The 115,343-nt window shown below is 55.2% G+C and carries 106 protein-coding genes, 2 tRNA genes and 4 pseudogenes (2 of these 112 cut by a window edge); 71 read left to right on the top strand and 41 right to left on the bottom strand.

What is annotated here, in order from left to right; translation table 11 throughout:
• Positions 1-1,437, top strand: partial view of a sulfite reductase flavoprotein subunit alpha gene (locus OZ428_RS05380; RefSeq protein WP_269132845.1) — the 3' portion only. It extends 1,089 nt beyond the left edge of the window; only the last 1,437 of its 2,526 coding nucleotides appear in the window; its start codon lies off the left edge, out of view; it ends in the stop codon at positions 1,435-1,437.
• Between the two features lie 222 nt (positions 1,438-1,659).
• Here OZ428_RS05380 and OZ428_RS05375 read toward each other — a convergent pair whose 3' ends face one another.
• From OZ428_RS05375 to ptsP, 4 genes are read right to left on the bottom strand one after another with little or no spacing between them, the layout of a single operon-like run.
• A complete protein-coding gene (locus tag OZ428_RS05375) occupies positions 1,660-3,201 on the bottom strand; it encodes an alkaline phosphatase D family protein (protein ID WP_269132844.1) in 1,542 nt (513 codons plus the stop codon).
• Between the two features lie 44 nt (positions 3,202-3,245).
• Complete coding sequence (locus OZ428_RS05370; protein WP_269132843.1) at positions 3,246-4,955, bottom strand: PTS fructose-like transporter subunit IIB; 1,710 nt, start codon at positions 4,953-4,955, stop codon at positions 3,246-3,248.
• 11 nt (positions 4,956-4,966) lie between these two features.
• On the bottom strand, positions 4,967-5,887 hold the full coding sequence (gene pfkB, locus OZ428_RS05365; RefSeq protein ID WP_133074683.1) for a 1-phosphofructokinase: 921 nt from the start codon (positions 5,885-5,887) through the stop codon (positions 4,967-4,969).
• On the bottom strand, positions 5,888-8,746 hold the full coding sequence (ptsP, locus tag OZ428_RS05360) for a phosphoenolpyruvate--protein phosphotransferase (RefSeq protein WP_269132842.1): 2,859 nt from the start codon (positions 8,744-8,746) through the stop codon (positions 5,888-5,890).
• A gap of 293 nt (positions 8,747-9,039) precedes the next feature.
• Here ptsP and cra point away from each other — a divergent pair, with 293 nt between their 5' ends.
• Together cra and OZ428_RS05350 are read left to right on the top strand one after the other, a co-directional pair.
• Positions 9,040-10,035, top strand: coding sequence for a catabolite repressor/activator (gene cra / locus OZ428_RS05355; protein ID WP_133074685.1), 996 nt, complete (start codon positions 9,040-9,042; stop codon positions 10,033-10,035).
• A gap of 2 nt (positions 10,036-10,037) precedes the next feature.
• Positions 10,038-10,814, top strand: a complete 777-nt coding sequence (locus OZ428_RS05350) for a TatD family hydrolase (protein ID WP_133074686.1) — start codon at positions 10,038-10,040, stop codon at positions 10,812-10,814.
• Here OZ428_RS05350 and OZ428_RS05345 read toward each other — a convergent pair.
• The 5 genes from OZ428_RS05345 to OZ428_RS05325 all read right to left on the bottom strand — a co-directional run bounded on the left by OZ428_RS05345 (position 10,764) and on the right by OZ428_RS05325 (position 17,044).
• Entirely contained in the window at positions 10,764-11,192 is a 429-nt protein-coding gene (locus OZ428_RS05345; protein ID WP_133074687.1) for a hypothetical protein, read from the bottom strand. The two genes, OZ428_RS05350 and OZ428_RS05345, sit on opposite strands and share 51 nt — an antisense overlap.
• Before the next feature lie 126 nt (positions 11,193-11,318).
• A complete protein-coding gene (locus tag OZ428_RS34590; RefSeq protein WP_439898734.1) occupies positions 11,319-12,023 on the bottom strand; it encodes a methyl-accepting chemotaxis protein in 705 nt (234 codons plus the stop codon).
• A gap of 1,439 nt (positions 12,024-13,462) precedes the next feature.
• Positions 13,463-14,299 carry a regulatory signaling modulator protein AmpE gene (gene ampE / locus OZ428_RS05335; RefSeq protein WP_133074689.1) on the bottom strand — a complete coding sequence of 279 codons (837 nt, stop codon included), beginning with the start codon at positions 14,297-14,299 and terminating at the stop codon, positions 13,463-13,465.
• Complete coding sequence (ampD, locus tag OZ428_RS05330; protein WP_269132841.1) at positions 14,296-14,859, bottom strand: 1,6-anhydro-N-acetylmuramyl-L-alanine amidase AmpD; 564 nt, start codon at positions 14,857-14,859, stop codon at positions 14,296-14,298. Before ampD ends, ampE begins: the two co-directional genes overlap by 4 nt.
• Before the next feature lie 61 nt (positions 14,860-14,920).
• Positions 14,921-17,044, bottom strand: a complete 2,124-nt coding sequence (locus OZ428_RS05325; RefSeq protein ID WP_269132840.1) for a DUF1631 domain-containing protein — start codon at positions 17,042-17,044, stop codon at positions 14,921-14,923.
• A gap of 191 nt (positions 17,045-17,235) precedes the next feature.
• Here OZ428_RS05325 and nadC point away from each other — a divergent pair, with 191 nt between their 5' ends.
• On the top strand, positions 17,236-18,084 hold the full coding sequence (gene nadC / locus OZ428_RS05320; protein ID WP_133074692.1) for a carboxylating nicotinate-nucleotide diphosphorylase: 849 nt from the start codon (positions 17,236-17,238) through the stop codon (positions 18,082-18,084).
• Between the two features lie 56 nt (positions 18,085-18,140).
• Here nadC and OZ428_RS05315 read toward each other — a convergent pair whose 3' ends face one another.
• The 4 genes from OZ428_RS05315 to OZ428_RS05300 form a co-directional block, all read right to left on the bottom strand.
• Positions 18,141-18,446: a DUF6388 family protein gene (locus OZ428_RS05315; RefSeq protein ID WP_133074693.1), complete on the bottom strand. Its 306-nt coding sequence runs from the start codon at positions 18,444-18,446 to the stop codon at positions 18,141-18,143.
• A 145-nt stretch (positions 18,447-18,591) separates the two neighbouring features.
• Positions 18,592-18,664: transfer RNA gene (locus OZ428_RS05310), tRNA-Thr, on the bottom strand.
• Positions 18,665-18,712: 48 nt separating this feature from the next.
• The gene (locus OZ428_RS05305) at positions 18,713-20,113 is read right to left on the bottom strand and encodes an O-antigen ligase family protein (protein WP_269132839.1); all 1,401 of its coding nucleotides are present in this window, start codon (positions 20,111-20,113) and stop codon (positions 18,713-18,715) included.
• Between the two features lie 35 nt (positions 20,114-20,148).
• The gene (locus OZ428_RS05300; RefSeq protein WP_330912446.1) at positions 20,149-20,571 is read right to left on the bottom strand and encodes a pilin; all 423 of its coding nucleotides are present in this window, start codon (positions 20,569-20,571) and stop codon (positions 20,149-20,151) included.
• Between the two features lie 194 nt (positions 20,572-20,765).
• Between OZ428_RS05300 and OZ428_RS05295 the strand changes: the two genes are divergently transcribed.
• From OZ428_RS05295 to yacG, 4 genes are read left to right on the top strand one after another with little or no spacing between them, the layout of a single operon-like run.
• A complete protein-coding gene (locus OZ428_RS05295; RefSeq protein ID WP_269132837.1) occupies positions 20,766-21,974 on the top strand; it encodes a type II secretion system F family protein in 1,209 nt (402 codons plus the stop codon).
• Complete coding sequence (locus OZ428_RS05290; RefSeq protein ID WP_269132836.1) at positions 21,971-22,837, top strand: prepilin peptidase; 867 nt, start codon at positions 21,971-21,973, stop codon at positions 22,835-22,837. The genes OZ428_RS05295 and OZ428_RS05290 overlap by 4 nt, the downstream gene beginning before the upstream one ends.
• Positions 22,834-23,457 (top strand): dephospho-CoA kinase, encoded by a 624-nt coding sequence (gene coaE / locus OZ428_RS05285; RefSeq protein ID WP_269132835.1) that lies wholly within the window; start codon positions 22,834-22,836, stop codon positions 23,455-23,457. The genes OZ428_RS05290 and coaE overlap by 4 nt, the downstream gene beginning before the upstream one ends.
• The gene (gene yacG, locus OZ428_RS05280; RefSeq protein ID WP_003188437.1) at positions 23,454-23,654 is read left to right on the top strand and encodes a DNA gyrase inhibitor YacG; all 201 of its coding nucleotides are present in this window, start codon (positions 23,454-23,456) and stop codon (positions 23,652-23,654) included. Before coaE ends, yacG begins: the two co-directional genes overlap by 4 nt.
• Here the strand turns inward: yacG and OZ428_RS05275 are convergent.
• Positions 23,651-23,866, bottom strand: a complete 216-nt coding sequence (locus OZ428_RS05275; RefSeq protein ID WP_003171680.1) for a hypothetical protein — start codon at positions 23,864-23,866, stop codon at positions 23,651-23,653. The genes yacG and OZ428_RS05275 overlap by 4 nt on opposite strands.
• Before the next feature lie 66 nt (positions 23,867-23,932).
• A complete protein-coding gene (locus OZ428_RS05270) occupies positions 23,933-24,622 on the bottom strand; it encodes an energy-coupling factor ABC transporter permease (RefSeq protein WP_133074698.1) in 690 nt (229 codons plus the stop codon).
• Between the two features lie 103 nt (positions 24,623-24,725).
• On the opposite strand from OZ428_RS05270, the gene OZ428_RS05265 reads away from it, so the two are divergent.
• From OZ428_RS05265 to OZ428_RS05255, 3 genes are read left to right on the top strand one after another with little or no spacing between them, the layout of a single operon-like run.
• Positions 24,726-25,355, top strand: coding sequence for a DUF1780 domain-containing protein (locus OZ428_RS05265; RefSeq protein ID WP_033903339.1), 630 nt, complete (start codon positions 24,726-24,728; stop codon positions 25,353-25,355).
• Positions 25,356-25,409: 54 nt separating this feature from the next.
• A complete protein-coding gene (locus tag OZ428_RS05260) occupies positions 25,410-25,583 on the top strand; it encodes a DUF3094 family protein (protein ID WP_016976295.1) in 174 nt (57 codons plus the stop codon).
• Positions 25,584-25,643: 60 nt separating this feature from the next.
• Entirely contained in the window at positions 25,644-26,942 is a 1,299-nt protein-coding gene (locus OZ428_RS05255; RefSeq protein ID WP_269132834.1) for an NAD(P)/FAD-dependent oxidoreductase, read from the top strand.
• Between the two features lie 49 nt (positions 26,943-26,991).
• Here the strand turns inward: OZ428_RS05255 and OZ428_RS05250 are convergent, their stop codons facing one another.
• From OZ428_RS05250 to OZ428_RS05240, 3 genes are all read right to left on the bottom strand, one after another.
• Positions 26,992-27,879, bottom strand: a complete 888-nt coding sequence (locus tag OZ428_RS05250; RefSeq protein ID WP_269132833.1) for a LysR family transcriptional regulator — start codon at positions 27,877-27,879, stop codon at positions 26,992-26,994.
• 32 nt (positions 27,880-27,911) lie between these two features.
• Positions 27,912-28,655 (bottom strand): isochorismatase family protein, encoded by a 744-nt coding sequence (locus OZ428_RS05245; RefSeq protein WP_133074700.1) that lies wholly within the window; start codon positions 28,653-28,655, stop codon positions 27,912-27,914.
• A 166-nt stretch (positions 28,656-28,821) separates the two neighbouring features.
• Positions 28,822-28,898, bottom strand: a tRNA-Pro gene (locus tag OZ428_RS05240).
• A 241-nt stretch (positions 28,899-29,139) separates the two neighbouring features.
• Here OZ428_RS05240 and OZ428_RS05235 point away from each other — a divergent pair.
• The 30 genes from OZ428_RS05235 (at position 29,140) to pilV (ending at position 59,405) form a co-directional block, all read left to right on the top strand.
• Positions 29,140-30,000, top strand: a complete 861-nt coding sequence (locus OZ428_RS05235) for a ParA family protein (RefSeq protein ID WP_133074701.1) — start codon at positions 29,140-29,142, stop codon at positions 29,998-30,000.
• Position 30,001: 1 nt separating this feature from the next.
• Positions 30,002-30,760, top strand: coding sequence for a hypothetical protein (locus OZ428_RS05230; protein WP_133074702.1), 759 nt, complete (start codon positions 30,002-30,004; stop codon positions 30,758-30,760).
• Complete coding sequence (locus tag OZ428_RS05225; RefSeq protein WP_133074703.1) at positions 30,757-31,458, top strand: DUF2786 domain-containing protein; 702 nt, start codon at positions 30,757-30,759, stop codon at positions 31,456-31,458. Before OZ428_RS05230 ends, OZ428_RS05225 begins: the two co-directional genes overlap by 4 nt.
• Complete coding sequence (locus OZ428_RS05220; protein ID WP_057726158.1) at positions 31,455-32,174, top strand: HNH endonuclease signature motif containing protein; 720 nt, start codon at positions 31,455-31,457, stop codon at positions 32,172-32,174. The genes OZ428_RS05225 and OZ428_RS05220 overlap by 4 nt, the downstream gene beginning before the upstream one ends.
• Entirely contained in the window at positions 32,158-32,376 is a 219-nt protein-coding gene (locus OZ428_RS05215; protein WP_032877851.1) for a hypothetical protein, read from the top strand. Before OZ428_RS05220 ends, OZ428_RS05215 begins: the two co-directional genes overlap by 17 nt.
• Positions 32,373-33,722, top strand: coding sequence for a replicative DNA helicase (gene dnaB, locus OZ428_RS05210; protein WP_133074704.1), 1,350 nt, complete (start codon positions 32,373-32,375; stop codon positions 33,720-33,722). The genes OZ428_RS05215 and dnaB overlap by 4 nt, the downstream gene beginning before the upstream one ends.
• Before the next feature lie 180 nt (positions 33,723-33,902).
• On the top strand, positions 33,903-34,424 hold the full coding sequence (locus OZ428_RS05205; protein WP_008437321.1) for a hypothetical protein: 522 nt from the start codon (positions 33,903-33,905) through the stop codon (positions 34,422-34,424).
• Positions 34,421-34,660, top strand: a complete 240-nt coding sequence (locus tag OZ428_RS05200) for a type II toxin-antitoxin system HicA family toxin (RefSeq protein ID WP_133074705.1) — start codon at positions 34,421-34,423, stop codon at positions 34,658-34,660. Before OZ428_RS05205 ends, OZ428_RS05200 begins: the two co-directional genes overlap by 4 nt.
• Positions 34,660-35,661, top strand: coding sequence for a nucleoid-associated protein YejK (yejK, locus tag OZ428_RS05195; RefSeq protein ID WP_133074706.1), 1,002 nt, complete (start codon positions 34,660-34,662; stop codon positions 35,659-35,661). Before OZ428_RS05200 ends, yejK begins: the two co-directional genes overlap by 1 nt.
• A gap of 33 nt (positions 35,662-35,694) precedes the next feature.
• On the top strand, positions 35,695-35,931 hold the full coding sequence (locus OZ428_RS05190; RefSeq protein ID WP_133074707.1) for an Arc family DNA-binding protein: 237 nt from the start codon (positions 35,695-35,697) through the stop codon (positions 35,929-35,931).
• Positions 35,928-37,694, top strand: coding sequence for a ParB family protein (locus OZ428_RS05185; protein WP_133074708.1), 1,767 nt, complete (start codon positions 35,928-35,930; stop codon positions 37,692-37,694). Before OZ428_RS05190 ends, OZ428_RS05185 begins: the two co-directional genes overlap by 4 nt.
• A gap of 28 nt (positions 37,695-37,722) precedes the next feature.
• On the top strand, positions 37,723-38,418 hold the full coding sequence (locus OZ428_RS05180) for a DUF2857 domain-containing protein (protein ID WP_133074709.1): 696 nt from the start codon (positions 37,723-37,725) through the stop codon (positions 38,416-38,418).
• A complete protein-coding gene (locus OZ428_RS05175; protein ID WP_133074710.1) occupies positions 38,415-39,716 on the top strand; it encodes an STY4528 family pathogenicity island replication protein in 1,302 nt (433 codons plus the stop codon). The genes OZ428_RS05180 and OZ428_RS05175 overlap by 4 nt, the downstream gene beginning before the upstream one ends.
• Before the next feature lie 965 nt (positions 39,717-40,681).
• Entirely contained in the window at positions 40,682-41,407 is a 726-nt protein-coding gene (locus OZ428_RS05170) for a PFL_4669 family integrating conjugative element protein (RefSeq protein WP_133074711.1), read from the top strand.
• A gap of 5 nt (positions 41,408-41,412) precedes the next feature.
• The gene (locus OZ428_RS05165) at positions 41,413-41,952 is read left to right on the top strand and encodes a DUF3158 family protein (RefSeq protein ID WP_133074712.1); all 540 of its coding nucleotides are present in this window, start codon (positions 41,413-41,415) and stop codon (positions 41,950-41,952) included.
• A 15-nt stretch (positions 41,953-41,967) separates the two neighbouring features.
• Complete coding sequence (locus OZ428_RS05160) at positions 41,968-42,423, top strand: single-stranded DNA-binding protein (RefSeq protein ID WP_133074713.1); 456 nt, start codon at positions 41,968-41,970, stop codon at positions 42,421-42,423.
• Positions 42,424-42,525: 102 nt separating this feature from the next.
• Entirely contained in the window at positions 42,526-42,969 is a 444-nt protein-coding gene (locus OZ428_RS05155) for a hypothetical protein (protein WP_133074714.1), read from the top strand.
• A gap of 60 nt (positions 42,970-43,029) precedes the next feature.
• Positions 43,030-43,227 carry a CrpP family ICE-associated protein gene (locus OZ428_RS05150; protein WP_133074715.1) on the top strand — a complete coding sequence of 66 codons (198 nt, stop codon included), beginning with the start codon at positions 43,030-43,032 and terminating at the stop codon, positions 43,225-43,227.
• A gap of 97 nt (positions 43,228-43,324) precedes the next feature.
• On the top strand, positions 43,325-45,229 hold the full coding sequence (topA, locus tag OZ428_RS05145) for a type I DNA topoisomerase (protein ID WP_133074716.1): 1,905 nt from the start codon (positions 43,325-43,327) through the stop codon (positions 45,227-45,229).
• 110 nt (positions 45,230-45,339) lie between these two features.
• On the top strand, positions 45,340-47,220 hold the full coding sequence (locus OZ428_RS05140; RefSeq protein ID WP_269132832.1) for a hypothetical protein: 1,881 nt from the start codon (positions 45,340-45,342) through the stop codon (positions 47,218-47,220).
• On the top strand, positions 47,217-49,172 hold the full coding sequence (locus tag OZ428_RS05135; protein WP_269132831.1) for a DEAD/DEAH box helicase: 1,956 nt from the start codon (positions 47,217-47,219) through the stop codon (positions 49,170-49,172). Before OZ428_RS05140 ends, OZ428_RS05135 begins: the two co-directional genes overlap by 4 nt.
• Positions 49,173-49,312: 140 nt before the next feature.
• Positions 49,313-50,455 (top strand): PFGI-1 class ICE element type IV pilus protein PilL2, encoded by a 1,143-nt coding sequence (gene pilL2 / locus OZ428_RS05130; protein WP_133074718.1) that lies wholly within the window; start codon positions 49,313-49,315, stop codon positions 50,453-50,455.
• Positions 50,452-52,167 carry a PilN family type IVB pilus formation outer membrane protein gene (gene pilN / locus OZ428_RS05125; protein WP_133074719.1) on the top strand — a complete coding sequence of 572 codons (1,716 nt, stop codon included), beginning with the start codon at positions 50,452-50,454 and terminating at the stop codon, positions 52,165-52,167. The genes pilL2 and pilN overlap by 4 nt, the downstream gene beginning before the upstream one ends.
• Positions 52,167-53,504, top strand: a complete 1,338-nt coding sequence (gene pilO2, locus OZ428_RS05120; RefSeq protein WP_269134159.1) for a type 4b pilus protein PilO2 — start codon at positions 52,167-52,169, stop codon at positions 53,502-53,504. The genes pilN and pilO2 overlap by 1 nt, the downstream gene beginning before the upstream one ends.
• A complete protein-coding gene (gene pilP / locus OZ428_RS05115) occupies positions 53,494-54,012 on the top strand; it encodes a type IV pilus biogenesis protein PilP (RefSeq protein WP_133074720.1) in 519 nt (172 codons plus the stop codon). The genes pilO2 and pilP overlap by 11 nt, the downstream gene beginning before the upstream one ends.
• A gap of 12 nt (positions 54,013-54,024) precedes the next feature.
• A complete protein-coding gene (locus tag OZ428_RS05110) occupies positions 54,025-55,563 on the top strand; it encodes a GspE/PulE family protein (RefSeq protein ID WP_133074721.1) in 1,539 nt (512 codons plus the stop codon).
• Positions 55,556-56,722: a type II secretion system F family protein gene (locus tag OZ428_RS05105; RefSeq protein WP_133074722.1), complete on the top strand. Its 1,167-nt coding sequence runs from the start codon at positions 55,556-55,558 to the stop codon at positions 56,720-56,722. Before OZ428_RS05110 ends, OZ428_RS05105 begins: the two co-directional genes overlap by 8 nt.
• A 22-nt stretch (positions 56,723-56,744) precedes the next feature.
• A complete protein-coding gene (locus tag OZ428_RS05100) occupies positions 56,745-57,260 on the top strand; it encodes a type 4 pilus major pilin (protein ID WP_133074723.1) in 516 nt (171 codons plus the stop codon).
• 11 nt (positions 57,261-57,271) lie between these two features.
• On the top strand, positions 57,272-58,216 hold the full coding sequence (locus tag OZ428_RS05095; protein WP_133074724.1) for an ATPase, T2SS/T4P/T4SS family: 945 nt from the start codon (positions 57,272-57,274) through the stop codon (positions 58,214-58,216).
• Positions 58,206-59,405, top strand: coding sequence for a shufflon system plasmid conjugative transfer pilus tip adhesin PilV (gene pilV, locus OZ428_RS05090; RefSeq protein ID WP_269132830.1), 1,200 nt, complete (start codon positions 58,206-58,208; stop codon positions 59,403-59,405). The genes OZ428_RS05095 and pilV overlap by 11 nt, the downstream gene beginning before the upstream one ends.
• A 644-nt stretch (positions 59,406-60,049) precedes the next feature.
• On the opposite strand, the gene OZ428_RS05085 is transcribed toward pilV, so the two are convergent.
• Together OZ428_RS05085 and OZ428_RS05080 are read right to left on the bottom strand one after the other, a co-directional pair.
• Positions 60,050-61,210, bottom strand: coding sequence for a tyrosine-type recombinase/integrase (locus OZ428_RS05085; RefSeq protein ID WP_133074727.1), 1,161 nt, complete (start codon positions 61,208-61,210; stop codon positions 60,050-60,052).
• Complete coding sequence (locus OZ428_RS05080; protein WP_240164036.1) at positions 61,185-61,463, bottom strand: helix-turn-helix domain-containing protein; 279 nt, start codon at positions 61,461-61,463, stop codon at positions 61,185-61,187. Before OZ428_RS05080 ends, OZ428_RS05085 begins: the two co-directional genes overlap by 26 nt.
• Before the next feature lie 104 nt (positions 61,464-61,567).
• On the opposite strand from OZ428_RS05080, the gene pilM reads away from it, so the two are divergent.
• The 13 genes and pseudogenes from pilM (at position 61,568) to OZ428_RS05015 (ending at position 73,578) form a co-directional block, all read left to right on the top strand.
• Complete coding sequence (gene pilM / locus OZ428_RS05075) at positions 61,568-62,008, top strand: type IV pilus biogenesis protein PilM (protein ID WP_133074728.1); 441 nt, start codon at positions 61,568-61,570, stop codon at positions 62,006-62,008.
• 930 nt (positions 62,009-62,938) lie between these two features.
• Complete coding sequence (locus OZ428_RS05070) at positions 62,939-63,367, top strand: hypothetical protein (protein WP_133074729.1); 429 nt, start codon at positions 62,939-62,941, stop codon at positions 63,365-63,367.
• Between the two features lie 314 nt (positions 63,368-63,681).
• The gene (locus OZ428_RS05065) at positions 63,682-63,933 is read left to right on the top strand and encodes a hypothetical protein (RefSeq protein ID WP_133074730.1); all 252 of its coding nucleotides are present in this window, start codon (positions 63,682-63,684) and stop codon (positions 63,931-63,933) included.
• 96 nt (positions 63,934-64,029) lie between these two features.
• Positions 64,030-64,566 (top strand): STY4534 family ICE replication protein, encoded by a 537-nt coding sequence (locus OZ428_RS05060; protein ID WP_133074731.1) that lies wholly within the window; start codon positions 64,030-64,032, stop codon positions 64,564-64,566.
• A 97-nt stretch (positions 64,567-64,663) separates the two neighbouring features.
• Entirely contained in the window at positions 64,664-65,113 is a 450-nt protein-coding gene (locus OZ428_RS05055) for a hypothetical protein (protein ID WP_133074732.1), read from the top strand.
• 100 nt (positions 65,114-65,213) lie between these two features.
• Positions 65,214-65,549, top strand: coding sequence for a hypothetical protein (locus OZ428_RS05050; protein WP_033902860.1), 336 nt, complete (start codon positions 65,214-65,216; stop codon positions 65,547-65,549).
• Between the two features lie 77 nt (positions 65,550-65,626).
• The gene (locus OZ428_RS05045) at positions 65,627-66,244 is read left to right on the top strand and encodes a DUF3275 family protein (protein ID WP_133074733.1); all 618 of its coding nucleotides are present in this window, start codon (positions 65,627-65,629) and stop codon (positions 66,242-66,244) included.
• Positions 66,245-66,309: 65 nt separating this feature from the next.
• On the top strand, positions 66,310-66,591 hold the full coding sequence (locus OZ428_RS05040) for a hypothetical protein (RefSeq protein WP_133074734.1): 282 nt from the start codon (positions 66,310-66,312) through the stop codon (positions 66,589-66,591).
• Between the two features lie 72 nt (positions 66,592-66,663).
• Positions 66,664-67,263, top strand: coding sequence for a hypothetical protein (locus tag OZ428_RS05035; protein WP_133074735.1), 600 nt, complete (start codon positions 66,664-66,666; stop codon positions 67,261-67,263).
• 22 nt (positions 67,264-67,285) lie between these two features.
• A complete protein-coding gene (locus tag OZ428_RS05030; RefSeq protein WP_133074736.1) occupies positions 67,286-68,743 on the top strand; it encodes a DUF6094 domain-containing protein in 1,458 nt (485 codons plus the stop codon).
• A 104-nt stretch (positions 68,744-68,847) separates the two neighbouring features.
• Complete coding sequence (locus tag OZ428_RS05025; RefSeq protein ID WP_133074737.1) at positions 68,848-71,088, top strand: DEAD/DEAH box helicase family protein; 2,241 nt, start codon at positions 68,848-68,850, stop codon at positions 71,086-71,088.
• Between the two features lie 461 nt (positions 71,089-71,549).
• A pseudogene (gene ltrA, locus OZ428_RS05020) lies at positions 71,550-72,970 on the top strand (group II intron reverse transcriptase/maturase).
• A gap of 174 nt (positions 72,971-73,144) precedes the next feature.
• A pseudogene (locus tag OZ428_RS05015) lies at positions 73,145-73,578 on the top strand (LexA family protein).
• A 377-nt stretch (positions 73,579-73,955) separates the two neighbouring features.
• Here the strand turns inward: OZ428_RS05015 and OZ428_RS05010 are convergent.
• The 5 genes from OZ428_RS05010 to OZ428_RS04990 form a co-directional block, all read right to left on the bottom strand.
• Complete coding sequence (locus OZ428_RS05010) at positions 73,956-76,214, bottom strand: AAA family ATPase (protein WP_269132829.1); 2,259 nt, start codon at positions 76,212-76,214, stop codon at positions 73,956-73,958.
• Between the two features lie 313 nt (positions 76,215-76,527).
• On the bottom strand, positions 76,528-76,935 hold the full coding sequence (locus OZ428_RS05005; protein WP_054889573.1) for a TetR family transcriptional regulator: 408 nt from the start codon (positions 76,933-76,935) through the stop codon (positions 76,528-76,530).
• Positions 76,932-78,821, bottom strand: coding sequence for a hypothetical protein (locus tag OZ428_RS05000; RefSeq protein WP_054889574.1), 1,890 nt, complete (start codon positions 78,819-78,821; stop codon positions 76,932-76,934). Before OZ428_RS05000 ends, OZ428_RS05005 begins: the two co-directional genes overlap by 4 nt.
• A complete protein-coding gene (locus OZ428_RS04995; protein WP_054889575.1) occupies positions 78,818-80,494 on the bottom strand; it encodes a hypothetical protein in 1,677 nt (558 codons plus the stop codon). The genes OZ428_RS05000 and OZ428_RS04995 overlap by 4 nt, the downstream gene beginning before the upstream one ends.
• Positions 80,494-81,345 (bottom strand): tyrosine-type recombinase/integrase, encoded by an 852-nt coding sequence (locus OZ428_RS04990; RefSeq protein ID WP_228759047.1) that lies wholly within the window; start codon positions 81,343-81,345, stop codon positions 80,494-80,496. The genes OZ428_RS04995 and OZ428_RS04990 overlap by 1 nt, the downstream gene beginning before the upstream one ends.
• A 333-nt stretch (positions 81,346-81,678) precedes the next feature.
• Here OZ428_RS04990 and OZ428_RS04985 point away from each other — a divergent pair.
• Both OZ428_RS04985 and OZ428_RS04980 read left to right on the top strand, forming a co-directional pair.
• Positions 81,679-81,810: pseudogene (locus OZ428_RS04985) on the top strand (Y-family DNA polymerase); the annotation flags it as partial.
• 718 nt (positions 81,811-82,528) lie between these two features.
• Complete coding sequence (locus OZ428_RS04980) at positions 82,529-82,777, top strand: hypothetical protein (RefSeq protein WP_269132828.1); 249 nt, start codon at positions 82,529-82,531, stop codon at positions 82,775-82,777.
• Positions 82,778-83,006: 229 nt separating this feature from the next.
• Here OZ428_RS04980 and OZ428_RS04975 read toward each other — a convergent pair whose 3' ends face one another.
• Together OZ428_RS04975 and OZ428_RS04970 are read right to left on the bottom strand one after the other, a co-directional pair.
• A complete protein-coding gene (locus OZ428_RS04975; protein WP_017736199.1) occupies positions 83,007-83,681 on the bottom strand; it encodes a heavy metal response regulator transcription factor in 675 nt (224 codons plus the stop codon).
• Between the two features lie 497 nt (positions 83,682-84,178).
• A complete protein-coding gene (locus OZ428_RS04970; RefSeq protein ID WP_133074738.1) occupies positions 84,179-85,525 on the bottom strand; it encodes an OprD family porin in 1,347 nt (448 codons plus the stop codon).
• Between the two features lie 401 nt (positions 85,526-85,926).
• On the opposite strand from OZ428_RS04970, the gene OZ428_RS04965 reads away from it, so the two are divergent.
• From OZ428_RS04965 to OZ428_RS04935, 7 genes and pseudogenes are all read left to right on the top strand, one after another.
• Complete coding sequence (locus OZ428_RS04965) at positions 85,927-87,204, top strand: TolC family protein (RefSeq protein WP_133074739.1); 1,278 nt, start codon at positions 85,927-85,929, stop codon at positions 87,202-87,204.
• A gap of 67 nt (positions 87,205-87,271) precedes the next feature.
• Positions 87,272-88,528, top strand: a complete 1,257-nt coding sequence (locus OZ428_RS04960) for an efflux RND transporter periplasmic adaptor subunit (RefSeq protein WP_133074740.1) — start codon at positions 87,272-87,274, stop codon at positions 88,526-88,528.
• Between the two features lie 24 nt (positions 88,529-88,552).
• Complete coding sequence (locus tag OZ428_RS04955; RefSeq protein ID WP_017736203.1) at positions 88,553-91,708, top strand: CusA/CzcA family heavy metal efflux RND transporter; 3,156 nt, start codon at positions 88,553-88,555, stop codon at positions 91,706-91,708.
• Between the two features lie 156 nt (positions 91,709-91,864).
• On the top strand, positions 91,865-92,191 hold the full coding sequence (locus OZ428_RS04950; protein WP_133074741.1) for a DUF2790 domain-containing protein: 327 nt from the start codon (positions 91,865-91,867) through the stop codon (positions 92,189-92,191).
• 632 nt (positions 92,192-92,823) lie between these two features.
• A complete protein-coding gene (locus OZ428_RS04945) occupies positions 92,824-93,243 on the top strand; it encodes a GtrA family protein (protein WP_090409089.1) in 420 nt (139 codons plus the stop codon).
• Positions 93,209-94,192, top strand: a complete 984-nt coding sequence (locus OZ428_RS04940; protein ID WP_133074742.1) for a glycosyltransferase family 2 protein — start codon at positions 93,209-93,211, stop codon at positions 94,190-94,192. The genes OZ428_RS04945 and OZ428_RS04940 overlap by 35 nt, the downstream gene beginning before the upstream one ends.
• Positions 94,186-95,632, top strand: a pseudogene (locus OZ428_RS04935) (ArnT family glycosyltransferase). Before OZ428_RS04940 ends, OZ428_RS04935 begins: the two are co-directional and overlap by 7 nt.
• A gap of 195 nt (positions 95,633-95,827) precedes the next feature.
• Here OZ428_RS04935 and OZ428_RS04930 read toward each other — a convergent pair.
• From OZ428_RS04930 to OZ428_RS04915, 4 genes are all read right to left on the bottom strand, one after another.
• Positions 95,828-96,049, bottom strand: coding sequence for a hypothetical protein (locus OZ428_RS04930; RefSeq protein ID WP_026136731.1), 222 nt, complete (start codon positions 96,047-96,049; stop codon positions 95,828-95,830).
• Between the two features lie 735 nt (positions 96,050-96,784).
• Positions 96,785-98,203: a heavy metal sensor histidine kinase gene (locus tag OZ428_RS04925; protein WP_133074744.1), complete on the bottom strand. Its 1,419-nt coding sequence runs from the start codon at positions 98,201-98,203 to the stop codon at positions 96,785-96,787.
• Complete coding sequence (locus OZ428_RS04920) at positions 98,200-98,874, bottom strand: heavy metal response regulator transcription factor (protein ID WP_017736210.1); 675 nt, start codon at positions 98,872-98,874, stop codon at positions 98,200-98,202. Before OZ428_RS04920 ends, OZ428_RS04925 begins: the two co-directional genes overlap by 4 nt.
• A gap of 567 nt (positions 98,875-99,441) precedes the next feature.
• Entirely contained in the window at positions 99,442-100,347 is a 906-nt protein-coding gene (locus tag OZ428_RS04915; protein ID WP_133074745.1) for a cation diffusion facilitator family transporter, read from the bottom strand.
• Positions 100,348-100,971: 624 nt separating this feature from the next.
• On the opposite strand from OZ428_RS04915, the gene OZ428_RS04910 reads away from it, so the two are divergent.
• On the top strand, positions 100,972-101,127 hold the full coding sequence (locus OZ428_RS04910) for a DUF1289 domain-containing protein (RefSeq protein WP_133074879.1): 156 nt from the start codon (positions 100,972-100,974) through the stop codon (positions 101,125-101,127).
• A gap of 318 nt (positions 101,128-101,445) precedes the next feature.
• Here the strand turns inward: OZ428_RS04910 and OZ428_RS04905 are convergent, their stop codons facing one another.
• The 5 genes from OZ428_RS04905 to OZ428_RS04885 form a co-directional block, all read right to left on the bottom strand.
• The gene (locus OZ428_RS04905) at positions 101,446-101,913 is read right to left on the bottom strand and encodes a DUF411 domain-containing protein (protein ID WP_133074746.1); all 468 of its coding nucleotides are present in this window, start codon (positions 101,911-101,913) and stop codon (positions 101,446-101,448) included.
• Positions 101,914-102,075: 162 nt separating this feature from the next.
• Positions 102,076-103,140 carry a copper resistance protein B gene (locus OZ428_RS04900; protein WP_269132827.1) on the bottom strand — a complete coding sequence of 355 codons (1,065 nt, stop codon included), beginning with the start codon at positions 103,138-103,140 and terminating at the stop codon, positions 102,076-102,078.
• Complete coding sequence (locus tag OZ428_RS04895) at positions 103,112-103,357, bottom strand: hypothetical protein (protein ID WP_133074747.1); 246 nt, start codon at positions 103,355-103,357, stop codon at positions 103,112-103,114. The genes OZ428_RS04900 and OZ428_RS04895 overlap by 29 nt, the downstream gene beginning before the upstream one ends.
• Positions 103,358-103,369: 12 nt before the next feature.
• The gene (locus OZ428_RS04890; RefSeq protein ID WP_133074748.1) at positions 103,370-105,250 is read right to left on the bottom strand and encodes a copper resistance system multicopper oxidase; all 1,881 of its coding nucleotides are present in this window, start codon (positions 105,248-105,250) and stop codon (positions 103,370-103,372) included.
• 178 nt (positions 105,251-105,428) lie between these two features.
• Positions 105,429-105,635, bottom strand: coding sequence for a co-regulatory protein PtrA N-terminal domain-containing protein (locus tag OZ428_RS04885; protein ID WP_133074749.1), 207 nt, complete (start codon positions 105,633-105,635; stop codon positions 105,429-105,431).
• A gap of 385 nt (positions 105,636-106,020) precedes the next feature.
• Here OZ428_RS04885 and flgB point away from each other — a divergent pair, with 385 nt between their 5' ends.
• On the top strand, positions 106,021-106,434 hold the full coding sequence (gene flgB / locus OZ428_RS04880; RefSeq protein ID WP_133074750.1) for a flagellar basal body rod protein FlgB: 414 nt from the start codon (positions 106,021-106,023) through the stop codon (positions 106,432-106,434).
• Positions 106,435-106,464: 30 nt separating this feature from the next.
• On the opposite strand, the gene OZ428_RS04875 is transcribed toward flgB, so the two are convergent.
• The 5 genes from OZ428_RS04875 to OZ428_RS04855 form a co-directional block, all read right to left on the bottom strand.
• Positions 106,465-106,665 carry a heavy-metal-associated domain-containing protein gene (locus OZ428_RS04875; RefSeq protein ID WP_017341643.1) on the bottom strand — a complete coding sequence of 67 codons (201 nt, stop codon included), beginning with the start codon at positions 106,663-106,665 and terminating at the stop codon, positions 106,465-106,467.
• Between the two features lie 111 nt (positions 106,666-106,776).
• On the bottom strand, positions 106,777-109,134 hold the full coding sequence (locus OZ428_RS04870) for a heavy metal translocating P-type ATPase (RefSeq protein ID WP_133074751.1): 2,358 nt from the start codon (positions 109,132-109,134) through the stop codon (positions 106,777-106,779).
• 2 nt (positions 109,135-109,136) lie between these two features.
• Complete coding sequence (locus tag OZ428_RS04865) at positions 109,137-109,382, bottom strand: DUF2933 domain-containing protein (RefSeq protein ID WP_026140267.1); 246 nt, start codon at positions 109,380-109,382, stop codon at positions 109,137-109,139.
• A 93-nt stretch (positions 109,383-109,475) separates the two neighbouring features.
• Positions 109,476-110,012 carry a cupredoxin domain-containing protein gene (locus OZ428_RS04860; protein WP_010565107.1) on the bottom strand — a complete coding sequence of 179 codons (537 nt, stop codon included), beginning with the start codon at positions 110,010-110,012 and terminating at the stop codon, positions 109,476-109,478.
• A gap of 167 nt (positions 110,013-110,179) precedes the next feature.
• Positions 110,180-110,533, bottom strand: a complete 354-nt coding sequence (locus OZ428_RS04855) for a co-regulatory protein PtrA N-terminal domain-containing protein (protein WP_133074752.1) — start codon at positions 110,531-110,533, stop codon at positions 110,180-110,182.
• A gap of 206 nt (positions 110,534-110,739) precedes the next feature.
• Here OZ428_RS04855 and OZ428_RS04850 point away from each other — a divergent pair, with 206 nt between their 5' ends.
• From OZ428_RS04850 to OZ428_RS04825, 6 genes are all read left to right on the top strand, one after another.
• Positions 110,740-111,429 (top strand): heavy metal response regulator transcription factor, encoded by a 690-nt coding sequence (locus OZ428_RS04850; RefSeq protein ID WP_034116561.1) that lies wholly within the window; start codon positions 110,740-110,742, stop codon positions 111,427-111,429.
• Entirely contained in the window at positions 111,426-112,814 is a 1,389-nt protein-coding gene (gene copS / locus OZ428_RS04845) for a copper resistance membrane spanning protein CopS (protein ID WP_133074753.1), read from the top strand. Before OZ428_RS04850 ends, copS begins: the two co-directional genes overlap by 4 nt.
• 359 nt (positions 112,815-113,173) lie before the next feature.
• Entirely contained in the window at positions 113,174-113,557 is a 384-nt protein-coding gene (gene copC / locus OZ428_RS04840) for a copper homeostasis periplasmic binding protein CopC (protein ID WP_010565111.1), read from the top strand.
• Between the two features lie 3 nt (positions 113,558-113,560).
• Positions 113,561-114,499, top strand: a complete 939-nt coding sequence (gene copD, locus OZ428_RS04835) for a copper homeostasis membrane protein CopD (RefSeq protein WP_133074754.1) — start codon at positions 113,561-113,563, stop codon at positions 114,497-114,499.
• A 74-nt stretch (positions 114,500-114,573) separates the two neighbouring features.
• Positions 114,574-114,915: a hypothetical protein gene (locus OZ428_RS04830; RefSeq protein WP_133074755.1), complete on the top strand. Its 342-nt coding sequence runs from the start codon at positions 114,574-114,576 to the stop codon at positions 114,913-114,915.
• Positions 114,916-115,014: 99 nt separating this feature from the next.
• Positions 115,015-115,343, top strand: partial view of a TolC family protein gene (locus OZ428_RS04825; RefSeq protein ID WP_269132825.1) — the 5' end (the start) only. It continues 931 nt past the right edge of the window; only the first 329 of its 1,260 coding nucleotides appear in the window; it begins with the start codon at positions 115,015-115,017; its stop codon lies beyond the right edge, outside the window.

Here is a 115,343-nt window from a genome sequence, read left to right as displayed (position 1 = left end):
AAACGCCAGGTGCGTGATGCGCGTAAAGGCCTCACGGCCAACGCCAGCGATGCCCCGGCCTGGCTGATCGGCTTTGCCAGCCAGAGCGGTTTTGCCGAGCAGCTTGCGTGGCGAACAGCAGGCCAATTGCAGGCGGCTGGCTTGCCGGTGAAGGTGCAATCCCTGGGCAGCGTCAGCCAGGATGACCTGCGCCAGTCGGAAAATGCGCTGTTCGTGGTCAGTACCTTCGGCGACGGCGAAGCCCCTGACAGTGCTCGCGGTTTCGAGCGCAGCGTGCTCGGCCAAGACCTGTCCCTAAAGGGCTTGAACTACTCGGTCCTGGCTCTGGGCGACCGTCAATACGAACACTTCTGCGGCTTCGCGCGGCGCCTGCATTTCTGGCTGACCCACCAGGGCGGCAACGCTTTATTTGCTCCGGTAGAAGTCGACAGCGGCGACACCGCCGCCCTGTTGCACTGGCAACAACAACTCGGCCAGCTCACCGGCCACGCCCCGGCGGCCGCTTGGCCGACCGCCCAATACGAAAACTGGACGCTGAGCCAACGCACCCTGCTCAACCGCGACAGCGCAGGCGCCGATGTCTACTTGCTGGGCCTCACCTCCTCGTCACCCCAACGCTGGCAAGCCGGCGACCTGGTGGAAGTGCTGCCGCGCAACTGCCCTTGGGCCATCGAACACTTCCTCGAAGGCCTGGGCCTGGCCGGCAGTGACGGCGTGTTGATCGACGGCATGGCGCACACCCTCGACCAGGCCCTGGCCACTCGCCAACTGCCGACGCATCGCGCCCACCTGGTCGGCCTGCATGCCCAGGCGCTGGTGGACGCGCTGGTACCGCTGGGCATGCGCGAATACTCCATTGCCTCGATTGCCAGCGATGGCGTACTCGAATTGATCGTGCGCCAGGAACGCCACCCCGACGGCAGCCTGGGCCTGGGATCAGGCTGGCTCACCGAACATGCCGCCCTCGGCTCCAGCATCAGCCTGCGCCTGCGCCGCAACAGTGGCTTCCACCTGCCGCAAGCACCCGTGCCGCTGATCCTGCTGGGCAACGGCACCGGCCTGGCCGGCCTGCGCAGTTTGCTCAAGGCGCGCATTGCCGACGGCCAGCAGCGTAACTGGCTGCTGTTCGGTGAGCGCAATATCAAGCATGACTTCCTCTGTCAGGACGAACTGCAAGGCTGGCTGGCCAGTGGCGATCTGGCGCTGCTGGACCTGGCGTTTTCCCGCGACCAGGAGGAAAAAATCTACGTGCAGGATCGCCTGCGGGAGTCAGCCGAAGTACTGCGTAAGTGGCTGAGCGACGGCGCGGCGATTTATGTGTGCGGGAGCCTGCAGGGGATGGCAACTGGGGTGGATCAGGCGTTGGTGGACATCCTTGGCAGTGAAGCCGTGGAGCGGTTGATCGAACAAGGTCGCTATCGCCGCGACGTCTACTGAATACAACAATCAAACTGCCCTAATGCCAGTCATTTAAGAGGTTTAAAGGCTAGAAAGGAACCTGTGGCGAGGGAGCTTGCTCCCGTTGGGTCGCGAAGCGGCCCCAAAAATGGGACTGCTGCGCAGTCCAACGGGAGCAAGCTCCCTCGCCACAGGTACAGCGTTTCCCTTAACTGACTGGCGTTAGGGCTTGCCAGCTCCCACAGTTGATTGCGTTCCAAGTCAGGTGGGTTGGAGTTTTTGTTCGAAGACCGACACTCCATCCAGATCCCGCAAAATCACGGTCAACTCCGCCGTCTGCCCATCAATGTTCACCTCGCCAAAAAACTGAAAACCGGCGAATGGCGAGGTGTTCTGCGCCGGCGGCGCCTTTTCGAACACCACCTCAGGCCCAAAGGTCTTATCCAACGGATTAGGCCCGAAACTCCCCGCATTCAACGGCCCGGCGACAAACTCCCAGAACGGCTCGAAATCCTGGAACGCCGCGCGATCCGGGTGATAGTGGTGTGCCGCGCAGTAATGCACATCCGCCGTCAGCCACACATGGTTACGCACCTTCTGCGCCCTTAAAAAGCCCAGCAGCTCGGCAATTTCCAGCTCACGCCCTTGCGGTGCGCCTGGGTCGTTGTTGGCAATCGCTTCCCAGCGCGGCACGCCGGGGCTCACTTCGCCATCAGGCACACCCAGGCCAATCGGCATGTCAGCGGCGACGACTTTCCACTGCGCCTGCGAGCCCTTGAGTTCACGCTTGAGCCAATCCAACTGCTCGCGGCCGAGGAAGGGTTTTTCAGCGCCCAGGTTGTCATCGTTCGGCCCGCGATAGCTGCGCATGTCCAGCACGAACACATCCAGCAACGGCCCATAGCTGAGCTTGCGATAAATGCGCCCGCCGCCATCGGCGCTCTGCCGGCGCATCGGTGAATATTCCAGCCAGGCCTGGCGCGCACGGCCGACCAAGGTGTTGATGTCCTTGACCTGGTAACGCTCATCCAACTGCTTGCTTGGCGACCAGTTGTTCACCACCTCATGGTCGTCCCACTGCCAGATCTGCGGCACTTCGGCGTTGAAGCGACGGACGTTTTCGTCCATCAGGTTGTAGCGGTAGTTGCCGCGATATTCATCCAGGGTTTCAGCCACCTTGCTCTTGGCGTCGGTGGTGAGGTTGCGCCAGATGCGCCCGTCTTCGACCGTCAGTTGGGCCGGCACTGGGCCGTCGGCGTAGATGGTGTCGCCGCTGTGGATAAAGAAGTCCGGCAGGCGCAGGCGCATGGCTTCGTAGATGCGCATGCCGCCGATGTCCGGGTTGATGCCGAAGCCTTGGCCGACGGTGTCGCCACTCCACACAAAACGAATATCGCGGCGCTGTTGCGGCACGCTGCGCAGGTGGCCAAACCAGGGTTCGCTGGCAACGCCGGTCTGTGCGTCTTCGAAGTGCACGCGGTAGAAAATCGCTTGGTTGGCGGGCAGCCCAGTGAGTTCGACGCGGGCGGTAAAGTCGGTGCGGTTGTCGGCCAGGGGCGAAACAAATCGACGCGGGTTGCTGAAGACGCTTCGGGTGTCCCACTCCACCACCATGCGGGCCGGGCGGTCGCTGCGGCTCCAGATCATGGCGCGATCACCGAGCAGGTCGCCGGACTGCACGCCGTCGGTGAGTTGCGGCCGGTCCTTCACAGAGGCGATCACCGCCGGGGCCAGGCCCGGCAGCAACAGGCCGGCGCCGACGGCTTGCATCACGCGGCGGCGGCCGAGATCGAAGTGACTCATGCAGGTGCCCTCTTGATTATCAAAAGGGCCACTAAAGCATGGGGTTATGACACCGGTGCGACAGTCAGCTCGACCGCTTCCGGACGTTTGATCAGCGCATACACCAGGCCGGTCAGCAGGCTACCGGCGACAATCGCCAGCAGGTACAGCAGCGCGTGGTTCATCGCATTTGGAATCACCAGCACAAACAGGCCGCCGTGGGGCGCCGCCAGTTTGCAGCCGAAATACATCGACAGCGCACCGGTCAACGCGCCACCGGCAATGCTGGCCGGGATGACGCGCAGCGGGTCCTTGGCGGCGAACGGAATCGCGCCTTCGGAGATAAAGCACATGCCGAGGATCATCGCCGCTTTGCCGGCCTCGCGTTCGGTCTGGGCGAACTTGCGGCGGGCCAGGAATGTGGCGATGCCCATGCCAATCGGCGGCACCATGCCGGCGGCCATGGTGGCAGCCATCGGCGCGCCACTGGAGGCCGCTAGCAAACCGACGGAAAACGCATACGCTGCCTTGTTGATCGGCCCGCCCAGGTCGACACACATCATGCCGCCCAACAGGATCCCCAGCAGCACCGCATTGGTGGTGCCCATGGTGCTGAGGAAGTCGGTCAGCCCAGTCAGCAGGCGCGCGACCGGCGGGCCCACCAGGTAGATCATCGCCAGGCCGGTAAACAGGCTCGCCAGCAATGGGATGATCAGGATCGGCTTGAGCGCCTCCAGGCTCTGCGGCAACTTCACCGCACGCGTGATCAGCTTGACGCAATAGCCGGCCAGGAAACCGGCGAAGATGCCGCCGATAAAGCCCGCGCCCAGCGTCCCAGCCAATAAGCCGCCAATCATGCCGGGCGCGATGCCGGGACGGTCGGCAATCGAGTAGGCGATGTAGCCCGCCAGCAACGGCACCATCAGCATGAAGGCGCGGTCACCCACGGTTTTCAGTGCAGCCGCCAAGGTGCCTTCCTGTTCAAAGGCATGGATGCCGAACACGAACGACAAGGCGATCAATAGCCCGCCCGCCACCACCATCGGCAACATGAACGACACACCGGTCAACAGGTGTTTATACACGCCAGTCTTTTCTTGCTTGGCCACCACACCGCTTGCCGCGTTTTCCACCGCACCTTCGGCCAGGGCCTTGTTGAGGGTGGCTTCGGACTGCTTGAGGGCAATGCCGGTGCCGCAACGGTAGATCTTCTTGCCGGCGAAGCGCTCGTTGGCGACTTCGATATCCGCCGCCAACAAAACCACATCGGCATCGGCGATGGCCTGCGGGCTCAAGGGCGTGCGCGCGCCGACCGAGCCTTGGGTCTCGACCTGCAAGTCGTAGCCCAGCCGCTTGGCGGTCTGCTGCAAGGCTTCGGCAGCCATGAAGGTGTGAGCCACGCCCGTCGGGCAAGCGGTGATGGCAACGATGCGCGGTGCATTTTTGGCCGCCTGCTGCGTAGCGACATACACCTGCGCTTCTTCCGCGCCGCGACGCAACACCGCGTCGACATCGGCCAGCGCCTGGGCCGGCGTGCTCTGGAACACGCGCTTGCCGACAAACCGCTGCATATCCACCGGCGTACTGGTGACCAACAACACCCATTCGGCATCGTCGATCGTGGCCTGGGACAACTGGCGTTCCGGACGCTGCACATCCACCACTTCAACGCTGGTGCTCCAGCCCTGGCGTTGCGCGGCAGCGTCCAACAAGCGGGCGCACAGCACACTGGTGACCATGCCGTTCGGGCAGGCGGTAACAATGGCTAACTTCATCACAAACCCTCTTATTGTTCTGTCAGCGCACGCACGTGGACGCCGCTTTCGAGGCGCGCCAACTGCGCGTGATCGCTGATACCGAAGCCGATCTGCGTCACTGCCATCGCGGCAATTGCCGTGGCGCGGCGCAGGGTTTGCTCCGGCGTATCGCCATTGAGCAGACCGTGGAGCATCCCAGCCAACAGCGAGTCGCCCGCGCCGACGGTGCTGGCGACCGCGACCTTGGGCGGTGTGGCGTGCAGCGATGTGCCTGGGCTGTACCAGCTCACGCCCGCAGCGCCGTCGGAGACCACAACGTGTTCCACACCCTGTTGATGCAATTGGCTGATGGCATCCGGGGCATTACCCAGTGCGTCGGCCAGTTCTTCGGTATTGGGTTTGACCAGCCACGGGCCAGCCTGCAAGCCGGCGCGCAACGCTTCGCCGCTGGTGTCCAGGGCGACTTTCAAACCAAGGTTTTTCAGTTGTTCGAGCATTTTTTGAAACCACTGCGGGCTGACGCCGCGCGGCAAGCTGCCAGCCACCACCACCGCATCGAATTCCGGGCCGACGATGGCGATGAGCTTGAGCAGTTCTGCTTGCGCCTCGTCACTGACCAACGGCCCAGGCGCATTGATATCCGTGACCCGGCCATCCTGCTCGGCAATCTTGATGTTGCTGCGTGTCTCGCCCGGCACACGAATAAACGCATTACCAAATCGACGGCGGGCGATCAGCGCGTCGAACGCCTGGGGGTTTTCTTCTCCGAGAAACCCGCCCACGCTCACCTGATGGCCCAGGTCGGCCAGCACCTGCGCCACATTCACACCCTTGCCGGCGGCATGGGTCAGCAGGGTTTCGCTGCGGTTGACTTCACCCGGTTCCAGGCGCGCCAAGCGTACCGTCAGGTCCAACGCCGGGTTCAGCGTCAGGGTCAGAATCCTTGCCATCTACACGGCCTCCACTAGGGCTCGCACTTCGGCGGGCGAGCCCACCGCCAGTGCTTGTTGCGCCAGGCCCTGGGCCTCGCTCAGACTGAATTCGCGCACGCGCGCCTTCACTTCGGGGATGCTGCGGGCCGACACACTCAGCTCATCGACACCCAGGCCGATCAGCACTGGCACCGCCAACGGATCAGCCGCCAGCTCGCCGCACACGCCGACCCATTTGCCATGGGCATGGGCGGCGCGCACGGTGATGTCGATCAGTTGCAACACCGCCGGGTGCAGGCCATCGGCCTGGGCGGACAGGGTCGGGTGGCCACGGTCGATGGCCAGGGTGTACTGGGTCAGGTCGTTGGTGCCGACGCTGAAGAAATCCACTTCCTTGGCCAGGACCGGCGCGAGCAACGCGGCCGACGGCACTTCGATCATGATGCCCAGTTGCAGGTCTGCCACCGGGATTTCCAGGCGCAGGCGCTCGGTCATGTCGCGGGCCGCGCGCCATTCGTCAACACTGCCGACCATGGGGAACATGATGCGCAGCGGGCGGTTGTCCGCCGAGCGCAGCAGCGCCCGCAGTTGCGCTTCCATGATCTGCGGGCGCTGCAAGGTCAGACGAATGCCGCGCACGCCGAGGAAGGGGTTTTCCTCTTGGGCGATCGGCCAGTAAGGCAGCGGTTTGTCGCCCCCTACATCCAAGGTGCGCACCACCAGCGGACGACCGGCGAGACCATCGAGGACGCGGCGGTATTCGGCTTCCTGGGTGGCTTCGTCCGGTGCTTGCGGGTGGGCCATGAAAATCAGTTCGGTGCGCAGCAAGCCAATGCCTTCGGCGCCCTGCTCCACTGCGCTGGCAACACCGGCGCTTTCGCCGATGTTGGCGAACACTTCCACGGCATGCCCGTCGCGGGTCAACGCCGGTTCATGGCGCTGCGCCGAGGCGGCTTGCAGGCGTTGTTCGCGGGTGTCGCGCTCGACCGTGGCGCGCTGCAGGGTCGCGGCGTCGGCGTCCACATGCAGGCGACCGCGTTGGCCATCCAGCAACAATGGCGTACCGGCAGCCAACAGCAACACTGACGCGCCGGCACCGACCAGCGCGGGAATCCCGAGGGCGCGGGCGACAATGGCGCTGTGGGCCGTCGCGCCGCCACGGGCGGTGAGGATGCCGGCGACGCGCGCCGGGTCCAGACGCGCCACATCGGACGGACCGACTTCGTCCATCACCAAAATGTAAGGTTCGCTCGGCTCCTGGGCGGTTTCGACGCCACACAGTTGCGCCAGCACGCGGCGACCAATGTCACGCAGGTCGGCGGCACGTTCGGCGAGCAAAGCATCCTGCAACGACTCCTGCTGCTTGGCGGCCGCCTCGATCACACTCATCCACGCCGCTTCAGCGCTTTCGCCTTGCTTGAGGCGGGTGTCGACTTCGTCGGTGAGTTCCGGGTCGTCGAGCATTTCCTGGTGGGTGATGAAAATCTCGCGGATCGCCTTGGACGGGTTGCGTTCGATCAGGCCCTGGATATCCCGGCGCACATCGGCCAAGGCGCTGTGCAGGCGCTGGCGCTCAATGGCCGAGGATTCGCCACGCAGCGGGTAATCGAAGACCTGCTGCACCTGGATATGCGCAGGGCCGATGGCAATGCCCGGCGCGGCGGCGATGGCCTGGATCTGGCTGCCGGCCAAGGGTGCGCTGAGCACCGGCTCGATCTCTACGACTTCAGGCGGGGCACTTTGGGTTGGCAGTGGCTCGACCTCTTCACCCAGGCCCTCTTCCACCGCCGCCAACAGCGCGGGCAGCGCGTCGCCGGCAATGGTCGGCTCGGCGACAAACTCCAGCACTTGGCCGCGCCGCGCGCCGAGGCTCAGCAGTTTGCTCAGGCTTTTCACCGACACGGCGCCGACCGGGCCATCGACGATGCGCACACGCAGGTCGCCTTCAAAACTTTTCGCCAACTGCGCCAGGATCTTCGCCGGGCGCGCATGCAGGCCGTGGGCGTTGGCCAGGGTGATGCGCGCGGTGGGCCAGTCGGGCGGCAATTCACCGCCCAGCACTTCAAGCACGGCGCGGCTGCTGGTGGCGCGGCCGAGTTCCTGGCCGCGCCCTTCGATGAGCAAGGCGCACAAGCGTTCGAGCAGCGTCTGGTGAGCTTCGCCCAGGCTGGCCAGGCAGAACAGGCCGTTGAGCGGCTGGCCGAGGTAGCGCATGGGTTTGTCCGGGGTGACAAACGCCAGCCCTGGGCGCTTGACGGTCTGCTCACTGTGCAACCACCACAGGCCATCGCCCAGGGGCAGCGCATCCACCTGCTGCAACACGGCGGCGAAACCATTGCTTACACAATCGGCCTGACGCAACAGCCGTGCGCCGCGCCAAACCAATTCTTCGAAGTCGTCGGCGGACACGCCCAGGCTGATCATCTGCGCATCCAGCGCCAGCTCCTGCGGCGCACCTTGCAACAGTTTCAACAGCGCTTCGGCACTGCCGGCACGGCGCAGGGCCTGGCCCAGGTCGGTTTCGCCGAGGGCGCGGGTGAGCAGTTGCAACAGGCGCAGGTGTTCGTCGGATTTGGCGGCAATGCCGATGGCCAGATACACGATCTGGCCGTCGCCCCAGTCCACCCCTTCGGGGAACTGCAGCAGGCGCACACCGGTGGAGAACACCTGGTCACGGGTTTCGGGGGTGCCGTGGGGGATGGCGATACCTTGGCCGAGAAAGGTCGAGCCTTGGGCTTCACGAGCTTGCAAACCGCTGAGGTAACCCTCGGCGACCAGGCCGTCGGCCACCAGTTTTTCAGCGAGCAGGTGCAAGGCAGCAGATTTGTCCACGGCCACCTGGCCCATGGAAATCTGCTCTACAGTGAGCTCAAGCATGCCGTTCTCCTAGTTAGTGCAGTGGCGCACTAGGTATTGTTTTAAACAAACAGTGTAAAGGGTGTTCAGGTTTTACTGACTGAGCAGTCAATTGGCAGTAGCCACTCAGTCGCGAACGTCGTAAAAATACGCTGGCTGAAACGTTTAATCTATAGTTTATGGAAGACTACCCGTTAATTGCGCATCCTTGAAGAACCACTCGGCGCTTGAGCCAGGACATTGGTCGTGTACAGGAATCGGTTACGATTGGAGAAAATGTCGGGGCAAGCTCCAGAAAACAAGGAAATCCCGGTTTGAAACTCAGTGATATCGCCCGTCTTGCCGGTGTGTCCGTGACCACCGCCAGCTACGTCATCAATGGCAAGGCTGAACAGCAACGCATCAGCAGCGCCACCGTCGAGCGAGTGCGCGCCGTGGTCGAAGCCCATGGCTTTACCCCCAACCCCCAGGCCGCCGGGCTGCGCAGTCGGCACACGCGCACCTTGGGATTTATTCTGCCCGACCTGGAAAACCCCAGTTATGCACGCATCGCCAAGCTCCTGGAGCAAGGTGCGCGGGCGCGCGGCTATCAACTGCTGATCGCCAGCTCCGACGATGACGCCGACAGCGAGCGCCAACTGCTGCAACTGTTCCGCGCCCGGCGCTGTGACGCGCTATTTGTCGCCAGCTGCCTGCCGGCCAGCGATGACAGTTATCGCGAGCTGCAGGCCAAGGGGCTGCCAGTGATTGCCATCGACCGGGTGATGGGCGCGGATCAATTCTGCTCGGTGGTCAGCGACGACCGCCAGGCGTGCCAGCAATTGACCAGCAGCCTGTTGCAGCCATTGCCCAAGCAGATCGTATTGATCGGCGCACGGCCCGAGCTGAGCATCAGCCAGGAACGTGCCGCCGGTTTCCGCGAGGCCCTCGAAGGGTTCACCGGTGAGGTGATCGTCGAACACGGTGAAGCCTTCAGTCGCGATTGTGGCCGACAGTTGATGGAGCAACTTCTGCAGCAACTGGGGCATTTGCCTGACGCGCTGGTGACCACGTCCTACGTACTGCTGCAAGGCGTGTTCGACGCCTTGCATGACTTTCCGCTCAAATCCCGGCCGCTGCGCCTGGGCACCTTTGGTGATACCCAGTTGCTGGACTTCCTGCCGCTGCCGGTCAACGCCATGGCCCAGCAACATCAACTGATCGCCGAGACCGCACTGCGCCTGGCCCTGGCCGCGATTGAAGAAGAACAGTACCAACCGGGCGTGCATGCCATCGGCCGGACGTTCAAGCAGCGTATTCACGAGGCCTGAGCGTGGAGTTGATCGACACCCACACCCATTTGGACTTTCCGGACTTCGACAGCGATCGCCGGGAAGTCCTCGCTCACAGCCGGGCACTGGGCGTACGACGCATGGTGGTATTGGGGGTGTATCAGCAGAATTGGCAGCGGTTGTGGGACCTGGTGCAAGCGGACGAAGGCTTGTTCGCTGCCTTTGGCCTGCACCCGGTGTACCTCGATGACCATCGCCCCGCCGACCTGACGGAACTGGGCGACTGGCTGATCCGCTTGCACGGCCACCGGCAACTGTGCGCCGTGGGCGAAATCGGCCTGGATTACTTCCTCGAACAGCTGGACCGCGAACGCCAGCAAAGCCTGTTCGAAGCCCAACTGAAACTGGCGGTGGACTTCCAACTGCCGGCGCTGCTGCACGTGCGCCGCAGCCACGCCGCCGTGATTGCAACCCTCAAGCGCATTCGCCTGCCTCGCGGCGGCATCATCCATGCGTTCGCCGGCAGCCGTGAAGAAGCCCACGAATACATCAAGCTCGGCTTCAAACTGGGCTTGGGCGGCGCGGCGACCTGGCCTCAAGCCCTGCGCATGCACAAGGTGCTGGCCCACCTGCCGTTGGACGCGGTGGTACTGGAAACCGACTCACCGGATATGGCACCCGCCATGTACCCCGGCCAGCGCAACAGCCCCGAACACCTGCCGGACATCTGCACCGCGCTCGCCGAGCGCATGAATACCAGCCCTTTATTACTGGCTGAGGCGAGCACACGCAATGCGTGCGAGCTGTTCAATTGGTAGAGAAGGCGAGACCACTTGCAGCTCCAGCGTTATCCGCTGACGGTAGCGGGCATATCGCAGCACCAGGAAATGTACCAGCAGCACGATCAGCGAAATGTTGAATTGGCCGATCACACTGATCAGCCCCACCCACTCCGTCACGAGTGCCACGATGAGCGCCGTGCAGGTCAATACCACCATGCTCGGGCGCACCAGTGCCCAATGGTCCAGGGACCTGAATTGGCGCAACTGCCGAGGGCAGTTCAACTGCAAGATCCACTGGCAGTAAGGGCAATCGAACGGTTCTTCGATGGCAATGGCGTTCAGTTGCCAAGGCTTGAGATTAAAGGTGATGTCGCAATGGGCGCAGTGCCCCTTGATGCCGATTACAGCGCTCATCGCTGTGCCTCCCCAGGACTTGAAATCGAGTGAAACAATTTTCACCCATTCAAGGCCATGGAAAAGAGACGCCGAGAAATCAGGACGGGCACCACGCCAGCAAACGATAAATCCTACGCCCCGGTCTCACACGCGGAACGCGCCGATCAATTGCTTCAACTCGATCACCTGTATCGACAGCTGTCGGCTCGCCGCTTCGGTCTGGTGTGCGCCTTGGGCGGCATGTTCGCCAGCCCGATTGATCTCAACGATGTTCTGGTCGATATCGTGGGCGACAGCGGTTTGCTGCTCCACGGCGGCAGCGATCTGCTGGTTCTGATCGACGATCATCCCTACGGCACCGAGGATGTTTTCCAGGGCTTGCTGGACCTTTTCCGACTGGCCCACGGTGCCACTGGCCATTTCATGGCTGCTGCCCATGGCCTTCACGGCCGCCGCCACGCCGCTGTGCAAGCGGCTGATCATCTGCTCGATTTCCTCGGTGGAGTGCTGGGTGCGCCGAGCCAAAGTGCGCACCTCGTCCGCCACCACCGCAAACCCACGCCCTTGCTCGCCGGCCCGCGCGGCCTCGATGGCCGCATTGAGTGCCAGCAGGTTGGTTTGTTCGGCAATGCTCTTGATCACTTCCAACACGCTGCTGATGGACTGGCTGTCGGTGGCCAACTGATTGATCACCCGCACCGACTGATCGATCTCCGTGGCGAGTCGCGCAATGCTGCCCTGCTGCGACTGCACCAGGCCACGGCCGCTGACGGTTTCATCGTTGACGCTGTGGGCACTGCTCACCGCCGCCGCCGCACTGCGTGCGACTTCCTGGGCAGTGGACGACATCTGGTTCATGGCCGTCGCCACCTGCTCGATCTGCGTGCGCTGCCCGGAAACGGCCTGATTGCTCTGGGCCGAGACCGTCTCCACCTGCCCGGCCTGTAACTCGACCTGGCTGACGGTGTGTCCGACGCGCTCGATCAAGTCATGGATCTTCGCCACGGTACCGTTGAATACCTGGCCCAGGTCACCCAGCTCATCGCGGCTATGCGCAACAAAGGTGACGGTCATGTCACCGGCCGCCACCTTATCCATCATCGCGCCCAGACGCCGCAGCGTGGTGCGCGTGGACGCGTAGAAGCCTGCGTACAGGTAGAAAATCAACAGGAACACCGCGCTCAAGGCCGAGACCAGCACCACCATGTGCGTGCGGTTCTGTGCCAGGCGTTGTTCCAACTGTTGTCCGAGAAAGGTCAGCGTGGCGTCATCCAACTGGTAGGTCTGGGCCATCAACTGACTGACACTGTCGTAAAAGCCCTGCCAGGGCGCATCGAGGGTTTCGGCCATCACCACCTGCTCCTCGAACAACTCGCTGCCTTGCTTGAGGCTGGCGTTGCTGGTCTTGGCCAGGGTGTCGAGGGCCGCGTGCGCGGCTTTGCTGGAGCCCAAGGCGTCCTGCAACTTCAAGCCATACTCGGCCTGGAGTTTTTCCAATTGCTGCAACAGCTCGTCAAAGCGTGTGCTGGACGACGAGTTGAGAAAACCCTGGCCCAGGGAATACGCGCCCATTGCCCGGCCTTCGCCCAGGGTCTGGGTGACTTGTGGGGTCACGCTGGTGATCAGTTCACTGAGTTGGCGCAGGTCGCTTTGGGAGTCGCGACTCAGCCCGGATTGGCTGGAGATGATCTGGCTGAGCATCTGCGCCTTGTTGAGCAATTTGCCAATCAGGGCACTTTTGCTCAGCAACGAGGTTTCCTGCTGTTGGGCCTTGAAGGCGGCGACCAACTCGTCGCGCTTGGCGTCAAACGCGGCAATTTGCTCGGGTTCGGTCGTCATGGCGCTAAGGCTTTGCAGGCGGTTCAGCACGCTTTGTTCCAAAGCGCTGATCTTGCCCTCAAGGTCGCCCGCCTTACCGGACTGGCCCAACGTGGCGTTGATCTGCACTTGGTTGTTGAGGGTTTCCAGGTCGCGGCGCAGGGCCAGGCTGTTACCGAGCAGGTCGAGGCTTTGCAGCTCGACGCGTGTGCCCTGGAATTCACGCCACGAATCACGCACCAGGTAATAGTTGGTCGCCAGCATCGGCAGCAGGAACAACACGCTGATCAGGCTGAACTTCATGCCGAAGCTCAGGCGATTCATCAGGGCGACGGCGGGATAGAGCAAGCTCTTCACAGGTGAACTCCCTTTCTTTTATTTTTATTGAGGCGCAGGGCGGCAGTTAGCCAGCATCTGTATAGCTCAATTTGAAAGGGAGTTTTGTAACTTAAGGTTAATGAGATCAGCCGTCAGGGCAGTACCGTCCAGATCGCAAACCCGGCATACCACAACACCGCCGCGCGCAGCAGAAGCTCCCACAGTCGGTCCAGGCTGTTGATGCCATCGTGGCCGACCGCTGGAGGCGGGATTTCAGCGGCGACCAGGCCAACTTTTTCCACCAGTTGGGCAGCGCTGATGTCCCAGCTCAGCAGTTCGTGGAGCATCACACGGCCGACCGCGACGAAGTTACCCACCAGGGCAAAACTGGCCGCCAGCAGACGCACCGGCAGCCAGTCAAATGCGTGGCGCAGTTGCCCGGCCCGCTCAGCCACCAGAGGGTTCTTACTGTGTTCACTGGCCAGTGCGAGCAGGCGATAAGCCAACGCAGCCACCGGGCCCAACAGGAAGTACCAGAAAATCACGGCAAAAAAGCTCTGGTAGGCCTGCCACAACAGATGGCCCTGGACGCGTTCGAGCAATTGTTCGCCACTGTCGGCGCTCAGGTTCAAGTCACGCTCAGCCACGTGTTCGGCGGCTTGGAGGTCGCCCCGTCGCCAGGCATCGCGAAAGGGGCCAAGCCCGGCGAGCAGATCACCACGGCCCAGGCTGTAGATCACCACCAGCAGGTGCACGGGAAGCGCCAACAGTCCGTAAGCCACCGGCTCCAACACCAACAGCAACAACGCCAGCAATGCCACCGGTAGCAATACCAACAACGTCAGAATCAGCCAGGGCTGCTTACCCATGCGCGGGCTCGATTCCAGCTTGGCCAGTTCCCGCAGCCAACCCCCATCACGCTGCAACCGCTGGCGCAGGGCCGAAAATTTCTCGATCCAGACCGCCAGCACCAACACCAGGAAACTCATCGTGCGTGTCCTCCATCCTGCAGGGCGCTGCGAAAGCGCTTCCAATCAAAAGCCGGGCCGGGATCGGTCTTGCGACCCGGAGCGATATCGCTGTGACCACAAATGCGCTGGGGCGTGATGCCGGGGTAAGCCGCCAGCAACTGGCGGGTCAGGTCAGTCAATGATGCATATTGAGCGTCAGTGAACGGCTGGTCATCCGTACCTTCGAGCTCCACCCCCAGGGAAAAATCATTGCAGGTTTCCCGCCCCTCGAATTGCGAGATCCCGGCATGCCAGGCCCGGTCGAGACAGGACACAAACTGCGTCACCGCACCATCACGCTCAATCAGAAAATGCGCAGACACCCGTAGGTCAGCGATTCCTTCAAAGTAGGGATGTTCCGTGACATCCAAGCGGTTCTGGAAAAACTCCTGCACTTTACCCGTGGCGAACTGCGCCGGTGGCAGGCTGATGTTATGCACCACCAACAGTGAGATTTCGCCGGCGGGGCGCTCGTTGAAGTTGGGTGAAGGGCAATGACGGATGCCCTGGCACCAACCGCTGGTGGGGTCCAACTGCATACAGGTTCCTTGAACGAGACAACGTGTGACCAGTATGCCGCGTTCGACCCTCAGGTTGCGATCACTTGCCGTGATTGAGTTGACGCAGCTTGCTCACCACAGCGGCCAGTGCGCGCTCGAACAGGGGGCCATCGTCCAGGGCATGCAGGACACCACGCTTGAACGCCGATGCGAGTTGGCCGGCACTTTTCTCCAACACCTTGAGCCCCGTACGACTGGTGAAGATATAGGTGTCGGCCTGCGCCATGATTGCCGTCAGTCGGCAGCGCAGCGTAGTGGCTTCGTTTTCCTCGAACGCCACCCATCCCCCCACCTTGAGTTCTCGGGCTTTAAGCAAGTCGGGGTCGTTGTCCGGCAAGTCGCTGAACGGGTCGGGTGACGCCGAGGTCAGCACAAACGGCTCACTTACTTGGATCAACTCGTCGACGCCTTCAGGTGCCTGGACATGCAGGGCTTGCAAGCGCACAAAAAATTCGCGGGTGCTGAAGGGGTCGAACGCGGCGCTGGTCAAGCCGTCGCGCAGGGCCTTGAGCAAGCCCGGCAGTTGCTCCAGCAGATGGCGCCCGGCTTCGGTGTCTTGTTGCAGGCCAACGCTCCAGATCAGTTCGTCCAAGGTGCGCAGCCCCGCCTGCCACTGCACCGACTGCTCGCCATGCTTGAGACTGGCCAGCAACAGCACCTGGCTCCAGGCCTGCTGCAGGAACTGCACGACCGGACGCGGCAGGGTCTTGCCCAACAGCCGTTTGTTCAGCACATCGGCCACGCGCTGGCGGGCCGCTTCGGTGCGCACGCGCCCGGCTTCGGCATCGCGGGTGTGTTGTTCAAGCAAATCGCTGCGCCGCCGCTCATCCGCGGTAAACGCGCTGAACTCGGCGAGCAGTTGGGAAAATATCGCCGGGTCTTCGACAAATTCGTTGAGCAAGCGCTGCACCACCTGCTCGATGCGCAGGTACAGATGGTCGCGCTGGCTGCCGCCCATTGCGGCGGTTGCGATTTCATTGAGCAGGCGCCGCGCCGGGTGGCTGGCGCGACTGAAGAGACTCTTGTCCAGCACCGCCACTTTCAGCATCGGGATCTGCAGGCGACCGATCAGGGCCTTGAAGGCATCAGGCACGGCGCGGTCGTTGAGGATGAATTCGAACAGCAGCGCGATCAGGTTGATCACATCTTCGTCCGCCTCCTCCACCACCCGCGACTTGCCACTCTTAACGCTGACGCGCGTGAGCAACTGCTCAAGCTGGTTGCGCAGGTCGAAATCATCCTCGACCTCAGGCTCGGGCACGTATTGCTGCAAATGGGAGAGCAGGCGCAGCAGGTCACGCGTGGCGATGGGCAAGGGTTCGGCGCTGGCTTCAAGCGTCGGCGCCACGCTACCGCGTACCGCCGTGAGCAACTGCTGGAGCGCGGCAAAGGCTTGCTGGCCATTTTCGTCAACGGGCGGCAGGGCTTCCTCGCGCGCAAGTTCACGGGACTCACGCGCTTCAAGCCGCCGCGACGGTACGCTTTTGAGTTCAGGCAACACACCGGTCGCGACCAGCAATTGATTGGCTTCGCCGTAAAGCTGGTCGGCGTCACTGAGTACGTATTTTTCAAACAGCTTGAGCATGATCAGCTTAACGCGGATCTCTACGCCCAGGCTGCGTCCCGCCCGCAGGAAAAACTCACACAACAGTGCAGGCCCCAGGGGGTTTTCGCGATCATCCAGGCGGTTGCCGAGCAACGCGCTCAAGCGCGCGGTGAGTTGGCCCAGGGCCAGGCCATCACGGTGCCGCACCCGCCCCAGCATGGCCTCAAGCGCCACGGCTTTTTCGCGATCATCCCTGGATGAGCCCGGTGCCGCGTCGTAGGACACCACCGGCACCAACTGCAATTCCCCGCGCCCTGCCTGACCCAGACTGGCGAAGGCTTCAAACAGGCGCTCCATGAACACACGCTCGAAATTCTTGCGCTTGAGGCGCAGGTCGCGCATGGCTTCGAAGAAAATGTGGTGATCAAGGTTGTTACGCGCCTTGTCGGCCATTTCGAACAAGGTGTCGTCAGCGTTATCGAACAGATCCTGCAGCCCTTGCTGCAACTGTTGCGCCGCCTTGTCGCGGACCTGCAGCAACACCACCGGCAGTCGGGCGAGCGGCGATGGCGTGGCGGGCGCCTTGTTGAAGGGCACCACCTTTCCGTCATTGTGCATCCTGGCCTCCTGAAACGGCGGTATGGGTCTGAACGTCAAAGCTATGACGCCAATTGCAAGGCGCGAGATTATCTTGCAAATGAGGGGGGTTGCGCCAGCAAACTCTGCCTTTGCTCGGTAAATGAGTGGTGAGCCTGGGTTCGAACGCGCACTGCCCCTATAATCGGGGCACTTTGTCTGTGGAGCCTGTTATGCCGAATCTCCGTCTTGCCGACCTCACCGCCGAAATCGAAGCCAACGTGCGCCGCGCACTGCTGGAAGATATCGGCAGCGGCGACATCACTGCGCAGTTGATCCCGGCCGAACGGCTGGCCACGGCCACCATCATTACCCGTGACACGGCTGTTATCGCCGGTACGGCCTGGGTGGATGCGGTGTTCCGCCAACTGGACCCTCGGGTCGCGGTGCATTGGCAGGTGACCGACGGTGAACGCGTCAGCCCCAACCAGGTGCTGTTCCACCTTGAAGGCCCGGCACGTTCACTCTTGAGCGGCGAACGCTGCGCGCTGAATTTCCTGCAGTTGCTCTCCGGTGTCGCCACCCGTGCGCAATCCCTGGCGGATTTTGTCGCCAGTACCCAGGTCAAGCTGCTGGACACCCGCAAAACCTTGCCGGGGCTGCGCCTGGCGCAGAAGTACGCCGTAACCTGCGGCGGCTGCCACAACCACCGTATCGGTTTGTATGACGCGTTCCTGATCAAGGAAAACCATATCGCGGCCTGTGGCGGCATTGCCCAGGCGATCACGGCCGCCCACAAGATCGCCCCCGGCAAGCCGGTGGAAATCGAAGTGGAAAGCCTGGATGAACTGCGCGAAGCGCTGGCGGCGGGCGCGGATATCATCATGCTCGATGAGCTGAGCCTGGACGATATGCGTGAAGCTGTGCGCCTGAACGGCGGCAAGGCGAAGCTGGAGGCCAGCGGCGGGATCAATGAAAGCACCCTGCTGCCCATTGCGGAGACCGGGGTGGATTACATCTCGATTGGCGCGATGACCAAGGATGTGAAGGCGGTGGATTTGTCGATGCGGCTGAGTATCTAAGGCGTTCAAAAATACTTCTGTGGTGAGCGGGCTTGCCCCGCTCACCACAGCTGCTTCTAGACCACCAAGTCGTTCATCTCGCAATACTCTTCCCACTCGACACCCAACACCTCGGCCGCCTCTTTGTGCAAGGCCAGCCGTGCCGCTTCAAACTCTTCCGGTGTCGAGGTGTACTTGAGGGTCAGCTCCCAGGGCTGATAGCCCTGGCTCTCGGCCTCGTCCTCGAATGCCCACTGAATCTGGTCGCGCTGATCATCAACGCTCAGGTCCTTGATCTCTTCTTTAAGTTGCGGCGACTCCTCGAGGTATTTTTCGAGGGCTGCTTGATGCCGAACTTCCTGGGTCATTTCAGTCGTGGTCATGTCGTTCTCTTAGATCGAGGAATGGGGATGCATCTGGGTCATCAAGGTTGCGCAGATACAAAAGAGCGGGCGCAAATGCCAGCTCGTCTGGCCTTCAGAACCATTCTGGGATCATCTGAAAACAGTGCTGCCGATGTTGCCTTTTTGCCCGAGACAGGAATCGAACCTGCGACCTTCGCGTTACGAGTGCGCTGCTCTACCGGCTGAGCTACACGGGCGGTGGGCTAAAGCTAGCACCGCATCGGGAGTCCGGCAACTTGCCGCCGTCAGCGGGCTATTACGCCTTGGGCCCAGAAGCGTGGTTGCAGCATGTTGGCATGGCTGTCCAGGTACTGCTGCTGGGCTTGTTCGATATGGGGGACATCACGCACGGCGATAACACTCAACAGACCAACGGCCAGCAGGCCCAGTACTTTCCAGGCGCCCCAGGCCAATGGCAATTGGGCGGTTTGCGGGGTTCGCCACACATGCAAGGCCATCAGCCAGCCCACCACCAGCGCCAGCCAGACCTGGGAGTTGGGCATCACGATCACGCCGTCGACCATGGACTGCACCAGCGCACCGACCAACGCCGCAAACAGGCACAGCCGCATCAAGTCTGCACGCTCGGCGCTCAACCTACGCTCACGCAGAACGCCGACCGTAGCCCAGCCTCCGCGCCACGCCAAGATCGCGACGCACAACGCCGATGGCACACCCCACTCACTGGCCCACTGCAGGATGGCCTGATGGGGGTGAGCGGCAATACTGTTGGTGATATCGGCGAAATGCATTGGCCCGAAGCCCAACCAAGGCCGCTCGACGAGCATATGCCAGGCCTGCCACCAGATCGGCCCTCGCCCCGACAGCGAAGTCGTGAGGCGATCGCTGGCGGCATTGGCGATCTCGATCCCCAGGTAATCCGCCAACACCTTGAACACCAGCCAATACAACAACAGTCCGCCCAGCATTGCGGCCAACTGCCAACCCAACCAGCGCCGGCCCCATGGCCCCAGCACCGCCAACACCACGCCCGCCGCGCCCATGCCAAGCCAGGTGCCACGCGTGCCGCCACCCACTGCAATCAGCCACCACACGCACAGCAGCGCAAACACCGCGGCCTTGAGCGAGCGAGACAGCGTGGGGATCAATAAGGGGAGCGCCAGCAGCGGCAAAGTAAACGTCTGGAACTGGCCGTAGAAACGTTTGTTGGAAAAGCCGGTCAGCAGTACGTCAGGGTCTAGCGTGCGCTCAGCGCTGATGAACGCCAGAGCACCGGCGTAGGTGTATTGAATCGATTTGATCAGGCACAGCAGCACCACGAACAGAATCAAGACGCGGTCCAACGATTCACCGCCCTGGCGTCGCAGCAGGGCGAATGCCACCGCAATCGCGCCGCAGCTGACGAACGATGCCATTTCGACAAGCGCCCAGAGCGGCTCGTGAGCCCGCATTGAAGACGCCAGGCCCAGCACAATGATCAGCGCCAGGCCCAAGGCCGTGGGCCGGTCAACCAGCCGTTCAACGTGGGCGACCGACAGCCCGTACAGCACCGCGCAAGCCCCGATGGCGATCTGCATCACCCGTTGCAGATCATGCCCACTGAAGGGAGCACAAACCCCAACCACCAGCAGGCACACCACGGCCACCAGAAAAATACTGCCACGCTGCTCTACGGATAACGCCATCGGCCACCTCAACTTCCCTGCGGAGGGTTTAGCAGTTATGCACCGTCCGCGCCGCAACCTTTGGCGACATATTTTGCGTCAGCCGTGGTGGTGCATTTCCAACCGGTGGTGGCATTGCGCGTCAGGCTGATGGTCTTGCCCAGCACCGGTGCGGGCGCGTCGAGTATTTCGCAACGGATGGAGCCGGCGCCCGTGGCGACATCGCCTGCTACATCAATCTTGCAGTTGGCTGTCGGGCTGGTGCCGCCGATCAATACCAGCGTCGGGACCGTGCCCTGGTTGAGGGTGTCTTCATACCCAGGCTTCAACGCGCTGATTTCAGCCAGGCCGGCAGTGAATTTGGCCTTGGCCTGGTGGGTGGTGTACATGGGCAGGCCAATGGTGGCCAAGATGCCGATGATTGCCACGACGATCAACAGCTCGATCAGGGTAAAACCTTTTTGACGTCTCACATTCACTCTCCAGGATAAAACTCATGACAAGGCGCGTCCTGCGCCCCGTTGTTGTGCAGCGGCGCCAGTGTACTCATCCGCAGGCGCTCAATCGCGCGCAAGTCGCACATTCTGACATTTTATCCTGCTTCGCCCGCCTGCCCGAATCCGTCACCTGACTAAGCTATAAATCTTCGACGACCTCTGTGCGGAACGGTGACATGGACGACGCTTTAACGCTGTACGCCTGGGAAGGCATCAATCGCAAAGGACGCAGGGTGTGCGGGCAAACCACGGGGCACAATCTTGCCTGGGTCAGGGCCCAGTTGCGCCAACAGGGCATCAGCCCGGGGCATGTGCGCAAGAAATCCCCCGTTCTGCGAGGACTCACACCGTCGATCAAATCGACGGATATCACCCTGTTCACTCGCCAACTGGCGACGCTGTTGAAGGCCGGGATTCCCCTGCTGCAAGCTTTCGACGTCATCGGCGATGGCTTCGACAACCGCGCTATGCGCGAGTTGGTGCAGGGGCTGAAACAAGCGATCGCCGCAGGTTCCAGCCTGGCCGAAGCCTTGCGCAAACAACCGCGCTGCTTCGATGCGCTGTATTGCAATCTGGTGGCGGCCGGCGAGCAGGCCGGAGCGCTGGAAACCCTGCTGGAGCGTGTGGCGATCCATCGGGAAAAGAGCGAGCAGTTAAGGACCAGGATCAAAAAAGCCATGACCTATCCGATCGCGGTGCTGGTGGTGGCCAGCGTGGTCACCGGCGTTCTGCTGATCCACGTCGTGCCGCAGTTCCAGAACCTGTTTGCCGGCGTCGACGGCACGCTGCCCGGTTTCACCTTGCAGGTGATCGCCTTGTCCGAGTTTGTGCAGAAAGCCTGGTGGTTCGTAGCGCTGGGCATTCTCGCGGGCGGCATGGGGTTACGCCACGCCTATAACGCCGCCCCTGCTTTTCGACTCTGGCTGGATGCCGGTTTGTTGAAAGCGCCGCTGGCAGGCAAACTGCTGACAAAATCGGCCGTGGCCCGCTACGCCCGCACACTGTCCACGACCTTTGCGGCGGGTGTCCCCTTGGTTCAGGCATTGGATTCAGTAGCCGGCGCGGTCGGTTCAGGGCCGTTCAAACAGGCAATCGAACATATGCGACACGATGTATCCACCGGCCTGCCATTGAATCAATCCATGCTCGCCAGCGGCCTGTTCCCTCCCATGGCGATCCAGATGACTGCCATCGGCGAAGAGTCGGGCACACTGGACCGTATGCTGGAAAAGGTCGCCAATCATTACGAGGCCGATGTGGACAACCTGGTCGATAACCTCACCAGCCTGATGGAGCCGCTAATCATGGTGGTCCTGGGCAGCATCGTCGGCGCGCTGGTCATCGCCATGTACTTGCCGGTCTTCCAGCTGGGGAGCGCGTTTTGAGCCTGTTACTGGTTGAACACCCGTGGGCCTTTGTGGTGATGGCAGGGATACTGGGGCTGATCGTCGGCAGTTTTCTCAACGTGCTGGTGTGGCGCCTGCCAAAAATGCTCGAACGGGAATGGCGCGCCCAAGCCCATGAAGTGCTCGGTCTAGCCGCCGACCCAGCCGGGCCGACCTACAACCTGATGCACCCCAATTCCTGCTGCCCGCATTGCAACCATCCGATACGCCCGTGGGAAAATATCCCACTGCTCAGCTACTTGTTTCTGCGAGGTCGTTGCGCCCATTGCAAAGGAGCAATCAGCCCTCGCTATCCGCTTACTGAACTGGCGTGTGGACTGATCTCGGCCTGGGTGGCCTGGCATTTCGGCTTTGGCTGGCAGGCGGGCGCAGTGCTTGTACTGAGCTGGGGCTTGCTGGCGATGAGCCTGATTGATGCCGATCATCAATTGTTGCCGGATGTGCTGGTGATGCCGTTGCTGTGGCTGGGGCTGATCGTCAACGGGTTCGGCCTGCTGACGACATTGCCCGACGCACTGTGGGGCGCGGTGATCGGGTACATGAGCCTGTGGAGCGTGTTCTGGCTGTTCAAGCTGGTCACTGGCAAGGACGGCATGGGCCACGGCGACTTCAAGTTACTCGCGCTGCTCGGTGCCTGGGGCGGTTGGCAGATTCTGCCGATGACGCTGTTGATGTCGTCGTTGGTCGGTGTATTTGTCGGCTTGATCCTGATGCGCCTGCACAAGGCCCAAGCGTCGGCGCCGATGCCATTTGGTCCGTATCTGGCAATTGCCGGCTGGATTGCATTGCTCTGGGGTGGTCAAATAACCGACTTCTATTTGCAGTCTGTCGGTTTCAGATGACCACTTCTGTTGCAACACCCTGGATTCTCGGCCTTACCGGCGGCATCGGCAGCGGCAAAAGCGCGGCGGCCCAGCACTTTATCGACCTGGGTATCGACCTGGTAGACGCCGACCACGCCGCCCGCTGGGTGGTGGAGCCTGGCCGTCCGGCACTGGCGCGTATCGCTGAGCACTTTGGTGCCGCCGTGTTGCAGCCTGACGGCCAATTGGACCGCGGCGCATTGCGCAAGCTGATCTTTGAAGTCCCCGAAGAGCGCCGCTGGCTCGAAGCCCTGCTGCACCCGTTGATTGGTGAAGAAATTCGCAGCCACCTGGCGCGGGCAACGTCACCTTACGCGATCCTGGTGTCGCCACTGCTGATCGAATCCGGCCAGTACAGCATGACCCAGCGCATCCTGGTGATCGACGTGCCGCAATCGCTGCAGATTCAGCGTACCCTGCAGCGCGACGGCATCAACGAGCAACAGGTACAGGCGATCCTCAAGGCACAATCCAGCCGCGAAGACCGCCTGAAACATGCCGATGACGTCCTGGTCAATGACCAGGACCTCGCCTGGCTGCACAGCGAGGTCGAGCGACTGCACCACTTTTACCTTACTTTGCGTGGAGGCCGATCATGAGCCAACCCTTGACCGTCGACTGCCCAACCTGCGGCGCACCCGTGGAATGGAAAGCGACCAACCTCAACCGGCCGTTCTGCTCGGACCGCTGCAAACTCATCGACCTGGGCGCCTGGGCCGCTGAAGAACACAAGATCCCCGTGGCCCCGGATGCCGAAGACGAACTGTTTTCCGAAGATCTTCCACCGCGCCACTAAGGGCGCATAAAGGCGTATTCCTGCTGGTCGTCGAGGTTTTCTGCAAGGTATTGCAGCTCGTCGGCCAGGTCTTCGAAACTGCGCACCCCCTTGCTCTGCTGCACCACTGCACTGAGCATGGCGCGCAGGGTCAGGCCTGGGTCAAAACCGATTTCCTGTGCCGCGTCCTGGCTTCTGCGCAATTCCTGCCGTGCCCACTCGTACACACTCATGATCCGTGCTCCTGGAAAAATTTTGCAGAGCATGGGCCTGCCAGGGCGCGTGAGATTTGATCTGGATCAACGCTGCGAATCGTCATCCTTCCAGGGCGCCGAGAGGTAACGCGTGCGGTTGAAAGTCTCCAGCCATTCAGGGCAAAACACCACCAGGGCGCTGACGACCATGCCGTTGATAAAGGCCTCGGGAAAGATGATCAGCCACAGGTAGCCAACGAAATCCTCCAGCCATTCCGGCATGGCGAAACGGCCGTCGAACCACAGCAGCCCCAGCCCGAACAGCAAGCAGAGCAAGGCCGATAATGCGGCGGCAAAAAATCCGGAGCAGAAGATATACACAAAGGGATTGCGCGGCTGTGCTCGCTCGACCAACTGCGCACAGGCTTCAGTGACCAGCACCGGCAGCACGACCAGCAACAGGCCATTGATGCCAAGGGCGCCCAGGTCCTGGCGCCCCAACAACATCAACCCGAACTGGGCCGCGAAGCCGCCGACAATTGCCAAGGGCCAATCCAGCAGCAGGGTCACGGCAGTCATGCCAATGAAGTGGTAGGACACACCGGTATCGAAGTCCCGCCGGACCAGCCACAACATGAACAATGCGAACACCGTGCCGAAGAGTAGGTGCTGGCGGCGCCGGTCGGCGAACAGCTCCACCCAGGGCGAACGCAAGACCGCCCACAGCAACACGGGCGCATATAACAGCCAGCCCATGCCCATCGTGGTTGGCGCCAGCATTGCGGCACTGATCACGGCGATACTCCCCTTGGTCGAATATCCGTCGGATAATCAGTTTACACCGACGTTTCAGAGGGGTACTTCCTGCGGTCATCATTTGAGCGCTAAGCTGCTAACTATGGATGACTCAGATTACTTGCGCCTGCTCACCGTAGCGGCCGAACAAGCCAACGCATTCCTGTCCAATGCCCGCAAGTGGGAGCGTGAGCGTTGGGTCTGCCAGCGCCTGCTGCAAGGCTTGAACGTGCCTTATCGAGCCGAAGAGTTTCACGCCGCAGGGCAAGAGCCCCCGGACGTACTTTTTCGTGACGCCAGCTTCGAGGTGTTTTTCGTACTGGATGAGGGCCGCCGCCTGAACGACGAATGGCGCGACGAGTTACTGCGCCGGCGCAGCGCCTTCTCCCTGAGCCAGCTGGTACGACGCGAGACCAAGCCGCGACGCATCCCCGCCCATGAGTTTCTATTGCGCCTGGCGCCTACACTGCGCAAGAAAGCCCATAACTATAAAGAGCGCGGGATGGATCTGGGCGAGCTGGATATCGTCGCCTTCACCAGCCTCAAGCGCGAAGTGCTCGACCTGAACAGCCATTTTCCGCCACCGACGGAATACCTGCGCCAGGGCTGGCGCTCACTGTCATTGGTGGGACCGACGTTTGCACGGGTGTTGTTCGCGCACCCGGACGCTCCGGATTTCTTGCGCAACAACCTGGGCCGCAGCATAGTATTCGACGTGGGCATCAGCCTCTGATCCCCCGGACTGTAACGTGGCGCCCTTTTGCAACGTCTACCTGACGAGGCCTTTATGACCAGCCGCCTGAACCCCGATGACCAACAGCATGTCGAAGAGTACCTGCAACTCTCCCAAAACCGAGTCGAGCGCAAGCCTTTCCGGCCATGGCTGCTCCTGGGTGTGGTGCTTGTTGTGGTGATCGGCCTGGGCCTGCTGAGCCGACTTTTGAGTTACCTGACGCTATGAGCTGCCTGGCGCTCGCGGGGGTAACTGCTCCGATTTCTTTTAGCCTTGCGAGATATCCCCATGACCCATCGTATTATTATCGTCGGCGGCGGCGCCGGCGGCCTGGAGTTGGCTACCCGCCTGGGTAAGACTCTGGGCAAGCGCGGCACCGCCAGCATCACGCTGGTAGACGTCAACCTGACCCACATCTGGAAACCCTTGCTGCACGAAGTGGCGGCCGGTTCGCTGAATTCTTCGGAAGACGAACTCAACTATGTTGCCCAAGCCAAATGGAACCACTTCGAGTTCCAGCTGGGGCGCATGAGCGGGCTTGACCGTGAGCAGAAGAAAATCCAGCTGGCCGCCACCCTCGACGAAGAAGGCCGTGAGCTGGTGCCCGCACGCGTGCTGGGCTATGACAGCCTGGTGATTGCCGTGGGCAGCACCACCAATGACTTCGGCACCGAAGGCGCGGCGCAGCACTGCCTGTTCCTCGACACCCGCAAGCAAGCCGAGCGCTTCCACCAGCAATTGCTCAACCACTACCTACGCGCCCATGCCGGGCAGACGGACGTGGTGGAAAAGATCAGCGTCGCCATCGTCGGCGCGGGTGCAACCGGGGTCGAGCTGGCCGCCGAACTGCATAATGCCGCCCATGAACTGGCCGCCTACGGCCTGGACCGCATCAAGCCGGAAAACATGCACATCACCCTGATCGAAGCCGGCCCACGGGTGCTGCCTGCCCTACCGGAGCGTATCGGCGGGCCTGTGCATAAAACCCTGGAGAAACTTGGAGTGACCGTGCTGACCAATTCGGCGGTGAGCGAAGTGACCGCCGATGCGTTGATCACCAGCAGCGGCCAGGTAATCCCCGCCAGCCTCAAGGTCTGGGCCGCCGGGATTCGTGCGCCAGGCTTCCTCAAGGACATCGATGGCCTGGAAACCAACCGCATCAATCAACTGCAAGTACTGCCGACACTGCAAACCACCCGCGACGAGAACATCTTCGCCTTTGGCGACTGCGCCGCCTGCCCGCAGCCAGGCACCGACCGCAACGTACCGCCACGCGCCCAGGCCGCACACCAGCAGGCCTCGTTGCTGGCCAAGTCGCTGAAGCTGCGCATCGAAGGCAAGGACCTGCCGAGCTACAAGTACACCGACTACGGCTCGCTGATCTCGCTGTCGCGCTTCTCGGCGGTGGGTAACTTGATGGGCAACCTCACCGGCAGTGTGATGTTGGAAGGCTGGTTGGCGCGGATGTTCTATGTGTCGCTGTACCGCATGCACCAGATGGCGCTGTATGGTTTCTTTCGCACGGCGATGCTGATGCTGGGCAGCAAGATCGGGCGTGGCACCGAGCCACGGCTCAAGCTGCACTGATCGACTGCGCCGCTGAAAAAAATCCCCCTCTCGAAAGAGAGGGGGATTTTTATTGGGCCCTGTAAAACTCAGCCATGTGGTCGACGAACGCCCGCACCTTCGGTGCCAAGTGCCGGGACTGTGGATAAAGGGCGTAATAGTGCCGCTCGCCTAGCGAGTAATTAGGCAGGATCGGCACCAGGCGGCCCTGCGCCAAATCACTGCGCACCGTGGCCTGGGTAAAACACGCAATGCCCGCCCCCGCCAATGTCGCCGCATGCAGCGCACTGATGGTGTTGCTCCTGAACCGCCCGGAGGGCGTCACCGTGACAGCCTCACCGCGTACCGGGCTCAACACCCAGTCCGACGAGGCGCCAATGAATGTCAGCAGTCGGTGCTTATCGAGCTCCTGGGCCGAACGTGGCAAACCATGGCGACCAATGTAAGCCGGCGAGGCTACCAGCACCTGTTTGGAAATCGTCAACGCTCGGGCCATCAACGTCGTGTCCGCCAAGGCGCTGGCGATACGCAGGGCGACGTCAAAGCCGTCAGCGACCAGATGGACAAACTGATCATCGCAATGCAACTCAAGCTCGATATCCGGGTAGCGTCGCTGAAAACCCGGCAACCATTGCGGCAAGTCCAACGTCCCCACCACCAGCGGAACACTAACCCTCAGCAGACCTTCCGCACGCTGATGCCCTTGGGCGACAGCCTGGGAGGCGGCCTCGACGCGATCAAGGATATCAACGCACGCTGCGTAGTATTGCTCCCCTGCCGAGGTCAAGCTGAAGCGCCGCGTATTGCGATTGATCAGTTGGGCGCCCAATTCAGTTTCCAGTTGCTGCAACTGCCGGGAAATCGTCGAGTGTGTGGTGTCCAGGCGTTCTGCGGCAGCAGAGAACCCCTTGGCTTCAACGATGCCCCGAAAGGCGCGCATGGCGGATAACTGGTTCATGGAACGGGTGATCCCAGGCTGGTCAGGGGGAATCAGTTAACCGGCAGAGCGATGATTTGCGAGGTGGTCAGCACCGAACCGAAGGTGTCTTCGATCTCAGCCAGCGCCGCGTTATGCAACTCATCCTTGGTCACCGAACGGCCATCGACACGGGTGATCGCCCGGGTCGCGGTGGCATCGGATGCTACCACAACGTCATACCCCAACGGCGCAGCGTCCCGGGCGGCACCGGCGACACAGGCGTGCGTCATCAGGCCCGTGATGATCAGGGTCTTGATGCCGGCTTGCTTCAATTGGGCATCCAGATCGGTACTGGCAAATACGCTGACGGTGGTTTTCTGCACCAATTTGTCTTGTGGTCTCGGCTTCATCAAGGGGTGGAAATCGACCGTCTTGCCATTGGTTGCGAATACAGCCGCGCCGTCTGGGGCGATATGTTGCACATGGATAACCTGGATGTGTTCCTTGTCGGCAAACTTGATCAGGCGCTGGGTGTTTTCCAGGGCCTTCATACCGTCCGGGATCGGCATGCGGCCGGTGAAGTATTCATTCTGGAAGTCGATCACCAGCAAGGCGGTGGTTTTCGGGTCCAGCCGGCCAATGGATTCGGCGCCCGACATGGCACGGATAGTGGGATGCGGGTTCGCTGCGGCATCGGCGGCGGCGGCAAATTGGCCGAAACCCAACATCATGCCCAAACCAACGAGCGTGGATTTGGCCCATGCAGGCAATGAACGAGTCGATTGAGGGCAGAGCAACGATACGGTACGGGTCATGATGCGAATTCCTGTTGGGGTAAGTAACTGACGGAGCCCAGTCTAGGAGGCGACCGCCGCAGCACCAACGCACCAATCAGCACAATATCTGTTTGGAATTCGCACAAATGAAGTAGAAAACGGGCAAAAAAAATCCCCGTATCTTGCGATACGAGGATTTTTAATATGGTCGGGGTAAGGGGATTCGAACTCCTGACATCCTGCTCCCAAAGCAGGCGCGCTACCGGACTGCGCTATACCCCGGTAAAAAAAAGGCGACCTTTCAGTCGCCTTCTTCGATCAGCGCTTTTGGCCTCTGATCTTAAGATTCGATTCCAGCGTTAACTGGTCTCAAAAATGGTGGGTCGTGTGGGATTCGAACCTACGACCAATTGGTTAAAAGACAATTGGTTTTAGTGCTTCAAAGCCCAGGATCCTGTTCGCTACACATAGCTGTTCCGTGGCCTCGCAGCCTCTAATGAACCCACATTAGAGGCTCCAAACCATGAAAATCTCTGCGGTCGTTTCGACCAAAGGCGGCGTAGGCAAAACCACCATCGAGGCCAACCTCGGCGCTTTTTGTGCGGATGCAGGCCTGCGCGTGCTCCTCATCGACCTAGATCCTGCACAGCCCTCACTCTCCTCGTATTACCAATTGGTCGACGAAGCTCAGGGGGGCATCTACGACCTGCTGGCATTCAATATCACCGAATCAGCCAAGATCATATCCAGCACCGCGATACCAAACCTATCGCTTGTCATTTCCAACGACATCAACAACCAACTGAACAGCCTGCTCCTGCAAGCTCCTGACGGACGGTTGCGGCTCGCCAACCTGATGCCGTCGTTCAAAGATCATTTCGACCTGGTACTGATTGACACCCAAGGCGCCAGATCGGCCATGCTCGAAATGGTGGTCCTAGCCTCTGATTTGGTCATATCCCCACTTCCGCCCAATATGCTCGCTGCACGGGAGTTCAGCCGGGGAACCATGCAGATGTTGGACGGCCTGCGCGCCTATGGGCGCCTGGGCATGAAAATCCCACCCGTGCGGATAGTCGTCAACAATCTCGACCAAACCACTGACGCGCAAATGATCGAGCAGTCGGTACGGGAAATTTTCCAGGACAATGACGAAATCAACGTTCTGGATAGCGTCGTCCCCAGCGCAGTAGTGTTTCGTAGCGGTTCCTCCCTGGGCGTCCCAGTACACCGCCTGGAATACCGACAGCCTTCAAACCGAATATCCCCGGCAGCCCTAGTCGTCATTCGCCGTTTGGCCATTGAGCTTTTCCCAGAATGGCGTGACCGCTTCGAGGCCATGACCGAGGAAAAGGTAGCCAACTTGGTGAGGGAGGGTCGTTGAAATGGCGAAGCCCTCCATTACCGACGCCCGCAGTATTACTGCAGATCTCATCCTAGAGGTTGGCAAGTACTACAGCGCTCAGCAATTGCGCAGCTTGCAAGCCAAGCTCAGTGGAACCGCACGAGAAATCAGAGCCCTGACAAGCGGTTGCCATCTACCCCGTCGGATTGGCGCCCAGTTGAGCATTGAACAGATTCAGCTTTTGCAAGACGCCGCGAAGCTAATCGAGTCAGTGAACTCGAACATAAAACACGCGAAGGAAAAGCGCGGCCGCGTCGAAAGCCAAGCCAAAGTCCGTCAGCAAGCACGATATGCAGAAGCCAAGCGCCTGGTAGCTGAAACATATCTAAAACCTTTTGTCTCTGAGCCAGCGGATCTGGAACCGCTCCTCGAAATTCTTAAAACAGCGCTGACACTAAATCGCGCAGACGTCTTTAGGAATGGTTTGTCCCCTAGGGATTTCAATCTCATTCTCCGTGAGTACCTATTGCCTGCAAGGACTAGAAAACTCATTGGCTGGAGCAGCCCAAGTGCCTTCTGGATAAGCACTGTTCTCTCTGTGCGCAATGAAGTTATGCAGGCTGTTGAGCAGGAGATTGCTTACGACGACGGATCAAGTGTTCAAGACCGTCTTGATGCCTTGAAACAGAAGGTTGCGGACTGTCTTGCACAGACTCACCTCTCTGCTGATGAGGAAGAAACACTTCGCCTGTGGTCAGAGGCGCTCTCCCCCAGCCTTCAACAGGAAGGGGGCGAATGATGGACAAGCAAAAAGTCCTCAGCAAGGTTGCCAAACTCATGACGCTGGCCAAGTCACAAGGCGCTGCCCCAAACGAAGTGGAAATTGCACTTCGTCAAGCTCGCCATTTGATGAAACAGTACAACCTGGAACACACCGAAGTTGCTGCCCATACAATCGAAGAAGCCATTGTGGGTACCAAAACCCGTAGGGCACCGCAGGATTGGCTGCACAACCTGGCCTCAATCTGCTCCCAAGCCTTCGATTGCAGCCACTTGGCGTATTTCAATCCGCTGCTTGGCTGGTCCTTCAAGTTCTTGGGGAAAGGTATTTCACCCGAGCTGGCAGCTCACACCTATTCAACGCTGCATCACCAGCTTGTCGCAGCCCGACGAGCTCATGTTGCCCAGCAGAAGCGTTGCCAATTAAAAACCAAACGTCACCGTGGCCAACTGTTTGCAGAGGGCTGGCTCAATGCCGTCGCCTCTAAGGTGAACCAGTTTGCAGGCGGGATAGACGAAAACACTGCGCTGGAGATCCAAGCCTACCTGGAATGGCACCATCCAAAACTAACACTAGCCATTATCAAGCCCATCGAAGCCAAAGGTCATGACACCCGCTCTTTGCAAGCGGGATGGGACCAGGGCAAGCATGCCAGGCTGCATCGTGGTGTTGGACAGCAGTCGCAAGTAGCCCTTGGGCATGGGGGGAGCCAATGAGAACTCATTCGCTTTCACCTTTGGCCATGGCGGCGCTGGAACAAGCCCGATCCCAGCTTGGGCTTACCCCGGTTCACAAACACCATGTTTGGAGTGAGGCAGAAGAGCGCACGCTCATTGCCCGTTATCCCGATGAACCGACTCATGTCCTAGCCGCCGAATTGGGACTCAGCGTCTATCAGGTCTATGCCAAAGCCAAACGGCTGGGTTTGAGCAAAAGCACCGAGTTTCTTCGCAGTAGTCTCTGTGGCCGGCTTGACGGCAAGTTGGGAGCTGAATTCCGCTTTCCCAAGGGTTTTGTCCCGTGGAATAAGGGCCTCAAGGGGCTCCCCTCCTCTGGCCGCATGACTCAAACGCAGTTTAAGGCGGGGAATAAACCGGGGAACTGGCTACCTGTTGGCAGCCTGCGCACGACTCCTGACGGCTATCAGCAGAAGAAAATTACCGATACCGGTTATCCACCCGTTGACTGGAAAGCGGTGCACGTACTGCTCTGGGAGGAGCATCACGGACCAGTCCCTTTAAACATGTGCGTGTGCTTCAAGGACGGCAACAAGGCCCATATAGCCCTGAATAACCTGGAGTTGCTGACGAGGGCAGAACGCATGCGTCGTAACACCATTCATCGGTATCCGGAAGAGCTGAAATCCGCAATACGCGCTATCGGCAAACTCAAACGCACCATCCGGGAGGTTGAAAATGAAGAACAAGATTGAAGATCTACGTAATCACCTGTTCGTCGCGATCGAGAGCCTCCTGGACCCGGAAAAACCAATGGAAATTGAACGGGCTAAAGCGGTAGCGGAGGTTGCTCAGGTCATGATCAATTCAGCGAAGGTTGAAGTCGACATGGTCAAAGCCCTGGGGGCACGCAACGGGAGTGGTTTTCTTCAGATAGGTCAGGAGTCAGGGAAATGAATCACCTTGACCTATCACCGCCCTACTCCGTAGAGGCTGAACAAGGTGTGTTAGGTGGGCTACTGCTCGACAACAACACCTGGGATCTCGTCGCGGACAAACTGGATGCCTCTGATTTTTTTCGACACGACCATCGGTTGCTGTTCCGGACAATGGCAAGCCTTGCTGACAAGTCGATTCCGTTCGACATCGTCACCGTCCACAACGCGTTGGAAGAGCCAGACGAAGCCGGAGGGCTGGGCTATCTGGGCGAGCTGGCCAAAAACACGCCGTCTGTAGCCAACATCGAGCATTACGCATCCATCGTGCGTAATCGCTCTCGGCTCAGACAGCTCATGTCCCTTGGATACCAATGCTCTCGCGAGGCGACAGACCCGTTGGCAAATGCGGAGGATGTTCAAGAATCAATTGAACAGCAACTGTTCGCTCTGGGTGGGGGCAAGAGCGCAACGGAATTCGTCAATATCAACCAGTGCCTGACGAATGTCGTCGAACAAATAGACGAACATTTCAACGGCAATATCACCGTGACCGGCCTGCCTTCAGGCCTGGAGGACCTGGACGAGCTGACGTCGGGTTTTCAAGAAGCCGACCTGATCATCCTCGGCGCGCGCCCGTCTATGGGGAAGACCTCTCTGGCCTTGAACTTCATAGATACGGCTCTGCAGGCAAAGCTTGATCGTACAGTTCAGGTTTTCAGCATGGAAATGCCGGCCAAAGCATTGATGTATCGATTGATGGGCATCCTAGGCCATATCGATCTGGGCAGGCTATTGAAGGGCAAGCTCGATGATGATGATTGGCCGAAGCTGACTGCAGCGGTTTCTCGTATCAATGGCTATGGCGAGCGCCTGGTCATCGACGACTCATCAGCGCTCACGCCTGCAGTAATCAGAGCCAAATCTCGTCGAGCAGCTCGTCGCTTCGGGCACCCGAGCTTGATCCTGATCGATTACCTGCAGCTCATGCGCTGCCCAGGTCAGGAAAACAGAGCCAACGAGATCAGCGCAATCTCTCGGGCCCTTAAAGCCCTCGCCAAGGAAATGAACTGCCCAGTGATAGCGCTATCGCAGCTCAACCGATCCCTAGAGCAACGTCCGAACAAGCGCCCGATCAACTCAGACTTACGGGAATCCGGAGCAATCGAACAGGACGCAGACGTCATCATGTTCGTTTACCGCGACGAGGTGTACCACCCTCAGAGCGAACACAAAGGCATTGCAGAAATCATTCTCGGCAAGGCGCGTAACGGCCCAACTGGGACCGTACGAACAGCCTTTATCGCCAATCAGACCCGATTTGCCAACCTCAGTCCCAACGCCGGCTGGCAAGGGGCTCAACTATGAAAAAGCACACCTCAGCGATGAATACTCTCGTACGCATCACTCACTGGTGCCTTCAATGCGATAGCCACCACCCGAAACATCAAGTGAGTGGCGCTCCAGCCTTACCCGGCAGTGAAGTGGACGAGCTTATTTGCCCTATTTGCAATAGCTATGACATCGAGGAGCTTCAGGAGGTGTCGGATGCACAGTAGCGCCGAGCTATTTCCTAGTATCCATGCCGGTGCCGTGTTCGAAGCTTCTGCCGTGGCTCATGCCCATAAATCTGGGATCAACCCAGTGGAGCTCGACGCATTAGCTCAAGCGATCGGCCGCCTTGCTCGTGACCACAGCACCGTGGTCCCAATGAGCATGCGTGAGGATCTGTTGGAGTTTGAGAAGCTCGGCTACGTTGAGCTGACCAACACGCCCAGCGCAACAATTACCGTTGAACTGCTCTGTGCGGGCGCCTTGCTATCCAGCTACTTCTGGTCGGTTTGGGTGCCCCGCTACCTCCAGTGCTGCTCGCTGAAAGTGGCCGTCATGTCTCACCTGCAACACCCCGCGGAAGTTCAGCACTGCAGCGTGGTGTTCCGCGTGCCTGGAGCACGTGAGGCTACGCGTCACTTTTTGCATGAGCTCGGTACCAAGTTTCCTGGCGACCAGGCTGAAATCATCGCGATCCAGACTGGTAACGTTCTGGCAGACAGGGATGCAGAGCTATGACCACCAATCTCCTACGCGGAAAAAGCGAGAGCCTTCGTGTACTCGTGAAGTTTGCTGAAGCGAATGGCTGGACGGTGTCTCGCACTCAAGGTGGCCACATCAAGTTCACGAAATCTGGCCTTGGATCGATTTACACCTCATCAACCGCAAGCGATTACCGCTCAGGCCTCAATGCCAAAGCCCGTATTCGTCGTGCTGATCGAGCTCGAACCCTACACTCGCAGGAGGCAATCTAATGCCTATCCGTCATTGCATCGTCCACCTGATCGACAAAAAACCCGATGGCTCACCAGCTGTTCTCCAGGCACGCGATTCGGAGCTATCCGAATCGGTCGCCATCGAGAACATGCTTGCCGACCTCAACGAGAGCTATAACGCCAAACAAGGCAAGGCCTGGGGTTTCTTCCATGCAGAGTCCGGCGCGCACCCGTTTAGCGGCTGGTTAAAGCAGTACTTTGAAGGTGGCCAGGACTTCACCGCCTTCAGCCACACGGCGGTCGAGCATCTGCAAAAGCTGATGGAGGAATCCAACCTCTCCACCGGTGGCCATGTACTGTTTGCCCATTACCAGCAAGGCATGACCGACTACCTGACTGTCGCCCTGCTCCATCACAGTGAAGGCGTGGTGGTTACTGACGATCTGGACGTCACTCCTTCACGCCACCTGGACGTTGGCCAGTTGCACCTGGCGGCGCGTATTAACTTGTCCGAGTGGCAGAACAACAAGCAGTCCAAGCAGTACATCTCTTACATCAAAGGCAAGAACGGTAAAAAGATCTCGGGGTATTTCAGCGACTTCATTGGCTGCATGGAAGGCGTCGACGGCCCGGGCGAAACCCGCACCCTCCTCAAGGCGTTCAGCGACTTCGTTGAAAACGAAGACCTGCCAGATGAATCGGCCCGCGAGAAAACCAAGGCCCTGGTGGACTACGCCACCAGCCAGGCCAAGCTCGGTGAACCCATGGGCCTGGAGGAACTGTCAGGCTTGATCGATGAAGATCGCCCCAAGGCGTTCTACGACCATATCCGCAATAAGGACTACGGCCTGTCGCCGGAAATCCCCCTGGATAAACGCACTCTCAACCAATTCCGTCGGTTCACCGGCCGTGCCGAAGGCTTGTCCATCAGTTTTGAAGCCCATCTGCTAGGGGACAAGATCGAGTACGACGAGGCGTCCAATTCATTAGTCATCAAGGGGTTACCTACCCAACTCACTGATCAGTTGAAACGTCGCTGAACACACTTTCTACCCTAGGCATCGGAGCCCACCATGATCAACAAACCAAAACGTCTGCACGAAGAAAAATTCGTTGTTCGCCTTCCCGATGGGATGCGCGAACGTATCGCAGTGCAGGCGCGCGAAAACACCCGATCAATGAACTCGGAAATCGTTCATCGTTTGGAATCCACCGTCGAACTTGAGGCCGCTCTGGATCGAGCTTTAAAAATCATTGACCAGCTTTTGGCGGCAAGCCCAGCTTACGAGCAACCTGGAGCCAGAGTATGAAACCGTCTTTGGCCCAGACCATGAAAGATAAGCTGCTGCTGCCTGCGTTTGAATCAAAGTCGCCGGTGGCAGCTCGAATGAGCGACCCCATCGTCGATACCCCTATGCTATTGACCCTCGACGAAACACTGCCGTATGACGAGAACCCAAGGACGACGCGTAACCCCAAGTACGATGAAATTAAAGAGTCGATACGGAATCGGGGACTCGATACGCCACCTCCCGTCACCCGTAAACCTGGGGAAGATAAGTACCGGATCCGCAACGGCGGCAACACTCGCCTGGCAATTTTAAACGAGTTGTATCGTGAGACCGGCGACGAGAAGTACTTCAAGTTTCACTGCCTATTTCGCCCCTGGGACGCCGTTCGGGGCGAAATCATCTCGCTTACCGGCCACTTGGCTGAAAACGACCTGCAAGGCCAGCTCCTGTTCATTGAGCGGGCTATTGGGGTCGACAAAGCGAGAGCCTTGTATGAAACAGAGGCAGGGGAATCAATCTCATTGCGAGAGCTTTCCCGGCGGCTGTCATCGGATGGCTACCCGGTCTCTGCATCTCACTTGAGTCGTATGCAGGACAGCATCCGTTACCTGCTCCCAGCAATACCTGGAGTACTTTACTCAGGGCTGGGCGTAGATCGGATCTCGAAACTGCTTGCGCTACGCAAAACAGCTCTTCAGTGCTGGGATCGCAATTATCAAGAGCAGGAGCAGTACCTTGATTTCGATACGCTCTTCCAAGATGTACTGTCCCAGTTTGAAGGCGACGCTGAGGAATTCCTATTCCAGCGATTTCAGGACGAACTGATAGATCAGCTAAAAAAACCGCTGAACCTCGGCTACGAGCAGATACTGTTGGAAATCACTCAGAACCAGGACCAATTGCGCAGGTCTACGCCGGTTCTTGAGATGCCACAGTACCCTGCATCGCAATTTGAGGAGGGGACTCAACTTAACGTTTCAAACAATGGCATTGAGGCTAAACCGAACCCTCTACAACTACCCCCTACTACTTCGGGGGGCAGCACACATAAGACGACGCCCTCCAAAGAGAGTCCTTCACCTGAAGAGGTGCAACAGCAACTGGCACCTGCTCCGCAGCAGCAAATGAGCCCACAAGAGCGCCAAGCACGTATCGATGGGCACGTTGCGAGCCCTGTGAAGACTTCTCCCAGAGTCGACAAGATGAAACGGGAGCTCGCTGCGCTTGACGGTGAGGTCTTGCCCGACTTCGCCTCCAATTCCTTGGTGGCCATCCCTGTTCAAGCTGGCGGACTCAATCCCATTTCTGACCTTTGGTACATCGAACGCGAAATAGACAATACCTCGACCCTGCGTCAGCACATCGCTCAATTGGCTCGCGAAATAGCCAGCTCGGTCAAAGCCCCAGGTCAATTCATCGATATCGACGGTGGCGTCGGGTTCAGCTACCGACACCCCGAAGCGGAAGTCGAAATTACTGCCACAGCCCAACATACCTTGACGCTGCTCCAGTCTTTGAGCGGCTCGATGGCCATCGTACTGAAAATGATTCAGCAGCAACCCGAGCTTCAAATCGACGCGTTGGCTGACTTCGAGTTCGCAGCAGGGCTGGGCCAGATCTTACTGGGCCAGCCTCACACAAAAGATCAGCCCCCTGAAAGTGAATGCCGTCTCAGCGACGGCGCTCTAGTGAAGCTGTTCCGCATTATTCGTCTCGCAAGACGTTTGATTGACCTGGAAATCCAGTCAGTCGCCAACAATGGTCCGAATTCAGCCAGTTAACACACGGACTCTATAAGGGGGAGTCGTCATGTCCAAGACACCAATAAATGAAGCAATCCTGTCACAGGTGCTTCATCACATGCGTAATGGCCAACTTCGGCGCTGCATCGAAATGGGCCTGGAGCCAGAGATATTGGCTCAGCTCCAACAACCTTCAGTTCTGAGCTTGCTGCTTAACACTCCCGTGTCTTGGTGCAACGTCACCATTGATGGGGACATGGTAAAAAAACTACTGTCAGGCGCGCAGCGTTCTGATGAAGAAGTGCGCATGATTGAACGTGCGCTGCGACTTGGCGCGACCACTCAAATGCTGCAACAGTTCTTCGGGCTGTCTCCGCAGGATGTGGCACTTCAACGCCTCATGATCGGCGTGACGGCACGTCGTGGCCGTTGGCGGGAGTTCAGTGAGGAGATGGACGCTCAGCTTTGGTACCGATGGACGCACCTAATGCAAGAGCATCAGGTAGAGCTTGGCGACAGTCTCGCGTTGCTGGACATCGCCATGTTGGTCGCCGAGGAACTCAATGCTCCACAGGATACTAGTCCAGATGAAACCCACGAAAACCTCAGCCTGGCCATCATCTGGCATCGCATTCAGTCCTGGATAAAGGAAGGGCTTTACCCTCCTGCAAACCAGGGCCTTCCGAGAAGGCTACAGCTTGTGTCTTCTCAACGACTTGCACAGCCTGCAGCGACATCAGTGGAAGGTGACTCTGTATTATGAGGTTGTCTCGGCTCCCCTTGTCGACTCTTTTAGACTCGGCCTCGGATCATCTTGAAGCTCACTTGCTTCAGAAAAAAGAGTCGGCGCCTCCGGGGATTGAAGGGTCTTCCCCCTACTCCGGAATTATTTTCAGCGGGAACCCACACGAAACGGTGCCTCGCCGATTGCTTTTAGATGATCGCTTAACCCCGCTTGAAAGAAACACCTGGCAGGTATTTCGCCTACTGATCAATGACGACGGCCTTACGGCGTTCCCTACCTATGACCAACTGCGGCCATATTTGGGTATGCAACCCGGTAGGCCTGCCTCACGTGAAACTGTATCAAAAGCATTAGTGACCCTACGGCTTACCCGTTGGCTTAGCCTGGGGCGACGGGTGCGCAATGATCTGAGTGGACAAGTGCAAGGCAACGTCTACCTGCTTCATGACGAACCGGTCACACCGGCCGAAGCTCTAGAGTTCGACAAGGACTACTTGCAGCTACTCGCGCAGTCAATGCAGCACCAAACCAAGGTGATTCGCGAAGTAGCGGAAATTGCCTGGAAGGAATTTGCATCTGATCCTGACGTTGGCCAACGCTTACCTAACCGGCTAGACATCATCGAATCCCGAATGAATAGCCAGGCCTGGACCAAAGCGCAGGCTCCAGTCGTTATCAAAGCGGCTGAGTTCGGAATCCGAACTCAGCAAAATATAGCTCTATCCCCACTGAGTTCGGATACCGAACTCAGCAAAAAAGACCAAGAGCGAATCGCTTTGGAGCAGAGTTCGGATGCCGAACTCAGCCGTAAATCCCTGAGTTCGGACTTAGTTCGGAATCCGAACTCATATAGTACGTATACAGATACACACAAAGATGTTTGTAAAAGCTCTGTACATGTACCCCCCGCATCAAACGATATCGCTGCCGATTTGCTCGGTGCACTGCATCGACTACCAGTCGAGCAAAAACAGAACGCGGTCCTGGCGCTGCAAAAGGTTCCTGCAGAGTTGAAACCTGCGCTCATCAAACAATGGGTCCACCGCTGTGACTCGGGAGGGGTCAGAAATCCGCTGGGATACCTAATGACGCTCGTTGGCATGGCCGTTCGCGGCGATTTCAACAGCCATTGGAACCCTGACGACAAGGCAAAAGCGAGCTCCGAGCGTGAAGACGCTTCAACCCCTCCAGAGGGCTCAGAGCAGACTACGAAGACGGTTGCTCAGCCGCGTAGCCCTGAGTCGATACAAACCGCGAAACACACACTCAGCGGAATGTTGCATTTGCTGAAGCCCAATCGGGGTACACCTCCATGAAGTTTGGTTTAGAGCCAGCCTATGGAAGTGATGCGGCCCGCATCGCCCTGGCAGGATTCGATATCGGTGTCGGCCACCACGCACGTGGTGTGGCCCACCCTACCCAGCTAAGTTTCGGCATCAGTGGTCGACGCTACGCAAGTGTTGCGGCGCGCAACACACCAACAGGATCCGGCATCAGCGGAGGCCACTACGCAAGTGTTGCGGCCCGCAACAGCTCAACAGGATCCAGCATCAGCGGAGGCCACCACGCAAGTGGTGCGGCTCACACCACCCCAAAAGGATCCGGCAGCAGTGGTCGATGCTACGCAAGTGTTGCGGCCCGCAACACCCAGACAAGATTCGGCATCAGTGGTCGACGCTACGCAAGTGTTGCGGCCCGCAACACACCAACAGGATCCGGCATCAGTGGAGGCCACTATGCAAGTGTTGCGGCCCGCAACAGCTCAACAGGATCCAGCATCAGCGGAGGCCACCACGCAAGTGGTGCGGCTCACACCACCCCAAAAGGATCCGGCAGCAGTGGTCGATGCTACGCAAGTGTTGCGGCCCGCAACACCCAGACAAGATTCGGCATCAGTGGTCGACGCTACGCAAGTGTTGCGGCCCGCAACACACCAACAGGATCCGGCATCAGTGGAGGCCACTATGCAAGTGTTGCGGCCCGCAACAGCTCAACAGGATCCAGCATCAGCGGAGGCCACCACGCAAGTGGTGCGGCTCACACCCCCCCCCAATAGGATCCGGCAGCAGTGGTCGATGCTACGCAAGTGTTGCGGCCCGCAACACACCAACAGGGTCCGGCATCAGTGAAGGTCATCAGCTCACAGGCGAGTTACATCTCTTCCTATATATAGAAGCATCAACAAATCCCCTTCCATCGGGCTACGCATTTAATGCTGCGTCTCCTATAGCCAAATTGCAGCATGGGTACGTCAATCCTCTTCCCAAGGAAACACTGCACCATGGCTGATAACTTCCGGCTCAACATCGGTTCACTGCGCAGCGATGTAAAGCTAACCCTTCACACGCACCATGCAGCACGTATCTGGATGGGACGCCCAAAAAATGATCTCAAAGTCGGCATCATCGGTTTGTCGGGGTTCTGCACTGTCGTCAATCGCATGTCTCGTGGCGCCCAACAGGATGATCCCTACTCCGATTGGTGGATGATCCAACTAGAAGAAAAAATCAGCGAGTCAAAGGAAGCGCTGAAAACTATTGAAGAGCGCCTAGACACAGCGATGGCCTCCCTCCCCCCGGCCATCACCATCAGCGAAAACCTGTCAATCCAGCCTGTCAGCCTACCGCTGTACATTGCCAACCCACTCGGTTTCCAGGCCGTTTACCTGCTCACTAACTACGACGAACTTGTCAGACGCATTTTGCTGGCCCAGCACGTTGGCCTTGTCGGGCGGCACGACATGGAAACCTGGATCGATGAAGGTGCTGCGGTACTGCGCAGACTCTTTGGTCTGGCCCAGAACTACAAATACTCCGGCGCTGCCCGCGATGACTTCGCCGCCAACAATGCCAAGGCTGAAGCAGCCCGCAAAATCTACGAGCGCTACGGTGAACTGCCGCAGGACATCCTGGAAGGCACGCGCCGTTCGAACTTTGCTCCCCCCATCATTCGTGGCCAACAGCAGTCCGAGGTGAATGATCACTTTGATGATACCGAGGAAGGCTGATGGTCATGGGCCAGACGTCCTCAGAAGACGGCGTGCTGCAACAGACCGCCTTCCGACCACTGCAACAGGATGCCTTCCAGCGACTGCAACAGGCTGCCTCACTAAAAGGCCTTTTAAAGCCTTTTAAAGGTAAGGGGGAGCTGAGCCAATTTGCCGATCTATGCCGAGTTCAAGAATCGGAATTGAAAGCACTTGCCCAGGAAGTGCTGAGCCAGGCACGCCAATATCCATTCACCCTTGTTCCAGTGCGACTCACTGAACAGAACACCCAAGCCGGTACCCAGTTTCTGCGCTGGCAGAAAGTGACGGACCGGCGGATGGGCGTGGGAGTTTGGGCAGAGATGATGAGCTCACCCAGAACACCGGAATCCATGCTGCAGGACCTCTACGTGATGGAGCTGCAGCGCATCACCTTGAACATGCAAATGAGTTTGTTGCACTCGATTACCAAACAGGCCGCCGAGTGCGCCGAAAAAATGGGCCAGGCAGAGGACGTGTACACCGCTCGACTGCAGCAGCTCACCAACCCAATGCAAGACCAATAACCTCGGAGATTATTTATGGGCACGTCAGTACAAGGCTGGGAAGGCAATATCGGTTCCACCCCGGAATTCAAAGAGTTCGCCAACGGTAACAAGGACCCACGGAGGCTCATGCGGGCCAACGTCTACTTCGACAACTCGATCCCGGACGGTAAAGGCGGATACGAAGATCGAGGGGGATTCTGGGCGAACGTCGAATGGTGGCACAAAGACGCGGAACACTACTCGCAACTGTTTCAGAAAGGCATGCGTGTAATTGTTTCCGGTCGCGCCGTAATGGATCGCTGGGAAAAAGATGGTGAGGAAAATGCGGCTCTGAAAATTCAAGCCTCTCGGGTTGCCATCATGCCGCACAGGATTGCGAGCGTGACCCTGACACCGTCGCAGAGCCAAGGCAACACGCCACGTGATCAATCCAGTCCGCAACCTGCACCAGATTTCGACGACTACCCGGACCCCGACCGTCAGTTCTGATTACAGGGGCTTAATTTTGGCCCCCCCATCGTGAAACTTGTGGTGGAGGGAAACCCTCAACGGCTTTCCCTCCCCAATCGTGAAGCTTTAAGGTGTATTACAATGCGGGACGATGATGAGGTGAGGTGCCCAGATGGCTGGCTTCTGGTAGCTGCGGATCACCCCACGTTAGGGCGGCTTTACTGGCGGTACTGTGATGAGAGCGACGTAAACGCAGCAGACTACTACGGTATCACCGATAACATTCAACTCGCCTCCTGGATCAAAGCTGGTTGGCGTGATAAAGACGTCTGGGCGAATGACTACAGTGACATGAGCTCATTTGTCGCACGAAGATTCATACAAGAGCTTTTGAATCCTGATCGCTACGACACCAACTACTTCGAACTTTTCAACTGGGATGATGAGTCTGAGGATCTTGAGCTTCATGGCGATTTACACGACTTTCAACGACGAAGTGGTCAATCTGTCGAGTCCTTCGTACATTGGCTAAGGGCCGCCGATTGGTTCGATGCCCCGGCACCTGCCAGAAACACTTTCCCGTAAAAAATCGCGCCATGCGCGGATCTGCTGGTAGATGAATTTGAGCATCGAGGAGCAACCGGCATGGGTGATGACGCCTTCTTGCCTAAAACCTCTGACAAGCGACACTCCAACAACCCTCACCTGACGGTTATTGCCACTGGTGCGGCCGCTGCGCGGAAAGGGCTACGGGTGTATGACTGCCCTTACCAACACCCCGCTATGCGTGCGTCGTGGCTAAAGGGCTTTGCCCAGGCGCAGCAGCTATCGCTGGACCTATAGCCGCATAATGCCCTCCCCTGCGTATTGACCATTTCCTATTGAAGCCCTGCCCGCCTGACGCAACAGTCCCGCTCTGATTATTTGAGAGGGACACACCGTGAAGCTATTGATCATCGAGGCACCTGGTAAGCTGAAAAAGCTCCAGCCAATGATGAAGAAGCTACGCCCAGGCGAAGACTGGCAGGTGGTTGCCAGTGGTGGGCACATCCGCGACCTGCCGGCGAAAGGTCAGGACGACAGCATGATCACCACAGGCGTCCGCAAAAATTACACACCGGTGTACGAGATCCTGGACAAGAGCGCCAAGGCCGTGCGAACCATGAAGGCCGCAGCTAAACAGGCCGATGAAATCTACCTCGCAACCGACCCGGATCGCGAAGGTGAAAGCATCAGCTGGCACATCCAGCAGGTACTGGCGGTCAAATCCTACAAACGCATTACCTTCAACGAGATCACTCTCAAGCGCGTTGAAGAGGCACTAGCCAATCCACGACAAATCGATCTGAACAGGGTTGCCTCACAGGAATGCAGGCGTGTGCTTGACCGCTTGGTGGGTTACCTGGTGACCCAAGAGTTGCGGCGCCTGATGGGCAAACCTACTTCCGCTGGCCGCGTTCAATCACCCGCCGTGTTTCTTGTGGTCTTGCGCGAACGCGAGATCCGCAACTTTCAGGTGATCAATCACTTTGGCGTGCGCCTGTTCTTTGCCGATGTAAGTCGGGGCACCACTTGGTATGCCGAGTGGCAACCGGTACCAGATTTCACAAGCAAGGAATTCCCCTATGTTCAGGATAGCAACCTGGCTCAGCACGTCGCCGGCACTCGAAATGTGGTGGTGGAGTCCTGCGAGGATCGCAAGGCCGAGCGTCATCCTCCCGCACCATTCATCTCATCCACTCTTCAACAGGCCGCCAGCAACGCGTTGAAATGGGATCCTGACAAAACCATGCAGGTGGCCCAGCGCTTGTACGAGCAAGGCGTGATCACTTATCACCGGACGGACAACCCCAATGTTCCGGATGAAGCCATGGACGATATTCGAACGGTTGCTAAAGCCCTCGGGATGACGGCCGTCGACGAACGGAGGACGTTTAAGTCCGCCGAAGGCGCGCAGGAAGGCCATCCAGCCATCACACCGACCTACTGGGCTGATGCCAAGGCAGGGGAAAATGACGATGAACTCGCCCTGTACAAGTTGATATGGGTGCGTGCTCTGGCTAGCCAGCTCGAAGCGGCAATCTTTTCCGTACGCACGGTGACATTGCTCGCAGTTGGGCCTGGCGGTAAGGCGCTGAGATTTGAAGCGAAAGGTGAAACTCTATTTCATCCCGGTTGGCGGAAACTGCTCAAGGGCGATGACACTGACGATGAAGAGGACACCAAGACCAACAACCCTGTCCCCGCACTCTCCCCCAAACAGATTCTTTCAGTCCACAGCGGCGAACTGCTGAAGAAAAAAACACAGCCACCTTCGCGTTACACCAAAGCCAGTTTGATCAAGGAAATGGAACGACGCGGGATTGGTCGTCCCAGTACGTTCGCCTCGATCTTGAAGAACATCACCAGCAAAGGCCTGATCGAGGAAAAAAGCCGCAAACTGGTACCGGCGTCGCTGGGGGAGGAAACGATCGCGAAACTCGAAGGGTTCTTCAGTTTCGTGGAGCTGGATTTTACGCGGGAGCTGGAGCGCGACCTGGACAAAATCGCCCAGGGCCAAGACACCTACGGCGCCGTCGTTGCACGTCTGCATAAGCGACTGCAGGAGGAACTGTCTCAGCAAAGTGGAATGCCGAGTGTGGCCATGACCTCCGCGCCACGCGCAGCTGCATCTGGTGGTGCTTTCAACTGTCCGAAATGCAATCAGTCCCTCGCAAGGCGGCAGAAGAAAGGAGACGGTGGATATGACTTTTGGGGGTGCACGGGCTTCAAATCGAATGGCTGCAAGGTGAGTTTTCCAAACTTGAATGGCAAACCCGATCTCAATAAACCCAGAGGGGTTTGACCTCTGCCATTGTCGATACAAATCACTGTCAACGCCGTTACGCATTACCCCTGGAAGCCGACCACGCCTATACCTGACATTCCTCTGCGAAATTGCAGAGGAGGTCATGGGTGAGCGAACAGAAGAGACAATCGGTGTTGGGTCTGCGCCTCTTAGCGCCGAAACTGGAGAAGTTCTCTGACCGGCAAATTGAAGTCGCCCAGACCTGGGCTTTGCATTTTAGCGTGCCTCCCACCCGACTGACCTCATTCATAGAAACCTACCTGAGTTCAACCGTTCACACTCGGTGCTGGTGCGTCACTCTGCCCTCACCAAATGATCAAATACGTCCAATGTTGGCCAGAATCGGCGATCACCTCCAGTACTTCGATGGTCATCTGATGAAGGCCTGCAAAATCACTGGCAAGGACCGCGTCCACAAGAAGAAACCCACCGCACTAGTGGCCCAGCAGCTCTTGCTCAGGTTTGAAAAACGCTGGTATGCAGACGTCCTCCTGACCTCTTTCTGCAGGTCGGCTGGAGAGAGGGCGCAAGACCTATCGATTGAAGATCTCGGGAGCTTCAATCGCAATCGCTACGATGCAACGGTGAGCAACAATCGGTACTTCAATCCTCGAAACCGCTTTTACCTGAAGCAGATTGGCAGCACGCTGAAGCAGTTTTGCCAGTGCCTGGACCAGGAGCTTCTGTTCGCTATCCGTTCGGCGCAATGCCCTTCCCCAAAGCTCTATAACTGGCTGGCTCAAGGCGACCGGATACGCCGGTTGCAGGCGCTTAAAGCTCAACCGGTACTGATTCCACTTCTGGTATTGGTAGATCAATGGCCGTGGCCGTGGGATAAGCAGGAGCAGGTATACATGACCTGCCCGTGGGACGAACTTCAAGAATGCCGCCCAAACTGGAGCGACGATGGGTCTTTGATCATCGCTCAAGAGTGCCTGATAGGTCGCATTGCAGACGCAGGTCTTCCGCTTACCGACACCCTGGCGTGGCTGCTACAGACGCCGCGTACTGCAGTGCGCTATTTAGGGCAACAACGTGTATACGATACCGGCAGTGCATTGACCCGTATCAATCGTGAGGGGCCTGAAGCTCCCTGGCATCGACTGCTGTTAGGAGCCTCACTTGGCAATCGACGTCCCCTTAAAAAAGCGCACTGGATCACGTTCTTCGCCCTGCTGGATAAAATCCCGTATCAACTGCGTGAGCAAACGCAGGACTGGAACAGGCTGCTGTCGGGGTGTCCAACTGATTGGTCGGACCCCAGTTGGTCCCAAATCGCCGACGATTTGCGAGACCTGAACGAGCTCTTCAACAACATAGATCAGAGCTACGGACCCGATGCCGGTGAAGCACTCCAAAAACTCAAAAGCTTCATTGGTACTGCTACCTATCACCAGATCGCCAGCTTGGTGGATAGCTTTCACCTTGCAATGATAGACATACGTGAAGCCTTGGATGCCGCAGATCCCCAAACAAAAACAGACTCTTTAACGCCCTGGAGGACGCTACTTAATTCAAATGACACACCCCTCGTAAGTCCGAATGGGCTGCTGATTGTCGAGCTGAAATGTCCAGCCGATCTTTATGCGGAACATCAAGCGCTGGGCCATTGTATTGATGGTTATGACTACAGCGCTTATCGGGGCAACTGCCGACTTTTTTCGGTTCGCGAAAACGGGCAATCCTTGGCCTCTGCCGAAATCCAGATGAATGAAAGTGCCTGGGGAGAAACGTTAGAGAAATTGACTCCCAAACACCTGGTGACGACACAACTGCGAGGGCTGCGCAATCGCACGCCTAAGTCGGGCTCCAGGGTTGACCGGGCCTATCAATGGTTTTGGGCAAAGATCAAATCGGGTGAGCTCGACATCAATCTGGAATGGCCCGACCAAACCCTATCCATGTCTCGCTATACAAATCGAAACCGGAAACAACTGCATGCTCAAGCGTGCGCAGAATGGATCAACCTGCGCCTGAGCAGAAAATGAGCCGTCCTCGCCTCATGAACCGCCGGCAAGACCTGGTTGAAAAGGTCATTTTCGACGGCTATGACTTCGGCATTTTGTTGCAGTACGTCGAAGGAGCCAATCGGCTGTTTCTCGAACGTGACGGTTTCTATATCCGGCGTGCAGAGCATCCCCAGCATCGCTATTGGCGCTTGCCCAAGGGAAAATTGCTGGATGACCTGGATGTGCTATTCCATCGTTTGGTGGAACTGTGCGAGAACCGCTTTAACGAAAGCTGGGAGACGTTTTCACAGAAAATCTCATCAGCGCAAAAAACTCCAGATCGGCAGGCATTCACTTGGGGGCTGACATTTCGGATCGCTCCGCTCGTTCAGGGGGGAGTTCTGCTGTCTGGTGACTACCACCCTGGAGCAGTCGCCGTTTCACGGCGCATGCATGGTGTGTTTCTCGGGCATTCCAAATCCTGGCGCATCGATGCCGGCGCAGAATTGGTGCGAAGCAACCTGATTCTTGAGCTTGGATTGTCTGAGGAACAGTTCGAAATCTTGGACACCGTGCAGGAGCTGCTGACCGACGGATCTATTGTTCCCGCAGATGAAGTATCTCGCATCAGCCTCGGAGGTCCGCCCCAGGAGCGCGCTGCTCAATCTGGTAACGAAGAAGTTTCAACCGACGTTTACCTTGCCGCTGTGCCATACATCGAGCGGACCGAGTTCACCACTGAACAAATCGATCTGGCCCTGGCGAGTTATTCATTGCTCGGCCATCAACCAGCGGGCATCCGGCATCTGCTGCAACGGACCAGTGCATTGCTCGCCGATGATATGGGCCTAGGAAAAACACGTCAGGCCATCATCGCCGCCGCTATTCGAGCGGGTGACAGCCCTATCCTCGTCATCACTTTGTCGACTCTGATTATCAACTGGCAACGTGAAATCCAGATGGTGTATCCCGAAGCCAGAATAGGTCAGCAGGTCTTTGATCCGTCGTTGCAGTGGACCATCATTAACTACGAGCGCTTGGGCGACTATGTCCTGCAGGCCGGCCATTTTGAAGTGATGATCATCGATGAGGCTCATCGTCTGAAGGAGCCAACCGCCGCATGGACGCGCCATGGGTTCGACATTGCAGCCAAGGTGCCCAATCGATATTTATTGACCGGTACACCGGTGCTCAATCGGGAATCAGAACTTCACACGCTTCTACGACTGTCAGGGCACCCCGTCGGAAAGCTGTCGCTCAAGGAGTTTTGCGAACAGTTCGCCGGCAGTCCGGAATTTCGCAAGAATCTTCGAGATGCGATTGGCGACTGGATGCTTCGTCGACGTAAAGACGTGCTCACAGATCTCAAGGGCAAGCATCGTCAGACTTTGCCGGTAGAGCTTTCAGTCGAGGAACGTCGTGAATACGACCGGATACGTCTTGAAGACAGACCAAGTCTCGCCAGGCTTGGTTCATTGCGCCAATTGCTAGAGCAGGTGAAGGTTCGGGTCGTCATGGAGCTGCTGTGCGAACTGGATGTGGAAGACAAAGTCATCTTGTTCTGTGAGTTCAAGGACACTGTCAGCACCCTGCGAGCGGAGTGCGAGCAAGCCGGATACGGTTGCGTTACCGTGGTAGGCAGTGACTCCCTCGGCAAACGCCAAAAAGCGATCGACCGTTTTCAAAGTGATCCTGACACCAGAGTGTTCGCTGCCACCACTTCTGCCGCAGGTACAGGAAATAACCTGACTGCTGCAAACAATGTCATGTTCCTGGGGCTGCCATGGACGCCAGGATTACAGGATCAGGCGGAAGATAGAGCCTACAGGAATGGGCAGCTGCGCATGGTTGTGGTGAAGATCCCGCTGGTAGAAAACTCCATCGATCAGATGCTGTGGCAAATGCTGCTGGATAAACGGCAACTAGCGAGCGACCTCATTGAGCCCGATGCAGCAGCAAACGCCAGGTCCCAACTGTCAGCCATTTTGTAAAATGCCGATTGAAATTAATCACCGCAATTGCATTGAAAGCGTTCGCTTAAATACCTAAAGACGCAAACTCCTATTTTCTACTGCGCCGTCAATGACTGGCTGTCACTGTGCCTCCATCATCAAAGGGGGCCTTTCGGCACATGATCAGGCACTTCACCACTCTCTCCCTGCTCGCGCTCGTCGCCAGTTGCGCAACCCACACGCCACAGACGCCAAAGCCGGCGTTTGATAGCAGCCGTAATCCGGATATGTTGACGCCGGACCTCTACCCCAGCGGCGCCGTGCCTGAAAAGGAACCGGTCGTGCGCTACGGTCGTTACACCCTGGTCAGTACCTTGCCTGACTCGGGTCAGCGTGACCTGATGGCTCAGATCATTGACATCAGCATTCCTGCCAACATGCACCCCAATGTGCGCGATGCCATGCAGTACGTAGTGGACCGTTCAGGTTATTCGCTGTGCTCGGCCGAAACTGGTCACGTCAATATCCTGTATACCCGTCCCTTGCCTGCAGCCCAATACAAGCTCGGTCCCATGACATTGCGTAACACCTTGCAGGTACTCGCGGGTCCGGCGTGGCAAGTGAAGGTCGACGAGGTCAACCGCCAGGTTTGCTACGTGCTGCGCCCAGGCTATCAATTACCAACCCCAGCGTCGCCGGCGGGCAAGCTCTATGCCGATAAGTCGCAGGTTTCTGCATCCACCAACTCCACTGCCCCGGCCTCGACACAGGGTGTCGTCGTCGCCGCTATACCTGCATCGGCCCCGATCTCCACATCTACATCCGCTGTTGCAGAGCCTTTACCAGCTACCACCGTGCTTCCTCTAGTGGCACCTGCCAAGGATGGCCCTATTCCTGTTGTGACACCTACTGCTGCAGCCAAACCTTTGATAGCAGCCACGTCCTCGGCATCGAGCGTGCCCAACCAGCTCGCGACATCCAAGCTAGCTAAAGCCGTCACGACTACTGCGGTAGCGGCCCCGGCCATCGAGGTCAAACCCATTCCCTCCACCCGGCCGCTGCCCCAGGTATGGACGGCCGAAGTTGGGTCAACTCTGCGCGATAGCGTTGAGGAATGGGCCAAGAAAGCCCGGTGGCGAGTGATTTGGGCCCAGGAGGATCTCAATTACCCCATCAAGGCACCACTGCACTTTGAGGGCTCGTTTCAGGAAGCCATCGAGCAGCTGTTCCCGCTCTACGACAATGCCCCGCGATCCTTCGTAGTCAACGGTAGCGAAGGCTCCCAGAGCGTCTTGTACGTCGCTGAGAGGAAGAAGAAATGATCAAGTTCAAATGGGCCCACTGGGCACTGACGTCGATGGCCCTAGCCTTGGTAAGCAGCTGTGCTGTGCAGCGTGTCAATGAGTCCTTCGACCGAGCTGAGGTCCAAGGCCAAACGGCTGACCAATACACCAGACTCCTACAGAGCCAGCAGCCGCACCAGAACCGCGCCACGGTTGTTTTCAGTAATAAACCTTGGGTTTCTACCGAGCCGCTGATCACCAGACGCGGACTGCCGTTCAACCTGGACCGTAACATCTCGTACCGCCCGGCGGGCCCTGTGTCTATTGCTGACGTAGCTCAGCTCATAACCAATGAAACTGGCCTGCAGGTGGTAGTCGCGCCGGATGCTCTTAACCCAGGGATTCTTTCTTCGAAACCCTCCAGCGGTGCAACGCGGGTAGCAACCCCGGCCTCACCGGATCCTGACAGCCTGGCTGGCCTACTGCCAAGCGGCCTGGCAGGGACCATACCTGGAAGCGCAAGCTCATTTGACCTGGGCCTCAGCGGCGGCGGGCTGATCTCCGGTCTGAACTATAACGGCAATGTTTCGGGGTTGCTGAACCAGTCCACCTCCCGCCTGGGGCTGTCGTGGCACTTCGACCCCGAGCTGCAGGGCGTGCGTGTCACCTATTTCGACACCAGAACCTTCGATGTATGGACGTTCGGTGACAAGTTGGAGATCGAGAGCACTGTCAAATCTGGCCTGCTGACCTCTACGGGCAATGGATCTTCGGGCTCCTCAACCTCTTCGGGGGGAGCTACCGGTGAGTCCGGCAGCAACCAGAGCACAAAGTCCACTTACAATACCTCGCTAATGAGCGACATCGAGAGCAACGTCAAAGCCATGCTCAGCATGCAGCCGCCAGGACGGCTCTATCTCTCTCGCTCAACTGGGACACTCACCGTTAGCGACCGCCCGGAGGTGCTGAATCGGATCTCGGCCTATCTGAAAGAAACCAACCGCAGCATCACCCGGCAGGTCCTATTCAACGTTAAGGTGTACGAGGTGAACTTCAGCGACAGGGACCAGACGGCGGTCAACTGGAGCGCAGTGTACAAGTCCATCTCTGGAAATTGGGGTTTCGGCCTAAGCAACACTGTCGCAGGCATCAGCTCTGAGGCGATCTCAGCCAGCGGCAGCATCCTCGATACTTCCAGCTCACCATGGGCAGGCTCCAAGGCCGTTGTCCAAGCGTTATCAGAGCAAGGCCGCGTCTCTGAAGTGCGTTCGCCGTCGGTGACCACGCTGAACCTGCAGCCGGCACCGATCCAGATTGGTAACGTCCAAAGCTATGTCGCCTCCAGCTCGACCACCACCACCGCATCGGTAGGTTCGAGCACAGCACTTACACCGGCAACCATCACCAGCGGCTTCAACATGATGTTGCTCCCCAAGCTTCTGGACAAAGAAAACATGTTGCTGATGATCACTCTCAGCATCAGCAGCAAGCCAATCTTCAAGGACTTCGAGAGCAACAACTCCAAGGTCCAGACCACCGACTACGACACCAAGAACGTTGCGCCAAAGGTCCGCCTGCGCAGCGGTGAAACACTGATCCTCACCGGGTTCGACGAGAACGGGGATGACGCACGCAAGTCAGGCCTAGGCAGCCCGGGCTTTTTCGGTTTGGGCGGCAGCAGTACGCGTTCGACGTCACGCAGCGCCCTGGTGGTACTGGTCACACCGATCGTGCTCCCGGACAGCCTGTGATGGTCAAAAACATGACAACGGAAGCCCCAAAATCTTCCAGCCGGGTGCAAATCATCCAGCACCGCGGCCGAGTCTTCGTTACAGGTATGCTCTGGATTCCGCTGGGCAACATGACCAGTTACATGAAGGAAGCCCGTCAGTATGGTCATGAGCACGGCCTGGACATCGTGGCTATCCGAAGAACGTCACTAATGATCCAGGCGGGCTTTGTCTCTCGCTCCTCTGACGTTCACAAAGGCATGTACTCCTTGGCTGCGACCTTGGCTGGCCAGCTCGGTGATTCGTGGATTGCTGCCTGGGCCGTGGACGCCGATCAAGATCGATATGCCATCGTTGCTGTCCATGAGGGCAGGATCATCCCGGGTTGCGACCTGATTGCCACGGCAGCAGAGGTCCGTAAACGGGTGTTGCAGCAACGCAGTCGCGGCATCCAGTTCGAGCGAGAGTTCTTACCGACCGAGTTTGCCATGGGTGGCGAGCTCATCGACATCGATGAGTTACTCCACCCGTCGAGGCTCAAGCGCGAGTATCGGCTGCGTCCACTCGTGTTTGGTATGTCCAAGCCTGAGCTGGCCCAGCTGCTTCTGGTGTTCCTTTTGATCGGTGGTGGCCTACTGGCCTGGTCACAATGGAAATCACATCAGGCAGAGATCGCGCGTCAAGCTGCCATCGAGGCGGAGAAGAAGCGCCTCGAGGAGCTGGCCGAGCTGAAGAGGCAAACAGGTACAGAGCAACCCCTCCAGGCGCTGGAGCACCCCTGGGCGAAACAACCCTCGGTCACCGACTTCGTAGCGGTCTGCAGCCATGTGATGTACCAGTTGCCCCTGAATATTCAGGGCTGGCCCATCAATAAAGCCCAGTGCAACGGTTCTCAAATCATCGCGACCTACGACCGAGCTGGTAACAGCACTGCTAATGACTTCACGACGGCCGTCGGGGAGCTCTTTTCCACACGCCCGGATTTCACCGACCAGGCTAAGTCCGGGATCCTGAAGTTCGACATTTCCATTGACGCCGCAGGTGATGATGCATTGGTCGAGGCCAAGGACGCTCTAGAGAATCTGACCAGCTGGTTCCACAGTTTCTCTCAGGAGCCGCAGTTGCAATCCATGCCGGTGGTTATTCCACAGGAGCCGGTTCTGCCAGGCCAGCCGGCACCACCTCCCCCCCCGCCACCTCAGTGGAAGCAGTACCAGCTTTCCTACACTACTGGCGTTCTGCCTTATGACTCCTTCAATGGCGCCCCGACCCAGGGATTGCGCCTGCAGGAGATCAAGACCGAGTACAAGGCTGACCACCTGATCTGGTCGGTCATAGGAGTCCTGTATGCGAAATAACCCCAGTGTTTTATTCCTGGCCTGCTGGTTGCCGTTCACCAGTGCCCTTGCTGCCGTCCCAGACCTCTCAGGCATTAGTGTCGGCGAACTCGGAAAGGTGCAGAGCGAAACCATCCTGTTCAAGGCTCAGGCCGAGCGCACCAAAGCCGAGCTCGAGGCAAACGGCACAATACCTAACGCCCCCCAACCAGTGGGGCAGTTCCCTACTACTGGGCTCACTCCCACCATCACCGCAACCGCCCCGGGACCGCGCCTATTGGCCTTACCGGTGGTGAAAGAAATCAGCGGCTCCGGACAGAAATTACGGGCAAGCCTGATTTACGGCGACGGCAGCGAGGTCGATGCCAAGCCGGGAAGCGAGTTACCAAACGGTTTCCGGGTTCAACAGATCACGCTCGATGGGGTGGTGCTGAGCAAGGAAGGGAAGCGATACCCCCTGGGATTCGGTAACCGAGTGATGATTCAACCACAACAGAGCCTGCCGGGCCTTATGCCCGGGCAACCCTGAGGAGCATTGACCATGACCGAGCTATCCACAGTGCCAGTTGACCTTGAGCCTGTCGATTTGGCGTTGGCAGCGCTGCCAGTGGCGTTGCTGACCGGGCCAGATGGCCCTCATCCAATAAAAGATGACTTGCGCCAAGTCCTTGCTCTGACAGCCGATGGGAAGCTGTACATCTCTCCCCAGCACGTCCGCGACCCCTATGTCATGTCATTCATGGACCAGCTGGACCACAAGGGGATCAACTTCGAGGTCATCTCTGCATCGATGACGGAGATCAAAGCGCTGTACCAGGCCTCGGCGTCGACGGGCGTGAAGTCACTTGTCGAGACTCAACGCCAAGCTCAGGTTGTGGAGTTCATGGGAGACGCCCACCGCCGCGGCGCCAGTGACATTCACATTGTCGTTTCGCACGATGTCACTCGAATCAAGTACCGGCTCTTCGGCGTCCTACAGGAGGTCCGTCAGGAGAAGAGCGACGTAGGTCGTGAATTCTGCGCTGCACTCTACAACAGCATGTGCGATGTCTCGGGCGATTACTACCAGCCTCACATTGCTCAGGATGCGAGGGTCAGCCGAAAATTCGTCGACCAGTTGGGTCTGTATGGTGCTCGGGTCGCAACTCGGCCACTGGTGGATGGCCCGCTGATGGTGATGCGTTTGCTGTACGACGACACGTCCAAGCAAAGCTTCGCGGAACTAGGTTTTCTGCCTCAGCAGACCGAGCACTTCAGGAGACTGCGAAGCCTTCCCTACGGGCTAAACCTTATCACTGGGCCAACAGGCTCCGGTAAATCCAAGACCCTTCAGGTCAATCTGAACGAGCTGTACGACGAAACCGGTGGCTCCCGACACATACTCACGCTCGAGCATCCACCGGAGTATCCGCTCAAGGCAAACCAGTCACCGATCTATGCCGGCGAGACTTGGGGTGACGGTATTACCAACGCGGTACGCCTTGACCCCGATGTCCTCATGTACGGCGAGCTGCGCGACTTAGCATCCGCCCAGGCCGCATATACCGGTGCCATGACCGGTCACCAGAGCTGGTCGACGCTACACACCAACAACGCGATCGCCTCCATCCAACGTTTGATTGATATGGGTGTAGCTGATTACCTGGTCACCGACCCACTGCTGACCACGGGAATCGTGAACCAGTCGTTGGTGCCGGTTCTCTGCCCCGCTTGCCGAGTTCCACTGAAGAACCACAAACACAGCATCAGCAGCGATCTTTTCGCCCGACTGGAGCAGTTGCAGATCGTCGACCAGGTCAACCTCGTCGGTGATGGCTGCAGCCAGTGCAGAAATCTCGGCGTTGTCGATCGCACTGTCATCGCTGAAACATTGCTGACCAGCGTCAAGCTCATGGATACGTTCACCAAGCGAGGTGCGAGCGCTGCGCGCAGGTACTGGGTGAAGGAGATGGGCGGGATCACCAAGATCACCCACGCGATCATGAAGATCTCCGAAGGAATCGTGGATCCACGCGATGCCGAGCTCTTTGCGGGCCCCCTCGACTTCGACAGGCAACTGATGGAGCAATCCGATGTTTGAGTTGATTCAGGACTTCTGGACAGGCGTACGGGAGGCTGCCCAGGGATGGGTTGTCACCTTCTACGCCAAGCAGTTTGGGAAGAACGAGCGAATCCAGTTCTACGAGAGTCTGATGGGCGTGCTCGAGGACGGGATTGCGATCGAGGAAGCGCTGGAGACCGTTGCGAAGGCATTTAGCGGCGACGGCAAAGCGATGCATCCTGTGTCGGTCATTTGTGGTCAGGTGGCGATGCTCGTGCGTGGAGGGAAATCTTTGGCGGACGCCTGCAGGAGCCACTTGCCATATGACGAGGCCTCCCTGGTCGAGACCGGGGAGAAAACCGGCAACCTGGTAGGAGCATTCCGGGATTGCGTCCGGCTCATCGAGGCTCGCCAACGCATAGCTCGCTTGGTCATCTCGGTCGTAGCGCTTCCTTCGATCACCTGGAGCCTCATGGGGGCACTGTTGTATGTCATCGCCACCTGGATGGTGCCGTCGATGGCTCAGCGCCAAAACCCAGAGCTGTGGACCGGCATCCCCAGTCTGCTGTACGCCCTTTCAAACCTGGTCACACACTACGGTCTGCTGATTGTAGCGGTCGTGCTGACCTTGATCGTCGTCTCTTTCGTGACGCTTCCATACTTTTGCGGCTTGCAGGTTCGACCAGACAGCCCGATATGGAAAACAAAGCTCAGCCTGGTGCTGCAGACCACCAGGATGCGACTCGAGAGCATTCCACCCTGGTCAATCTACAAAGTCCTGCATGGCTCGATCTTCCTGCTGAACATGTCAGTGATGCTCCGCGCCGGCGTCGGCCAGCTAAGTGCACTCAGTATCCTCAGCCGAAGCGCCTCCCCCTGGCTGCGAGAAAGGATCGAAGCTATCAACTACGGCGTCAGCTCGGGTAAAGATTTCGGCACTGCGCTCAAGTTGGCCGGACACCAGTTCCCTGACCAGATGGCCATCCACTTCCTACAGGTCTTGGCCACCCGACAGAGCTTTGCCACGTCGATGGAGCGGTTTGCCAATCGTTGGCTCGAGCAGATGCTCAAGCGCGTGGAAGCGATTTCAACGTCCCTCACAGCAATATCCGCAGTAATCATGGGCCTGCTCATGATTTTCGTGATGGTCGGCATCTTCCAGCTCGCCATCGGCCTGATGGACTCAATTCAACACTAAGCAAACAGCTCCGAGGCAACCAATGACACTCTCTACCCCTAAAAACCAACGTGGCTTCCTATCCATCGACGGCGTGATGTGGATCATGCTCATCACCATCGCCTTGGGCTTCATCGCCTGGATCGGCTACAAGATGCTCGGCAGCTCTGATGCCGCTATAGAACAGAGCAATATCACCACCATTATCACCAACGCAAAAAAGCTCAAGGGGTCGTCTGGATACGGCACTTCCGGGACCAACCTGGTCCCATCTCTAATCGCCATTGACGGTACTGGTTCCATGGGCGTTTCGGGTACCAACCTGACGAATCAGTGGAATGGCGCCGTAACGCTTTTGAGCAATGGTATGACCTTCACTCTCTCCGAAAGCAACGTGCCCAAAGCGGCCTGCATCACGCTGACCACCAAGATCGCCAAGGACAAGCAGACCACCACCGCCATCAACGGTGGTTCGGCAACCAGCGGCGAGGTCCTTCCCGCCGCCGCAACAACAAGCTGCTCCAACGACATGAACTCGATCTCCTGGACCACTTACTGAAGGGCGACAGCGTGAGCTTGATTGCAGCTGCTGATTTCGTGGACCTCTACCTTGGCCACGACTTTGCCGATGTGAAGGGGCTGGCCGGCCAGCCTCGCAAGGTCACCGCTCCTGCGGAATGGTTGACCGAGATTCAGGAGCTTCGGGCACAGTGTCTGCATCAGTACGAAACGACCCGTGAGCCTGAGTTCGCCCTCGTACTGGAGGAGCGAGTGCTCTTGCGGGTGACGTACAACCTGGATGTCTTCACCAAGCCGTTTTTTGTACTGAACCGCTCAAGAGCAACCATCATGCCCCTCGAGGATCTTGGGTTACCGGATCATATCTACGAGTGCCTGCTCGCAGAGGAAACCAGAGGCCTCGTGTATTTCGCTGGAGAGATGGGGACGGGGAAGACCAGCAGCGCAGCCTCGGCGGCAAAGGCTCGCCTGACGTCACTTGGAGGCCTTGGCCTGACGGTCGAGGATCCGCCAGAAACTCTCCTGCAGGGCGAGCATGGCCCGGGCCGTTGCATCCAGTTGCCAGTCTCCCGCATCCAGGGCGGTTACTCAGAAACGCTGATCCGTGCCCTTCGCACGCGCGCTGACCTCATCCTGGTCGGCGAAGTGCGGGACACAGCTACAGCGGTTGAGGTCATCAAGGCTTCCATCAACGGCCATCTCATTTTTTCTACCGGACACGCTGGCAGCATAGGAGGGGCCATCAAACGTCTGGCCGTGCTCGCCGAGCCTGTTATGCCCAATGCAATGGAGGTGCTATCCCAAGGGCTGACGGCGGTGATTCACCAAACCCTGCTGCGCCCCGACCACGGACAACCGCGGCTGACGCTCCAAACTCTCTTGCTTACCCAGGAAGACGCTCCGTCCATCCGCGAGAAGATCCGCAGCGGGCATCTTCAGATGATCGAGCAAGACGTTGTCACACAATCGAATAGGAGTCTCTGGCATGGCCAGTAAACGCGGGCAAGCTGGCTTTTTTACCATCGACGCAATGTTCGGCCTGATCGTGCTGAGCATCATGCTCTCTCTCGCAGGCTGGTGGATGTTCAGTTTGGGAAACCAGCAGGACTACAGGATCGCCGCCGAACATCAGCGGACTGCGGCAGATGCCTTTGCCAAATACCTGAAAGACAACTACTCAGTGGTGCTCAACAACGCCGGCCCGACCACGCCCGTGCAGGTCACCGTGGACATGATGCAGAACGCCAAATATCTGCCGGCGGGCTTCAGCTCAACCAACAGCTTCGGCCAGACCATCGTTGGTCTGGCCAGACGCCTGAATGCTAATCAGCTCGAGGCCGTTGTGGTGACCACCGGTGGCCAGGTCATCCCTGAGCTGGGCATTCGCACCATCGCTGAGCACCTTGGCGGACCGGGCGGCTTTATTTCGTCACTAAAGCCCGGAGTCATTCAGGGAGTGCGTGGTGGATGGGAAGTCGCCCTTAGCAACTACGGCATTAACCCTGGCCAGGGACATACGGCGAGCGCGCTTTTCTTGATGGACGGCGACCTGGCCAACGACTACCTCTACCGCAACGCTGTACCAGGCCATCCTGAGTACAACCGGATGAATACCGCTATTGATATGGGTGGCAACGACATCAACAACGCTCACACCGTCACCGCGACGAACGACATCACCAGTAAGGACGGCTGGTTCAGAAGCCAGAACGACACCGGCTGGGTGAACGAGAAGTGGGGGGGCGGCATCTATCAGTCCGATGCTGACTGGGTCAGAGTCCTTAACAACAAGGGTCTATTGACCGGTGGGAAGATCCGCGGAGGCACGCTCCAGGCGGATGGACGAGTCACAGTTGGGGAATACCTGGACATCGACAGCACCGCAGTCGAAGGACAGGCCTGCCCGAAGATCGGTATCCAGTCGAAAAACAACATGGGCGCGCCCCTGACCTGCCAGTGCCTCACACCTTCTTGCCAATCCGGTGTGTGGAAAGGGTCTGGTGGCAAAGACCGCTGGGGTGGTTCATTTTGGACTGCCTCCTGGGCGTCTGGTGGTTGCGCCGGTTCAAATCCATATACAGGCTCGTGCAGTTGCCCCACTGGTTACAACGCAAGCGGCGCGTTTGCCATCGCAATTGGAGGCTGCAACCCTTGCGCTGCTTACAGCTGTTATCGTCCCGACTAAAGTTACAGGTATCCACAAAGCACAAAGCCATAGGGCGAAACCCTATGGCTTTTGTTTGCAGCTGAAAACCGGATTTGGCAAAGCTGGGTTAATTAAGTAAATAACAACCAACAATTGTCGCGTCCCACTGAGACCACTGAAACGCTTGGCCTGACAGATACCCTGATGAGCCTGTGGGGCAACTACAACTGCCTGTGAGCGGATTACCTTGCCTGCATCCACCATCAAAGGTTCCGTAAATGTAGGTACCTTTGAAGTTTCCGGAACCGTTATTTTTCCACACGCCGGATTGGCAATGAGCAATCAGGGCTAGTTACAGGCGATTATGTAACTGCAGGTGCCCCCGATATTAAATGCTCCTTTATCATAAAAGCCACATGTGACGACTCTGTTTGCATCGGCATAAGCATAATTGCCACCAGCGTAGTCTGGCCGAGCAGCTGGGTGTGGATTAGCTGCGTCTGATGCTGACCAAGTACAACTTCCAGCTGCGCTACCAGTTGGCAGCGGTATTTGTTGGCCGTGAGTAATAAAGCCAGTTAAAACTTTTCCGCCAACGCTTGAACGCCACACACCGGATTGGCAATAGGATCTCCCGAAATGCCCAGCCTAGCTGGTCAGGGCAATCTCTAGGCATCACCTATTCACCGCAAAAAAGTGTGACCCCTTTCTAAGATGCAGTTCTGGCTCAACGGGTCCAACATGATTATGTCGCCCTCGTTTACCTGCTCCAAATACTGATCAGGGGCTGGAATAGGCTCCTTGTCCCGCAACGACAACATCAGATGCCGTAGCAGCGCATCTTGCGCCACCCGCGTCGCTGACTCCGCAGTGCTCCCAGCGCCTTGTACACCATTGAAGTCGAGAACTCGCACGGTGACACCGTTAGGTGTTTTCAAAACTACTGCAGGATACGGAACCAGATGATTGATGATCACCTGCTGGCCACGATGTTTATTACCCTCAAGCTTCTTGACCAACCTGGACGCTTTCAAGTGGGTGTACCTCTTCAACATCGAGAGGCTCTTGTGCCCACTGATCGCAGCAATTTCCATGATGTCAAGCGTGCCAAGCTCAAACAGGCGCGAGCAGGCTTCATGTCTTAGGTCGTGAAAGTGAAGATCTTTAATGTCCAGCCGCTGGAGCATGATGCGCCAGGCCGATTTCAAGCCATTGGCGGTATAACCGAACACCTTGCCTTTTGTCCGTGCACCGATATGGATCAACACATCACGAGCCTTGAGGCTGAGGGGCACGTCCCGCTTCGATCCGTTTTTGGTATCGGGGAGGTGAGCGATTCGCCTCTGTAAGCTGATGTGCTCCCACTCAAGCTTTAACAGTTCCCCCTGGCGCATAGCAGTCTCGATCGCAAGGACGACTAGGACGTAGAGGTCCGGTGTGGGATGCGCGTGACAATAACGCATGATCTGGCGCTCCTCACGGGCGGTTAACCGCCGATCACGACCAGGTGCTGCTTTCGGCTTACGCACGTTCAAGACTGGGTTCGACTCGCACACCCCCCACTCGATCCGGCCTATGTCGAAAACGTTCGACAGCAACGACATCTCCAGGCGCACCGTCGATGGTGAAATTAGTGAACCCGTTTTGGGGTTGGTCTGCGAGAGACGCTCGTCGCGGAGATTCGCGATATCCGGACTCCGAAACTCACGCATGCTCTTGGCTGCGTACTTGGATTTGAGCAGACTAGAGATACGGTAACTTTCTTGTACAAAGCCTTTCTTCAGCACGGAGACTTTCTGTCGATAAAGGGTCAAGCCTTCAGCGAGCGTCATGTCCTGGGTCATTCAACTCTTCCAGTTTGGCCTGCAGCAGCCTGGCCAGCTGGTCGAATCGGATTTCCAATGCGCGGCAAAGGTTGAAAACGGTATCGAGGGTTGGAGATTTGTGGCCACGCTCAAGCAGACTGATGTACGACCTATCTACACCAGCTTCGAAACTCAGCTTTTCTTGCGAGATGCCCCGAGCAATGCGCCGCTCAGCCAACACCATGCCGAATGCATGATTGTGCTTTTTCGAAGAATCTGGTTGTAATTTCAAAAGTCCAACCCGAGATCACGAGATCAAAGGTCAGAATTTTCGGCTTGTTGACTATAATCGTCAGCTGACTATAGTCAACAACGCTCATACCCTAGGATTTCTTCATGTACATCTACTGGATCGCTATGACCCTGCTGATCGTGGCAGGAGGCATCTTTTCCCAGGTGCAGCACAGCGACGAGACTGTGTCTGAGCAAGCCACGATCGATGCCCTCAGCCGGAGTATGCTCGTCTACCGCTCGGCCGCAGCGGAGTATGCCCGGGCCAATCCTGGGTTCACTGGCGCGCCGTCAGAGGCGTCTCTAAACCTTCCCAACTGGTATACCAAGCTGGACGGGATCAACACGTATGTCGCCGATGGAGTGTCATACACCTACATCGCCGGCGGAGTTCCTGCAGGGCTGCCTTCCGCACTAACCGATCGCACTGAGTCTGCGACCGTCGGGGTAAAGAGATCCGGCCAGCTTTTCTCACCGAAGGGAGGAATCATGGAAATTGCGGTTCCAGCGCCAGTACCAGAAGGTGCAATCGTCGCCGTCAACTGACCATAGCTCAGTTCCGCATTCGCTCTGTTGCATATGCCCCAGCCTATCAACATAATGCACGCAACAAACGTTTCCACCCCGTTGGCTACTGGCGGTCATCAGTAGCGCCCGGTGATGCGGCTTGCCACATTACCAACCCCAAAGCACGCTGAGCTCCGGGAAGGGCGTGCGGATCTGGTTCAAAGCTCTCCCTGTGTCTCCCTGTTCAAGCCAGACACGCAGCCGTCTAACTCGTGAATTGCGAGTTCAAAGGCACATAGGGCTTTGTTGAGGTTCGAAGCACAGTAATCTCAGGGCCACACTGGTGTTGTGGCCCACATTTTTTAAAGCTCACACAATGGGTAGCCTGATGATCTTGTGAAGGATTATCAGGCTACCCTTTGGTAGCTGCTTTTCCCTGCCGGTGGCCCGCCGGCGAAACGCAGGGCTCCCTTTGTGCGCGGATGCGTGCCTTATGTTTGCTGGCCTCAGCCACGATAATCGGCCAGGTGTAGGAAGTGAGACGTACAGATCACAGCCCAGGGATCGATGACGCCTTTATCTCCACACAGGTGGCATTTTTTTTCTGAAAGACGTGTCTAACTACAACCGAGGGCGACTGTTTACCCAGCTGCTCTCGGTAGTTTCTCCTGCGGTGTTAAATCTGTTTTTGCCCTCCCCAAATTTCCCCTCCCCGCTTGACACATCACTATCCCCCTTCGATGATATGGACGTGTTTTGCTGACGTCGTCAGCATCATGCCCAGGCAACCAGGATCTTTAAGGTTGCGACACGTCAATCGTGTTGATTCGCCCAAGACCGCTGAGCTTCTGGTAGCGCGGTCGGTCGACAATCGTCGATAGAAGCATCTGATGTTACTCACCTCGCGGGGAATCACTTCCCCGACAGGGCCAGTGCTTTCTCCGCATCTCAACCTGCAGGAGAAACACCATGTCCACACTCAGCTATAACGTTGGTTACACCCTCGGTGCTGTCGCCCGTGGATTTCTTCGGGTGATGAAAAGCCCCAAGCACACAGCACCCGCCAGCCCTCTCATAGCCACGCAATTGCTGCAGGCGGCTCCTCACCCATCCGGCCAGGTCCTCGAGACCATGCGCCAGGTTCCCGCAATCGTTCGCCTGAAGGGTGTCGATCTCAACTCTTGGTACGAAGCCAACACCCGTGTGGTGGCGTTGAAGAAACCGGCGCGTCAGCGCAAACCCAGAACGCCTGGAAAACAGGCGTCTCCAGTAGAAAGCACTCCGGGCGTTGAGATGAAACTCGTTGAGCTCATCCCCATTCCTGACCGGTTCTCTGACTATCGCCGTGCCATGGAATGCGGCATAACCGATGAACAGTTCCGCGCACTCGGCAACTGATCTCAGCCCCTCCACCCCGTCGGGAACCTTCCCCACGGGGGAGGTTCTTCTCAGCCAAAGACTTTTTTCACCAAAGACTTGACAACCTACAACGTCGTTTTCCATTCTGTGTGCATGTATCGCTGACGTCGTCAGCAACATGCCCATGTAGTCTGGATCCGAAAGACTACGATGCGGTTTACCGCATTGATCCACTCCCAAGATCGCCATAGCTTCCGGTAGCGCGATCAGTCGACTCAGTCGATGGAAGCACCTTTCCCACCCATGACGGGCCTACCCCGTCAGGGCAGGCCTCTCAATTTTTTGGAGGTCTGATGAAAACCGAACTGGCTCTCTACCAAGCGCTGATCTCGATCAACGTCCCGGAACAGAAAGCTAACGCTGTCATTGAAGCTCTGGAGACCGACATGCTTTCACGTTTGGCTACCAAAGCAGATTTGACCGCCCTTACTGCTGAGCTGAAAACTGAAATATCTCAGCTCGAAGTAAAACTCACTATTCGCATGGGCGTCATGTTGTCAGCTACCACTGGTGTGCTGATTGCTGCCATGAAATTCCTGCACTAAACAAACCCTTTAGCTTCATCACCCTCGCGGGGAATACTTTCCCCCAAGGGCGAAGTGTTTCTCCGCTTTCTGTTATTTCGAAACTGGAGAATCATCATGAGCACTACTCAAACCAACGAAGCAAAATTCTTCGATCTTCACACCACTGGTATCGGTTACCTCAACCGTATCCGTGAAGTGAAACCTCGCGGCAAGGGCAAGCCATTCATGGCTGTCACCGTTGCGGCGCTGCGCGGTTCTACAGATGAAGCCGAGTACTCCTACATCGACTGCAACATTGTCGGCGCCGAAGCTGAAAAGCTGATTCGTCGCAGCCAAGCGGCCGTTGAAGCAGGAAAGAAGGTCCTTGTGAGCTTCCGTATCGGCGATATCTGGACCGATGCTTTTACCTATGAGAAAGGCGATAAAAAGGGCCAACCTGGAGCAAGCCTCAAAGGACGACTTTTGTTTATCGGCTGGATCAAGGTAGACGGGCAAACCGTTTATGAAGCCAAGCCTCGTGAAGTTGAAACAGTTGCTGAACAAGGCGAAGCGAAATCTGAAGCACCACTCGAAAGCGAAGAAGCAATCGAGCCAGTTGCGGAGGAACAACTGGAGCCAACGCCTGCTAAACGGCAGCGTAAGGCATCTTGATTCACTCTGTTGCAAGGCACCCTTCGGGTGCCTTTCATCATCCGAAGGGAACACCTCCCTTCTGGGTACGGTGATTCTCATACATTGGAGACTCACCATGATGAACACGTTATTTACACAAGCTCTTGACATACGCGTTGCTTATGCAAAAGCAGTGATCTTTGAAAATAAGATTGATCAGATTATCTATGTGATCGAGGCTCAAATCCTAGGCGCAGACGCATACCGCGCCGGCCTGCCCAACGTACCCGAGTTGTTCAAGACCGTTCCCTCGCTCAATCGAGCTTGGGATAAGGGAGTACACGCGGCCATTAATGGCAGAGTTTGTTCACGCTTGACTGAAGAAGAAGGGTTCCTGATAGCAGAAGAAGTGCAGCTACTCGCGCTTGGGCCTGACGAGGAGTGTCGGATGCTGCCTGACGGCAGTTCAGATCAAGTCTTGTTGGACGTGAGACTTGACCGAAATGAATCGTCACCTGGCGTTTTCTCCCTCGACTTCCGAGTCCAAGAGATACACATTTCTTGCCCATGTGACGACGAGTACTGACAGGATACAAAGCCTAAATCACCGTCTTAATACCCTATACACACCCAACGGGAAACCACCTCCCGTATGGGCCAGGTGGTTTTCACACCTGGAGTCGACCATGAAAAAACTTTCTCACCTAGTATCGCCTGATTTGCTCAAGCTACCGGTCGTGTTGACCCCTAGGGCCTGGCAAGAAGCGGTACATATTGAAAACCAACAGGATGCCTCTGTTATCAGTCAGCGACTGGGCGATGTTGTCCTGGAAGCCTACCGAGAGCTGCATTTGCAACCTGACAGCGACCTGATCCATTTCGGCCTCTATCGCCTGCTGCCTGACGGCAACAGCTCAGATCGAGTCTGGTTGGACTTGAAACTTGACCGAATTGAATCGCCACCTGGCGTTTTCTACCTCTACATCTCACTCAAAGAAGAAATGCACACTTCTTGCCCATAACCGCTTCGGCATTCACAGCACTCCCCCAAGCCCGACATTTGTCGGGCTTTTTCATTCATAGCAGTGTGGAGCTGCACATGATCAACATCCCAGGCCAACTGGCCATCCGTACCATCAGCGGCCGTAACGGCGACTTCAACGTAGGACGACTTTCAACTTCAATCGGTGAGTTCGTCATCAAAGACGCGCTCCTCGATCAGTACAATGAGGGTAAATACCGAGGCGATTTCCTGATCACAGAAATTCGCCCTTCGTACTACTCGACATCGGGTCGGCTAGTCGTCGAGATTCGTGCAAAACTCGAAAGCATGAGCTTGGACGATGTGGATAAGTTGACAGCGGAAGACGCTGCCACGCTCTCTGCGAGTGAGCCGGACCCTATTGATGAAGAGTCATCTTCAGCGCTGCAAAAGCCTCTCCAGCAGCGTAAGAAGCTGACGTCGTCTAAAGAGGCAGGCAGCATTGGAGAATCGTCTGCAGCAGAGGATGCACCCTTTGGGATGCCGCCGCCTAGCTTGGCCAGCAGCGCAGAACAAGACGCCGACCTGTTCGGCACGATCTGGCCTCTGTGCGACACGGTCAAGCTTGACACCACTGTTGATCGCCAGCGCTTACGTCAGCAATGCACTCGCCTCGGCGAGCTCGGCTACGTACTGGATTTCAAATTACAAGTCTGGACGCTCTCAAACTTCTAACTGTTCCAACACCCACCCTTGAGGGGCTCCCTCATGGGCGCTCCTTCGTATTTAAGGAGCATTACATGAACCCAATTTTCAGCAACCTGACCGCTGCAGTTCTGAACAATATCGACGATCAACTTGCCAACAACGAAGTATCGACGGATGAAGAACTATGGGATTTCTTTATAGAAGAGCTCGACATGACGGCTGAACAAGCTGATGCCGCCGTGGCACTCCGCTCCCAATACCTGGGAAAAGTCTTCCTGACAGGGCACAGCCCTCTGTTTCATGACGATACGACTTCATTTGATCCGAACGACAAAACGTTCAAGTCGGACGTCGTGCTGTTTCCCAAGCAATAACACTCACTGATAACAACCCCGAGGGGCTCACCGCCCCTCCGGGCGGGTTCCCTCTTCAAAATGGAGGTTCCCATGCCCAGCCCTACCCCGCTCTTCCCAATCGAGGAGTGCAATGACCTATTCGTCGATGCTTGCGCCTGTGACGAGCAACGCAACCTAGTGTTTCTCTCTGCATGGGGCCGTGACACGGCACTGCAGGAGTTCCTGGCCAGGCTGACCCTCGGCGCTGCCGAGGATGGTCTGAGTCAGTTTCACCTTGTTGTGGACGGCCGAAGTCTCCCCGTCTTTCCCAACATCGACCTGTTGGAAAAACGCACCACGCGGCAAATGCGCGGGACTTTGTTCGGCAGCTTGATTCACCTCTGGTTGTTCGACCGACGCTGCGTGCAGCCGGATCGAGCCAACCACTTCGCCTATGCCCTACTTGAGAAAGGGCAGTCACCTCATCAAAGGCTTTGGCCGTTGATCCACGACACCTGCCCTTTACCACTGCTTCCACACTGGCAGAAGCCGGTGATGGACTGGCTCACCCAACACGACATGTTGCAGCTCTTGCCCGGAACATCCGGCGCAGTTGCGGCATGGCGTTTGTCGTTGCAACTCGACGTCCTCGAACCTGCTTTAGGCGATCTCATTCGCCAAGGGCAACTCTCAACCCACGCTCAGTTTTGAGCCTTGATCCAGGAGCCTCATCATGGCCTTGATGTTCCCACGCTTGGCGCGCAACTTCGCTCGAAATGGCTACTACCCCACTGACGAAATGACGCTGGAACGGACCCTGCAGGCGTTGGCCCCCTCTTCCACTGGCAAGATGCGGATCTTTGATCCCTGTGCCGGTGAGGGTGTTGCGCTGGCTGAAACGGCTAATGCGCTCGGACGTGACCGCGTCGAGACCTACGCAGTCGAGTACGACCAGGAACGTGCCAACCACTGCAAGACACTGCTGGATCGCGTGCTGCATAGCGATCTAATGGACACTATGATCAGCCGCCAGGCCTTTGGCTTGCTCTGGCTCAACCCGCCCTACGGTGACCTGGTCGCTGACCATGCAGGTGCCTCACAGTACCAAGGTAACGGCCGTCGGCGCCTCGAGAAGATGTTCTATCAACGGACGCTTCCACTGCTGCAGTACGGTGGGGTCATGGTGCTGATTGTCCCGCATTACTTGCTGGACGATGAACTGTGCGGTTGGCTCTGCAATCACTTCACTGAGCTGCGGATCTACAATGCAGCTGATCCAACCTTCAAACAGGTGGTGATCTTCGGTATTCGTATTCGCCGCCAGGACCTGGCTCGACCGCAAGAGGTCAAATACGTACGCGCACGCCTCCAGGCAATCGGCGCCGGCACATTGAGTGCGGAAGCGTTACCAACCACTTGGACGTGGGAGCCCTACAGGGTCCTCCCAGCATCCACTGACCTGGAACACTTCTACCGTATCAGCCTTGAACCCGAACAGCTCAGCGAAGAGGTCAAAAGACTTCGTGGCATGTGGCCGGACTTCACACTGCATTTTGGTCAAAGTGCCGCCCAGCCACGACCTCCCGTGAGGGAACTCTCGCGCTGGCACCTGGCGCTTGCCTTGGCTGCCGGTGCGATATCCGGAGTGGTGACATCCAAAACCGGTCGCGTATTGGTGCTCAAGGGCGATACCTACAAAGATAAGGTCCGCAAGACCGAGTTCACGGAGGACCAGAACGGTAACGTCTCAGAGGTAAGGATCCTGACAGATCGTTTCGTACCCATTATTCGGGCATGGGACATGACGTCAGGCTCCACCAACTTCGGCAAGGTGATCACCATCAGTTCATCGGAGGATCCACGGCCTGAGCCTGACGAACCAGTTTCTGCGCCTACCCCCAATAACCAACCAAAGGTCATTTTTGATCCTGGCCGCGTGTTACTTACCCAATCTGTGCAACACCTCATGGAACGCGGATACCTCGACCCAACTCTTTACCTCCGACGACATTTCTCCGGGGACTGGGGTGAACTGCACGACGAAGACAGGAACAGCAACCAACGCGCCCTGACTACCAGGGAGCGGCTGTTCTCCAGCTACAACGTCGACGTCGGCTATGAAACAAGGTTGTGGATCATCACCGAAGCTGACCGGAGTACTACTACCGTGTTGCTGCCATCGGACTACTGAACTATCAAGTCAAGCTGATCACACATCAATCAACCCGCAGGGTATTCACCATACCCGTCGGGGTGTCGTGCATGCCCTGTTTCATTCCTTACGGAGAAACAAACATGAACGACCTATCACACACCGCGTGCCCACCGTTGACCAACGGCCTGACCGAATTCATCGACGAGTTCGGTGATGAGTTGCTGGACTCTCTAAACCGCTCTAACCCACCGGTCTATGCCGGCAACACCAACGAAGCTCGTCATCAGGTGATGAACGCACTGAAACGCCAACCTTTCCCAGCGCAATCTGAGGTAGTTCAGGCCGTTACCGCTCTACTGCTGGACCGCAATGAAGAGGCAGCCGTTATCAATGCGGAGATGGGCACTGGTAAAACCATGATGGCCATTGCCGTGGCGGCCGTCATGCACGGCGCCGGCTACCGCCGCACCATGGTCGTTTCGCCTCCTCACCTAGTCTACAAATGGCGGCGGGAGATCCTTGAAACCATTCCAGATGCTCGCGTTTGGGTGTTCAATGGCCCCGATACCCTGGTCAAGCTGCTCAAACTGCGTGATCAACTGGGAGATCCCTACGACGGTCGGCAAGAGTTCTTCATCCTAGGGCGCGTGCGTATGCGGATGGGGTTTCACTGGCGTCCCGCGTGTTGGCCACGTCGCTCTGCCGGCGGACACCGCTTTGCAGGCTGCCCAGATTGCGGTCGTCTTCTGGAGGATCTAGAAGGGAACAGGATCACTGTCGAAGATTTTCACCGAGAGGAACGCCGTCAAAGCTGCCCTCACTGTCATGGCCAACTCTGGACGCTGATGCGTCCAGGCAAGGCCGAGAACGGAACGCGTCGGGCAACCATACTGAAGTCGATGTGCCGAATTCCGACCATCGGCCCAATACGTGCAGACAAATTGCTGAATGATTTCGGGGAGGATTTTCTCGCCTCGATGCTGATCGATAACGTCAGCGAATTCATTAACCTGATGGACGCCAAGGGCAACTTCATCTTCAGCGACCGTCAAGCCAAACGCATGGAGCGTGCCATGGCCAACATTGAGTTTGGCTTTGGTGAAGGTGGCTATCAACCCACGGAGTTCATCAAGCGCTACTTGCCTGATGGATATTTTGACCTGCTGGTGGTGGACGAAGGGCATGAGTACAAAAACAGCGGCTCTGCCCAGGGCCAAGCCATGGGAGTGCTGGCAGCAAAAGCACGTAAAACCGTGCTGCTGACGGGCACACTCATGGGAGGCTACGCCGACGATCTGTTCTACCTTCTGTTTCGTATCCTCACTCGCCGCATGATCGAGGACGGTTACCGACCAAACACACGCGGCAGCATGGCACCAGCCGCCATGTCGTTCATGCGCGATCATGGCGTGCTGAAGGATATTTACAGCGAGCGGGACAATCAGTCGCACAAAACCGCCAAGGGTAAAAAACTCTCAGTACGTACGGTGAAAGCCCCGGGCTTCGGCCCTAAAGGAATTCACCGTTTCGTATTGCCGTTCACCGTCTTTTTGAAGCTCAAAGACATCGGTGGAAACATCTTGCCCGACTACGAAGAGGAGCTGGTCGACGTGCCCATGGCATTGGATCAGGCATCTGCCTACCAGAAGCTAGCCGGAACATTGGCTGCTGAACTTCGCCAAGCACTTGCTCGCCGGGATACCACGCTGTTGGGGGTGGTACTCAACGTGCTGCTGGCGTGGCCTGACTGCTGTTTCCGACCCGAGGTAGTCAAACACCCCCGCTCCAAGGAGACACTGGCGTTTGTTCCTTCGTTTTTTGCAGACGAGGAACTGATGCCGAAGGAGAAGGCGCTGTTGGACCTGTGTTTATCGGAGAAAGCGAAAAATCGGAAGGTTTTGGCTTACTCCGTGTACACCGGGACGCGAGACACCACCAGCAGACTCAAGCGGCTCTTGGAACAGGCGAGCTTGAAAGTGGCAGTCCTTCGAGCCTCGGTCGACACGGCCAGGCGCGAGGACTGGATCCTCGATCAGGTTGATCGCGGCGTCGACGTGCTGATCACCAACCCGGAGCTGGTAAAAACCGGACTGGATCTGCTCGACTTCCCGACCATCGCGTTCATGCAAACGGGATACAACGTTTACAGCCTGCAGCAGGCGGCGCGAAGGTCATGGAGGATCGGTCAGAAACTTCCGGTGCGGGTGGTGTTTTTTGGCTACGCACAAAGCTCGCAGATTACCTGCTTGCAGTTGATGGCGAAAAAGATCGCGGTGGCTCAGAGCACGTCAGGAGACGTACCGGAGTCAGGTCTCGATTCGTTGAACCAGGATGGGGATTCGGTCGAGATGGCACTTGCTAGACAATTGATCTCTGTATGACCTCAAGGCCACCTCCGGGTGGCCTTTTTTACACGTGCGCCAGGCATGGCGCGTTGCGCGCAAGCGCAACCAGCTTGGCCGTGGTGGCCTCGCTGGTGACTTGGAGGTGAAAGTCCTCTACACACCCGGCAAGGGGAAGTGTTAGCCAGAGGCAACGGTGTCGCGGGTGACCGCGAATCTGAAGGAAGCCCGAGGCAAAATGCTGGCCTGACGAACAGCAAGCGGATAGAGGCGGCGCTGCGGGGTGAAGGGGCGTGTTTCCCTAAAGCCCAATACTTGCACGGGACGCTGCGACGTAGATCCGACAGGCATAAGCAGGAAGGTCGCGCGAATTACCCTGGGAGATCTGCACGTTTGCCACAGTGCTACCGAGCGTCGAGAGGCGACGGGATGAGCGTGCAGAAGTCAGCCGAGGCCGTAGTAAGTGGCGAATAACCCCGTCACCAAAGGCCGAACAAGTTATACCGCCAGTAGGCGTCACAGTCTCGTTGAATACCGAAATGCAGAAATTTCTCCAAGAGAAGACTGTTACTCCGAGTCCCGGACAGTATCCGAGGATGACGGCTGACAGCGCACAGGTATCGGCGGCATCTGTGACGTGGACGAACGCGGAGCCGGACACGCTGATGGAGCAGGTGCTTGCACCGGCCAACCTTAGGCCTGCGTATCAACGTGTGGTCAGCAACAAGGGCGCACCGGGTGCCGATGGCATGACGGTCGACGACTTGGCGGACTACGTGAAACAGTATTGGCCGACCCTCAAGGTGAGGTTGCTGGCCGGCGAGTATCACCCGCAGGGTGTACGCGCCGTTGACATCCCCAAACCCAAAGGCGGAACACGGCAACTGGGTATTTCCAGCGTCGTGGATCGCTTGATCCAACAGGCACTGCTGCAACAGCTAACGCCAATCTTCGATCCTCTGTTCTCGGACTACAGCTACGGCTTTCGTCCGGGTAGAAGCGCTCACCAAGCCATCGAAACCGCGCGCGGCCACCTGGCAGCAGGTCACCGCTGGTGCGTGGAACTTGATCTCGAGAAGTTCTTTGATCGGGTCAACCACGATGTCCTGATGGCCTACGTGGCGCGTCAAATCGAAGACAAGCGTGTGCTCACGCTGATCCGTCGTTACCTCGAAGCGGGAACGATGTAGGGCGGACTCGTCAGCCGACGGCAGGAAGGGACGCCGCAAGGCGGCCCGCTCTCGCCGTTGCTGTCGAACATCCTGCTCAACGAACTCGACCGCGAACTGGAACGGCGAGGCCATCGCTTCGTGCGTTATGCCGACGACGCGAACATCTATGTGCGCAGTCAGCGAGCTGGCACGCGGGTGATGGCCGGTGTTGAGCGTTTCCTGAATCAGCGTCTTAAACTGACGCTGAACCGGGAAAAGAGCCTCGTAGCACGGCCTTGGGTCTGCGACTATCTGGGTTATGGGATGAGCTGGCATCAGCAACCGAGGCTGAGAGTGGCGACGATGAGTCTGGGTCGCTTGCACGACCGGTTAAGAGACCTGCTGCGCGGGACGCGGGGCCACAAGATGGCGAATGTCATCGAACGGATAAACCCTGTGCTGCGCGGGTGGGCAGGCTACTTCAAGCTCAGTCAGAGCAAACGGCCACTTGAGGAAATTGACGGCTGGGTGCGGCGCAAACTTCGCTGCGTCGTCTGGCGTCAATGGAAGCGGCCCTCAACGAAGGCACGTAACTTGATGCGCCTGGGCTTAGCGAAGCTCGCGCCTGCAAATCAGCCTTCAATGGCCGAGGCCAATGGTGGAGCTCGGTAGCATCTCATATGAATCAGGCGCTGCCGAAGAAGCTATGGGATAAACTTGGGTTGGTCTCGGTACTGGATACGATAAACCGGCTTAGCCGCATAGCTTGAACCGCCGTATACGGATCCGTACTTACGGTGGTGTGAGAGGATGGCGTATGTACATCCACCTCCTACTCGATCCGTTAAGCCACCGGGCCTAACCGGCATTCGGTCGGGTCAAATTGACGTAGTATCAAGCAAGCAGTTAACTGGCTATCCATAAAGTTAACATTAGGCCAGGTTATGAACGCAACCCTCCTTGGTCCCATCACCACCGGTGGGCATTCCTACCGATTTATTCCAGCTAGGTCTCGGCCAGTTTTCCTTCGCCGGCGGCCGACTACCTTGAAAAGCTGATATCGCTGGATGAGCTTTTTGAGATACGAGCGCCGCACGTCTACTTGGCGAAAATTTCGGGTGACAGCATGCAAGGCGCCGGTATTTTCAACGGCCACCTGGTGATCGTCGACCGAAGCAAAACAGCACATCATGGGGATCTCGTCATTGCAGCGCTCAACACCGAGTGCGTGTGCAAGAGTCTGCACAATCGAGATGGCCAAGTCGTGTTGATGGCTGAAAACCCAAGGTTCCCACCTAGGCATGTGATGGAAGGCGATGAGCTGATGATTTGGGGTGTGGTCAAATACAGCCTGCGCGATCACGAGCGCTCGACATGAGCATCACTCCAGTATTCGCTCTGGCGGACTGCAACAGTTCCGGGGCTTTACTAACAGTTAGATACGATTTTTTCTAGAGAATACAATCGGTTAGGCTAGGTAATTTTTTTCACGTTTTTTGTTTTTGAGGTGGTCGTCGCACGTTAATCGGGCTCTGCCCATCCGCTATCCATGTGGCTCCAAAGATCAGGCATGGAGGGGCATGGCAGGACTCCACGCGGCAATCGAGTTTCTGGCTGGGTATTACACAGACTTGCCCGCCCGTTTGCATCCGACCTGACCAGTCCTTTGGGCCGGATTCGACCAGCACGCTTCTTGATCATGACCGGCAGAAGACGACCCATAGCGGACAACCTTGTCACTTTCAATTTCTATTCTTAGAGAGAGGCAATCAGTGCATCCATGTGCTTCTGATCGGTTTGCGTGATAGCTTCTATGAGATCCTTTACGGCATACTCAACATCAAAGATCAGTTCATTGTTCCCAACCAATCTATCGATAGTGTTGGCATGGCTAAAGTAGTGGAAGACCTTAAGGATGCGCTTGGATTTCTCAACACCAAATAATGCTTCAGCTCGTTGATCTACCGTCTCCTTCATGATTCCAGGTAATCTTGAGTAGGTATAAAGCTCAATGAATCTCCGTATTGCATTGGGCAAGAGCATTAAAACGGTATGATCTGTCTTGTCTGGGGCCTGGTGGAAGCGGTAAATCACTTCAAAGAGGAAATGATACTCCGATTGATAACGGGCCAATGATGTAGGCATGTCGCAAAATGTTGATTCCTTCTCGCTTATCCGCTTAATGAGGAACAGTCTAGCCCCTTGCTTGGAGGCTTCTGGCTTAATTTCGCGTAGCAGGTTAAAGAATTCGAAATTGTGAGTCGAAATGAAAATCTGCTTGCAGGTAGTTAACCATGGGGAGTTTTCGTTTTCTTGCTTGAAAAATAATGATCGGATCGCGGCTGTGATTTGAAAGATATGATTGGCATCAAGGCTTGAAATTGGGTCGTCGATATATACGACAGTCTGCTTGAACTCCTCAGGCTTCAACTCTTGAAGCTTAGTGAGGAAGTAGGAGAAGGCAATGGCGGTGCGCTCCCCATCACTAAGATTCTTGGCGACCTTGCCATTCTTGCGGAAGAGCCTGAACTGCTCTTGGTTCGTCGTCGGATCTTTGATAACCAATATCTGGATAGCTTCACTGCCCAGCATGGATACCAGTCGTTCATTGATCTTCTCTCGGCCAAGCTGGGCTTGACTGATGAGGGCCTGAAGTTTCTCGACTTCCCCTTGAAGGCGTGTGGCGTACGTGTGCAGCCGATCACGACGTTTGACTATCCGTGCTTTTTTACGTTCGTATCCGGCATTCTCTTGAGAGTCGATGAACTGCTGAACGTAGTGGTACCTCACTTGCTTAATGGCCTCTGCCTTAGCAGTGGTGAAGTTGTCAGCTAGCTTATTGTTTTCATCGATTACGGTATTGATGACCTTGATCGCATCGACAATGACACTGGCCAGTCCTTCGGCCAAAGGGGTTGGTTCCAGCTGTTTGCGTGGGGCATCAACCTTGCGTTGGACGTCATCCGCAAGGGTCTTTACTGCCAGATTGAACGCTTCAATGGCCTTAGGTAAAGGCGCGGCAGCGACCTTATAGCTGTCTCGGAACTGTGGGTTGAACTCAGCTTCCTTGGGCAGCGTGAGCTTGATCTCAGCGGATTTTACACGCTGCAAAAGGTTTTCGACTTTCTGCTTGTGCTCCTTGAGATCTTTGGAAAAGTGGGCTCGAAATGTGGCAAGCCTATCCTCGGTGACAGTGTTTCCGCAGAACTCGCAAGTGCCTTCTTGTTGGTGGATGTGTAGGCCTGACTCAACCCAGCGCTCGATCTCCGGATGGTCTTCAAGATGCTTGAGCATGTTGGTGAAAGTTGGGATAGCAGCAAGAATTGTTACTGCATCTTGGTGAATATTTTCAATCGATGGAGAGGCGTCGACCCTGTCGACGGTGCTTGGCTTCTTGTTGTCAGGAGTTAAGGCAAGTTCAATACTTTCCGAAAGATCCTTCTCGTCCAGAAGTTGGGAGTCGAGGACGCCCACGACCGGTATGTCATTTCCTAGCTGGGTTGCAGTATAGGGATCAATCTTAAGAAGCTGACGAAGGTTTTTGGCCGCATCCGTTTTGGCATTGGAAACTGTCTGGGTGATAGTGTTAAATTGAGAATCAAGCTTCTTCCTCGTTCCCTCGGATTTTTTGATTCGACCCGAGATGTAACCAATCTGATTTTGGGCCTCTTCGGATTCTTTGCCGAGAAGAAGAATTGGCTTAAAGCTATTGCCTTCAAAATGCAAATTGTCTCGAATGAAGTCTGAATTAAAAACGCGAACTATCAAGTTGGATTGCTCGAAGTTCTTGTCTGTGATCGGCTGCTCATCGGTCTCGAAGCTGAATTCACATCCAGCTAGATCGGGGTTCGGCTTCTTTGCTTCGAGTTGTGCGAATAGCCTCGAAAGCGTCGTTTTTCCCGAGTAATTCCACCCAAAGATCAAGTTTTTTATCCCGAACTCTTGGGTATCTATCGGCTTAGTGTAGTTGTTGTAAATGCCCAGATTTTTTATCTTCGAGATTCCTTTTATCACTATCACACTCCATAGTGCTCTTGATGTTGGCTATGTCAGACTCGACCATTCTGTTTTGGTGTTTTGTCAAAACTAGTGCAGCGCAGGACGTATCGGTGAGTATCTCGTTCGTCAGGGAGGTTAGCATTGAAACCCAATGAATGAGACGAAACAAATGACCGCTCCTGGCCGTTCTCTGTCGGTCATGGCCACTAAGCGTGCTGGTCAAATCCGATGCAATCGGTGGTCAGGTCGAATGCAAAGGTGGTCACGTGAAATGCAATTTCGCATCTGGCGGCTCGGAACAAAAATTACAGGCCGTTTGATCTGTGGGTCACGTTTTGTGGGAGGGCAGGGCTACTATTTTAAGGTCACCGCTTCTTGCTTTTAGGGCTCGCAGTTCTGCCATCAGAACTTCATTAATCGACGCGAGGTCAGCGGTTTTCAGGCGTAGCTCTTCTAGTTCTTGGCGGAGCAGTTTATTTTTCTCGCGTTCCGCTATGAGATCCTGATGCTTTACGTCGCGTTGGGCACGACTGGAGCGGCCCTGAGCCTCGCGGATTGCCTCGGCCACATTCGGGTAGTGGTTATGGATCAACGCCGTTGAGACGCCCGCCTCACGAGCTACTGCGGCAATAGTGACTTTGGTCTCACCTGTATGGGCTCGGCCACGTTGAATGCGAGCTAACGCAAGACGTAGATCTCGCTCTCGACTGTCGGATGTCTTGCGTGTTGTTTTCATTCGTCAGCGGTCTCAGGTTCAAATTCAAGCTGTTCCAGTACATTCCGACAACGATCCAAATCACGCAGAACGCGCTGTCGACCACCTTCGCCGATGTCTTTACAGTCCAACAATCCTTTTAGGTTGTTGAAGAGACCTTGGTAGACCCCAGCGTGCTGGACACCAATCACAGAGCTGTCGCAGCCGCCACAGCGCGTTCTTTCCATTGTATTGCCGACGCAACCGTCATCATCAGCAGTACACCAGGAGTGGCCATTACTTCGGATCGAGGTGCTCTCGGCAATCGACTTAACCATCGAGGCATGGCTTTTGAAAATGGCGAGATTTTTGGGGTCTCTTTGCCATTGCTTGATTGATCTTCCGTAACCGCCCCCTAGAGATGAAGTGCCCAACCAGCCACTAACCACACCAGACTTGATGTCTTCGAGTTCGAACTGGATATCTTCAAAAAGCTCGATATCGAGGTGCTGACCCCACTCCTGATCCATGGCGTAACCTAAGGTCATATCCATCGACCAATGAGCGAAGTGTTCTCGGAGGTAGCGCAGGTCACCGAATTGGCTATGCGCAGCGTAGTTGGCAAATTTTCGCCGGAATTGATGGCTTGCGAGATTCCAACTGAGGCCACAACTCCTTGCGAAGGCTTTCAGGTTCTTGTTCCAGGTTGAGCCCGAGAGGGTTCTGACTAGGTTGTTTTTCGTGGCACTGACGCCAAGAAAAAGCGCATGCCGATGCTTGTGTGCTTCGGTGATTTGAGGGTCAGTCGGATTGATGCTGTGGCGCCGAGTGATTTCGTCAGCAATCATCGCCTGGTAGGGAGCGGCCCAACGCTCCATTAGGCGCACCGCCGATACTGTACTTTCAGGAATCATCCAATCATGGATACCTGCGTCGGTTTTTTCCGACGTTGATCGCAGCCAGTGGTAGACCGTGCCTTCATCGTCCTCAGTGCTGTGGTGAGCTCCGATCATGACGTTTGCTAACTCATGGTTTCGGCAGCCGGAAGTGCTGGCTATGACAATGTAAGATGCCGTTCTGAGGCTCTGGATCGCTTGATTGAACTCTCCAAGCCCTCCGGCCCAGCCAAGCGCAACCAGTCGACGATTTTTCGCCTCTTGAATGTTTCTGGTTACTTGTCCATTCCGCTCAGCAGAGACGCGTTCTAGATCATCTTGGATGTCGAGCAAAGCATTACCACGCCGAACCTGCTCATGTGCCTTCTCGAATAGAGTGCAAAATACATCGTCGGGTAGTAATGGGGTCTTGCCAGCCTCTTCACCCCGCGATCGGCGCCCTGACATCGCGCTCGCCGAGGTATCAGGCCAAGGGTTTCTAGGTATTGGATCGTGGGTGTATTGGCTCAGCTCGTAGAGGGCCTCCACAGCCATAAAGCGCCGTTCAAGCGCGCTGACAGATAAGGGTTTTCCCTTACTACGCCGTGTCTGGCGGATAGCCCTGCACTCAGAAACGTAATTTGCACAGACCATGGGTGTTATCGCACCGAAATGATCGATCTTGAATGTGCTTACATGCCGCAAAAACGGCAGGCTGTTTTCGAAAACGTTGCGCAGTGTGCTGGCAGATGGGCGTTTTTGTCCGGCGCGGCCACGACGTAAATACCGATACATGACGGACTTCATCACCGGAATAAATTCAATAGGGACGCGACTGAAGTCTATCTCCCGCACACCGTCTGGCACATTGCTGGTGAATCCCTCTAATCGCCAAGTCATGTCACGATATCGACTAAGGATGACCCACTCGCGTCCTACCCTAGTGGCACTAATGATGAGCGCTTCACGTTCGTTCACAGCGAGCTTGCGAACATCCCCTGGCTGCTGTCCCAATTCGCTCCACTGTAGTGCATCAGTATTAAGCGCACTCACGAGAAAATCTCCAGGCTATCCAGGACATCCACTGACCAAAAGGGATGCGGACTGACGCGAGCTTGCTCGCGGGCTGCCTCCACAGCTTCTGGTTTGAACGCTCCTCGCCGCAGGCCTTCGGCGATAACATAGTCGTCTATCAATCTAGGAATGTGGGCGTATTGCTGGCTCCAACGCCGTTTACCCATCCGTACACGCTCCGCAAATACTCGGAAATAGAAACTGAATAGTCGGTGCAAATCCTCACCTGTAATCGCGTAGTGTTTGCAACGCAGGCAGTTGAGAAATGAAAAGCACGCGATACCTTGGCGTTTTGGCGCGTATTGACCATTTACCGGGTCTTCGCACTGGCCCATTGGAGTTTTTTGGTATGTAGCGCCTATCGTCCGACTAAGTAGTTCTTGCACCAGGATCTCTCCCATGAAGCGCCAGTTGCGCCTTGCTTCAGTGCTCGGTGCTAGATAATTTCTCTCGGCCACCTGAGGCGTATTTCCTAGCGCGATTGACGTCGTCGTCAAATCGCCATCTAACAGTTCAAATATTCGATTGGCAAATGTCTTGCGCAAGCGTGAGATATTGATGCGAAGCGGCTTACCATCTGTGTCTACAAGCTTGTAGTCGGTTACCAGCTTTCTGGTCGCTAGCTTCAGCGCCCCGTCTGTCAATTCGATGATGCCGCCACGGCCTGGCCCTCGTTGTACGCGATAGAGCCATACAAGATCTTTGATGCTATCAGGCGCTTCTGGCCGTAGCGGTTCACTAAGGATCAGGACTCGGCGGATCAGGCGCTCAATATTGGTTCTGATGGTCGGAGTAGATTCAAGGAGGCGCTCGTCCGCGCTTTCTGTTCGTAGAGCAACCTTGTTTGTGGTGTGTCCACGGCGCTTCCACAAAACCAAAAATACACTTCCGTCTTTGGGATGCGCTCGCAGGCAGTCGCGCCCCATTTCTAGAAGAGGGGTGGAGTTGCGCCCTGTATGCAGTGCGATGGTCAACAGTACGTAGGCCAAAAGCTCACCACTTAGGACGGCATCATCTTTCCATATCGGTGCAACTGCTTGTTTCAATGCCGAGGCAAACGCTTGCCTTTGGCGCTTGGGTAGTGGCGTTTCTCCTTTGTGTTTACCACTACTAGGGAAGGGGTTTCTTGGAAAGGTCGCATCGTCCCCTGACGTGATCAGAGAAATTATCCCTCTGCTACCTAGCGCATTCAGGATGGATTTCGCAGACGTGTAGTGACTTCTCTGGCTGAGGGTAGCGATGCCAAGGCCTGCGAGGTGCCCGAGAAAATCGTCCACTAAGGAGCGATTAATGTCTCCAAGCACTAGCTCACGCTCAAGCGCTGTGGCTCGCAAAGTCGCAAAGTTGAGGAAGTGATTTAGGCCGCCTTTGCATATACTCGCTACGGTACTCGGCTCGATTTCGCTGTCTTGCTTGGCGAGGTATCGCTCAATTTGCCGCTGGCATGCATAGGTGATTGAATCGATACCAACCCCGTACCACGACGCGAAATCATAGTTTCTAGAGCCGGTAGGGTTTCTCCCAAAATCGACATTCGTATTTGTAGGTGGAAGCGCTTCAGGAAGTACGAAAACCGCACCCACTGAATCACGACTATGTTCCACCTGGGGCACGCTGAGGTCGGTCTTAACAAAGATCTTTCGCTTGCCCATTAAAATGCGTCCATGCCATCTGCAAGCTCGTCATCGTAAGCCAGTACCGCATTGTCAGCGAGTTCATTGATCAGGTGCAGGTATATCATCGTCGTTTGGATGGAGCTGTGGCCGAGTTGTCGCTGCAAAAACACGAGCGGTTCAACCTCTCGGCCATTGCGCTGAAGAGCGAGTAGCGTATGAGTTGCATAGGTGTGACGAAGCATGTGCGGATGCACTCTGAGGTTCGCTCGTTTTCCAATATCACGGACAATGCGTTCAATGCGCTTTCCATCATCGGCGTAAGGCTCACCAAGCTGATTCAGAAACAATGGTTTGTGCTGGGTATCACTCAACGAAGCCCGCTCACCACGAACTTGCACCGCGTATCGATGGAGCTCCAGGAGGAAACGCCGACTGATGTAAATGTCACGCGGCTTGCTCCTCTTGGTGCGCATACTGCTACCATCTTGTGGATCGAGATGAATCCGAATGTTTCGCTCAGGTTTGCCGGCCTTGTCGGGATCGAAGACGTAGGACAAGGGAAAAGTCGCGATTTCTTCTCGCCTCAGCCCTGTATGAAGACCCAGCCGGATCATCATTCGGTGATGTGGATTCTCTGCTTCTGCCAGCAGCGCCTTAATCTCGTTCATGCTGAGAAATTTGGGCAGCACTCGGTGCTTCACCGGCATGATGTCATTCACCAATGCTGTTCCACCATTGGCAGCAACGTGAGCTAGAAAACCTGACTCGCCATTTATTTTCCGCTCCTCAAGTCTGAACGGTAGCTTGGTTACCCATCCCTGATGTTGAGCAAACTCGTAGAACTTGCATACGTAATGAAGCCTTTGGCGGGTGGTGGAACGTGCCAACTGACACTCTACCAAGCAGAAATCTCGGTAGCCCACGACTAGGCTCTTTGCCTCACCTCGATCTACATCTCGCCAGTCGAGTCCATGCGCTTGGAGGAAGCTGAAATAATCGTATAGAGCACGCCCGGTGCTAGGCCAAGACTTCTTAGATCCTATGGCCCCTCGGAGGAGGTAGTCGCGCATAAACTCGTTCGCATGCACGCAACTATCCATGGTGTCCCACAGCAAGATCGGGAATCCAGGATATGGACGACCTCCTATCACTAAGGACTCAGTGGCCCAAAGCAGCTCCATCTCTTTCCTCCAACCGGGCTTGAATACTGAAGATTTCTAATCTGTTGCCACGAGGATACTTTTCTCCTAACTCTTCGCAAGCTCCAGAACAACAGCTTTTATGCCAGTTGCGAGCGAGTGTTTCGGCCGGATCTTGCTGGTACGCCCATCGTCGTTCTTTCGAATAACGATCTTATGGGTGGGGTCCGTTAGTAGAACGTGTACAGTCCGAGCCACCTTCTGAAGGCCATGTTTCAGGCCTTTAAAGGAATATGCATCAGTGGGCGGTTTAGGGCAGGGCTGATGTTAGACACTTTTTGTTTGAAAAAGTATTGGTTATCTGGTTCGCACCGCACGGCGCTTGTCTTCCTCTAGATGATTCGCAGATGAAGTGTCATTGGGTATGCGGAAGAAGGCCCCCGATATGTAGAGTACCTAATTATAAAGCTCAGCAGCCTAGCGCATGTTTAGGATGTCAATGTTTTATTATTAACAGACGCCATTTATCATTCTGAAAATATCGATATTCAGAATATCCGAATTTCTTGACTTCGGATATGCCTAAGAGTGATTCTTCATTCGCAGTTATTCGTACACAGGCTGAACAGGCGAAAAACTATAAGGATTTTGTCTTTGGGTAATGAGTCGGAATAGGCGGCAATTTAATATCAACGACTAATTTTCGAAAACGCTCTATTGACGAGTTTGATATTATAACCGAGGCTTTTGAGAGGCTGGTAAACAACGTGCCCCGTAATCATAAAAATTTAGAAAGGCAGCGCAAAGGCAAGCTAGAAGTCACGTTGTCCGCCGTGGACGACGAGGCTGGTAGGTCTCGATCCCTCATAGCTCGATCAAATACTAAATATTATTAAGTGAGGGATATAGTTTTAAAAATGGAAAAAGAAAATTGCCTCAACGTGGTGAGGCTGCCAAAAAAATTGAAGAGATAAAACAAGAAAACCTTGATCTTAAGAAGCGCTTTGAGTTAGCACTTGAGTCTCAGGCCCAGATGCTGTTCGAGAGAACAAGAGCTGAGCGGGAGGCCGCGGAGTGGTTGAAGGCTTACAGGTCTTTACAAGACCAAAACAAGGCGGCAGTAAGATTTTCTCTGCACTATTCGACAAGTAATTGCCCTATGGCGGCGCCATTTCGATGATGTCAATCTCAAAGTAGTAAATCTGCGGAGCGCCACTTGGGAACATGAATTTGGCGACATATTAAAATTTAAGGCTTTCCTGACTGCTCTGCTAAAAACACCCTCATGAACGAACACTTTTAACATTCTGAATTTGAGCGCTTTATATTGCTACCAAGGATTTTGAACGGGGCATTATTTGAAAGTATCAAATATTATTCGCAAGTTCATTATTTTTAATAATGTAAATCTAGCGTTTTTCTAGAACATATCCCACGCCTCTAAGTGTGTGTATTAACTTACTCTCAAAAGGGTCGTCCATCTTGGCTCTAAGTCTTCTTATGGAAACCTCAACGACATTAGTGTCGCAGTCAAAATTCATATCCCACACTTGGGATATGATTTGTGTGCGGCTTAGAACAATGCCCGTATTCCGCATTAGATAGTGCAGCAGAGCAAACTCCTTTGTTGTTAAGTCTATACGCTGACCATCCCTGAACGCTCTGTGGCGGCTTTGATCCAATTCAAGGTCAGCTACGCGAATGATTTCTACAGATGCAGCACTATCCGACCTACGCATCAATGCGCGAACTCGAGCAAGCAATTCGGGGAACTCGAAGGGTTTAATTAGATAGTCATCAGCTCCATTCTCCAAACCTCTGACTTTATCGATTAGTCGGCTGCGGGCAGTGAGCATCATAATACGCGAAGAGCAATCTTTGCGTCGTAATAGTTCTAGAACTTGCCAACCATCCATCTCTGGAAGATTGATATCTAGAATAATGAGTTCATACATGTGCTGCTTGGCCAGAAATAGCCCGTCAGAGCCGGTATGTACGCAATCCACTACATACCCGCACTCCGTGAGGCCCTGGCGTACATATTCAGCAGTTTTTACCTCATCCTCAATTACCAGAATTCGCATTGGATTTTGTCTCGATATTACTCAGCAGTTTTAACCACGCAAGTGCGCAGTCATCATTGGGGGGAATGGTAAATCAAAACTAACTGTCCGTGGCTTAAATAACGGACTTGTAATTGTTAAGCAATACGCTTGATAACCTCGCGGTTTAATGTGTCGCCATCTGGGTTTGTCAATCGCGGACCCTCCCCCATTAGGTGAATTTACCTTATGAAATGTTGGGTTGTTCTATTTTTCGTGGTCGCTCTGTTCCGTTCAGATGATGGGGTCGACTTTCACGTTGAGGACGTGGGCCACTGGTGCAGCCATGAACTCCATCGGGATGCCATGCACATCCTTGAACAGGTATTGGAATTTTAGTAAAAAAAAACGCCCCGAAGGGCGTAAAATATTCACCTTTTACCAAAGGAGCATTTAAGCAACTCAAGGTGAATTCGTTGAACTAGCGATTTTGCTTTTCAGAAGTTTCGGCTGGAGGAGTAGCTGAGCAACACAGTGGCTCATAGTACCGAAAGTGGGTATTCAACGATCAGGCGCACTTCATCCAAATCCGATTCGAAAGCAGTTGCTCGTGTATTTGCTTGGCGCAATCTCAAAGAAAGGTCTTTGGCAGCTCCTGTTTGCACTACGTATTTAACCTCAATGTCACGCTCCCAACGTTTCTGATTGGTGAGCGGATTGCCATTGTCATCGGTACGCATGTAAAACTGATTGGCATTAGAGTAGTCCGCGCCAGAGCCTTTGGCATAGCGAGTCATGAACGAAAGGCCTGGAATACCGTAGTCGGTCATGTTTAGGTCGTAGCGCAGCATCCAAGAGCGTTCTTTTGGCGAGTTGAAATCGCTGTACTGAATTGAGTTGTCGACGAATATCGAGTCTGATTGACGTAAATAGTCGAAATCGTCATCGCCATTGTTACGCTGATGCGACAGTGCGAGGGTGTGTGCACCATACCTGATGCCGAGCTTGGCGCTCCAGATGTTATTATCGAACTCACCCAAACGCTTCTTGCCTTCGTCAACAGCTTTATAGTAATTAAAGCCGCTGATCAGGGTCAAATCATTGCTAAGCGGGTAGGAGACGCTTGTCCCGGCGTAGTATTGATTCCATACATCTTTTAGCTGGCTGGCATAGAGACTTACAGTAACACTGTCGTTGACCTTGTAATCGCCGCCACCGTAACCGATCCAAGGCGAGTTGACTGGGCCGCCATAGAAGGTCACGAAGTTATCGTTCAGGTCGCTGGATACTGGTTGGCTCATCGCGTGTAGTCTACCGCCCTGCAGGGTGAGGCCTTGGATGCTGGTGTTTTCAACCGTTACACCGCGGAAGCTTTCTGGCAGTAGACGTGCGTCTCCTGATGCAACGACTGGTGTCGCTGGGAAGACATCACCCAATTTCACTACGGTATCGAACAAGCGGACTTTGGCAGCCCCCCCAACCTTCGTGTATTCATCACGGGCCTGGCCCTTTCCATCAACTGGCAACACGTCGAAGGAGCTTCGGCCGCCGTTACGGCCATCGCCTGTATCGAGCTTGAGGCCGATCATGGCGAAGGCATCTAAACCAAAGCCGACGGTGCCTTGGGTGAAGCCCGAGTTGAATTTAGAAATTATCGCATGCGCCCAAGCTTCAGAATATCCGTTGGTGTTTCCCTTGCCGCTATTGAACGTTGGCGCAGAAGAGCTGCGATTATCACGATTGAAATAGAAGTTTCGGTTTAAAACAGTGAGGCTGCTACCGTCAATAAAACCTTCTGATGACTTATCTTCCGCGTTTGCTATAGCTGTATAGCTTATGGAAAAAGCAGAAGCTGCGAACACACACAACGGTACTTTAATTTTCATTTGATGCCCCTTTGATTACGGCAGCTTTTATTATGACTTACCGACACGGCTATATTTTTTTTGTGGCCCGGCCGGGCACCTGCGTAGCACCTGACATGATAGTTGCAGATCAAAGATAACGGATCGGTGATAGAAAAATTACAATTTGGCAATCTAATTGTAATCTGTCGTATTTAAGGACGTTTTGTAGCTGCGGACTGATTTACTCAATAGCTTGCCCCCCGCGCAACTGGGCGGAAAATTTTAATGTCGAACATACTTTCTAACGAAATTGTAATTTTACAGCCACCCCACTGATAGCGATCGCTGATTAGAGTGCCATCACCTGATCCAGTGGAGCTTGGCGGCTGTAAATACGTTCTCGCCAAGCTTTATCAAAGTTTGTGCACGAGGACCATAAAGTGCCCTGGTATAATCACAACGTTTTATCTAAAACCTCTGTCTTTGTCTTTCCCTTGAGAGCCATTGCATTCTGTACGCTCCTTTCAGGAGCGGTCGTGCCAGCCGCATTTGCTCAGAGTATTAGCCTGGCCGAAGCGCTTTCCACTGCAATGGATGCTAACCCCGATCTTGCAGCTGCGCGTCAGGAAATCGGCATCTCGGAAGGTGTTCGCAAGCAAGCGGGACTCATCCCTAATCCTGAAATTTCGTATGACGTGGAAGACACCCGTCGTAATACAAGCACGACCACAGTCACCCTTAGTCAGCCTTTAGAGTTGGGTGGCAAACGAAGTGCTCGTGTCGAAGTTGCCACCTACGGTCAAACCGTCGCGCAGCTAGAACTGGACCGACGAGTCAATAGTCTTCGTGCGGATGTTGTCCAGTTTTTCTACGCCGCCTTAAGGGCTCAGACAGGCTTGAACCTGGCAAAACAATCTTTGGAGCTGACCGAGCGGGGTCTGCGCATAGTGGATGGTCGGGTGCGTGCCGGTAAGTCCTCACCGGTGGAGGCTACGCGCGCCCAGGTGCAGTTGGCTGAAGCCAAGTTACAGGTAAGGCGCGCTGAAACAGCGAAGTCAACGGCTTACCAGCAATTGGCCCAGGTAATAGGCAGCTCGGCTACTGCATTTGATCGTCTGGACTCGCCAAACCTATCTCCCGGCATTCCGCCGCAGGCCGCAGAATTATTGGCGAAGCTTGATCAAACTGCAGAGATGCGACAGGCGCTTGCTCAAATAGACAAGAGCGATGCCTCACTCGGGTCGGAAAAGGCCCAACGTATCCCGAATCTCACTGTGAGTGTGGGTAGCCAATATGACCGGTCTGTTCGCGAGCGGGTCAACCTCGTGGGGCTGTCGATGCCTTTGCCGCTTTTTGATCGTAATCAGGGCAACATTCTTTCCGCTTCTCGCCGCGCAGATCAGGCCCGAGACCAACGAAACGCTGTAGAGCTAAGGCTACGCTCCGAAACCCAAACCGCAGTTAACCAGTGGGCTACCGCCATGCAAGAGGTCGAGTCTTACGACAAGACGATTCTGCCTTCAGCTCAACTGGCCGTGGATACCGCAACGCGTGGATTTGAGATGGGCAAATTCGGCTTCATCGAAGTGCTGGATGCGCAGCGCACCTTGATAGTCGCTCGTGGCCAGTACCTCGACTCGTTGGCGGCTGCAACCAATGCGCGTGCGCAGGTGGAAAGGGTTTATGGCGACGTCGGATCGAATGCCAGTTTTCGCTGAACGCCTAGACATTTTCCTCGGTACGCGTCTTTGAATAAGCCGCTATCTACGATCAGCAGGAGTAACAATGGACAAGAAACATAAGATCGCACTGGCGGTAGTCGCTGTGGCAGCCCTTGGATTTGGCAGCTTCGCCTGGAACTCTAGTTCTGAGCAGCCGCCAGCCAGTAATGCCGAACACGGCGCTGAGGACGGCCATGAGCATAAGAAGATTGCCGCAGCACCCGCTGAAGAGGGGGGGGATGATGGCCACGGTGAGGAGGGCCACAGCGACAGCGAAAAGGGAGAGGAGGAAGAAGGCAAGATGACGCTTAGCGCTGAGCAGATCAAGGCTGCCGGTGTCGTCCTCGAAGCTGCGGCTCCCCGTGAACTTAGCACTGTCGTAACTTTTCCTGGCGAGATACGGTTTGACGAGGACCATACAGCGCATGTCGTGCCTCGCGTACCTGGCGTTGTAGAAAGCGTTCAGGCCAACCTCGGAGAGTCGGTTAAGAAGGGGCAAGTCCTTGCGGTGATTGCGAGTCAACAGATCTCCGATCTACGCAGTGAGCAACAAGCCGCTCAACGACGTGTAGAACTGGCACGTTTGACCTTCGACCGCGAGAAACAGTTGTGGCAGGACAAAATCTCCGCCGAACAGGATTACCTCCAGGCTCGTCAAGGGTTGCAAGAGGCAGATATATCCTTGGCCAATGCTAAGCAAAAGGTCGGAGCTATCGGCGCATCGGTCAATTCTGCCGGCGGTAACCGCTACGAGCTTCGCGCGCCCTTCGACGCAGTTGTCGTGGAGAAGCACCTGACCGTCGGTGAGGTTGTCAGCGAGGCAACCAACGCTTTCATTCTTTCAGACCTCAATCAGGTGTGGGCAACCTTCGCAGTTCCTCCGAGCGATTTGGGGAAGGTTGTGACAGGCCGTGCGGTAAAGGTTTCTTCGCCTGACATGAAGGCTGAGGTCGACGGCAAGGTTGGTTATGTAGGCAGCCTCCTGGGTGAGCAGAACCGTGCAGCGACCGTTCGCGTCACGCTGACCAATCCTAATGGAGCCTGGCGACCAGGCCTTTTCGTAAGCATCGCGGTCACTTCACAGACTGATCGGGTGGCCGTAGCCGTTCCAGAGTCCGCAGTGCAGACCGTTGAGGAAAAGCCTGCGGTATTCGTCAGGACCACTGAGGGATTTGACACTCGCACGGTAACGCTTGGTCGCCGTGCAGGTGGCTATGTGGAAATAACCGAAGGCCTCCAATCCGGCGCCCAAGTGGCAGCCAGTGGCAGCTTCACGCTCAAGTCCGAGCTCGGCAAGGCTAGTGCCGAGCACAGTCACTGATGCGAACTGACAGGATCATTCCACATGTTTGAACGTCTCATAAGATTCGCCATTGAGCAGCGCATCGTTGTAATGATAGCAGTGCTGATCATGGCCGGTATCGGTGTCTACAGCTATCAAAAGCTGCCTATTGATGCAGTACCAGATATTACCAACGTGCAGGTTCAGGTCAACACTGCTGCTCCTGGTTACTCTCCGTTGGAAACCGAACAGCGAATTACCTTTCCAGTTGAAACGGCAATGGCTGGCTTGCCGGGCCTTCAGCAGACTCGTTCCCTTTCTCGCTCTGGACTATCTCAGGTCACCGTCATTTTTGAAGACGGCACCGACATCTTCTTCGCTAGGCAACAGGTCAACGAGCGACTGCAGGTAGCGAAGGAGCAGTTGCCGGATGGCGTAGACGCAGTGATGGGGCCTGTATCAACGGGTCTCGGCGAGATCTTCCTGTGGACTGTCGAGACTGAGAAAGGCGCTGTCAAAGAGGATGGTACGGCCTATACACCAACTGATTTGCGCGTGATCCAGGATTGGATAATCAAGCCACAATTGCGCAACGTCCGGGGTGTGGCCGAGATCAACACCATTGGTGGCTATGCCAAGCAGTACCTGATTGCTCCGGATCCGAAACGCCTGGCCACTTACAAGCTGACTCTTAATGATCTGGTCGCTGCCTTGGAAAGCAACAACGCCAACGTTGGCGCCGGTTACGTCGAGCGCAGCGGTGAGCAGTTGCTCATCCGCGCACCCGGCCAGGTAGGCAGTATCGAAGATATCGCCAATATTGTGATTACCAGTGTCGATGGCGTGCCGATTCGAGTCAGCAATGTCGCTGAAGTCAGCATCGGGAAAGAGCTTCGCTCTGGAGCTGCTACTGAGAACGGTCGAGAGGTTGTATTGGGTACGGTGTTCATGCTGATCGGCGAAAACAGCCGGACAGTATCTCAAGCTGTCGCAGCCAAACTGGCTGACATTAACCGTACCCTACCCAAGGGCGTTGTTGCCGTTACCGTCTACGACCGTACCAATTTGGTTGAAAAAGCCATATCGACAGTGAAGAAGAACCTGATTGAAGGAGCGATTCTTGTAATCGTTATCTTGTTCCTGTTCCTCGGTAACATCCGTGCGGCACTGATCACTGCCATGGTGATCCCGTTGTCCATGTTGTTCACGTTTACAGGCATGTTCAACAACAAGGTCAGTGCCAACTTGATGAGCCTTGGCGCACTCGACTTTGGCATCATTGTTGATGGGGCGGTAGTGATTGTCGAGAACGCAATCAGGCGCCTAGCTCATGCACAAAACAAGCATGGGCGGATGCTCACCAAAGCCGAGCGCTTTCACGAGGTTTTTGCAGCTGCACGGGAAGCTCGCCGCCCCTTGATCTTCGGTCAGCTGATTATCATGGTTGTGTATTTGCCGATCTTTGCACTCACCGGTGTCGAAGGAAAAATGTTCCACCCCATGGCATTCACCGTGGTGATGGCACTTGTCGGCGCGATGATTCTCTCCGTAACCTTTGTTCCTGCGGCAATTGCCATGTTCGTCACAGGCAAGGTCAAGGAAGAAGAGGGGATGGTGATGCGTATTGCACGGCAGCGTTACGCTCCCGTTCTGCAGTGGGTGCTTAAGCATAGAAGCATCGCATTTTCCGCCGCCATAGCCTTGGTCGTTCTAAGTGGTGTGCTCGCGAGCCGAATGGGCAGTGAGTTCATTCCGAGTCTGAGTGAAGGGGATTTTGCGCTGCAGGCTTTACGAGTACCGGGGACCAGCTTGACTCAGTCCGTAGACATGCAGCAGCGCTTGGAAAAAGCCGTCATTGAGCAGGTGCCTGAGGTCGAGCGAATGTTTGCCCGTACAGGCACAGCGGAAATTGCTTCCGATCCAATGCCGCCGAATATCTCAGACGCTTACGTGATGCTGAAGCCGAAAGACCAGTGGCCAGATCCCAATCGATCGCGTGAAGAGCTAATTGCTGAAGTTCAGAAAGCTGCAGCAAGTGTGCCTGGCAGCAACTATGAGTTGTCCCAACCTATTCAACTGCGCTTCAACGAACTCATTTCGGGTGTCCGCAGTGACGTGGCCGTCAAGGTGTTCGGCGATGACATGGACGTTCTAAATCGAACAGCAGCGAAGATAGCCACTGCATTAAAGGGTGTCCAGGGGTCTTCGGAGGTGAAGGTAGAGCAGACTACAGGCCTGCCTGTACTTACCATCAATATTGATCGGGAGAAGGCAGCACGTTACAGCCTGAACATCGGCGCAGTGCAAGATGCGATTGCAATCGCAGTAGGTGGTCGTCAGGCCGGCACGCTTTATGAGGGCGATCGCCGCTTCGATATGGTGGTACGTCTATCTGAAACACTGCGTACAGATGTAGCGGGGTTGTCCGGCTTGCTGATTCCCGTGCCGCCGAATGCGGCACAAGGGGCGAATCAAATCGGCTTCATTCCGCTGTCCCAAGTGGCTAGCCTGGATCTGCAGCTAGGTCCGAACCAGATAAGCCGAGAGAACGGTAAGCGTGTTGTTGTGGTCAGCGCAAACGTTCGGGGGCGTGACCTGGGTTCGTTTGTTGAAGAGGCGAGCAGTGCTCTGGCAACCGGCGTGGAGATTCCCGCTGGCTACTGGACCACGTGGGGTGGTCAGTTCGAGCAACTGCAGTCGGCAGCCAAACGTCTGCAGGTAGTTGTTCCGGTAGCTTTGCTGTTGGTCATGACGTTGTTGTTCTTGATGTTCAACAACCTCAAGGATGGCATGCTGGTCTTCACCGGGATCCCATTCGCACTCACGGGTGGCGTAGTCGCGCTTTGGCTGCGGGATATCCCGCTGTCGATCTCGGCAGGGGTCGGATTCATTGCGCTTTCCGGTGTAGCTGTGTTGAACGGTTTGGTAATGATTTCCTTTATCCGCGGACTACGTGAGGAAGGGCGTACCCTACGTCACGCAGTTGATGAAGGCGCATTGACTCGATTACGGCCAGTGCTGATGACTGCCCTTGTTGCATCCCTGGGATTCATACCTATGGCACTGGCAACCGGTACCGGTGCAGAGGTTCAGCGGCCGCTGGCTACAGTGGTGATCGGCGGTATCTTGTCCTCCACCGCACTTACCTTGCTGGTATTGCCTGCTCTGTATCAATGGGCACACCGCAAGGATGATGACGGCGATGAAGCAGAAAGCTGATAGCTGATAAACAAAAGCCCACAACAACAGTTGTGGGCTTTTTCGTTTTTATAGGGTCGATATTTCACCTTTCAAAATTGTAAGTTTTCCGTCATGCCGGTGATGCCTATGAATTGATAAGGTTGCATCCAGTGACATTGATATCGAGAGAAACTTATGAAAAAGCTTATTGTTGCAGCTGCACTTGTTTTTTGCTCTATGACTTCGCAAGCCACTACTTTTTCCGAGAAGAAGCAGATGGAATACATCCAGGAGCACCAAAGTGCCGTGGCTGCCTATGCGAAAAAAAATAACAAGCCTATGCCAGAGATTGTCGACTATAGATACGGCATGAAGATTGATGTAGAGAAGTTCGTACGTCAATCCCAGGACCCTCGTACTTGCCAGATTTATTCACGATTGATGAGCTACGAAGACCCCCAGGGTGAACTCAAGACGATTCGCTATTCTGTATTCTCGCAATGCCCGAATAACAAAAGCTGAATTTTTTGAATGGCTAGGTATTTAATAAGCGCCAGGCAATGCCTGGCGTTTTTCAAGGCGCCTGGAGTGGTACTAGGCAAACATTGTCGCACCGATGGTGCTACTCGCCCTCAAGACTTAATAAGTTATAGCTAATATACTTGGTTGGGACACCTGCATTCAGAATGATCGAGTTCATAACATCTGGTTGACCCTCCTGATGGCTAAGCAATAGTAACTTTCCCTAGATTAACCTGATCGCAGCTTGCTCAGAGTGAGCTTTTGGTATTTAACCTGTTGAATATTTTGATATTAAGACGGCTAAAATTGGCGAGGCCGAATGATTGGGGCAGTCTATTTCTAAAACTTCGACCTGTGGAGTAAATTGGAAGCTTGTAGTATGTGGGAAAGCCTAGAAGCGTACAATTGTGATTCCAGTCTCTCTGTACTCACTAATCTCTGCGATAGACAAACTTACTATGTGGTCACCCATTCAACTTGCAGCAGGACAATGTGGGGTATCTATACTTGTGATATGGATTGTCTGATTTTTTTTCAAAATTGTAATTTTCGAGTCATGCTGAAGTTATTCAACTCTGAAATCAGATGTAATTTTCACTTTTTTTTCACTTTGAACTCCTTAAGCTTCGCAGATGGAAAATAAAAATTTGCCTATTGTAGCGTTATTTATTCGTTATCTAGGGGTCGGATCTATTGCAACGGGAGTGCATTACTCTGTTTTCCTTGCACTGGTCGCGAGCGGGTTTGCTGATCCAGTGTTGGCCAGCGTTAGCGGAGGCGTCTTAGGCGCGTTTGTTAGCTATGTTGGTAATAAAAGGCTCTGCTTTATAGCGAAGGGGGATTGTAAGCTTCAACCCATTAGGTTTTTGCTGATTTCGTTGGCGACAAACCTCGGTAATGGAATGGGCATGTGGGTCTTAATTAAAATTGACCTGTCACCGTTTATATCCCAGATATTGGTGACGTTAATCCTAACTGCGCTCGGATTCATCGCACACCGTTTCTGGACATTCAATCATGCAGACATTACATCGGCTTTCCGAACGCCCTGATCCTTTGTTAACCATTGTGGTGCCCTGCTTTCAAGAAGAGCAAACCATTCCCGAATTTCACAAGCGCATCACCCGCGTCGTAAGGTGTTTGCCTGTATCGTGCGAGATTCTTTATATCGACGACGGAAGCAATGACCGTACTGCAGACTTACTTCGCCACTATCAGGATGGATCAGATGTACGCTGCCTGTTCCTGAGTCGAAACTTCGGCAAAGAGGCTGCGTTAAGTGCAGGCATCGACCACGCGCGCGGTAGCGCATTGATCTTTATTGACGTGGACCTGCAGGACCCGCCTGAACTCATTACGAGCATGGTGCACTACTGGCAGATGGGTTACGACGTTGTGAACATGCAACGCGACTTGCGAACCGGCGATTCCTTGCTAAAGCGCATGAGTGCGCGCAGTTACTACTGGATCATGCAGCGACTGGTGGAGAAAGTTGATCTCCCGGCGGATGTCAGTGACTTCCGTCTGATTGGCCCTGCGCCATTGGCTGCACTGAGAGCGCTAGACGAGCGCTCCAGAATTCTTAAGAGCCTGATCGGCTGGGTGGGTTTTCGTACCATAGAGCTACCCTACAATCGCACTTTTCGTCATGCGGGTAATACCAAATGGAACGCCGCTGGGCTGTTCAATCTAGCCATTGAAAGTGTTCTCAGTTTCTCTCGAAAGCCGCTGCGTATATTCAGCCTCATTAGCTTCGGCTTCTTCGTCTCCAGTATCTGTTTCCTGCTCGCAGCGCTCGTGGCAGGCTCCTTCGACATCCATCACTTGCTGCTCGGAATGGCTTCATTTATGTGCTTGGGGGTTGCCATGGTGGGCGAGTACTTGGGTGTGACACTCGCGGAAGTCAAACGCCGACCGCTTTATTTTTTGAAGAGCAATAACAAAGCAACCCCCGTGACTATTCACCCTCCGGTTTCCTCGATCGAGAGTAAGAAATGCTGAACTTGAAAAACGAGCGGACACTGCTGTGGATCCTAATCTCGATTCTGCTTTTACGTCTTCTGGGGCTGGGAGCATATCCCCTGATGGATACGTCCGAAGCACGCTATGCGGAAATGGCACGCAAGATGGTCGAACTGAATGACTGGATTACCCCAATGTTCGATTATGGAGTACCGTTTTGGGGAAAGCCGCCACTGTCTTTCTGGACTCAGGCAGCTAGCATGAAGTTATTCGGTATCAACGAGTTCGCTGCCCGATTTCCAGCTTGGCTACTTCACCTAGCAAGCTGCTTTATCATCATTAAGCTCGCGACTCAGGAGATGTCGAGCAGGGCTGGCATCTGGGGAGCCATCATCTTCTCAAGCACAACACTGGGCCTGGTATCCAGTGGTGTTGTGCTGACGGACCCTGTTCTATCGTTCTCGATACTGCTTGCTAGCTATGGTTTTTGGCGTTGGATGAAGTGTGCAGGCAAAGCGGATGCCTATCTGATGTTCTTAGGTCTGGGCTTGGGCTTACTCGCTAAGGGACCACTGACACTGGTGTTGATGGGCATGCCGGCGTTCGCCTGGATCGTCATCCACAAAGAATGGAATCGGATGATGATGCTTCCGTGGGTAACCGGGATTATTCTCATGCTCGGTATTTCTGCGCCTTGGTATGTCGCGGCCGAAATAAAGACGCCTGGGTTCATGGAATATTTTTTTGTTGGTGAACACTGGAGCCGATATGTAATTAGTGATTGGGCTGGAGACCTATATGGCAGTGCACATGCCAAGCCATATGGTACCATCTGGATCCAGCTCGGTCTGTCGCTGTTGCCTTGGGCATTTTTTCTGCCTCTAATGATTCGCAGAAGAGCATTGATGCGGCGTTTCGAGGCTTATATGTGGCTCTGGGCATTGGCCACGCCTCTCTTCTTCACGTTCTCTGGCAACATTCTCTGGACCTATCTGCTCCCGGCTCTACCCGCCTGGGCGCTGCTTCTTGCAGGGCGAATCAGTGAAGTCGGCCTCTATACCAGCCGGGCTGCTGCAGCGAGCGCTTTCCTGCTACCAATTGTGGGCGCAGGTATCGTTTACGCTGGAGTACTAGACGAACGCCCTCAAAACCAGCGAGATGTGGTTGACGCCTGGTTCAAAGCACAGTCGGCTCAATCTGGTGCCCTGATCTATCCTGGCCGTCGTTCGTATTCGTCTGAGTTTTATAGTAGGGGAATGTCCGAAAACATCAAAGATCCTGATGAGTGGCCTCGCAACAGCTTTTTCTATCTTTCCAGGCGTTTGCGCGACAGCAATGCTGATCTGCCTACAGGCCTAGGTTGCGTAAGAGTTACCGAAACGAACGCAAGCCTACTGCTTCTTTGTCGTTGGGAGAATACTGGGCCAAGATAGTGAAGATTTTGCAGGAGATGGCGTAGCGGGCTCTAATCGAAAATGATCACCCGATGAAGGAAATACTCAAAGCGTGACGTTATTTCAGATTTAAAAGAACAATAAGTCTTAGAGATGCTCTCTGGATCTGAGTAGCTCCGTCTATCACTGCCGGAACAGCCAACACTAAATTTAAGAAAAAGCCAGATATCAATCTGGCTTTTTCGTCGATACGAATCGACATTTTAAATCTAACCGCCTATTAGTTATCGGCTTGCTCCTGACGATCCTGACGCTCTTCCTGCTTTTCTTGAGCAACTTTCTGTTTACCTTGCTCCGAGGAATCAGGGCCCCACAAACGAGCCTGTTCGGCTCGAAAGTTTTCCTTGAACTGCTTAGTTCGCTCGAAACCATCTTCAGCAAACGCGAAACCTGTAAGCCCAATTAGCAGGCTGCCAATAGAGAAGTATTTTACGAATTTCATTGAAGCCTCGATATTCACTAGGTCTGCCTAGATAGCATCCTTTGTTGGTTACTAGTCTAGGATTACGAAGCTAACGGCAAGGTGAGTTAATAATTACAATTTCGTAATTTTTACGCTTGGCGAGAAGGTTTAAGTCTTCCAGGCGATAACAAAAGACGATGAAGAGCTGGGGCTTTTTATTAATTTTCAATTTTGATATCCGGAGCATTAACACTGGAGGCTTTTCTTGCCTGCCAAGGAGCTAATCATGTTCGATTTAGAGCCCTGAGTGGCAGAAGTCTTTGATTTTCGCCCATGCATCTAGACTCAATTTCCAGCTAAGTGAGCTTTCATTTCACGTTAGGGCGCGCGACGCGGTCGGGGGAGATAAATTGATTTTTTTCAATGAATTTACGATCTCCGCCGCATATTCCGGGGGAAGGTGCAAGAGAGAAGGCGCGGCCCCATGCCGTCGAGTCGCCTTATAATTCGAAGCATTTCATATTCTGCAGAGTGTAGCGGGGTCTCTGATCGTTGAGCGCCAGGCAAAAGCGACGGTTGCGAATTATTCGGTCTGAAGTTTAGAGCCACTCCGGTTTTCTACGCGCCATGTGAGGATTCTGGCGATAGAGTTTTTTCTCACATAACGTCTGTGAGTCCTTGAGCGCCCACGCGTCGGCTATGTCTCAGGCATTCGCGCCTGCACCTAGAACGAAGAAGGCTCATCTATAACTGAGCCTTCTTCGTTCCACGGAGCTAAGCTGGCTTCATTTCTTGTTGTTTCATTTGAGCTTCGGGGAAGTTAAGGTGAAACCAAGTGAAGTTCTGATCCGTAACTTCCACTCTTGCCGAACCCTGATGCAAAATCATGATTGACTGAACGATAGCTAGGCCAAGACCGGTGCCACCCTCGCTTCGTGCTCGACTTTTGTCCACCCGGTAAAATCGCTCGAACAAATGCGCGTGGTGTTCCTTGGCGATCCCACGTCCCGGATTGCCAACACTCAATGTGGCGCCGTCAGCACCGCGTTGAACCTTCACGTAAACCGTCCGGCCACGAGGGCAGTAGCGGATCGCGTTCGAGACCAGGTTCGAGACGGCTCGCTGAATCATTATCTGATTACCATGCACTACGTCTCCACTTCCTGCGATCTGGAGCTGTATCTCACCTTCTTCGGCCGTAATGCTGAACAGATCGCAGACCCGCTGAGTTTCGTCGATTAGAGATACGCTTTCGAACTCTACCATTGACGCTGGGTGGCTGACTTGGGCTAGGAATAGCATGTCGGAAACCATCCGGCTCATGCGATGCAGCTCTTCTGTGCACGACTCTAGGACCTCTCTATACTCAGGGAGGGATCGTTCCCGGGTTAACGCGACCTGAGCTTTACCCATCAGGTTAGATAGTGGTGCCCGCAGTTCGTGAGCAAGGTCGTCAGAGAACTGCGAAAGCTGCTGAACTCCGTCGTCTAAACGCATCAGCATGATGTTAATTCCATCGGCGAGATTCTTAAGTTCTGCCGGCATCCCCTTTGTTGGAAGGCGATGCTCAAGGCTCTCGGTGGAAATCCTTGAGGCGACCTTCAGGAACTTGGTGAGGGGGAGCAGTCCTCTGCGTACAGTCCACCACCCAATTGCCAAGATCAGCATCAGAATAAGAGGCGACACCATTAATGCCCAGGTGAGCAACGCATCAAGAAGGGCATGGTTAGATGACTGGTCCATGGTCATGAATACACTAACTTCGGTTCCATCGCCTAAGCGCATGACTCGTGAGGCGCTCATTAGCGGGCGGCCCGTCGAGTCGCGCCACTCTCGCTGCTCCGCCTGTTCGGTAGGCTGGAATTTGTGCACTTCCATGTTGACTTGCTTCGAGCCTATCGAGAGCAATGGAGTTAGAGTTTGTGTCGATTCGAAGATGCTGACGTAAAGATTGTTATGCCCCATGACCAAGTCAACAAGCTGGTGGGCGTCTGCATTTACACCAGAAATAGCAGTGATTGCGGAAAGGTTGTGAGCCATGCCTACCATTTTCACTTCGAGGTCGGTTCGGGCGTTTCTCTCAAGAGCTTGGCTCACCATCAGATAAGCGAAGGTGGCGAAAAGAAGCAGCAACGCCGCACTCATCAGTCCAACTTTGAATCCCACCTTCACAGCGAGGCTGAAAGGCCTCATGTACGCTCCTCCAACACGTATCCGACGCCTCGAAGTGTGTGTATGAGCTTGGTCTCAAATGGATCATCAATTTTTGAGCGCAATCTCCGGATGGCGACATCAATAACGTTAGTATCGCAGTCAAAATTTACGTCCCAGACCAACGAGATTATTTGCGAACGGGCAAGCGCTTCGCCTGTTCTGCTCATTAGTAAGTGCAGGAGAGCAAATTCCTTCGTGGTGAGATCAATGCGTGTCGCTCCTCGGCATACTCTGTGGCGCAAGGAATCCAATTCCAAATCCGCTACTATAAGTGTGCTCTTCTCGACAAGCTCATCGCCACGCCTTTGCAGTGACCGGATGCGAGCAAGCAATTCGGGGAACTCAAAGGGCTTGACGAGATAATCATCTGCACCACCATCCAACCCCCTGAGCTTGTCATTAATGCGTCCGCGGGCAGTCAGCATGATGATGCGAACCCGGCTAGTTTTTCTGATAGTTTCCAAAAGGTCCCAACCATCGATGCCAGGGAGGTTCACATCTAGGAGTACGAGCGAATAAACAATAGTATTGAACAAGTGAAGAGCATCAACACCATTGTGTACAATGTCTACGACGTACCCGCTTTCGGATAGACCCTGCTGAATATATTCTGCGGTTTTAATCTCGTCTTCCACAACTAGTACGCGCATAACTTATCTCAAGGTGTGAGTAAGGAGTAGGCCGAGTTCTCCCTGATCGTGATTTAAGGCCAGTTTAAAGTTTCTCTGCGTGCTTGGCATGTGGTGATTTCTACCTATATCAATACGCCGTGATCAACTCAGGATGCTCGAATATTAACGCGAAATAGTGGGCCTTGGCGAAAAATTACAAATTTTTAATTTGATCGCAAGGCCACTGAAAGTTTTGGCGATTTAAATTATTGGTGTAGCATAGCTTTGATGAACGAGGTAGTTGAGCACCGCCACGACTGGCGGATGCACCAGACTATTCTGCTCGAGAGCCGCTGAATATTTTTTCGGTCAGCTCCATTGTGATTTGGCATCAATCGATCGGAGTAAAAATTATATTCCTGGTTAACGTGCCAATATTTTAGTTTTGTAATATTTAGCTGGTGGTATTGTTACTAACGTAACGTGACAATAAAATAATCTTTACTTGGCCTGTCTCTCGATGCTAAGTAATAAACCAAAATTAATCTAAATTTTTGGTGCTGACGCCTTCAATATTAACCCTACGGCTTAAGTTTTCTAGGTTAGCTAGTGTGAAGGAATTGGAGTGTCCTTATGGAAGTCCGTACTCTCCATTTGAATTGTGCAATGGTGAATGTCGAACGCATGACTTACCGCATTGATTACATCTGCTAGCGCAGCATCTCGATCTACTAAGTCGCGAACTACAACGTGCGACGTCAGTACGTTCCGACCGCTACTTACAGCCCAAACATGTAGATCATGAACGTCTGTGACACCATCGACACGTAGAATCGTCGACTCGATCTCCTTAATGTTGAGGCCGCCAGGAACCCCTTCCATAAGGATTCCCAAACTCTCGCGCATTAGCTGCCAAGTGCGCGGCAGCACCCATACTCCGATCGCTACGGCGACGACCGTATCGATCCAACTCCAACCCGTAAACCGGATTACAAGTGCGGCAACTATCACGCCCAACGACCCAAGCATGTCGCTCCAAACTTCGAGATAGGCTCCCTTGACATTCAGACTTTCATTACTGGCTGAGGAGAGCAAGCGCATCGATATCAGATTTACAACAAGGCCCCCAATAGCGATCCACATCATCGCGCCGGTTGAGATCTCAGACGGTATTAGGAAGCGTTGATAAGCTTCGTACAAGATGTAAATAGCCACCATGAAGAGCAATAGGGCGTTGAATGTGGATGCTAAAATTTCCAGGCGAGCATAGCCAAAAGTTCGTTTCTGATCTGCTGGCCGCTTGGCTATTTGAAGCGCAATCAACGAAATCATCAGGGCGGCAGTATCTGTAAGCATATGCGACGCGTCGGACAGCAATGCTAAGCTGCCAGTAACCAATGCTCCGATCACTTCAGCAATCATGAAGCTGCCTGTCAAGACCAGTGCCATGACTAGCTTTTTCTGGTGACCTTCACTTAGCGCTGCAGCGCCATGAGAGTGATTAGATGCCACATACTTCTCCTTCCGTAACGTAAAGGACGCACACTTGCCCTGCTATGGAGCTACGTGTTTCCTAAATATAGCTTAATTAAGTATCTTGTTCGCCGACTTTTAGAAAAAATCATATTTTGGTCAGATATAGGATAAAATAACGACTTTACGAATGCTGAGTTTTTAGCGCCATGCTAAACGGTGGCTACGTTTCAAGTGGTAGATTGGTACTGATTTTGATCATAAGGTGACTCAGACGAAATCAAAAGGTCTAGGCCGGATTCTGTCGGGATTGTAATTACGCGGCCATCGTATCGATATGAGTGAGTGGCTAGGTCGCCGTAGGGACGGCAGTTACCTGCCGCCCCCCGCTCAGATCCGTACGTGCGGAACTACCGCATACGGCTCATGCCTTTTGTACGTGACGCGAAGCGATCCTCAGGGTAAGGATGTGCATTCTTTGGGTCTGGCATATAATGGTTGGCCAACAACCCAAAGCGATACCATTGCAGCCGATTTCGCTGGCTGCGCTGCCCCAGAGCTTGACGCCAATATCGGCATATGGCTTTCCTGAAGCCACTCAATCACTTTAAGTTTCCTGGCACGGCATGGTAATTGAAGTAACCACACCCAACCCGTCCCTGTATTTCTGTTTGCCAGCTGAACAGCGAACTGTGCGTTAGCTGCGGTCGCACCAGGGAAGACATCAGAAAATGGAAACGAATGAAGCGTCCAGAAAAAATGGCCGCTGTACAACGCGCGGCCCTGCGTCTGAAGAGTCTTCAAAAAAAGAACTCTTAAGCCATCGTCATTTACGTTTTCTACTATTTCAGCTGAGACAGATGTCCTGATTCGGGAAGGCAAGCTGAGGGGGGAACGCTATCTCCGAACTTAACACTATCGCGATCAGCTGCGCAGCGCTTGTCAGCATGAGGAGGATGGCGTCATCTCAAATTGTTATTGAGGACTGCGGTTCGGGGTTATCTGATTAGGCACAAGCATGCCTTTACGACGGCTGTTGATCGTCTTTAGCCATGGCTTGAGAATGAAATCGAAGGAGCATGTCCCGCTGCATGGTCATGAACGCTGACCATGCTGTGAGGGAGGGATGGGGTGGGATTAGTTTTGAGGGTACTCAGCAATGACCTGATCTGTGCCAGCTTTGGTCAGGCCGATTATCTGGTAGGTCTCATGCACTCCGTCGACTTCCATTCCTGGAGAACCAGGTGGCATGCCAGGAGCAGCGATCCCGAGAAGGTCGTCGCGTTTACTCATCGCAATTATTTGCTCAGCTGGCACGTGGCCTTCAACAAACTTCCCGTTGATCATCGCGGTGTGACAAGACGAGAGTCGTGGAGCGACACCCAGATCTTGTTTGAGAGCACTCATGTTGGTTTCTTCATGATCGATGACGGTGAAGCCATTGGCCTCAAGATGCTGAATCCATTTTTTGCAACATCCGCAGTTTGCATCACGATGCACATTGATGGTGAGGGCCTGCGCCGCTTGAGCCGTTGAGCCAATGAACAGCGCGGCGAATGTTGCGATACGCAGAAATCGACTTGAAAGTCGGAAGCTACCTGTCATGAATATTTCCTTGTCCCTCGGAGACGGCGAGATGTTCCATGAAGCAATAGAACCCCACTCAAGCGTTTATGCCGCTGCAAAGGTTACATTGAAGGATCTACTTTAGAGTCGGGGAGCCAACTCCCCGATCATTTGAATCCGTAGGGCTAGTGCTCAAATCGCTCAGAACCACATCCGAATACCAGCTACAAATCGGGCCTCGTCTGTTTTTTCCCCTTCATCGCTGGCCAGGTCAGCCGTTTTACCGTATGAGCGATTCCAGCTAACACCAATGTAGGGTGCGAATTGACGAGTAATTTCGTAGCGCAACCGCAGGCCTAGTTCGGTGTTGGCCAATCCAGATCCTATGCCGCGCTGAGGATCATTTTTCCCGTACAAGTTTACTTCGGCGGTCGGCTGCAAGATCAGGCGATTGGTCAACAGGATGTCGTAATCGCCTTCAAATCGAGCAGCGGTTTGACCGTTCTCACCAATATAAGCAGTCGCTTCAGCTTCAAAGTTATAGAGGGCCATGCCCTGAATACCGAGCGCTCCCCAGGTTTGAGGTGACCCGGGTTTGAAATCTTGTCGAATGCCGGTGACGACATCCCACCATGGACCGATGGCGTGTCCCCACAGAGCCTGAAGTTCAGCGTTTTCGGTTACGCCATTTGTACGTTCACCTTCCGAACGCAACCAGAGGCGGTCGACGTCACCGCCGATCCACCCTTTTGCATCCCAAGCCAGCGCACTGCCGTTGTCAGCGTCTTGGTACTCAAATTTATCCAGGAGGATGAACGAGTTAATTTTTTTATCGTGCACACCATGGCCTGGTACGTCTGGAAAAGCGGCGGCCCGGTCAGCGTCGGTAAGTACGGGGATCGGGGTTCGGCTTGTGGTAGTCGCCCCTCCATCCATGCTTTGCATACCGTCCATTTGCCCGTTATCCATGCTCATCTTGCTGTGATCCATCGCCCCCATCTTGCTATGGTCCATGGCTCCCATTGAGCCGTGGTCCATCTTGGAGTGATCCATCGCGGCATCTATCGCTTTGGCTGGTTTGGATTTTTGTGCAGTTGAAGGCTTTGCGTCCGCACTTGATGGCATCGCCATCGACGGATCCATCTCTTCAGCGGCTTGAGCCATAAAAAAGAATGCTGGACCGGTGGAGACTGCAAGTGCCATCAACGTTGGGCGTAAAAACTTACTGGTCATGATCTCAATCTGCCTTTTTGGTTTTTTGGTCATGATCCATCGACTCATGGCTCATCTTGCTATGGTCCATTGACCCGTGATCTAGCTTCGAATCGTTTGCCGCTGCTGGCTTGTCCGCTGCTGTAGCAGGAACAGTGGTTGAATGATCGCTGCCATTTTCCTCTGCCAGCACCGTGGACGAGAGTCCACTCAGCAGGACAGCGGCAAAGAGGCAACCCACGAGGGAATTACGATTTAGGTATGTGCTCACAGATCGTCTCCTTTACTCATCAACCCGTACTTCACGGAACATGCCCATTTCCATATGGAAAAGCAGGTGGCAGTGATATGCCCAGCGGCCTAAGGCATCAGCGGTGACTCGATAGCTGCGTTTGGTACCTGGTGGCATATCAATCGTGTGCTTGCGCACCATGAACTTGCCGTTCTCATCCTCGAGGTCACTCCACATGCCGTGAAGGTGGATGGGGTGGGTCATCATGGTGTCGTTCACCAAGGTGATGCGCAGACGCTCGCCATACTTCAGGCGCAGCGGTTCGGCGTCAGAGAATTTGATGCCGTTGAACGACCACGAAAACTTCTCCATGTGACCGGTCAGGTGAAGCTCGATGGTGCGATTTGGCTCGCGGCCGTCAGGATCTTGGAAAGTGCTTTTCAAGTCGGAGTAAGTGAGCACTCGACGACCATTGTTCCGCAAGCCTATGCCAGGATCGTTCAGCTTTGGCGTTGGACTCATGGCTTGCATGTCAACCAAGGGATTGTTGGTTTCAGAGGCTGGATGAGTCTGCATTTCTCCACCCATACCGCCCATACCGCCCATGCCAGCCATCCCTGACATATCGCCACTGCCCATTCCTGCCATCTTGCTGTGGTCCATGCCAGCCATGTTAGTCATGTCACCGCTGTCCATGCCGGTCATCCCGGTCATGTCACCTTGGTTCATCCCTGCCATCTTGCTGTGATCCATGCCGGCCATGTCGCCGCCGCCCATTCCACCCGAGCTGCCATGGTCCATACCAGACATACCACCCATCCCCATGTCATCCATAGTTACTATAGGACGTGGGTCAATTGCAGGTATCAGTGCCTTAAGGCCTTCACGCACTGCAAGTGTTCCGCTAGCGTAACCTGTGCGATCCATAGACTGAGCGAAGATGGTGTAAGCCTCATCAGTAGCAGTCTCCACAATAACGTCATATGTTTCAGCTACCGCAATACGAAACTCGTCGACGCTCACCGGCTTGACATGTTGACCGTCTGCGGCAACCACGGTCATCTTCAACCCAGGAATGCGGACGTCGAAATAGCTCATGGCCGAGCCGTTGATAAAGCGCAGACGGAGTTTCTCGCCCGGTTTGAAAATACCAGTCCAGTTACCGTTGGGTGCCTGGCCATTCATGAGATAGGTATAGGTATCCGCGCTGACATCGCCGAGGTCAGTAGGACTCATGTTCATCTCAGCCCACATCTTTCGATCTGCTACCGTCGAAGACCAACCTTTGCTGCTGACATCGTCTATGAAGTCTCCGACGGTGCGCTTGTGATGGTTGTAATAGCCCGATTGTTTCTTGAGCTTCGCCATAACGCGACTGGGATCTTCGTCGGTCCAGTCAGTCAACATCACCACGTAGTCGCGATCGTATTGAAACGGTTCAGGTTCTTTCGAATCGATGACGATTGGACCGTAAACGCCTGCCTGCTCCTGCAAACCCGAGTGGCTGTGATACCAGTAGGTTCCGTTCTGATGAAGCTTGAATTTATATTCGTACATGCCATCGGGTGCGATGCCATGGAAGCTCAAGCCAGGCACACCGTCCATGTTGGCGGGTAAGATGATCCCGTGCCAATGGATTGATGTGTCTTGGTCTAGACGGTTTTTTACACGCAGAGTGACGGTCTCCCCCTCACGCCAACGCAGCAACGGTCCGGGCAATGATCCGTTGATGGTCATAGCTGTGCGAGGCGAGCCTGTGATGTTTACAGGGCTTTCACCAATAAACAGATCAAATTCGTTACCGGAGAGTACGCTCGGCATACCAGGACTTGTCACCGCCCATACAGGAGTGCGCCAAAGGCCAAGGCCGCCGAGAATGCCACCAGCGGCCAAGCCTTTCACGAATGTCCGCCTAGAGGTTTTGGAGTGCATGCCGTTATGTCCAATCAGTCAAAAGGGAAGCCGCGCGAAACAACAAATGAATTGTCTGGATGAGACTCTCTCACCGTTACAAAAGACGAACTCAAACGGTAAGCGAGCTCAGAAATTGCCACATTTAAACCACCACAGTGATTACATTTCTGTCAGCTTGTGAGCGTAGCTCAAATATTTAGCAATTTTTGTGGTCCATCGCCCTGGCTTTGCTTTCCGCGATAGGAGGCTGGGAATTTTTCGTTTGGGCTACTTGGTACGATTCCATCGAGTTACTCCTGGCCGCTTCCATACGTTCGAAAGTGCGGTCACCTCCGCCCTCAGCCATAGCAAAAGAAGATACGGTCAGAGCAGCGATGACGAACAAGGTTTTGATAGGGTTCATTTGGGTTTCCTCTGATAGATGGTAGCCCCTGAATCCACAACAAAGTTGTTGATGCTTAGGGAAGAGCTTAAGGCTCAATAGGACTATAAGACTGATTCCCTGTCAGGCAGCTTAGGCCAATATTACAGTTGTGTCAGGTTCCGATATTTCTCTTGAGCTGCGATGTACTTAATCCGTATGGTCTATCCATTGTCGGAATTCGCTGAAATCAAGCTCCTAAAATTTAGCCGTTCGGTGTTCTGTGCTTTCGGTCACTTTCACAGGGCTTGACGTTTTTTGAATTTGCACCGGAGTTATAAGCCGACTCAGACGCACCACATTCAACACATAAGTGTTTGATATAGGTAAAAATGGGAAATAGTAGCGTGACGGAAGGTGGCCGCTTGTGAGCATTAATTTTGAAAAAGCGCTGGGCTCCGCAGAAAGAGCGTTAGTTTATCGCAGCCAAAGAACTGAGGTACTTAGCAATAATATCGCTAACGCTGATACTCCTAACTTTAAGGCTAGAGATTTGGAGTTTTCTGCTGTGCTCGCCAGCCAGACAAAACGAGGCTTGGATTCTCCGTTCTCTTTGAAAACAACAAACCTAAAACATATTGCCGCAAACGAATTAGCAAGTGATGGTCAAGGTGATGGTTTGTTTTACAGCACGCCTTACCAACCGTCACTTGATCAAAATACTGTGGATGCACAGCTTGAAGTGGCAAAGTTTACTGATAACGAAATTCATTTTGAAAGCGCTTTTAATAGATTGAACGGAGCATTTAAGGGGCTGCTTAAAGCTCTGCGAGGTGATTAGTAAAATTTACCCAACAATGAAATCAGCGCCTTAAGCGCTGATTTGCGATGGGAAACCGAGTGATTCGACAGCTTTACGAACTTGCTCTGGGTTTTCGCTACTTTCAACTTTTACCTTACCTGCCGCGCGATCCACGGAAACTTTAGCCTCGCTGTCCAACGACTGAATCGCTTTAGTGATTTTGCTGACGCAGCTACCGCAACCAATGCCTGATACGTTTAAGACGAACATGGTTATTCCTCTTGTGCTGAGCGGTCTCTTTTCACCGCGATTACAGCATCAACGTTGACACCGCGGTAAGGTCAAGAGTTATGTTTTGTGGGGTGCGAGCAACGGTTGCGCTCAAGCTATATGGGTATTCCTCAGTCTCAAAGCATTGAAAACTACTGACGCAGAACTGACGCTCATGGCTAACGCAGCGATCATTGGCGACAGAAGGTGCCCCGTCAGCGGATAGAGTAGGCCTGCGGCCAAGGGAATACCCATTGAGTTGTAAAGGAAGGCGAAACCCAAGTTTTGCCGCATGTTTTTTACTGTCGCAACCGAAAGTGCCCGTGCCCGTAAAATCCCCATCAGGTCGCCTTTTACCAGCGTGAGCTGAGCGCTATTCATCGCGACATCAGTCCCTGTACCCATGGCAATGCCCACATCTGCACGCGCCAAGGCCGGTGCGTCGTTGATACCGTCGCCGGCCATGGCAACCTTTCGACCGTATCGCTGGAGGTCCGCCACCAGGCGCTCTTTGTCCTGAGGTTTGACTTCTCCATGAACCTCTTCAATACCCATCTCCTTGGCGACAGCACGTGCGGTGGTGAGCCCGTCTCCGGTGGCCATGATGATTTTTACATTATCAGCTTTAAGCTTGGTGACTGCTTCTTTGGAGGTCGGTTTTATCGGATCTGAGACCGCCAGTAATCCTGCCAGAACCCCGTCAACTGCTAGATAGATTATGCTGATGCCTTCAAGGCGCAACAACTCTGCACGGTACTTTAAGACCTTGGTGCTTACACCGGCAGCGTCCATCAGCGCTGTGTTGCCCAGCTGTACTTTCTTGCCATCAACAAGGCCACTGACTCCAATCCCAGACCCGGACTCAAACGATTCAGGCTTGGTGAGCGCGATATTTTCAGTTCGGGCGTGATCGACGATGGCGTGCGCCAAAGGATGTTCGCTGCCTTGATCAAGGCTAGCGGCCAGTTGAAGAACATCGTGTGGGTTGAAATCTGGTGTGGCCTCCACACTGTGAAATACCGGCCGTCCCTCTGTCAGGGTCCCCGTTTTATCGACAATCAGCGTGTCGATCTTGCAAAGGTTTTCAATAGCACTGGCGTCCCTGAACAGCACACCCATACTGGCCGCTTTACCCGTCGAAACCATGATCGACATGGGCGTTGCGAGACCAAGTGCACAGGGGCAAGCGATGATAAGTACGGCGACAGCGTTGATCAGGCCGAAGACCCAGCTGGGTTCCGGGCCGAATAGTCCCCAGCCTAAGAATGTCAGCAACGCAATCGCGATAACCCCCATCACAAAGTAGCCGGCGATCGAGTCGGCCATTCTTTGCATTGGCGCTTTGGAGCGTTGGGCTAGAGCAACCATTTGCACTATCTGCGATAGCATGGTGTCGGCGCCGACCTTTTGCGCCTCCATCACCAAGCTCCCGTGAGTATTAAGCGTGGCGCCGATCAAACTATCCCCTGGTCTTTTCATTACCGGCACAGGTTCACCAGTGAGCATGGACTCATCCACCGCACTTTCTCCCTCGAGCACAGAGCCATCAACTGGCACCTTTTCACCAGGTCTGACCCGCAAATGGTCGCCCAAGTGAACATGGGTAAGAGGAATGTCTTCCTCCTGACCATCGGCGTTGATCTTGCGTGCAGTTTTGGGAGATAGGCCTAGAAGGGACTTAATGGCGGCGGAGGTTTGTGACCGTGCTTTGAGCTCAAGAATCTGCCCAAGCAAGGTGAGCGAGATGATGACCGCAGCGGCTTCGAAGTAAACGCCGATGCGTCCATCTTGCATGAAGGTGGTGGGAAAACTTTGGGGAAATAGGGTTGCCGCGACGCTGTAAAGATAGGCTGCGGCAGTCCCCAGCCCAATCAGAGTCCACATGTTTGGACTGCGATTTCTAACAGATGCTATGGCCCTTACAAAAAAGGGCCAACCTGCCCATAAGGTGACCGGCGTCGCCAGAGCGAACTCGATCCAGTTTTGAACCGAGCCGTGGAAGAATTGTAATGAATGACCCGCCATGGCTAGAAGGGTCACTACCACGGTTAAAGGCAGCGACCACCAAAAGCGGCGAGCGAAATCCCGGAGCTCGGTTTTGTCATCGTCATCTAGTGCGGGCATGACCGGTTCTAATGTCATGCCACATTTAGGGCAATTGCCGGGCCCTGGCTGTCTTATTTCCGGGTGCATAGGACAGGTAAATTCAGTGGCTACTTGTAGCACAGGCTCTGTAGCGGAGATGCTGGGTTCAGTGCTGGGATGATTACCACTGTAGTGGTCTGGATCTGCCCGAAATTTCTCTTGGCATTTCTGGCTGCAAAATTGATACATCTGTCCCTGATAAGACTCGCCAAATTTACTTGGAGGCGTAACCGTCATACCGCACACCGGGTCACGTAGATCACCGTCAGGGGGCGAGGCAGCGTGGACGGGACCGTGATCGTGATGGCTCGGTGTAGTGGGCATAGCTATTTTTCGTCCTTGTTGGTTGCTGCCTGATCGCCATGATCATGTCCGCCATGTCCATGCCCAAAAAAATGCATCAATGGACAGATCAACAGGATGAGATAGGGCAAATACGGATAAACGTGGCTGAAATGTTCCCGCACCACGTAGAAGGCACCGATCGCGATGAGCATGATCAGTACAACGCCTGTTTTGCGCCTCCAAAATGGAGGGGTGGTGCTTCCAAACGGATGCTGATGGTTATTCATGATCTAGACCCCAGTGTGAGCGAGTTGCTCTGATCTCTGCCTCAGAGCGTAGTCAACTCTCGCGTCGACGCGGTTTTAGCTGTCAGCTCAGGCTTACTTCAAGTCAAATTGACCGACCATCCCCGACTGGTAATGACCTGGCACGTTGCAGGCAAATTGAAGTCCGGCGCTGTTGTTGAAGGTCCAGATCAACTCCTTGGTTGCTCCTGGCTCGACCAGCACGCTGTTCGGGTCGTTATGTTCCATTCCGACCATCTTCATCCCTCCCATGCTGTGGCCCATGTTGCCCGTCATCTTCCCAGCACCGATGGGTGTAAGCGTTCCATTCTGAAACATGCTCGCCATTTCTTTTTGGTGCGCCGCATGAGCAGCGGCCTGACCGATATTGAACTCGTGCAGCAGCGCCCCTTTGTTGTGAAGTACAAAGCGAACTGTTTCACCGGGCTTTACGTCGATGTTTTTAGTTTTGAAGAAAATATCACCCATCTCCACATCAACCGTGCGAGTAACCTCAGAGGCGACTCCAGGCTGGCCAATATCCTCTTTCCCATGACCTGCGCTGGCCATCGCTGTAGCACCGAAGAGTAGGGTGATTGCCGCAATAACTGGGGTAATAAGCTTATTTTTCATGGTGACCTCGTGGGTTAAGAGCGAATCACTGGCTATGCTAAAGGGGCGGAGCTGCCACTTAACTGACCTGAACACTACATTTCTGTAAGTTTTCAAAAGAAAACGCGGCGCCCGAATGACGCCGTGTTTAGAGGACCGATTCAAAAAAACCAATGAGACCTGGTTGGTCACTGATGGTTTTCAGAAAGCATCAGTTTGTGCTCGCGCTGCATTTGGCTCAAAACGTCATCAATCATAGCATCGTGTTTTTCCATCCAAGCGAGGTGCTGCTGAGGTGACATTGATACGCTTGGGTGATCTTGATGGAGCTGGCTCATGATTTCGCCCAGCATTTTCATATGCTCGGCCATGTGTACATGGCGCTGTCCTTCAGGGGCTTTTTCAGCTTGTACCAAGGTTGCTTCTGCTTTGTCGCGCAGGCTCTCCATACGCTCCGCGATCCGGTCTGCGCCACCTTCAGCCAACGCAGAAGCCGAGACGAGTATGGCGCTCACAAAGAAAAGGACTTTTAGGCGATTCATGGGACAGCTCCTTATGGATTTATTTTCCGGCTCCCCCTAGGTTTCATGCTGAAGAGTCGGTCGAGCACCAGGAAGTACTCATGTTTGAACCCTAGACACCGCTCGCTGACAACTACCTGAAGCCAATATTACTTTTCTGTCAGTTGCTGGTTGGCAGAAGCATTTCGTTGCAGACTCAGCCTCACAATTATTTGAGAGCCACCCCCATGAGACTTCTGGTTGCGGAAGACGAACCAAAAATAGGTATCTATTTGCAGCAAGGACTCACTGAGGCGGGGTTCAATGTTGATCGCTTTACCAATGGCCAAGACGCGCTTCAGCACGCTTTGAGCGAGGCGTATGACCTGCTGATTCTTGATGTGATGATGCCTGGGCTGGATGGCTGGGAAGTACTTCAGAAAGTGCGCGCATCCGGGAAAGATGTTCCGGTGCTCTTCCTCACGGCGCGAGACCGCGTTGAGGACCGAGTAAAAGGGCTTGAACTGGGGGCCGACGATTACCTGATTAAACCCTTTGCCTTTTCAGAGCTGCTGGCACGCGTTCGAACTTTGTTGCGTCGCGGCACTAGTGCGCCCTCACAAACCTATATGAAATTGGCAGATCTGGAGGTGGATCTACTCAAGCGCAGGGTTATTCGAGGAGGCAAGCGCATAGATCTGACAGCCAAAGAGTTTGCGTTACTCGAATTGCTGCTCCGTCGTCGAGGCGAGGTTCTCCCCAAGTCACTTATTGCTTCCCAAGTTTGGGATATGAACTTCGACAGCGATACCAACGTCATCGAGGTCGCGGTCAGGAGGCTCAGAGCTAAGATTGATGATGATTTTGAGGTCAAGCTGATCCACACCTCTCGGGGGATGGGTTACATGTTGGACGCACCGGACTCGGGGTCGGAATGAAGCGAATGTCACTGACTACCCGCATGAGCCTGATGTTCATGCTTGCTGTAACAGCTGTGCTCACCGTCGCCGGACTCAGTTTTAACAACCTCAGCCGGCATCACTTCAAGATGCTGGATCAGCAGGCGCTGAACGAAAAGCTCCACTCAACGCAAAGAATTTTGACTGGGTTGAACAGTATTGAACAGTTCAGTGATGTTAAACCTGAGCTGGAAGCGCTGCTTGGTGCTCACCGTGATTTGACAGCCATTATCATCGATGGGGACGGCAAGCTCCTGTTTGCTGATCCAGGTCCGATCAACGTTCCTGAGGACTTTCGAACGACCTCAAACAACAACGTCTGGGAGTGGCGAGAGCAAGAGCAGATGTTCCGCGGGGTGACGGCACAAGCCATTGTGACGGGACAAGACAAACCATTGACCGTTATGTTGATCTTTGACGTTACTCAACATATGGCCTTCTTCGAGACGCTTGAGCGATGGTTTTGGATAGGGCTGGTGATAAGCGCGCTGGTTAGTGCGGCGCTGGGCTGGATGGTCGCGAGTAGTGGCCTACGGCCTATCCGCCTAGTCACTCAGGTCGCGGCTTCAATGTCAGCTAAATCACTCAAAGAGCGTATTCCGTTAGGTCCCGTTCCTAAAGAGCTCCAGCAGATGGTGTTGTCGTTCAACGCAATGTTATCCAGATTGGACGATGCGTTTGTTCGTTTATCGAACTTCTCTGCGGACATTGCTCACGAATTACGAACGCCGGTCAGTAATTTGATGACTCACACTGAAGTGGTTTTATCTAGAAAAAGGAATATTGAGGACTACGAAGACAATCTGTACTCAAATCTTGATGATTTGAAACGTATGGGCCGGATGATTGATGACATGCTTTTTCTGGCGAAATCAGACAACGGTCTGATTACACATGAAAACAAACCGATAGACCTGGTAGCGGTAGTAGAGAAATTACTCGAATACTACCGCTTGCTTGCTGATGAGCGAGGGATCGACCTCAAAGTCACAGGGAGGGGGAGCGTCCGAGGTGACGTCCTTATGCTCGACAGGGCCATCTCTAATCTGCTCTCAAATGCACTCAGGTACACCCCCGAAGGGGAGTGTATTAGTGTCGATATCCGGCAGAAGGGAACTTCAATATCGGTCTCCGTGGAGAACCCTGGAGAGCCAATCGCGCCTGAGCATCTTGAAAAGTTGTTCGATCGTTTTTATCGCGTGGACCCGGCTCGTAGAGAAGGGAGCCCAAGTAATGCAGGGTTAGGTTTGTCGATCACTCGATCAATTATAGAAGCGCATGACGGCAAGATTTGGTGTACGTCATCAAGCGGAAAAACAGCCTTTCATATTGAACTCCCTTGCGCGGATGAAAAAAAGGCGTAAGGCCCGTTGCTCATATATATCTAGCAGCATGTGGTTAGCTCAAAGGGAACGTTCGTGGATGACGGAAACCTCTTGGCGCGTCGCAAAGGGAGTCACGTATTCGGACCTGTATACGCGCTTATCAGTGTCCAAAGTCTCGCCTCAAGCTGACTGAAATGTAATCGAATAGTTTGCGTTCATGTGGCATCGTGTACTCGCACTGTGACGTTAGAGTTCTTGTGATTTCTTCCTGTCCAGCCCGCCCTAGGACACGGAATCTGCTAGGTATTCGCCAGTGGCTTTAACAACCGTCAAAAAGTTAAAACTAGATATTCCCTAAAAAACCTAGAATCAACAGCTCTTGCTGTGAGGAGTCTTGCATGTCATTCCTTAAAACTACCACCGTAGCTGTTGCGCTGACTGCGGGTTTGCTTCTGAGTGCAGTTGCTCAAGCGCATCCAAAGCTGGTTTCTTCTACTCCCGCTGAAGGGTCGGATGCGGCGGCTCCTTCTAAAATTGAACTGCACTTTTCTGAGAATCTAACGACTCAGTTCTCTGGTGCCAAACTGATCATGACCGATATGCCTGGCATGCCGAACTCCCCTATGGGCGTAAAAGCCGGCGTTGCAGGTGGCAGTGATCCGAAGACGATGGTTATCACGCCCGCATCGCCACTGACCACGGGTACTTATAAAGTCGAATGGCGTGCCGTCTCCTCGGACACTCACCCGATTACCGGTAACTTTTCCTTCAAAGTGAAATGATTCATGAGCGACTCAATAAATATCGCTGTTCGCTTTGCTCTTTATTTCGACCTTATGCTCTTATTTGGACTGGCAATTTTCGGTCTTTATAGCCTGAGGGGTAAAGAAAGAGTATCGGGAGCGGTTTTGAATTTTGAGTCGCTTCTTTACGGTACATCTGTTGTAGGTGTAGCTCTGTCCCTTGCAGCCATGCTGTTGCTCGCGAAAGCAATGAGTGGCGTATCGGGCTTCATGGAGCTACATCACCATATTTTTCAAATGGTTCTCATGGGGACTGACGTCGGTTTGACCTGGATGGTCCGAATAGGGGCGTTGGTGACGGCAATTATTGGCGTTTCCCTGAACAAGCGCTTTCCAACACTGAGTCTTTGGATTGTCACTGTCTGTGGCGCGATTGCGCTAGCGACGCTGGCATGGACGGGACACGGAGCAATGGACGAGGGAAGCCGTCGCTACTGGCACTTTATTAGCGACATCTTCCATCTTTTGGCCGCAGGCGGTTGGTTGGGTGCGCTAGCGGCATTTGCCCTGCTGCTGCGTTTGAATTCACTGAAAGGTGAGCGAGAAGCACGAATTCTTGCTCGGGTACTGACAGGGTTTGAATCGGCCGGCGCGGTGATTGTAGTGATCATCAGCATTACGGGAGTGGCGAACTACCTATTTATCGTTGGGCCAAATCTCGATGAGGTGATGCTCAGCACTTATGGCGAGTTGCTATTTTTGAAGGTCCTGCTATTTGCTGGGATGATCGTATTAGCGACGCTCAACCGTTTTCACCTAAGCCCGCTCTTGGAACGTTCTGTTCGCAATGGTGAATACTCTGTCGCGGTCAATGCTTTGCGTCGCAGCATGACGCTCGAGTTTTCAATGGCAGTCATCATAATTTGTCTTGTCGCATGGTTAGGCACTTTAAGTCCGGAAATGGAAATGAGCGCGGCATAACGGTTGGTGACAGCCAACAAAGGAGTCTTAAGGGTGAATTGTAAGGGCCATTTGCACCGTCTACACTTCAGCCCATGAAACGTTATCTGCGGTTTTGCCTGATTTTCCTGATTAGCTTGGCGCTTCCCCTCAGTGGGATGGCGGGTGTTCAGACATCGACTGAACCATGCCCGATGAAAACCATGGGCATGGCGATGATGGATGGTATGGGGCAAGATTGCTGCCACGACATGAAAAGTCCCACCGAGCATGGCAAACCTTGTAAGCCGGGTCAGGAATGCAAAACTGGCGGTATGCTGCAAGTCTCGATCATCAAGCCTCCTATCACCTTGTCCAGTCCTCTCGTTCTGCCCTTCTCCAGCCATTTCCCTCTCGTACAAACCCCTTCAGGGGTATGGCGACCGCCCCGTACTTGATTCCTGTACCACACTGAGCCTCATTCCGCGTTAGCGGGATGGCATATCTGCGCGCATGTCTTATGAAGCGCGCGGTGGATCATCACAGGAATCGTGAACATGAACTCCAAGTGCTATTGCACAGGTTGGTCCCTCGTGGCCGGCCTGGCGGTAAGCAGCGTACTGGCATTGCCGAGCCTCGCTGGCGCATTGACACTCGATGAAGCTTTGCGGCTGGCCGAAAACAATGCACCGTCGTTGACCGCACAGGACGCCAAAATTCAAGCAGCCACCAGCGCGGCCATTCCCGCCGGCGAACTACCCGATCCCAAGCTACTGCTGGGCGCGCAGAACTACCCCATTGGTGGTCCCGACAGATGGAGCATCGACCAGGACTTCATGACCATGCAAGTAGTCGGGATCAGGCAGGAGATGCCCAACAGCGACAA

The sequence above is a fragment of the Pseudomonas sp. GXZC genome, from assembly GCF_026967615.1.
Taxonomy (GTDB): Bacteria; Pseudomonadota; Gammaproteobacteria; order Pseudomonadales; family Pseudomonadaceae; genus Aquipseudomonas; species Aquipseudomonas azotoformans_A.
Note: the sequence above shows the minus strand (reverse complement) of the source record. Positions and strands in the feature narration are given on the sequence as shown.

What these genes read in the sequence shown, in the direction of transcription:
- OZ428_RS05375 (WP_269132844.1), bottom strand. Translation starts at nt 3,201, where the DNA reads ATGAGTCACTTCGATCTCGGCCGCCGCCGCGTGATGCAAGCCGTCGGC.
- OZ428_RS05370 (WP_269132843.1), bottom strand. Translation starts at nt 4,955, where the DNA reads ATGAAGTTAGCCATTGTTACCGCCTGCCCGAACGGCATGGTCACCAGT.
- pfkB (WP_133074683.1), bottom strand. Translation starts at nt 5,887, where the DNA reads ATGGCAAGGATTCTGACCCTGACGCTGAACCCGGCGTTGGACCTGACG.
- ptsP (WP_269132842.1), bottom strand. Translation starts at nt 8,746, where the DNA reads ATGCTTGAGCTCACTGTAGAGCAGATTTCCATGGGCCAGGTGGCCGTG.
- OZ428_RS05345 (WP_133074687.1), bottom strand. Translation starts at nt 11,192, where the DNA reads ATGAGCGCTGTAATCGGCATCAAGGGGCACTGCGCCCATTGCGACATC.
- OZ428_RS34590 (WP_439898734.1), bottom strand. Translation starts at nt 12,023, where the DNA reads ATGTCGTCCACTGCCCAGGAAGTCGCACGCAGTGCGGCGGCGGCGGTG.
- ampE (WP_133074689.1), bottom strand. Translation starts at nt 14,299, where the DNA reads ATGAGTTTCCTGGTGTTGGTGCTGGCGGTCTGGATCGAGAAATTTTCG.
- ampD (WP_269132841.1), bottom strand. Translation starts at nt 14,859, where the DNA reads ATGCAGTTGGACCCCACCAGCGGTTGGTGCCAGGGCATCCGTCATTGC.
- OZ428_RS05325 (WP_269132840.1), bottom strand. Translation starts at nt 17,044, where the DNA reads ATGCACAATGACGGAAAGGTGGTGCCCTTCAACAAGGCGCCCGCCACG.
- nadC (WP_133074692.1), top strand. Translation starts at nt 17,236, where the DNA reads ATGCCGAATCTCCGTCTTGCCGACCTCACCGCCGAAATCGAAGCCAAC.
- OZ428_RS05315 (WP_133074693.1), bottom strand. Translation starts at nt 18,446, where the DNA reads ATGACCACGACTGAAATGACCCAGGAAGTTCGGCATCAAGCAGCCCTC.
- OZ428_RS05305 (WP_269132839.1), bottom strand. Translation starts at nt 20,113, where the DNA reads ATGGCGTTATCCGTAGAGCAGCGTGGCAGTATTTTTCTGGTGGCCGTG.
- OZ428_RS05295 (WP_269132837.1), top strand. Translation starts at nt 20,766, where the DNA reads ATGGACGACGCTTTAACGCTGTACGCCTGGGAAGGCATCAATCGCAAA.
- coaE (WP_269132835.1), top strand. Translation starts at nt 22,834, where the DNA reads ATGACCACTTCTGTTGCAACACCCTGGATTCTCGGCCTTACCGGCGGC.
- yacG (WP_003188437.1), top strand. Translation starts at nt 23,454, where the DNA reads ATGAGCCAACCCTTGACCGTCGACTGCCCAACCTGCGGCGCACCCGTG.
- OZ428_RS05275 (WP_003171680.1), bottom strand. Translation starts at nt 23,866, where the DNA reads ATGAGTGTGTACGAGTGGGCACGGCAGGAATTGCGCAGAAGCCAGGAC.
- OZ428_RS05265 (WP_033903339.1), top strand. Translation starts at nt 24,726, where the DNA reads ATGGATGACTCAGATTACTTGCGCCTGCTCACCGTAGCGGCCGAACAA.
- OZ428_RS05260 (WP_016976295.1), top strand. Translation starts at nt 25,410, where the DNA reads ATGACCAGCCGCCTGAACCCCGATGACCAACAGCATGTCGAAGAGTAC.
- OZ428_RS05255 (WP_269132834.1), top strand. Translation starts at nt 25,644, where the DNA reads ATGACCCATCGTATTATTATCGTCGGCGGCGGCGCCGGCGGCCTGGAG.
- OZ428_RS05250 (WP_269132833.1), bottom strand. Translation starts at nt 27,879, where the DNA reads ATGAACCAGTTATCCGCCATGCGCGCCTTTCGGGGCATCGTTGAAGCC.
- OZ428_RS05245 (WP_133074700.1), bottom strand. Translation starts at nt 28,655, where the DNA reads ATGACCCGTACCGTATCGTTGCTCTGCCCTCAATCGACTCGTTCATTG.
- OZ428_RS05235 (WP_133074701.1), top strand. Translation starts at nt 29,140, where the DNA reads ATGAAAATCTCTGCGGTCGTTTCGACCAAAGGCGGCGTAGGCAAAACC.
- OZ428_RS05230 (WP_133074702.1), top strand. Translation starts at nt 30,002, where the DNA reads ATGGCGAAGCCCTCCATTACCGACGCCCGCAGTATTACTGCAGATCTC.
- OZ428_RS05225 (WP_133074703.1), top strand. Translation starts at nt 30,757, where the DNA reads ATGATGGACAAGCAAAAAGTCCTCAGCAAGGTTGCCAAACTCATGACG.
- OZ428_RS05220 (WP_057726158.1), top strand. Translation starts at nt 31,455, where the DNA reads ATGAGAACTCATTCGCTTTCACCTTTGGCCATGGCGGCGCTGGAACAA.
- OZ428_RS05215 (WP_032877851.1), top strand. Translation starts at nt 32,158, where the DNA reads ATGAAGAACAAGATTGAAGATCTACGTAATCACCTGTTCGTCGCGATC.
- dnaB (WP_133074704.1), top strand. Translation starts at nt 32,373, where the DNA reads ATGAATCACCTTGACCTATCACCGCCCTACTCCGTAGAGGCTGAACAA.
- OZ428_RS05205 (WP_008437321.1), top strand. Translation starts at nt 33,903, where the DNA reads ATGCACAGTAGCGCCGAGCTATTTCCTAGTATCCATGCCGGTGCCGTG.
- OZ428_RS05200 (WP_133074705.1), top strand. Translation starts at nt 34,421, where the DNA reads ATGACCACCAATCTCCTACGCGGAAAAAGCGAGAGCCTTCGTGTACTC.
- yejK (WP_133074706.1), top strand. Translation starts at nt 34,660, where the DNA reads ATGCCTATCCGTCATTGCATCGTCCACCTGATCGACAAAAAACCCGAT.
- OZ428_RS05190 (WP_133074707.1), top strand. Translation starts at nt 35,695, where the DNA reads ATGATCAACAAACCAAAACGTCTGCACGAAGAAAAATTCGTTGTTCGC.
- OZ428_RS05185 (WP_133074708.1), top strand. Translation starts at nt 35,928, where the DNA reads ATGAAACCGTCTTTGGCCCAGACCATGAAAGATAAGCTGCTGCTGCCT.
- OZ428_RS05180 (WP_133074709.1), top strand. Translation starts at nt 37,723, where the DNA reads ATGTCCAAGACACCAATAAATGAAGCAATCCTGTCACAGGTGCTTCAT.
- OZ428_RS05175 (WP_133074710.1), top strand. Translation starts at nt 38,415, where the DNA reads ATGAGGTTGTCTCGGCTCCCCTTGTCGACTCTTTTAGACTCGGCCTCG.
- OZ428_RS05170 (WP_133074711.1), top strand. Translation starts at nt 40,682, where the DNA reads ATGGCTGATAACTTCCGGCTCAACATCGGTTCACTGCGCAGCGATGTA.
- OZ428_RS05165 (WP_133074712.1), top strand. Translation starts at nt 41,413, where the DNA reads ATGGGCCAGACGTCCTCAGAAGACGGCGTGCTGCAACAGACCGCCTTC.
- OZ428_RS05160 (WP_133074713.1), top strand. Translation starts at nt 41,968, where the DNA reads ATGGGCACGTCAGTACAAGGCTGGGAAGGCAATATCGGTTCCACCCCG.
- OZ428_RS05155 (WP_133074714.1), top strand. Translation starts at nt 42,526, where the DNA reads ATGCGGGACGATGATGAGGTGAGGTGCCCAGATGGCTGGCTTCTGGTA.
- OZ428_RS05150 (WP_133074715.1), top strand. Translation starts at nt 43,030, where the DNA reads ATGGGTGATGACGCCTTCTTGCCTAAAACCTCTGACAAGCGACACTCC.
- OZ428_RS05135 (WP_269132831.1), top strand. Translation starts at nt 47,217, where the DNA reads ATGAGCCGTCCTCGCCTCATGAACCGCCGGCAAGACCTGGTTGAAAAG.
- pilL2 (WP_133074718.1), top strand. Translation starts at nt 49,313, where the DNA reads ATGATCAGGCACTTCACCACTCTCTCCCTGCTCGCGCTCGTCGCCAGT.
- pilN (WP_133074719.1), top strand. Translation starts at nt 50,452, where the DNA reads ATGATCAAGTTCAAATGGGCCCACTGGGCACTGACGTCGATGGCCCTA.
- pilO2 (WP_269134159.1), top strand. Translation starts at nt 52,167, where the DNA reads ATGGTCAAAAACATGACAACGGAAGCCCCAAAATCTTCCAGCCGGGTG.
- pilP (WP_133074720.1), top strand. Translation starts at nt 53,494, where the DNA reads ATGCGAAATAACCCCAGTGTTTTATTCCTGGCCTGCTGGTTGCCGTTC.
- OZ428_RS05110 (WP_133074721.1), top strand. Translation starts at nt 54,025, where the DNA reads ATGACCGAGCTATCCACAGTGCCAGTTGACCTTGAGCCTGTCGATTTG.
- OZ428_RS05105 (WP_133074722.1), top strand. Translation starts at nt 55,556, where the DNA reads ATGTTTGAGTTGATTCAGGACTTCTGGACAGGCGTACGGGAGGCTGCC.
- OZ428_RS05100 (WP_133074723.1), top strand. Translation starts at nt 56,745, where the DNA reads ATGACACTCTCTACCCCTAAAAACCAACGTGGCTTCCTATCCATCGAC.
- pilV (WP_269132830.1), top strand. Translation starts at nt 58,206, where the DNA reads ATGGCCAGTAAACGCGGGCAAGCTGGCTTTTTTACCATCGACGCAATG.
- OZ428_RS05085 (WP_133074727.1), bottom strand. Translation starts at nt 61,210, where the DNA reads ATGACCCAGGACATGACGCTCGCTGAAGGCTTGACCCTTTATCGACAG.
- pilM (WP_133074728.1), top strand. Translation starts at nt 61,568, where the DNA reads ATGTACATCTACTGGATCGCTATGACCCTGCTGATCGTGGCAGGAGGC.
- OZ428_RS05070 (WP_133074729.1), top strand. Translation starts at nt 62,939, where the DNA reads ATGTCCACACTCAGCTATAACGTTGGTTACACCCTCGGTGCTGTCGCC.
- OZ428_RS05065 (WP_133074730.1), top strand. Translation starts at nt 63,682, where the DNA reads ATGAAAACCGAACTGGCTCTCTACCAAGCGCTGATCTCGATCAACGTC.
- OZ428_RS05060 (WP_133074731.1), top strand. Translation starts at nt 64,030, where the DNA reads ATGAGCACTACTCAAACCAACGAAGCAAAATTCTTCGATCTTCACACC.
- OZ428_RS05055 (WP_133074732.1), top strand. Translation starts at nt 64,664, where the DNA reads ATGATGAACACGTTATTTACACAAGCTCTTGACATACGCGTTGCTTAT.
- OZ428_RS05050 (WP_033902860.1), top strand. Translation starts at nt 65,214, where the DNA reads ATGAAAAAACTTTCTCACCTAGTATCGCCTGATTTGCTCAAGCTACCG.
- OZ428_RS05045 (WP_133074733.1), top strand. Translation starts at nt 65,627, where the DNA reads ATGATCAACATCCCAGGCCAACTGGCCATCCGTACCATCAGCGGCCGT.
- OZ428_RS05040 (WP_133074734.1), top strand. Translation starts at nt 66,310, where the DNA reads ATGAACCCAATTTTCAGCAACCTGACCGCTGCAGTTCTGAACAATATC.
- OZ428_RS05035 (WP_133074735.1), top strand. Translation starts at nt 66,664, where the DNA reads ATGCCCAGCCCTACCCCGCTCTTCCCAATCGAGGAGTGCAATGACCTA.
- OZ428_RS05030 (WP_133074736.1), top strand. Translation starts at nt 67,286, where the DNA reads ATGGCCTTGATGTTCCCACGCTTGGCGCGCAACTTCGCTCGAAATGGC.
- OZ428_RS05025 (WP_133074737.1), top strand. Translation starts at nt 68,848, where the DNA reads ATGAACGACCTATCACACACCGCGTGCCCACCGTTGACCAACGGCCTG.
- OZ428_RS05005 (WP_054889573.1), bottom strand. Translation starts at nt 76,935, where the DNA reads ATGAAAACAACACGCAAGACATCCGACAGTCGAGAGCGAGATCTACGT.
- OZ428_RS04995 (WP_054889575.1), bottom strand. Translation starts at nt 80,494, where the DNA reads ATGGGCAAGCGAAAGATCTTTGTTAAGACCGACCTCAGCGTGCCCCAG.
- OZ428_RS04975 (WP_017736199.1), bottom strand. Translation starts at nt 83,681, where the DNA reads ATGCGAATTCTGGTAATTGAGGATGAGGTAAAAACTGCTGAATATGTA.
- OZ428_RS04970 (WP_133074738.1), bottom strand. Translation starts at nt 85,525, where the DNA reads ATGAAAATTAAAGTACCGTTGTGTGTGTTCGCAGCTTCTGCTTTTTCC.
- OZ428_RS04960 (WP_133074740.1), top strand. Translation starts at nt 87,272, where the DNA reads ATGGACAAGAAACATAAGATCGCACTGGCGGTAGTCGCTGTGGCAGCC.
- OZ428_RS04955 (WP_017736203.1), top strand. Translation starts at nt 88,553, where the DNA reads ATGTTTGAACGTCTCATAAGATTCGCCATTGAGCAGCGCATCGTTGTA.
- OZ428_RS04950 (WP_133074741.1), top strand. Translation starts at nt 91,865, where the DNA reads ATGAAAAAGCTTATTGTTGCAGCTGCACTTGTTTTTTGCTCTATGACT.
- OZ428_RS04945 (WP_090409089.1), top strand. Translation starts at nt 92,824, where the DNA reads ATGGAAAATAAAAATTTGCCTATTGTAGCGTTATTTATTCGTTATCTA.
- OZ428_RS04940 (WP_133074742.1), top strand. Translation starts at nt 93,209, where the DNA reads ATGCAGACATTACATCGGCTTTCCGAACGCCCTGATCCTTTGTTAACC.
- OZ428_RS04930 (WP_026136731.1), bottom strand. Translation starts at nt 96,049, where the DNA reads ATGAAATTCGTAAAATACTTCTCTATTGGCAGCCTGCTAATTGGGCTT.
- OZ428_RS04925 (WP_133074744.1), bottom strand. Translation starts at nt 98,203, where the DNA reads ATGAGGCCTTTCAGCCTCGCTGTGAAGGTGGGATTCAAAGTTGGACTG.
- OZ428_RS04920 (WP_017736210.1), bottom strand. Translation starts at nt 98,874, where the DNA reads ATGCGCGTACTAGTTGTGGAAGACGAGATTAAAACCGCAGAATATATT.
- OZ428_RS04905 (WP_133074746.1), bottom strand. Translation starts at nt 101,913, where the DNA reads ATGACAGGTAGCTTCCGACTTTCAAGTCGATTTCTGCGTATCGCAACA.
- OZ428_RS04900 (WP_269132827.1), bottom strand. Translation starts at nt 103,140, where the DNA reads ATGACCAAAAAACCAAAAAGGCAGATTGAGATCATGACCAGTAAGTTT.
- OZ428_RS04890 (WP_133074748.1), bottom strand. Translation starts at nt 105,250, where the DNA reads ATGCACTCCAAAACCTCTAGGCGGACATTCGTGAAAGGCTTGGCCGCT.
- OZ428_RS04885 (WP_133074749.1), bottom strand. Translation starts at nt 105,635, where the DNA reads ATGAACCCTATCAAAACCTTGTTCGTCATCGCTGCTCTGACCGTATCT.
- OZ428_RS04875 (WP_017341643.1), bottom strand. Translation starts at nt 106,665, where the DNA reads ATGTTCGTCTTAAACGTATCAGGCATTGGTTGCGGTAGCTGCGTCAGC.
- OZ428_RS04870 (WP_133074751.1), bottom strand. Translation starts at nt 109,134, where the DNA reads ATGCCCACTACACCGAGCCATCACGATCACGGTCCCGTCCACGCTGCC.
- OZ428_RS04865 (WP_026140267.1), bottom strand. Translation starts at nt 109,382, where the DNA reads ATGAATAACCATCAGCATCCGTTTGGAAGCACCACCCCTCCATTTTGG.
- OZ428_RS04860 (WP_010565107.1), bottom strand. Translation starts at nt 110,012, where the DNA reads ATGAAAAATAAGCTTATTACCCCAGTTATTGCGGCAATCACCCTACTC.
- OZ428_RS04855 (WP_133074752.1), bottom strand. Translation starts at nt 110,533, where the DNA reads ATGAATCGCCTAAAAGTCCTTTTCTTTGTGAGCGCCATACTCGTCTCG.
- OZ428_RS04850 (WP_034116561.1), top strand. Translation starts at nt 110,740, where the DNA reads ATGAGACTTCTGGTTGCGGAAGACGAACCAAAAATAGGTATCTATTTG.
- copS (WP_133074753.1), top strand. Translation starts at nt 111,426, where the DNA reads ATGAAGCGAATGTCACTGACTACCCGCATGAGCCTGATGTTCATGCTT.
- copC (WP_010565111.1), top strand. Translation starts at nt 113,174, where the DNA reads ATGTCATTCCTTAAAACTACCACCGTAGCTGTTGCGCTGACTGCGGGT.
- copD (WP_133074754.1), top strand. Translation starts at nt 113,561, where the DNA reads ATGAGCGACTCAATAAATATCGCTGTTCGCTTTGCTCTTTATTTCGAC.
- OZ428_RS04830 (WP_133074755.1), top strand. Translation starts at nt 114,574, where the DNA reads ATGAAACGTTATCTGCGGTTTTGCCTGATTTTCCTGATTAGCTTGGCG.